This window comes from Micromonospora sp. NPDC050784 (assembly GCF_044456765.1).
GTDB lineage: Bacteria > Actinomycetota > Actinomycetes > Mycobacteriales > Micromonosporaceae > Micromonospora > Micromonospora foliorum.
The window spans coordinates 166475-281817 of sequence record NZ_JBITGG010000005.1; the positions used below are offsets into that span (position 1 = coordinate 166475).

At 71.8% G+C, this 115343-nt stretch carries 99 protein-coding genes and 3 pseudogenes (1 of these 102 cut by a window edge); 33 read left to right on the plus strand and 69 right to left on the minus strand.

Annotation, left to right across the window (positions count from 1 at the left end):
- Window positions 1–86: 86 nt before the first annotated feature.
- A pseudogene (locus ACIBD9_RS09000) lies at window positions 87–1097 on the plus strand (hypothetical protein); the annotation flags it as partial.
- Between the two features lie 364 nt (window positions 1098–1461).
- Here ACIBD9_RS09000 and ACIBD9_RS09005 read toward each other — a convergent pair.
- The gene (locus ACIBD9_RS09005) at window positions 1462–1971 is read right to left on the minus strand and encodes a DUF6912 family protein (RefSeq protein ID WP_396715934.1); all 510 of its coding nucleotides are present in this window, start codon (window positions 1969–1971) and stop codon (window positions 1462–1464) included.
- 216 nt (window positions 1972–2187) lie between these two features.
- On the opposite strand from ACIBD9_RS09005, the gene ACIBD9_RS09010 reads away from it, so the two are divergent.
- Together ACIBD9_RS09010 and ACIBD9_RS09015 are read left to right on the plus strand one after the other, a co-directional pair.
- Window positions 2188–2415 carry a helix-turn-helix domain-containing protein gene (locus ACIBD9_RS09010; protein ID WP_030490852.1) on the plus strand — a complete coding sequence of 76 codons (228 nt, stop codon included), beginning with the start codon at window positions 2188–2190 and terminating at the stop codon, window positions 2413–2415.
- Window positions 2416–2795: 380 nt separating this feature from the next.
- Window positions 2796–3386, plus strand: coding sequence for an Rv3235 family protein (locus ACIBD9_RS09015; RefSeq protein ID WP_396715937.1), 591 nt, complete (start codon window positions 2796–2798; stop codon window positions 3384–3386).
- A 249-nt stretch (window positions 3387–3635) separates the two neighbouring features.
- Here the strand turns inward: ACIBD9_RS09015 and secA are convergent, their stop codons facing one another.
- Window positions 3636–6563 carry a preprotein translocase subunit SecA gene (secA, locus tag ACIBD9_RS09020; protein ID WP_396715939.1) on the minus strand — a complete coding sequence of 976 codons (2928 nt, stop codon included), beginning with the start codon at window positions 6561–6563 and terminating at the stop codon, window positions 3636–3638.
- A 168-nt stretch (window positions 6564–6731) separates the two neighbouring features.
- Between secA and ACIBD9_RS09025 the strand changes: the two genes are divergently transcribed.
- Window positions 6732–7880 (plus strand): GNAT family N-acetyltransferase, encoded by a 1149-nt coding sequence (locus ACIBD9_RS09025; RefSeq protein ID WP_396715941.1) that lies wholly within the window; start codon window positions 6732–6734, stop codon window positions 7878–7880.
- Complete coding sequence (locus ACIBD9_RS09030) at window positions 7877–8989, plus strand: GNAT family N-acetyltransferase (RefSeq protein ID WP_396715943.1); 1113 nt, start codon at window positions 7877–7879, stop codon at window positions 8987–8989. The genes ACIBD9_RS09025 and ACIBD9_RS09030 overlap by 4 nt, the downstream gene beginning before the upstream one ends.
- Before the next feature lie 66 nt (window positions 8990–9055).
- Here ACIBD9_RS09030 and hpf read toward each other — a convergent pair whose 3' ends face one another.
- The 8 genes from hpf to efeU form a co-directional block, all read right to left on the minus strand.
- On the minus strand, window positions 9056–9691 hold the full coding sequence (gene hpf, locus ACIBD9_RS09035; RefSeq protein ID WP_238660544.1) for a ribosome hibernation-promoting factor, HPF/YfiA family: 636 nt from the start codon (window positions 9689–9691) through the stop codon (window positions 9056–9058).
- A gap of 244 nt (window positions 9692–9935) precedes the next feature.
- Window positions 9936–10643 (minus strand): ComF family protein, encoded by a 708-nt coding sequence (locus ACIBD9_RS09040; protein WP_396715945.1) that lies wholly within the window; start codon window positions 10641–10643, stop codon window positions 9936–9938.
- Between the two features lie 4 nt (window positions 10644–10647).
- Window positions 10648–12426 (minus strand): LpqB family beta-propeller domain-containing protein, encoded by a 1779-nt coding sequence (locus ACIBD9_RS09045; RefSeq protein ID WP_396716187.1) that lies wholly within the window; start codon window positions 12424–12426, stop codon window positions 10648–10650.
- A gap of 32 nt (window positions 12427–12458) precedes the next feature.
- Window positions 12459–14216: an MtrAB system histidine kinase MtrB gene (gene mtrB, locus ACIBD9_RS09050; protein WP_396715947.1), complete on the minus strand. Its 1758-nt coding sequence runs from the start codon at window positions 14214–14216 to the stop codon at window positions 12459–12461.
- Between the two features lie 12 nt (window positions 14217–14228).
- Complete coding sequence (gene mtrA / locus ACIBD9_RS09055) at window positions 14229–14918, minus strand: MtrAB system response regulator MtrA (protein WP_030331519.1); 690 nt, start codon at window positions 14916–14918, stop codon at window positions 14229–14231.
- A gap of 227 nt (window positions 14919–15145) precedes the next feature.
- Entirely contained in the window at window positions 15146–16423 is a 1278-nt protein-coding gene (efeB, locus tag ACIBD9_RS09060; RefSeq protein ID WP_396715949.1) for an iron uptake transporter deferrochelatase/peroxidase subunit, read from the minus strand.
- A 25-nt stretch (window positions 16424–16448) separates the two neighbouring features.
- A complete protein-coding gene (gene efeO / locus ACIBD9_RS09065; RefSeq protein ID WP_396715951.1) occupies window positions 16449–17582 on the minus strand; it encodes an iron uptake system protein EfeO in 1134 nt (377 codons plus the stop codon).
- 21 nt (window positions 17583–17603) lie between these two features.
- The gene (efeU, locus tag ACIBD9_RS09070) at window positions 17604–18503 is read right to left on the minus strand and encodes an iron uptake transporter permease EfeU (RefSeq protein ID WP_396715953.1); all 900 of its coding nucleotides are present in this window, start codon (window positions 18501–18503) and stop codon (window positions 17604–17606) included.
- 183 nt (window positions 18504–18686) lie between these two features.
- On the opposite strand from efeU, the gene ACIBD9_RS09075 reads away from it, so the two are divergent.
- A complete protein-coding gene (locus ACIBD9_RS09075) occupies window positions 18687–18845 on the plus strand; it encodes a hypothetical protein (RefSeq protein ID WP_387167192.1) in 159 nt (52 codons plus the stop codon).
- Window positions 18846–18937: 92 nt separating this feature from the next.
- Here ACIBD9_RS09075 and ahcY read toward each other — a convergent pair whose 3' ends face one another.
- The 14 genes from ahcY to ACIBD9_RS09145 form a co-directional block, all read right to left on the minus strand.
- Window positions 18938–20437: an adenosylhomocysteinase gene (ahcY, locus tag ACIBD9_RS09080; RefSeq protein ID WP_091394012.1), complete on the minus strand. Its 1500-nt coding sequence runs from the start codon at window positions 20435–20437 to the stop codon at window positions 18938–18940.
- A gap of 276 nt (window positions 20438–20713) precedes the next feature.
- Window positions 20714–21877 (minus strand): mannose-6-phosphate isomerase, class I, encoded by a 1164-nt coding sequence (manA, locus tag ACIBD9_RS09085; RefSeq protein WP_396715956.1) that lies wholly within the window; start codon window positions 21875–21877, stop codon window positions 20714–20716.
- A 3-nt stretch (window positions 21878–21880) separates the two neighbouring features.
- A complete protein-coding gene (locus ACIBD9_RS09090) occupies window positions 21881–22888 on the minus strand; it encodes a cation diffusion facilitator family transporter (protein ID WP_396715958.1) in 1008 nt (335 codons plus the stop codon).
- A 67-nt stretch (window positions 22889–22955) separates the two neighbouring features.
- The gene (locus tag ACIBD9_RS09095; RefSeq protein WP_091394020.1) at window positions 22956–24152 is read right to left on the minus strand and encodes an SIS domain-containing protein; all 1197 of its coding nucleotides are present in this window, start codon (window positions 24150–24152) and stop codon (window positions 22956–22958) included.
- Window positions 24149–24334, minus strand: coding sequence for a Trm112 family protein (locus ACIBD9_RS09100; protein WP_091394023.1), 186 nt, complete (start codon window positions 24332–24334; stop codon window positions 24149–24151). Before ACIBD9_RS09100 ends, ACIBD9_RS09095 begins: the two co-directional genes overlap by 4 nt.
- A gap of 61 nt (window positions 24335–24395) precedes the next feature.
- Entirely contained in the window at window positions 24396–25781 is a 1386-nt protein-coding gene (locus tag ACIBD9_RS09105; protein ID WP_396715960.1) for a phosphomannomutase/phosphoglucomutase, read from the minus strand.
- A 70-nt stretch (window positions 25782–25851) separates the two neighbouring features.
- A complete protein-coding gene (locus ACIBD9_RS09110) occupies window positions 25852–26913 on the minus strand; it encodes a hypothetical protein (protein WP_396715962.1) in 1062 nt (353 codons plus the stop codon).
- Between the two features lie 253 nt (window positions 26914–27166).
- On the minus strand, window positions 27167–27808 hold the full coding sequence (locus ACIBD9_RS09115) for an endonuclease V (protein ID WP_396715964.1): 642 nt from the start codon (window positions 27806–27808) through the stop codon (window positions 27167–27169).
- A gap of 214 nt (window positions 27809–28022) precedes the next feature.
- A complete protein-coding gene (locus tag ACIBD9_RS09120) occupies window positions 28023–28271 on the minus strand; it encodes a hypothetical protein (protein ID WP_396715965.1) in 249 nt (82 codons plus the stop codon).
- 67 nt (window positions 28272–28338) lie between these two features.
- Window positions 28339–29022, minus strand: coding sequence for a tetratricopeptide repeat protein (locus ACIBD9_RS09125; protein WP_396715967.1), 684 nt, complete (start codon window positions 29020–29022; stop codon window positions 28339–28341).
- 13 nt (window positions 29023–29035) lie between these two features.
- The gene (locus tag ACIBD9_RS09130; RefSeq protein ID WP_396715969.1) at window positions 29036–29476 is read right to left on the minus strand and encodes a hypothetical protein; all 441 of its coding nucleotides are present in this window, start codon (window positions 29474–29476) and stop codon (window positions 29036–29038) included.
- Window positions 29473–33858, minus strand: a complete 4386-nt coding sequence (locus ACIBD9_RS09135) for a toxin glutamine deamidase domain-containing protein (RefSeq protein WP_396715971.1) — start codon at window positions 33856–33858, stop codon at window positions 29473–29475. The genes ACIBD9_RS09130 and ACIBD9_RS09135 overlap by 4 nt, the downstream gene beginning before the upstream one ends.
- A gap of 15 nt (window positions 33859–33873) precedes the next feature.
- A complete protein-coding gene (locus tag ACIBD9_RS09140; RefSeq protein WP_396715973.1) occupies window positions 33874–34206 on the minus strand; it encodes a hypothetical protein in 333 nt (110 codons plus the stop codon).
- Window positions 34203–34625, minus strand: coding sequence for a YbaB/EbfC family nucleoid-associated protein (locus tag ACIBD9_RS09145; protein ID WP_396715975.1), 423 nt, complete (start codon window positions 34623–34625; stop codon window positions 34203–34205). The genes ACIBD9_RS09140 and ACIBD9_RS09145 overlap by 4 nt, the downstream gene beginning before the upstream one ends.
- Before the next feature lie 79 nt (window positions 34626–34704).
- On the opposite strand from ACIBD9_RS09145, the gene ACIBD9_RS09150 reads away from it, so the two are divergent.
- A complete protein-coding gene (locus ACIBD9_RS09150) occupies window positions 34705–35946 on the plus strand; it encodes an SUKH-3 domain-containing protein (protein ID WP_396715977.1) in 1242 nt (413 codons plus the stop codon).
- 40 nt (window positions 35947–35986) lie between these two features.
- On the opposite strand, the gene ACIBD9_RS09155 is transcribed toward ACIBD9_RS09150, so the two are convergent.
- Complete coding sequence (locus ACIBD9_RS09155; protein WP_396715979.1) at window positions 35987–37426, minus strand: aldehyde dehydrogenase family protein; 1440 nt, start codon at window positions 37424–37426, stop codon at window positions 35987–35989.
- Between the two features lie 143 nt (window positions 37427–37569).
- On the opposite strand from ACIBD9_RS09155, the gene ACIBD9_RS09160 reads away from it, so the two are divergent.
- The gene (locus tag ACIBD9_RS09160; RefSeq protein ID WP_396715981.1) at window positions 37570–39006 is read left to right on the plus strand and encodes a gamma-aminobutyraldehyde dehydrogenase; all 1437 of its coding nucleotides are present in this window, start codon (window positions 37570–37572) and stop codon (window positions 39004–39006) included.
- 27 nt (window positions 39007–39033) lie between these two features.
- The gene (gene gabT / locus ACIBD9_RS09165) at window positions 39034–40341 is read left to right on the plus strand and encodes a 4-aminobutyrate--2-oxoglutarate transaminase (RefSeq protein ID WP_396716189.1); all 1308 of its coding nucleotides are present in this window, start codon (window positions 39034–39036) and stop codon (window positions 40339–40341) included.
- Between the two features lie 39 nt (window positions 40342–40380).
- Here the strand turns inward: gabT and ACIBD9_RS09170 are convergent, their stop codons facing one another.
- The 14 genes from ACIBD9_RS09170 to ACIBD9_RS09235 form a co-directional block, all read right to left on the minus strand.
- Window positions 40381–41055 (minus strand): hypothetical protein, encoded by a 675-nt coding sequence (locus ACIBD9_RS09170; RefSeq protein WP_387167144.1) that lies wholly within the window; start codon window positions 41053–41055, stop codon window positions 40381–40383.
- A 57-nt stretch (window positions 41056–41112) separates the two neighbouring features.
- The gene (locus ACIBD9_RS09175; RefSeq protein ID WP_396715983.1) at window positions 41113–41790 is read right to left on the minus strand and encodes a M15 family metallopeptidase; all 678 of its coding nucleotides are present in this window, start codon (window positions 41788–41790) and stop codon (window positions 41113–41115) included.
- Window positions 41787–42917 (minus strand): D-alanine--D-alanine ligase family protein, encoded by a 1131-nt coding sequence (locus ACIBD9_RS09180; RefSeq protein ID WP_396715985.1) that lies wholly within the window; start codon window positions 42915–42917, stop codon window positions 41787–41789. Before ACIBD9_RS09180 ends, ACIBD9_RS09175 begins: the two co-directional genes overlap by 4 nt.
- Window positions 42914–43924: a threonine/serine dehydratase gene (locus ACIBD9_RS09185; protein ID WP_396715987.1), complete on the minus strand. Its 1011-nt coding sequence runs from the start codon at window positions 43922–43924 to the stop codon at window positions 42914–42916. The genes ACIBD9_RS09180 and ACIBD9_RS09185 overlap by 4 nt, the downstream gene beginning before the upstream one ends.
- A 73-nt stretch (window positions 43925–43997) precedes the next feature.
- Window positions 43998–45062, minus strand: coding sequence for a sensor histidine kinase (locus ACIBD9_RS09190; RefSeq protein WP_387167130.1), 1065 nt, complete (start codon window positions 45060–45062; stop codon window positions 43998–44000).
- Window positions 45059–45724: a response regulator transcription factor gene (locus ACIBD9_RS09195; protein WP_396715989.1), complete on the minus strand. Its 666-nt coding sequence runs from the start codon at window positions 45722–45724 to the stop codon at window positions 45059–45061. The genes ACIBD9_RS09190 and ACIBD9_RS09195 overlap by 4 nt, the downstream gene beginning before the upstream one ends.
- A 415-nt stretch (window positions 45725–46139) precedes the next feature.
- Entirely contained in the window at window positions 46140–46922 is a 783-nt protein-coding gene (locus tag ACIBD9_RS09200; protein ID WP_396715991.1) for a DUF559 domain-containing protein, read from the minus strand.
- Window positions 46923–47238: 316 nt separating this feature from the next.
- Window positions 47239–47982: a G5 domain-containing protein gene (locus ACIBD9_RS09205; protein ID WP_396716191.1), complete on the minus strand. Its 744-nt coding sequence runs from the start codon at window positions 47980–47982 to the stop codon at window positions 47239–47241.
- A gap of 271 nt (window positions 47983–48253) precedes the next feature.
- Window positions 48254–49435, minus strand: coding sequence for a saccharopine dehydrogenase family protein (locus ACIBD9_RS09210; protein ID WP_396715993.1), 1182 nt, complete (start codon window positions 49433–49435; stop codon window positions 48254–48256).
- Entirely contained in the window at window positions 49435–50901 is a 1467-nt protein-coding gene (locus ACIBD9_RS09215; protein ID WP_396715995.1) for an NAD(P)/FAD-dependent oxidoreductase, read from the minus strand. The genes ACIBD9_RS09210 and ACIBD9_RS09215 overlap by 1 nt, the downstream gene beginning before the upstream one ends.
- A gap of 78 nt (window positions 50902–50979) precedes the next feature.
- On the minus strand, window positions 50980–51816 hold the full coding sequence (locus ACIBD9_RS09220; RefSeq protein ID WP_396715997.1) for an ABC transporter permease: 837 nt from the start codon (window positions 51814–51816) through the stop codon (window positions 50980–50982).
- A 55-nt stretch (window positions 51817–51871) separates the two neighbouring features.
- Entirely contained in the window at window positions 51872–52780 is a 909-nt protein-coding gene (locus ACIBD9_RS09225; protein WP_396715999.1) for an ABC transporter permease, read from the minus strand.
- Entirely contained in the window at window positions 52777–53928 is a 1152-nt protein-coding gene (locus tag ACIBD9_RS09230) for an ABC transporter ATP-binding protein (protein WP_396716001.1), read from the minus strand. Before ACIBD9_RS09230 ends, ACIBD9_RS09225 begins: the two co-directional genes overlap by 4 nt.
- Before the next feature lie 5 nt (window positions 53929–53933).
- On the minus strand, window positions 53934–55118 hold the full coding sequence (locus tag ACIBD9_RS09235; protein WP_396716003.1) for an extracellular solute-binding protein: 1185 nt from the start codon (window positions 55116–55118) through the stop codon (window positions 53934–53936).
- Window positions 55119–55333: 215 nt separating this feature from the next.
- On the opposite strand from ACIBD9_RS09235, the gene ACIBD9_RS09240 reads away from it, so the two are divergent.
- Window positions 55334–55846: an Lrp/AsnC family transcriptional regulator gene (locus ACIBD9_RS09240; RefSeq protein WP_238659941.1), complete on the plus strand. Its 513-nt coding sequence runs from the start codon at window positions 55334–55336 to the stop codon at window positions 55844–55846.
- Window positions 55847–55928: 82 nt separating this feature from the next.
- Here ACIBD9_RS09240 and ACIBD9_RS09245 read toward each other — a convergent pair whose 3' ends face one another.
- From ACIBD9_RS09245 to ACIBD9_RS09255, 3 genes are all read right to left on the minus strand, one after another.
- Window positions 55929–56141, minus strand: coding sequence for a DUF397 domain-containing protein (locus ACIBD9_RS09245; RefSeq protein ID WP_396716005.1), 213 nt, complete (start codon window positions 56139–56141; stop codon window positions 55929–55931).
- Entirely contained in the window at window positions 56132–56875 is a 744-nt protein-coding gene (locus ACIBD9_RS09250) for a Scr1 family TA system antitoxin-like transcriptional regulator (RefSeq protein ID WP_396716193.1), read from the minus strand. Before ACIBD9_RS09250 ends, ACIBD9_RS09245 begins: the two co-directional genes overlap by 10 nt.
- Before the next feature lie 320 nt (window positions 56876–57195).
- Entirely contained in the window at window positions 57196–57345 is a 150-nt protein-coding gene (locus ACIBD9_RS09255; protein WP_396716007.1) for a hypothetical protein, read from the minus strand.
- Window positions 57346–57486: 141 nt separating this feature from the next.
- Between ACIBD9_RS09255 and ACIBD9_RS09260 the strand changes: the two genes are divergently transcribed.
- Window positions 57487–58833: an aspartate aminotransferase family protein gene (locus tag ACIBD9_RS09260; RefSeq protein WP_396716009.1), complete on the plus strand. Its 1347-nt coding sequence runs from the start codon at window positions 57487–57489 to the stop codon at window positions 58831–58833.
- Window positions 58834–58978: 145 nt separating this feature from the next.
- Here ACIBD9_RS09260 and ACIBD9_RS09265 read toward each other — a convergent pair whose 3' ends face one another.
- Entirely contained in the window at window positions 58979–59347 is a 369-nt protein-coding gene (locus tag ACIBD9_RS09265) for a DUF3499 domain-containing protein (RefSeq protein WP_091394110.1), read from the minus strand.
- Between the two features lie 153 nt (window positions 59348–59500).
- Between ACIBD9_RS09265 and ACIBD9_RS09270 the strand changes: the two genes are divergently transcribed.
- Window positions 59501–59950, plus strand: coding sequence for a metallopeptidase family protein (locus ACIBD9_RS09270; RefSeq protein WP_074316962.1), 450 nt, complete (start codon window positions 59501–59503; stop codon window positions 59948–59950).
- A gap of 169 nt (window positions 59951–60119) precedes the next feature.
- On the opposite strand, the gene ACIBD9_RS09275 is transcribed toward ACIBD9_RS09270, so the two are convergent.
- From ACIBD9_RS09275 to ACIBD9_RS09300, 6 genes are all read right to left on the minus strand, one after another.
- Entirely contained in the window at window positions 60120–60377 is a 258-nt protein-coding gene (locus ACIBD9_RS09275) for a WhiB family transcriptional regulator (RefSeq protein ID WP_007455784.1), read from the minus strand.
- A 458-nt stretch (window positions 60378–60835) separates the two neighbouring features.
- Window positions 60836–61165 (minus strand): phospholipase, encoded by a 330-nt coding sequence (locus ACIBD9_RS09280; RefSeq protein ID WP_396716011.1) that lies wholly within the window; start codon window positions 61163–61165, stop codon window positions 60836–60838.
- Between the two features lie 19 nt (window positions 61166–61184).
- A complete protein-coding gene (locus ACIBD9_RS09285) occupies window positions 61185–62579 on the minus strand; it encodes a DUF4331 domain-containing protein (RefSeq protein WP_396716013.1) in 1395 nt (464 codons plus the stop codon).
- Between the two features lie 51 nt (window positions 62580–62630).
- Window positions 62631–62909: a hypothetical protein gene (locus ACIBD9_RS09290; RefSeq protein ID WP_196921188.1), complete on the minus strand. Its 279-nt coding sequence runs from the start codon at window positions 62907–62909 to the stop codon at window positions 62631–62633.
- 162 nt (window positions 62910–63071) lie between these two features.
- Entirely contained in the window at window positions 63072–65615 is a 2544-nt protein-coding gene (locus tag ACIBD9_RS09295) for a bifunctional FO biosynthesis protein CofGH (RefSeq protein ID WP_396716015.1), read from the minus strand.
- Window positions 65616–65826: 211 nt separating this feature from the next.
- On the minus strand, window positions 65827–66822 hold the full coding sequence (locus tag ACIBD9_RS09300; RefSeq protein WP_396716017.1) for a hypothetical protein: 996 nt from the start codon (window positions 66820–66822) through the stop codon (window positions 65827–65829).
- A 98-nt stretch (window positions 66823–66920) separates the two neighbouring features.
- Between ACIBD9_RS09300 and cofD the strand changes: the two genes are divergently transcribed.
- Together cofD and ACIBD9_RS09310 are read left to right on the plus strand one after the other, a co-directional pair.
- Window positions 66921–67868 carry a 2-phospho-L-lactate transferase gene (gene cofD / locus ACIBD9_RS09305; RefSeq protein WP_396716019.1) on the plus strand — a complete coding sequence of 316 codons (948 nt, stop codon included), beginning with the start codon at window positions 66921–66923 and terminating at the stop codon, window positions 67866–67868.
- Window positions 67865–68950, plus strand: coding sequence for a coenzyme F420-0:L-glutamate ligase (locus ACIBD9_RS09310; RefSeq protein ID WP_396716021.1), 1086 nt, complete (start codon window positions 67865–67867; stop codon window positions 68948–68950). The genes cofD and ACIBD9_RS09310 overlap by 4 nt, the downstream gene beginning before the upstream one ends.
- Before the next feature lie 79 nt (window positions 68951–69029).
- Here the strand turns inward: ACIBD9_RS09310 and ACIBD9_RS09315 are convergent, their stop codons facing one another.
- Both ACIBD9_RS09315 and ACIBD9_RS09320 read right to left on the minus strand, forming a co-directional pair.
- The gene (locus tag ACIBD9_RS09315; protein WP_396716023.1) at window positions 69030–70028 is read right to left on the minus strand and encodes an ArsR/SmtB family transcription factor; all 999 of its coding nucleotides are present in this window, start codon (window positions 70026–70028) and stop codon (window positions 69030–69032) included.
- Window positions 70029–70301: 273 nt separating this feature from the next.
- The gene (locus ACIBD9_RS09320) at window positions 70302–71348 is read right to left on the minus strand and encodes a hypothetical protein (RefSeq protein ID WP_396716025.1); all 1047 of its coding nucleotides are present in this window, start codon (window positions 71346–71348) and stop codon (window positions 70302–70304) included.
- Between the two features lie 39 nt (window positions 71349–71387).
- Here ACIBD9_RS09320 and ACIBD9_RS09325 point away from each other — a divergent pair, with 39 nt between their 5' ends.
- The gene (locus ACIBD9_RS09325) at window positions 71388–71996 is read left to right on the plus strand and encodes an NUDIX hydrolase (protein WP_396716027.1); all 609 of its coding nucleotides are present in this window, start codon (window positions 71388–71390) and stop codon (window positions 71994–71996) included.
- On the opposite strand, the gene ACIBD9_RS09330 is transcribed toward ACIBD9_RS09325, so the two are convergent.
- Window positions 71965–73056: a mannose-1-phosphate guanylyltransferase gene (locus tag ACIBD9_RS09330; protein WP_396716029.1), complete on the minus strand. Its 1092-nt coding sequence runs from the start codon at window positions 73054–73056 to the stop codon at window positions 71965–71967. The two genes, ACIBD9_RS09325 and ACIBD9_RS09330, sit on opposite strands and share 32 nt — an antisense overlap.
- Window positions 73057–73119: 63 nt before the next feature.
- Window positions 73120–74265, minus strand: coding sequence for a glycosyltransferase family 1 protein (locus ACIBD9_RS09335; RefSeq protein WP_238657286.1), 1146 nt, complete (start codon window positions 74263–74265; stop codon window positions 73120–73122).
- Between the two features lie 154 nt (window positions 74266–74419).
- On the opposite strand from ACIBD9_RS09335, the gene ACIBD9_RS09340 reads away from it, so the two are divergent.
- A complete protein-coding gene (locus tag ACIBD9_RS09340) occupies window positions 74420–75109 on the plus strand; it encodes a TIGR03089 family protein (RefSeq protein WP_396716031.1) in 690 nt (229 codons plus the stop codon).
- Between the two features lie 154 nt (window positions 75110–75263).
- Here the strand turns inward: ACIBD9_RS09340 and ACIBD9_RS09345 are convergent, their stop codons facing one another.
- Window positions 75264–77246, minus strand: a complete 1983-nt coding sequence (locus ACIBD9_RS09345) for an acetoacetate--CoA ligase (RefSeq protein ID WP_396716033.1) — start codon at window positions 77244–77246, stop codon at window positions 75264–75266.
- Between the two features lie 143 nt (window positions 77247–77389).
- Window positions 77390–77908, minus strand: coding sequence for an acyl-CoA thioesterase (locus ACIBD9_RS09350; protein WP_238657289.1), 519 nt, complete (start codon window positions 77906–77908; stop codon window positions 77390–77392).
- A 23-nt stretch (window positions 77909–77931) separates the two neighbouring features.
- Between ACIBD9_RS09350 and ACIBD9_RS09355 the strand changes: the two genes are divergently transcribed.
- Window positions 77932–78603 (plus strand): hypothetical protein, encoded by a 672-nt coding sequence (locus ACIBD9_RS09355; RefSeq protein WP_396716035.1) that lies wholly within the window; start codon window positions 77932–77934, stop codon window positions 78601–78603.
- Window positions 78604–78652: 49 nt separating this feature from the next.
- Here ACIBD9_RS09355 and ACIBD9_RS09360 read toward each other — a convergent pair whose 3' ends face one another.
- Window positions 78653–79945: a multidrug effflux MFS transporter gene (locus ACIBD9_RS09360; RefSeq protein ID WP_396716037.1), complete on the minus strand. Its 1293-nt coding sequence runs from the start codon at window positions 79943–79945 to the stop codon at window positions 78653–78655.
- A 311-nt stretch (window positions 79946–80256) separates the two neighbouring features.
- Here ACIBD9_RS09360 and ACIBD9_RS09365 point away from each other — a divergent pair, with 311 nt between their 5' ends.
- Genes ACIBD9_RS09365 through ACIBD9_RS09385 form a run of 5 tightly spaced genes read left to right on the plus strand, consistent with a single transcriptional unit; the run spans window position 80257 to window position 84439 of the window.
- A complete protein-coding gene (locus ACIBD9_RS09365) occupies window positions 80257–80808 on the plus strand; it encodes an RNA polymerase sigma factor (protein WP_396716039.1) in 552 nt (183 codons plus the stop codon).
- On the plus strand, window positions 80805–81608 hold the full coding sequence (locus ACIBD9_RS09370) for a zf-HC2 domain-containing protein (protein WP_396716041.1): 804 nt from the start codon (window positions 80805–80807) through the stop codon (window positions 81606–81608). Before ACIBD9_RS09365 ends, ACIBD9_RS09370 begins: the two co-directional genes overlap by 4 nt.
- A gap of 34 nt (window positions 81609–81642) precedes the next feature.
- Window positions 81643–82443: an ABC transporter ATP-binding protein gene (locus ACIBD9_RS09375; protein ID WP_396716195.1), complete on the plus strand. Its 801-nt coding sequence runs from the start codon at window positions 81643–81645 to the stop codon at window positions 82441–82443.
- Window positions 82440–83828 carry a hypothetical protein gene (locus ACIBD9_RS09380; protein WP_396716043.1) on the plus strand — a complete coding sequence of 463 codons (1389 nt, stop codon included), beginning with the start codon at window positions 82440–82442 and terminating at the stop codon, window positions 83826–83828. Before ACIBD9_RS09375 ends, ACIBD9_RS09380 begins: the two co-directional genes overlap by 4 nt.
- Window positions 83825–84439: a hypothetical protein gene (locus tag ACIBD9_RS09385; protein WP_396716045.1), complete on the plus strand. Its 615-nt coding sequence runs from the start codon at window positions 83825–83827 to the stop codon at window positions 84437–84439. Before ACIBD9_RS09380 ends, ACIBD9_RS09385 begins: the two co-directional genes overlap by 4 nt.
- Before the next feature lie 78 nt (window positions 84440–84517).
- Here ACIBD9_RS09385 and ACIBD9_RS09390 read toward each other — a convergent pair whose 3' ends face one another.
- Window positions 84518–85723: a DUF418 domain-containing protein gene (locus tag ACIBD9_RS09390; RefSeq protein ID WP_396716047.1), complete on the minus strand. Its 1206-nt coding sequence runs from the start codon at window positions 85721–85723 to the stop codon at window positions 84518–84520.
- Window positions 85724–85871: 148 nt separating this feature from the next.
- Window positions 85872–87035: an acyl-CoA dehydrogenase family protein gene (locus ACIBD9_RS09395; RefSeq protein ID WP_396716049.1), complete on the minus strand. Its 1164-nt coding sequence runs from the start codon at window positions 87033–87035 to the stop codon at window positions 85872–85874.
- Between the two features lie 250 nt (window positions 87036–87285).
- Here ACIBD9_RS09395 and ACIBD9_RS09400 point away from each other — a divergent pair, with 250 nt between their 5' ends.
- Window positions 87286–88713, plus strand: a complete 1428-nt coding sequence (locus ACIBD9_RS09400; RefSeq protein WP_396716051.1) for a UDP-glucose dehydrogenase family protein — start codon at window positions 87286–87288, stop codon at window positions 88711–88713.
- A gap of 150 nt (window positions 88714–88863) precedes the next feature.
- Entirely contained in the window at window positions 88864–93759 is a 4896-nt protein-coding gene (locus ACIBD9_RS09405) for an SCO7613 C-terminal domain-containing membrane protein (RefSeq protein WP_396716053.1), read from the plus strand.
- Window positions 93760–93945: 186 nt separating this feature from the next.
- Here the strand turns inward: ACIBD9_RS09405 and purE are convergent, their stop codons facing one another.
- From purE to mca, 6 genes and pseudogenes are all read right to left on the minus strand, one after another.
- Window positions 93946–94437: a 5-(carboxyamino)imidazole ribonucleotide mutase gene (gene purE, locus ACIBD9_RS09410; protein WP_396716055.1), complete on the minus strand. Its 492-nt coding sequence runs from the start codon at window positions 94435–94437 to the stop codon at window positions 93946–93948.
- Between the two features lie 32 nt (window positions 94438–94469).
- Window positions 94470–95645: a 5-(carboxyamino)imidazole ribonucleotide synthase gene (locus ACIBD9_RS09415; RefSeq protein WP_396716057.1), complete on the minus strand. Its 1176-nt coding sequence runs from the start codon at window positions 95643–95645 to the stop codon at window positions 94470–94472.
- Between the two features lie 121 nt (window positions 95646–95766).
- On the minus strand, window positions 95767–97803 hold the full coding sequence (locus tag ACIBD9_RS09420; RefSeq protein ID WP_396716059.1) for a thioredoxin domain-containing protein: 2037 nt from the start codon (window positions 97801–97803) through the stop codon (window positions 95767–95769).
- A 52-nt stretch (window positions 97804–97855) separates the two neighbouring features.
- Window positions 97856–100387, minus strand: coding sequence for a putative bifunctional diguanylate cyclase/phosphodiesterase (locus ACIBD9_RS09425; protein ID WP_396716061.1), 2532 nt, complete (start codon window positions 100385–100387; stop codon window positions 97856–97858).
- Between the two features lie 179 nt (window positions 100388–100566).
- A pseudogene (locus ACIBD9_RS09430) lies at window positions 100567–100859 on the minus strand (hypothetical protein).
- A 48-nt stretch (window positions 100860–100907) separates the two neighbouring features.
- The gene (gene mca / locus ACIBD9_RS09435; protein ID WP_387167030.1) at window positions 100908–101789 is read right to left on the minus strand and encodes a mycothiol conjugate amidase Mca; all 882 of its coding nucleotides are present in this window, start codon (window positions 101787–101789) and stop codon (window positions 100908–100910) included.
- Between the two features lie 203 nt (window positions 101790–101992).
- Between mca and ACIBD9_RS09440 the strand changes: the two genes are divergently transcribed.
- Complete coding sequence (locus ACIBD9_RS09440; RefSeq protein ID WP_396716063.1) at window positions 101993–102433, plus strand: DUF4307 domain-containing protein; 441 nt, start codon at window positions 101993–101995, stop codon at window positions 102431–102433.
- 156 nt (window positions 102434–102589) lie between these two features.
- Window positions 102590–103087 (plus strand): transcription elongation factor GreA, encoded by a 498-nt coding sequence (gene greA / locus ACIBD9_RS09445; RefSeq protein WP_238660037.1) that lies wholly within the window; start codon window positions 102590–102592, stop codon window positions 103085–103087.
- 95 nt (window positions 103088–103182) lie between these two features.
- Here greA and ilvA read toward each other — a convergent pair whose 3' ends face one another.
- From ilvA to ACIBD9_RS09460, 3 genes are all read right to left on the minus strand, one after another.
- Window positions 103183–104403 carry a threonine ammonia-lyase gene (gene ilvA, locus ACIBD9_RS09450; RefSeq protein ID WP_396716065.1) on the minus strand — a complete coding sequence of 407 codons (1221 nt, stop codon included), beginning with the start codon at window positions 104401–104403 and terminating at the stop codon, window positions 103183–103185.
- Window positions 104404–104479: 76 nt separating this feature from the next.
- Window positions 104480–105889 (minus strand): amidase, encoded by a 1410-nt coding sequence (locus ACIBD9_RS09455; RefSeq protein ID WP_396716067.1) that lies wholly within the window; start codon window positions 105887–105889, stop codon window positions 104480–104482.
- A 12-nt stretch (window positions 105890–105901) separates the two neighbouring features.
- On the minus strand, window positions 105902–107044 hold the full coding sequence (locus ACIBD9_RS09460; RefSeq protein WP_396716069.1) for a cystathionine gamma-synthase: 1143 nt from the start codon (window positions 107042–107044) through the stop codon (window positions 105902–105904).
- Between the two features lie 97 nt (window positions 107045–107141).
- On the opposite strand from ACIBD9_RS09460, the gene ACIBD9_RS09465 reads away from it, so the two are divergent.
- The 4 genes from ACIBD9_RS09465 to ACIBD9_RS09480 all read left to right on the plus strand — a co-directional run bounded on the left by ACIBD9_RS09465 (window position 107142) and on the right by ACIBD9_RS09480 (window position 110109).
- A complete protein-coding gene (locus tag ACIBD9_RS09465) occupies window positions 107142–107564 on the plus strand; it encodes an HIT family protein (RefSeq protein ID WP_387167017.1) in 423 nt (140 codons plus the stop codon).
- Between the two features lie 76 nt (window positions 107565–107640).
- On the plus strand, window positions 107641–108303 hold the full coding sequence (msrA, locus tag ACIBD9_RS09470) for a peptide-methionine (S)-S-oxide reductase MsrA (protein ID WP_396716071.1): 663 nt from the start codon (window positions 107641–107643) through the stop codon (window positions 108301–108303).
- Window positions 108304–108673: 370 nt separating this feature from the next.
- Complete coding sequence (locus ACIBD9_RS09475; RefSeq protein WP_396716073.1) at window positions 108674–109603, plus strand: ribonuclease Z; 930 nt, start codon at window positions 108674–108676, stop codon at window positions 109601–109603.
- Window positions 109600–110109, plus strand: a complete 510-nt coding sequence (locus tag ACIBD9_RS09480; protein ID WP_396716075.1) for a GNAT family N-acetyltransferase — start codon at window positions 109600–109602, stop codon at window positions 110107–110109. Before ACIBD9_RS09475 ends, ACIBD9_RS09480 begins: the two co-directional genes overlap by 4 nt.
- A 117-nt stretch (window positions 110110–110226) precedes the next feature.
- Here the strand turns inward: ACIBD9_RS09480 and ACIBD9_RS09485 are convergent, their stop codons facing one another.
- Both ACIBD9_RS09485 and ACIBD9_RS09490 read right to left on the minus strand, forming a co-directional pair.
- Window positions 110227–111597, minus strand: a complete 1371-nt coding sequence (locus ACIBD9_RS09485) for a cystathionine beta-synthase (RefSeq protein WP_238660045.1) — start codon at window positions 111595–111597, stop codon at window positions 110227–110229.
- 72 nt (window positions 111598–111669) lie between these two features.
- Window positions 111670–112026: a YkvA family protein gene (locus ACIBD9_RS09490; protein WP_396716077.1), complete on the minus strand. Its 357-nt coding sequence runs from the start codon at window positions 112024–112026 to the stop codon at window positions 111670–111672.
- Between the two features lie 154 nt (window positions 112027–112180).
- Here ACIBD9_RS09490 and ACIBD9_RS09495 point away from each other — a divergent pair.
- From ACIBD9_RS09495 to ACIBD9_RS09505, 3 genes and pseudogenes are all read left to right on the plus strand, one after another.
- A pseudogene (locus ACIBD9_RS09495) lies at window positions 112181–113244 on the plus strand (SGNH/GDSL hydrolase family protein); the annotation flags it as partial.
- Window positions 113230–114042, plus strand: a complete 813-nt coding sequence (locus ACIBD9_RS09500) for an SGNH/GDSL hydrolase family protein (protein WP_396716197.1) — start codon at window positions 113230–113232, stop codon at window positions 114040–114042. The pseudogene ACIBD9_RS09495 and the gene ACIBD9_RS09500, both read left to right, overlap by 15 nt.
- 79 nt (window positions 114043–114121) lie before the next feature.
- Window positions 114122–115343: the 5' portion of an acetyl-CoA C-acetyltransferase gene (locus ACIBD9_RS09505; protein WP_396716079.1), read on the plus strand. 41 nt of this gene lie beyond the right edge of the window; 1222 of the gene's 1263 nt are visible here — the first part of the coding sequence; it begins with the start codon at window positions 114122–114124; its stop codon lies beyond the right edge, outside the window.

Genomic DNA, 115343 nt, shown 5'->3' on the forward strand with positions numbered 1-115343 from the left:
CCGTCCCGCCGTCCCGGGGCGACAGGCAGCCCAGCGGGCCCGCGTACCCTGAATGGTCGGTGACCTGCCGCCTCGAAGGGGAGACGATGACCAAGCAGCCCGGCCGCGTCCCCGCGGTCAAGCAGCCCGGCCGCGTCCCGGCCGCTGAGTCGGACGAGCCGGCGGTAGACGCGTCCAGCACCGGCAGTCGGCCGCTGCCCGCCCCCGGCGCCGCAGTGCTCGCGCTGCTGGCGCTCGGTTGGCTGGCCGCCATGCTCTGGTCCACTCGGGAGGCCATCACCTCGGCGGCCGCCGGGGTCACCGCGATCAGCCTCTCCGCGTTCGCCCTGCCCGGTGTGATCTCGGCCGCGCTGGTGGCCGGGGCGGCCGTCGCGTTGGCCGGTGGCAACCTGCTGGCCCGCCGGTACGGCGACTGGGCCACGCTGCGCTTCGCGGGGGCGATCGGCGGCGGAATGCTGGTCGGGCTCGCTGCCGCGGTGGCCATCAACCTCACCTACTTCGACACGTCCACCACCAACGTGATCGCCGGCACCACGGCGGCCGCGGCGATCATCGGGGGCGCGCTGGCCGGCGCGCGGACCGCCCCGGCGATCGGTGCGGTGGTCACCGCCGCGCTGGGCACACTGATCTTCGTGGTGGCGTTCAGCCGCGCCCGGGACCCGCTGTTCGACCTCTTCGGCGGCGGCGACAGCCAGGAATCGTTGATCAACGCGGCCAAGTGGGTGTCCCGCACCGAATCGCTCGTCGCCGGGATTCTGGCCGGGCTACTGGCCTTCGGCTACCTGACCTGGGCACGGCGTCGAGCCGTCCGCCGCGACCCCGAGGCCCCCGCACTGCGCTGGCCGGCGTACCTGCTCGCCGGCGCCGGGCCGGGGCTCCTCCTGCTGCTCGCCGAGGTGATCATCCGAATCGGTGGCCGGTCGCTGCTCGACCTCGCGAGCGCGCTCAGTGAGGCGGACGCGGTGGCGCAGACCTCGCTGGGCACCTCGCGGGTCGACAACGGCATCTGGGTGCTCTTCGTGGGGGCGCTGACCGCGCTCATCGCGTTCGGCCGCACACTCAGCCCGGCCCACAGCGACGACGACGACCCGGCCGACGGCCCGAGCCCGGTCGCGGCCCAGCTCGTCGATCCGAAGGACGACAAGCCGGGCTACGCCAAGGCGTTCGACCCGGACCCGGCCGAGACGGTCGACACGGCCGAGACGGTCGACGCGGCCGAGACGTTCGACGCGGACTCGGCGAACGCGGAGCCGGCGAAGGTTGACCCTGCGAAGGCGGACCCTGCCCGCTGACGCCGGACCTGGGCCGGTGTCCAGCTGCCTGGCCCGGTGTCCAGCTGCCTGGGCCGGTGTCCAGCTGCCTGGGCCGGTGTACGGCTGCCTGGCCGACGTCCGGCTGCCTGGGCCGGTGTCCGGGTCAGGCGGGTCCGCCCGCTGTCCCGCTGCCGGGCTGGTATCCGGCTCAGTCGGCCGCGCGGAGCAGCTGGTCCAGCTCCGTCACGTCGTACCACTCCAGCTCGTGGTCTTCGGCGCCGTCGACGGTGAATTGGGCGTCGGGGTCACCAGCGGCCGCCTCGGCCACCACGTCGGCCGCCGCACCGACCTCCTCGACCGCGTCCGCACCGTCCACGTGGATGGCCGCGACGGCACCCATCGGCACCGTGCCGGTCAACGTCACCGTGCTCGAGCCCAGCTCACCGTCACCGCGCCCGAGCGCTCCCGACGGCAGGTCGACCGAGACGACGACGCGTCGGCGGGGAGCAGTCGGATCGGCCCGGAGCAGGTGCAGGGCGTCCTGGGCAGCCCGGATGAACGCGACGTACTCCAACTCCTCCTCGTCGCCTTCGGCGTACCACTCGCGAAGCGCCGGGGTCACGGCGTGCGCCTGGTCGGCGGCCAGGCCCTCCTCACGCAGCCGGGCCAGCATCGGTACGGTCGCCGGCACGTACACCCGGACAAGCTCGTCGGTCACCGGTCGTCTCCCCGCGTCGTCCTCCACCGGCGGCCGCCGGCACGGGCGCAGATCATGCCGCACCGCCGTGACCGTCATACACCCCGCCTCCGACCGGAGGAAGTTCCCCGCCGGTGTGTCCTCCATGGTTGCCCTGCCACCGACCCGGTCCGGTGCTGGGCGGTCGGGGCTGTCGGTGGCAAACTGAGCCAAACGACATCAACCCCGGGAGTTCCTGTGGAGCCGAGGTTCCTGCTGCTCTCCGACGTGGCCGCTGAGCTCAACGTGTCGGACTCGCAGGTCTACCACATGGTGCGCAGCGGCGAACTGCCGGCGATCAAGATCGGTGGGCGGGGCCAGTGGCGCGTCGAGCGCGCCCGCCTGGAGGAGTACATCGCGCGCAAATACGACGAGACGGCTGATTGGGTGCAGAGCAACCCGCTTGTCGACCGCGACCCCGAGTAGCAAGGCCGGCCCCCCACCCGGCTACCCAGCCCAGACTCGCCCGCCCTGCCCCACCTACCTGCTTGACGCCGTCTGACCTACCCGCTCGGCCTGTTCGGCCTCGGCCCGCTCGTCCCGCTGGTCCCGCCCGGCCCGCTCGTTCCGCTCGTCCCGCCCGCGGGCGCCTCGCCCGCCTGGCCCGCCCGGGGGCGTGATCCACTCGGTTTTGTGGAAGTCGCGGTATCGGGGCTGGTGGGATGCCGCGACATCAAGGAACGCGAGTGGATCATGTGCTTTATCGGACGGAGGCCGCCACAAGCCATTGACCGAGACCGTTCTGTCGCTCAGAATCGAGCCTGTCGGAGGCAAACGTAGGTAAACGCAAGATCAAAGGGGCCATCATGAGCGGAGCGCGACCCGGTCCTTCCCGCCCGCCCATACGGCTGCGCCCCGTCCCGCCCTTCGACCCGCCGTATGTTGACGAGACCGACGGGTCGTACTGGCCGGCACCGACCGACGGTCAGCTCGCCCTTGACCTGTTCGCCTCCACCCGACCCAACCCGGTCCGGCCGCCAGAGCGGCGAGCCGCCCTGCGCCCGGTGCCCAACCGGTCCACCACCCACCCGGCCACGTCGTTGCCGCCGGCGACCACCCCGGAAACCACGCGAGCCGCGCATCGCTTCGTCGGCACCTGCCTGGAGGTGGTCAACGGCTACCGTTCGCCGGCCCAGGTGCGAGCGCTGCTCGACCCGGCCCGAGCGGGCGACCTGCTGACCGAACTCGCCCGCGCAATCGGCCGGGCCGGGACAGCCCGCCGTCGCACCGGCCGGCCACTGGTCCGGCTGCTACGCCTACGAGTCTGCGAGCCCCGGGAGGGCGCGGTGGAGGCGGCAGCGGTCCTCACCGGCGCGGGCGGCCGAAGTTGGGCGATGGCCCTGCGACTTGAGCATCGCCGGGGCCGCTGGCTCTGCACCGCCCTACATGTGCTCTGACCACACCCGCCGGGCCGGGTGATCCACTCGCGTTTCAGGAAATCGGACGATCCGGCCGTCGGTGATGCCGCGCTTTTCTTGAAGGCGAGTTGATCATGGACGCGGCCGCCACGTGACCCAGGAGACGCCCGGGATGGGCGTTCTGTCGGGCAGGCGGGGCTGGAAGACGCCGACGGGCCCCGGCCTGGTCGGCCGGGGCCCGTCGGTCAGACGCTGTCGGTGCAGACGCTGTTGGTCAGACGCTGTTGGTCAGTTGCCCCCGTTGGGGGCGCCGTGGCAGCGCTTGTACTTGCGGCCCGAGCCACACGGGCACGGCGCGTTGCGCGACGGGCCGTTGCTCGCCTCCGCCTGGTTCGGGGCCGGCCGACGGGCGGCGGCCGACGGAACAGCCGGACCACGCAGGCCCGATGCCGGCCGCTGCGGAGCTGACGGCGCGGTCTGCCCCGGTGCCGCCGGGGCACCCGGAGCCGGTCGACCCACACCGAGCGCCGGAGCCTGCTGCTCGGCCTGCTCCACGGCGACCGCACCCGGGCTGGACTCACCGTCGATGGTGGGCGCGGAGTATTGCAGGCCCTGCCGCCGCGGCGCCTGGTTGAGACCCTTGGCCCGAATCTCCACCGGCTTGTCGAGCAGCGCGACCTCGTCGGCCCCCGCCTCCGGCTCCGGTTCGGTCACCTGGACGTCGATGTTGTAGAGGAAACCAACGGTCTCCTCCTTGATGCCGTCCATCATGGTGGCGAACATGTCGAAGCCCTCGCGCTGGTATTCCACCACCGGGTCGCGCTGGGCGTACGCCCGGAGGTTGATGCCCTCCTGGAGGTAGTCCATCTCGTAGAGGTGCTCGCGCCACTTGCGGTCGATGACCTGGAGCAGCACCATCCGCTCGAGTTGGCGCACCCCCTCGGTGCCGAGCTGCTCCTCACGCCGGTCGTACGCGGCGTTGGCGTCCTCCTTGAGGCGGGCCACCAGGAAGTCGGCGTCCATGCCGGCCCGGGAGCCGCCGGCCTCCTCCTCCAACTCCTCGATCGTCACACCGACCGGGTAGAGCTGCTTGAGGCTGGACCAGAGCTGCTCAAGGTCCCAGTCTTCGCCGTAGCCGTCGGAGGTGGCGCCGCGCACGTACGCCTCGACGGTGTCGTCGATCATGTTGCGGACCTGGTCGGAAAGGTCTTCACCGTTGAGCACCCGGAGCCGCTCGGCGTAGACGACCTGGCGCTGCTTGTTCAGCACCTCGTCGTACTTGAGCACGTTCTTGCGGATCTCGGCGTTCTGGCCCTCGATCTGGGCCTGGGCGCTCTTGATCTGCCGGGTGACCATCTTCGACTCGATGGGCACGTCCTCCGGGATGTTGAAGCGCTCCATCACCGCCTCGACCGCTCCGGCCCGGAAGCGCCGCATCAGCTCGTCCTGGAGGGACAGGTAGAAACGGGACTCGCCCGGGTCGCCCTGCCGGCCGGCGCGACCGCGCAGCTGGTTGTCGATCCGCCGGGACTCGTGCCGCTCGGTGCCCAGCACGTAGAGGCCGCCGGCGGCGGAGACCTCGTCCGCCTCGGCGTCGCAGGCCTGCTTCCAGTTGGGAAGGACCTCCTCCATCGCCTTGGCGTACTCTTCCTCGTTTTCCAGCGGGTCGAGGCCGCGCTGGCGCAGCTCGTTCGCGGCGAGGAACTCGGCGTTGCCGCCGAGCAGGATGTCGGTGCCACGGCCGGCCATGTTGGTCGCCACGGTGACCGCGCCCTTACGCCCCGCCTGGGCGACGATCTCGGCCTCCCGCGCGTGGAACTTGGCGTTCAACACGTTGTGTGGGATGCCGCGGCGGCGCAGCAGCTGGGAGAGGATCTCGGAGTTTTCCACCGAGACGGTGCCCACCAGCACCGGCTGGCCCAGCTGGTGCCGCTCGGCGATGTCCTCGATGACGGCGTTGAACTTGGCCTTCTCCGTCTTGTAGATGACGTCCGGCCGGTCCTCGCGAACCATCGGGCGGTGGGTCGGAATGGTCACGACGCCGACCTTGTAGACCTTGTTGAACTCGCTCGCCTCGGTCTGCGCCGTACCGGTCATCCCGGACAGCTTCTCGTAGAGGCGGAAGTAGTTCTGGAGGGTGATGGTGGCCAGGGTCTGGTTCTCCTGCTTGATCTCCACCCCCTCCTTGGCCTCGATCGCCTGGTGCATGCCCTCGTTGTAGCGACGACCGTGCAGGATGCGACCGGTGAACTCGTCGACGATCAGGACCTCACCGTCGCTGACGATGTAGTCCTTGTCGCGCTTGTAGAGCTCCTTGGCCTTGATGGCGTTGTTGAGGTAGCCGACCAGTGGGGTGTTCACCGACTCGTACAGGTTGTCGATGCCGAGCCGGTCCTCGACCTTGGCGACGCCCCGCTCGGTCACCGCGATGGTGCGCTTGGAGTGGTCGACCTCGTAGTCGCCCTCACCGTCGGTGCCGGCCTGGAGTCGGGCCACCACGCCGGCGAACTCGCCGTACCAGCGGGCGGAGTGCTCGGCCGGACCGGAGATGATCAGCGGGGTACGGGCCTCGTCGATCAGGATGGAGTCGACCTCGTCGACCACCGCGAAGTTGTGCCCGCGCTGCACGAGCTCGTCCTTCGACCAGGCCATGTTGTCGCGCAGGTAGTCGAAGCCGAACTCGTTGTTGGTGCCGTAGGTGATGTCGCACTCGTAGGCGGCCTTGTGCTCTGCGGCCGGCCGGTTGGGCAGCACCACGCCGACGGTCAGCCCGAGGAACTCGTGCACCCGGCCCATCCACGCCGCGTCACGCTGGGCGAGGTAGTCGTTGACCGTGATCACGTGGACGCCCTTGCCGGAGAGCGCGTTGAGGTAGACGGCCATGACCGAGGTCAGCGTCTTACCCTCACCGGTCTTCATCTCGGCGATGTTGCCGAAGTGCAGCGCCGCGCCGCCCATAACCTGGACGTCGTACGGGCGCTGGCCGAGCACCCTGGCGGCCGCCTCGCGGGCCACCGCGAACGCCTCCGGCAGCAGGTCATCGAGGGTCTCACCCTCGTCGAGCCGCTCCCGGAACTGTTCGGTCATGCCGGCCAGTTCCTCGTCGGTGAGGTTGACGTAGTCGTCCTCGATCGAGCTGACGGCGGCGGCGATGGCCTTGAGCCGGCGCACCATGCGGCCCTCGCCCGCGTTAAGGACCTTTTCCAGAATCGACACGGATCAACGCTCCCCTAGACAGTCTCGAACCATCGTAGGCGCTCCATCGGCGCGATGGTCACTGGTGGCGGTGCTCGACCCCGCAGAACCCGACATAACTCGCGTCCTGCGCGCGCCCCAAACGTTATCCGGTTACGCCGTCGGCGAACGCTACGGCAGGATGCACGAGTGGAGCCCGTAGAGATCATCGAGGATGGCGTGCTGCTGCGGCCCTGGCGAGAAGCGGATGCCGAGGCCGTACACCGAGCCTGCCAGGACCCGGACATCCAGCGCTGGACCACCGTACCGCGCCCATACCGGCCGGAACACGCGCTCGGATTTGTCACCGAGATGAGCCGGAAGGCCTGGGCCGAGGGCACCGGGGCACCGTTCGCGGTGTGTGACCCGGGCACCGGGGACCTGTTGGGCGCGAACGGCTTGGTCTCCATCGACAACGGCACCGGCGAGATCGGCTACTGGACGGCGCCGTGGGCGCGTGGTCGGGGCGTGACGGTCCGGGCCACCCGGGCGGTGGCCCGCTGGTCCTTCGACACCCTCAAGCTTCGTCGGCTCCTCTGGCAGGCCGAGGTGGGCAACCACGCCTCCCGGTTGGTGGCCCTCCGGGCCGGTTTCCGGGTCGACGGCCGGTTGCGGCTGGCCGACCCGGCCCTGTACGGCAGCGCGGACGGCTGGATCGGCTCGCTGCTGCCCGGCGAGGTGCCCGCCGCCGGGTCGACCGGTCCGGCCGCGCCGGGCACCGTCGCCGCCCGCCGGGCCGCCGTCTTCGGCCGTCCGCAGCCCGTTCTGTTCGCCACCACCGGGGCCGGCGAGCTGCGCCTGCGGCCCATGGAGGAGCAGGACCTGGACGGCGTGGTGCAGACCTGCCGGGACCCGGAGACCATCCGGTGGACGACCGTGCCGGACCCGTACGAGCGGGCGGACGCGCAGGGCTACCAGGCCCACAGCCGGGACGCCTGGGCTCGGGGGGATGCCGCCTGCTTCGTGATCGCCGACCCGGACGACCGGTACGTGGGCTCGCTCGACCTGCGGCTCTCCCCCGCCGACGCGCTGGTGGCCGACGTCGGCTTCATGACCGCACCGGCGGCCCGGGGGCGGGGCTATCTGCCCGCCGCGTTGGTCGCGCTCAGCGCCTGGGGCTTCAGCACGTTGGGCCTGGCTCGGATCGAGTGGAAGGCGAACGTGGGCAACACCGCCTCCCGCCGAGCGGCGGAGAAGGCGGGTTTCCTGGTCGAGGGGACCGCCCGGGGCGGTGTGCAGCACCGGGGCGAGCGGGTGGACGTGTGGGTCGGTGCGCTTCTCGCCGGGGATCTGCGGTGAGCCGGCCGGAGGTCGTCGAGGCGTACGGGGTGCGGCTGCGGCCGTTCCGCGTCGAGGACACCGCCGACGTGGTCGACGGCCTGGCCGACCCGGTCAGCCAACGGTTCATGGCGGGCCTGCCAGCGCCGTACACCGAGATCGACGCCCGCTGGTGGATCGACGTCGGCGCCCCGGCGGTCTGGACCGGCGGCGGCGCGGCGTACGCCATCGCGGACCCCGCCACGGACCGGTTGCTCGGCGCGGTGGGACTGAACAACTCGGCGCCCGCCCGGGGCGAGGCCATGATCGGCTACTGGTTGCGGCCGGCGGCGCGGGGTCGAGGCGTGGCCTCGGCGGCCACCAGAGCGTTGAGCGAGCACGCGTTCGCCACCGGGACGGCCCGCCTGGAGTTGCTGACCTACCCGGAGAACGGCCCGAGCCAGCGGGTCGCGTTGGCCGCCGGGTTCCGCTACGAGGGAACACGTCGGTCGGCCGGTGTGACCCGCGACGCGGGCCGGCACGACCTGCTGGCCTGGGTACGCGTGGCCGGCGATCCGCCCGGCCCGACCGCCCGGCTCCTGCCCGACCTGCCCGGCGGGGTGCTCACCGACCAGGTGGTGGCGCTGCGCCCGCTCGGGCCGGACGACGCGGCGCTGATGTACCGGCTGCACAGCCGACCCGAGGTGGTGGCGAACCAGGCGCCGCCGGTGCCGCCGACGCGTGAGGCGATGGAACGGCGTTGTCGTCTCGCGCAGAGCGGGTGGCTGACCGGCGAGATCGCCCGGCTGCTGATCACGGAGGTGGCCAGCGGAGAGCCCGTGGGCAGTTGCGGCGTGTCGTACACCGATGTGGCCGCCGGCGAGGCGTCGGTGGGCTACGCGTTGCTGCCCGACTGGCGCGGCCGGGGGTACGCGACGCGGGCGGTCCGGTTGCTCGCGGACTGGGCGTTCGGCCCGGCCGGTATCGCCCGGCTGTCGGCGGGCACGGTGCCGGACAACACCGCGTCGCACCGGGTGCTGGAGCGGGTCGGTTTTCGACGCGAGGCCGTTCAGCGAGGCCGACTGCCCGGACTGGCCGGCGCCCGTCTGGACGACCTGACCTTCGCGTTGCTCCCCGCCGACCTCCGCTGACAGATCATGGAGTTGTGGTGGGCGTCCCCCACCACAACTCCATGATCGACGCGGATCGGCTGGCGGTCAGGTGGCGAGGGAGATGATGCCGTAGTCGTACGCGTGGCGCCGGTAGACGACGCTGGGGCGGCCGGACTCCTTGTCCTGGAACAGGTAGAAGTCGTGGCCGACGAGTTCCATCTCGAACAGCGCGTCGTCGATGGTCATCGGCTCCGCCGGGTGCACCTTCTCCCGGGCGATGTGCCACGGCTGGTCGTCGTGCTCCTCTTCGACCCGCTCCGCGACCGCGGTGCCGGCGCGGGCGCCGTCACTAGGCGCGCTCAGCGCGGGGGACACCAGGTCCGCGACCGGCAGGCCCGCGGTGGCCTCGGCGACGGAGATCGGCGCGTGCCGACCCCGGTGTACGCGGCGGCGGTCGGCCGCGCGGCGCAGCCGGGTGTCGAGCTTCGCGATGGCCGCGTCGAGCGCGCTGTAGAAGTCGTTCGTGCAGGCCTCGGCCCGGATTACCGGGCCCCGGGAAACGCAGGTGATCTCCACCCGCTGGCAGTGGTCGGCCTGGCGCGGATTGCGCTCGTGAAACAGCTCGACATCGACGCGAATAAGTTTGTGGTCGTAGCGTTCGATCTTCGCGAGTTTCTCGGCTACGTGTACCCGGTAATGGTCCGGCACTTCGACGTTTCGACCCTTGACCACGATGTCCACGTGACCTCCCTTGTTCGGACGGTCTTCGATCCGGTTACCCGGCCGCGCGCCGTGGGGAGACCCGCTGGCGTCGACCGGTTGGTACGGCTACGCCTCCTCTCACCGCCAGGGGCGGTTGGAACGACCTCCTACCCCCGACAGCGAAACGCTAACTCCTGTTCCCTCAACAGTCACCCCGTGTTGCCGAGACGGCCCAGATTTTTCGTAGCTCATACACCATCGGGTGAAACGGAAACACGATCGGTTACGACTGTTGTCTTTTCTCGGTCGCCGCGAGTACCGCGGCGACACTCGGTGCCCATCCCGTCGCGGTCAGCACCCTGCTCGCGGCGGCGAGGGTCACACCGGTGGTGACGATGTCGTCGAGCAGCACCACGACGGGCGCCGCTCCCGCGCCACCACCCCGGACCGGTCCGGTCGAGCGGGGCTGGAAGGCCGCCTCGGCCGCCGCCGCCCGGCCGGCGCTGTCCAGGGTGACCGAGTCGGGCCGGGGCAACGCCCGCAGCGGACGGCGCACCCGCACCGCCCAACCGCCCCGGTTGAGCCTCGCCGCGCAGTGCCGGGCCAGCCGGTCGAGGTGGTCCCCGTAACGGGACCGGGCCGCCGCGGCGGTGTCCGGGACCGGAACCAACGCCAGCGGACGAGCCCCGCCGACGGCCGCCGCGACGACCTCGGCGAGCAGGGCGCCGAGCGGGCGGGCCAGCCCGTGCCGGCCGTGTTCCTTGTACGCCAGCAGCGCCTCACGCAGCGGACCCTCGTACGGGCCGAGTGCGACGCAGGACGGCAGGCCCGGCGGGGCGGGGGTCGGACGGACCACCCGTGGCCGCAGGTCGCCCAGCGCGGTGACACAGGCTGGGCAGACCCCGTGCCGCAGGCCGGGTCGGCGCTCCCGACAACCGGCGCAATCGGCGGGCAGCACCAGATCGGCGAGGTCCGCCCAGAGCCCGCTCACCTGATCAGTAGAGGAAGAACGGCGCCGACGGGTTGCTCGGCCGCACGCCGGCCGGCACCGGGGCGATGTCGCGTACCCGGCTGGGCTCGATCCGTTCGAACGGGCTGCTGCGGTAGGCCACCCCGTTCGCCTCGTACATGTAGGCCCCGCTGGGCACCCGCACGCTGGGGTTGGTCGGGTACGCGGTCAGGTGGTTGACCTTGGCACCGAGGTCGGTCCGCAGCGGCGTCTCCAGGGCGCCGTCGACACTGATCTCGTAGATCGCCGGCTGGCCGACCGACCCCGCCACCACCAGCTGATCCTCCCTGCCCCAGTCGACCGCCGTGGGGTTGGTCAGCGAGGTGACCAACTCTCGGGGCGGGCCGATGGAGACCCCGCCGTTGTCGAGGTTGACCGCGGCGACGTAGAGACGGCCGCCGGCGATCAGCGCGACCCGCTGGCCGTCCAACGCGGCGGCCACCGCAGTGGCCTCGGTGGAGGGCAGGTTGAGTGGCACCGGATACATCCGGGCCAGCTCGTCGAACCGGTAGAGCTGCCCGTCGGCTACCACCAGGCCGCTGCCCGGGCGGGAGTCGACCGTACGCAGCCAGACCGGCCGGCTCATCGAGGAGTACTCGGTGCCGCTGCGGCCCAGAACGGAGACCGGGTTGGCGCCCGTGCCCACGGCGAGTCGGTACCGGTTCTTGCTGCTGCCGGTGACCACCATCGCGGCGAGGACCCGCTGGTCCTTGGCCAGCCCGAGGCTGGCCGAGACGACGTTGCGGTTGATCTCGGGCGTCAACGGCACCGTGCCGCTGGGTTCGCCTTCGAAGTCGAGTGGGTGGATCGCGCCGTCGTACAGGCCGAACCGCTGCGGGCTGGCGGCCTGGGGATAGAGCTCCTGGGAGTTTCGTCGCTCGCTCAGGTCCACCACGGGCTGCGCGTTGTTGCGGATCTTCAACTCCAGCTGACCGGTGAGGTCGCCCAACGACCAGGCGATCTGCGTGATCAACTGTTGGATGCCGTTCTGGTCGTCACCGGACATGTCCAGGTTGACCTCCCACCGACCGTTCCCGCCGGTGGCGTTGTTGATCAGCTCGGTGCGGTCCGGCAGCCCGACGACTCCGGGGCGCAGCCAGTCGGAGGGGCCACCGACCAGCCATTTCACCACCTCGTTGACCCGCCGCTCGACCGGCACCGTCTGCGGTCGGTAGCGCTGGTCGGGCACCAGACGCGTGCGGTCCGAACTCCAGAAGTAGATCGTCTCGTCCTGGTAATACTGTCGAAGGGCGGTGTCGCTGAGCAGCAGCACGTTGGGCGGGTTGATGACGTACAGGCCGGCCCGGTCGTCGTTGGCGCCGCCGTTGAACGACGCGCTGCGCAGGCCGAACTCGTACTCCGTCTCGGTCGCCACCGGCGGGGCCAGGGTGCCGTTGGCCCGCAGCACACCGATCTGCTGCACGGCGATCTTCACGGTGGTGGTCGAGTCGCTGTTGAGGGTGTAGACCGCCTCGCGCAGCCGGACCACGTTCAGCGCGACCTCGCTGCCCTTCTTGTCCTGTAGGCGGATCTTGTCCTCCGGGGCGATGAACGCCTTGACCCGCTCGTACGCCCGATCCGGCTCGCCGGCGGCGGCGGACAGGAAGTTGCGGACGAACGCCTCGTTGACGCTGCCGCTGGCCGTCCGCGTCGGCGGCTCGCTGCCCCGGCTGATCACACCGGCCTCGGTCGCGGCACCGCCCTTGCCGTCCACCCGCACGTCGGATGTCGCCGGGATGCCGCAGCCGGCACCCAGCAGCACCATCACGCCGAGAGCCCCGAGCAGAGTCGGCCGTCTCACGAGCGCACCTCCGTCCGCTGCCCGTCCCCGGCCGGAGCCGGGCCGATCGCCAGTGCCCCGCCGGTGCCGGGGCCGATGGCCAGTGGGCCACCATCGCGGGGGCCGCCGAACGGCAGCGCGGCGTCGGCCGGCACCAGCCGCAGCGGCGAGGTGGTCAGCCGGTCGCCCGCGCGGGCCGGCAGGGTGAGCCGGAACTGCGCGCCCTGCCCCGGAGCACCCCACGCCTCCAGCCAGCCGCCGTGCAGCCGGGCGTCCTCCAGGCTGATGGACAGGCCCAGCCCGGTGCCCCCGGTCTGCCGGGCCCGGGACGGGTCCGCCCGCCAGAACCGGTTGAACACCAACTTTTCCTCGCCCACCTTCAGCCCCACCCCGCGGTCGCGGACGGTGATCGCCACGGCGGTCTCGTCGATGCCGAGGGTGATCAGCACCGGGCGGGCCTCACCGTGCTCCACGGCGTTGCCGACCAGGTTGCGCAACACCCGCTCGACCCGGCGCGGGTCGACCTCGGCGATCACCGGCGTGCCCGGCAGGTCGAGTTCGATCGGTACGCCCACCCGCTCGGCCAGGCCAGCCAGCCGGTCGACCACCCGGTGCACCACCGGCACCAGGTCGGTCGGCTCGGAGTCCAGCATGGCGAAGCCGGCGTCGAACCGACTGATCTCCAACAGGTCGGTGAGCAGTTCCTCGAATCGGTCCAGCTCGGCCTGGAGCAGTTCGGCGCTGCGCGCGACCGCCGGGTCGAACTCCTCGCGCTCGGCGAAGATCAGGTCAGCGGCCATCCGGACCGTGGTCAGTGGGGTACGCAGCTCGTGGGAGACGTCGGAGGTGAAGCGTCGCTGCAACCGGGACATCTCTTCCAGGCGCAGGATCTGCCGTTGCAGGTTGGTGGCCATCTGGTTGAACGAGGCGGCGAGCAGGGCCAGGTCGTCCTCGCCGTTGACCACCATCCGCTGGTCGAGCAGGCCCGCGGAGAGCCGCTGGGCGGTCCGTGCGGCGACCCGGACCGGGTTGACCACCAGCCGGGTGACCAGCGCCGCGAGCAACCCGAGCAGGATCACCAGCGCGACCCCGGTGGCCACCACGGTGGCTCGGGCGTCGGCGGCGGTGACGTCCTGCCGACCCAGCGGCACCAGGTAGTAGAGCTCGATCTGGCCGAAGCGGGTGGGCACCGGCGATCCGTAGACCAGGTATTTCGTGGTCTCGCCGGTGAGTCGCCCGGTGCGGATCTGGCTGGCCACCTTGCCGTCGGCGATCGCGGCCCGCAGCTCGGGGGTGATCAGCGACTGGACGTTCGCGGACGGCGAGGTGCGCGTCTGGATGTCGTTGGGATAGTCGTCGGCGGTGATCGCCACCACCACCCCGCTGGTCTGCTGGGGGTCGCCGCCGGCCAGGTAGTTGACCGTGCCGTCGATGGTCTCCTGGAGCTGCGCCTCCTGCGGCTGCCCGTAGAAGGAGACCTGCTTGGCCGCGTAACTGGCACCGCTTGTCACCCGCTGCCGGACGTCGCTGCGAGCGCTGTCGAGCAGGATGGTGGTGATCTTGTCAGCGATCAGGAACGCGAACCCGCCCACCAGCAGGCTGGACGCGACAAGCGTGATGGTCACGACCCGGACCTGGAGCGAGCGGCGCCAGGTCTGGTGCGCGCGACCCACCACCCGGGCGACCCGACCGCTCACCGCACGCCAGAACTCCCCGCCGGCGCTGGGCCGGCGGGCAGCCGTGCTCGGGGAGGGTGGGGGCGGCGAGGTCGACACAGTGCGACCAGGCTATCCGGTCCCTGCCTTGTAGCCCACGCCCCGCACGGTGAGGATGATTTCCGGTCGCTCCGGGTCCGGCTCGATCTTGGCCCGCAACCGCTGGACGTGAACGTTGACCAGACGGGTGTCGGCCGCGTGCCGGTAGCCCCAGACCTGTTCGAGCAGCACCTCACGGGTGAAGACCTGACGTGGCTTGCGGGCGAGTGCGACCAGCAGGTCGAACTCCAGCGGAGTCAGCTTCACCTCCTCGTCGTTGCGGCTCACGGTGTGCGCGGGCACGTCGATGGTGATCTGGTTGTCGGGCGGCCCGATGGTGAGCATCTCGGGGGCCACGTCCTCGCCCCGGCGCAGTCGGGCCCGCATCCGGGCCACCAGCTCCTTGGGCTTGAACGGCTTGACCACGTAGTCGTCGGCGCCGGACTCCAGGCCGAGCACGACGTCCACGGTGTCGCTCTTGGCGGTCAGCATGACGATGGGCACGCCGGACTCCGCCCGGATCGACCGGGCGACGTCAATACCGCTCATACCGGGAAGCATCAGGTCAAGCAGCACGATATCGGGACGGCTGTCGCGAAAAGCGGCCAACGCCCGCTCGCCGTCCGCCACAAACGAGGGCAGGAAACCCTCACTGCGCAGCACGATGCCGAGCATCTCGGCGAGCGCGGGGTCATCGTCGACCACCAGTACGCGGGCTCTCATGGGATTAATATTGCATCCTCATTCGGTTCGGTGGGACCGGCGTCGGCCGGTAACGCTTCGCGCCGCCGTCAAACCGGTGCCCGCGGTCCGCGGCGGCGGCGCCACGTGCTGCGGCGCCCGGCGCACGGACGGACCGTGGGCCAGGCTGCCACCATGATCCCCCTTCAGCGCCGCCCGGCGCCACCGCAGGCTGGGCCGATCCGGCTGTCGCCCCATCCGGACGACGGTCAGCCGAACAGCCCACGCCCCCAGTGGTCGCCGCCGTCGCGTACCCCGGGCGGGCAGGCGAACACCCCGCTGGAGACGTGGCGCAGGTACTCGTTCATCACGTCGTGCCGTGCCAACTGGGTCTGGATCGGCACGAACTGGCGGCGTGGGTCGCGCTGGTAGGCGATGAAGAAGAGGCCCGCGTCGAGCCGACCGAGGCCGTCCGAGCCGTCGACGAAGTTGTAACCCCGGCGCAGCAGCTGGGCGCCGCTGTTCCGGCTCGGGTGGGCCAGCGCGACATGGGCGTGCTCGGCGATCACCGGCTTCCCGTCCGCGCCACGCGCGGCGAAGTCGGGCTCGTCGAACTCGTCGCCGCGACCGAGTGGCGCACCGCTGCCCTTGGCCCGGCCCACGATCTCCTCCTGCTCGGCGAGGGAGGTGCGGTCCCAGGTCTCCACGAGCATCCGGATCTTGCGGGTGACCAGGTACGAGCCACCGGCCATCCAGTCCGGCCCGTCGCCCGGCTGCACCCACAACTGGTCGCGCAGCAGGTCGGTGTCCTCGGCCTTGAGGTTGGCCGTGCCGTCCTTGAACCCGAAGAGGTTGCGCGCGGTGGCCTGGTCCCGCGAGGTCGACGAGGTGCGGCCGAAGCCGAGCTGCGACCAGCGGACGCTCACCACGCCCATGCCGAGCCGGGCCAGGTTGCGGATGGCGTGCACCGCCACCTGCGGGTCGTTGGAGCAGGCCTGGACGCAGAGGTCGCCACCGGAGAGCTGCGGCTGCAACGCGTCGCCGGGGAACTTCGGCAGCTCGGCCAGGGCGGCCGGTCGCCGGTCGGCGAGGCCGAAGCGGTCCCGCCCGTCGGCGTCGCGGAACAGCGTCGGCCCGAAGCCGATGGTGAGGGTGAGCTGCGAGGGAGGCAGGCCGAGCGCTTCGCCGGTGTCGTCCGGTGGGGCCTCCGGCATCCCGCCGACCGCCCCCAGCACCCCGGCGTCGCGCCCCGCGGTCATCCGGGCGGCGGCAGCCGTCCACTCCTCCAGCAGTTCGACAAGCCGGGCCCGGTCCTTGGTGATCACGTCGAAGGCCACGAAGTGCAGCCGGTCCTGCGCCGGGGTGACGATGCCGGCCTGGTGCTCACCGTGGAACGGCACCGCCCCGGCCGGATGGTCGCTCGCCGCGGCCGGGCCATGGGAGCCGTTCAACAGCGCCCCCGCGCCGGCCGCCACTCCGGCGACCCCGGCCACTCCGGCGCCGGCCAGGGTGATCGCCCGGCGCCGGGTCAACCTGCTCCCGCTCATCGACTCGACTCTTTCTGTCAGGTGGTCACTTCGCGACGGCCGCGGCGACCTTGCTGATCGGCTCGGCGAGCGCGTTGATCCCGTCGGAGAGCTCCTTGAGCTCGGCCTTGCTCAGCGCGGTGTGCGGCTTCCACCCGTCGCCGTCGCGGTGCTTGCCGAGCAGTCCCTCGACGTTGGCGAACTCGGTGTCCAGCTGCGTGACCAGCTCCGGCGAGCGCTGCTGCAGCGCGGGACGCAGGGCGGACACGGCGGCCTTGGAACCTTCGAGGTTGGCGGCGAAGTCCCACAGGTCGGTGTGCGAGTAGCGGTCCTCCTCGCCGGTGATCTTGCCGCTGGCGACCTCGTCGAGCAGTTCCTTGGCGCCGTTGGCGAGTTGGAGCGGAGAGAGCTTCTCGGCGTTCGCCTTGGCCACGATCTCCTTGACGTCGACCAGCAGCCGGTCGGCGATCGGGCCGTCCTTGCTGATGTCGCCCGACTGCCAGAGGTCCTTCTCGATCCGGTGGAAGCCGGTGAACTCCATCCCCTCCTCGATGACCTCCTCGCGGCCGTCGATCTTGGGGTCGAGGTCGCCGAAGATCTCGGCGACCGGCTCGATCCGCTCCCAGTAGGTGCGGGCGACCGGGTAGAGCGCCTTGGACTTCGCGACATCGCCGGCCTTGACCGCGCCGACGAACTCCTCGGTCTTGTCCAACAGCGCGGTGGTCTGGCTCTTGACGTAGCGCTGGTAGTTGTCGGTGGCGTCGCCCAGCGCGGCGTCGGCGGTGAGCGGCTGCGCCGACCCGCTGACCTTGAGCGCGCCCCGGATGCCCTTGCCGCTCATCCCCGGCTTGCAGGCCGTCTGGTAGGTGCCGGCCGGCAACTCGACGTGCAGCTCGCGGCTCAGCCCGGGGGCGATGTTCTCCACCTCGCCCATCACCCGGTCGCCGTCGGCGTACACGTAGAACTCGGTCACCTTCGCGCCCGAGTTGGTGATCTTGAAGGTGGCGGTGCCGGCACCCAGGTCGGTCGAGCCGACCTCACAGGCGGTGTCGCTCGCCTTGACCACGATCGGTCCGCCGGACGCCGCCGGGTCACCCTTGTCGGAGTCCGAGCAGGCGGCCAGACCGGCCGTCGCCAGCACGCCGGCGGCGGCCAGCGCGAAGAACTGGGTGGTACGCATCTGGGCTGTCTCTCCTCGTGGTCAGGCACGCTGCGGCGTGGACGCCGCCTCGGCCTCGGCGCCGGTGTCGGCCCCGCGCTCGGTGACGGTGGTGGTGGTCGCGGTGGGTACCGGCTTACGCCGGGCCGGTCGCAGGAAGAGCAGGAGCACCGGTACGGCGTACGCGACCCAGGCGATCGTCTCCAGCACGGTGGGCGCGGGAGTCACGTTGAACATGCCGGCGAGCAGGGCCGCGTACCAGGTGGTCGGGTCGAGCACGCTGGTGATGTCGAAGGCCAGGTCGTTCAGGCCGGGCAGGACGCCAGCCTCCTGGAAGTCGTGCACGCCGTACTTGAGGATGCCGGCGGCGACCAGGATCAGCAGCGCGCCGGTCCAGGTGAAGAACTTGCTGAGGTTGATTCGCAGGGCGCTGGCGTAGAGCAGCACGCCGAGGACCACGGCGGTGACGATGCCACCGATCAACGCGAGCAGCGGGCCGCTGTCGCCAGCCGCGCCCTGGGCGGCCGAGTAGAAGATCAGCGCGGTCTCCAGGCCCTCGCGGATCACCGCGAGGAAGGCCATTCCGGCGACGGCGAGGGACCCGACCGCCAGCGCCTCGGTGAGCTTGCCCCGCAGTTCGCCGGCGATGGTCCGGGCGGCCCGGCGCATCCAGAAGATCATCCAGGTCACGAAGACCACGGCGGCGACCGAGGTGATCGCCTCGAACAACTCCCGGTCCTCGGAACGGGACAACAGCGAGGTCGACGTGTACTCGATCAGCCAGCCGAAGAGCACCGAGAGCGCCACGGCCAGGCCGACGCCCGCCCAGACCTGCGGCAACCGGTCCCGGCGCTGCGACTTCACCAGGAAGGCGACCAGGATGCTGACCACCAGGGTGGCTTCCAGGCCTTCCCGCAGGCCGATCAGATAGGTGGCGAACATCCGGGCTCCGAGTAGGTTAGGCACGCCTTGGCTGACTTAGGGCAGGCATACCTTCCTCCCTGCTCAGGGCCTTCGTCAAGTCGTCCACGACAAGCTCACTAAGCCCGTGTCGAGGCCCGGCGTCCGACCGGCGTCCGACCGGCGACCGGCCGGCTGCCGGTCGGCTGTGGAAGGATCCCCGCCGTGAGGGGATTCCTGCCGTGGTTGACGGTGCTGGCCGTGGTGCTGCTGCTCAGCGCGCTACGCCTGCGGGCGCTGGCCACCGTCGTGTCGGTCGGATGGCTGGTCTGGTGCCTCTGGACGTGGTTCCGGCCCACCCGGCGCGGCCCCCGCTCGGGCTGACCCGCCGGAGGAGACGCTGAGCCCGCCGAGCCTTCGGAGGAGACGACGAACCGGGCCGGCTGCGAACAGCCGACCCGGTCCGGAGATGTCGATCAGTAGCGGTAGTGATCCGGCTTGAACGGACCCTCCGTGGAGACGCCGAGGTAGGCGGCCTGCTCCTTGGTCAGCGTGCTCAGCTTGGCGCCGAGGGCGCCGAGGTGCAGCCGGGCCACCTTCTCGTCCAGGTGCTTGGGCAGCACGTAGACGCCGATCGGGTACTCCTCGGTCTTGGTGAAGAGCTCGATCTGGGCGATCGTCTGGTTGGCGAACGAGTTCGACATCACGAAGCTCGGGTGCCCGGTCGCGTTGCCGAGGTTCAGCAGGCGGCCCTCGGAGAGCACGATGATCGCGTGCCCGTCGGCGAAGCGCCACAGGTCGACCTGCGGCTTGATGTTGATCCGCTCGACGTCGGAACGCTTGGCCAGCCCGGCCATGTCGATCTCGTTGTCGAAGTGGCCGATGTTGCCGACGATGGCCTGGTGCTTCATCCGGGCCATGTGCTCGTTGGTGATGACGTCGAAGCAGCCGGTGGCGGTGATGAAGATGTCGGCCTGCTCGACCACGTCGTCCAGGGTGGCGACCTGGTAGCCGTCCATCGCGGCCTGCAACGCGCAGATCGGGTCCACCTCGGTCACCACGACGCGGGCGCCCTGGCCGCGCAGCGACTCGGCGCAACCCTTGCCCACGTCGCCGTAGCCCATGACGACCGCCATCTTGCCGCCGATCAGCACGTCGGTGGCGCGGTTGATGCCGTCGATGAGCGAATGCCGGCAGCCGTACTTGTTGTCGAACTTGCTCTTGGTCACCGAGTCGTTGACGTTGATCGCCGGGAAGAGCAGGGTGCCCGCCCGGTGCATCTCGTAGAGCCGGTGCACGCCGGTGGTGGTCTCCTCGGTCACGCCCTTGATGCCGGCGGAGATCCGGGTCCAGCGCTGGCCGTCCTCACCGAGCGAGCGGTGCAGCAGCTCGAGGATGACCGCGTACTCCTCGGAGTCGGCGGACTCGACCGGCGGGACCGCCCCGGCCCGCTCGAACTCGGCACCCTTGTGTACGAGCAGGGTGGCGTCGCCGCCGTCGTCGAGGATCATGTTGGGGCCCTGCCCGTCCGGCCAGGCGAGCACCTGCTCGGTGCACCACCAGTACTCCGGCAGGGTCTCGCCCTTCCAGGCGTACACCGGGACGCCGGCGGGAGCTTCGGGGGTGCCGTCCGGGCCGACGACGATCGCCGCGGCGGCGTGGTCCTGAGTGGAGAAGATGTTGCAGGACGCCCAGCGCACCTGTGCGCCGAGCGCGACCAGCGTCTCGATCAGGACGGCGGTCTGAATGGTCATGTGCAGCGAGCCGGTGATCCGCGCGCCGGCGAGCGGCTGCGCCTCGGCGAACTCGCGACGGATCGCCATCAGGCCGGGCATCTCGTGCTCGGCGAGCTGGATCTCTTTACGCCCGAACTCGGCGAGCGACAGATCCGCCACCTTGAAGTCGCCGTCGGCGAGCGTGCTCGGCCGGGCCTCGGACGGCGTGCCGCTAGCGGACGCCGGGAGGGTGCTGGTCATGAAAGCTCCTGTCGAACGATGTCTGCGCCGACCCTCCACCTTACGCGCGTCGGCGACGGGCATCAGGCACGGTCTGCGGACAGCGCACGGGGCGGTCGGTGATGGACGGACCTTCCCGCCCACGTCCCGCCCGCCCCGCGCATCCCCCCGGTTTGGTTCCCCCGCACGTTCTCGGACCGTCGTCGCGATAACGCTGCGTACCCATAGAGTCACACTCAGGCAGGGTGGCGTCAAGCTATTCCGGGAAAGTCGGACTTGTGTCGTTCGCGCCGAGGCTCAGCGCAGCCCGGACGTCGCCACGAACGCCACCCCGGCGCCGTCGATGCGCAGAGCCGCGTCGGACGACGTACCGATCGCCGCCTCGCCAGAGGCCAGCGTCAACGCTCCGGCTCCGTCGTCCACGGTGATCGAGCCGCCAGCGCAGAGCACCACTCGGGGGCCGGGCAGCGGCAGCGTCACCGAGGGCACCACCGCGTCGACCCGCACCCGGTGCAGCGCGAAATCGTCCACCGGCACGGGCCACCAGTCCACGCCCGGACCGACCGGCTCCGGGGCCCGCACCGGATCGGCGAGCACCTCGAAGCGCAGCACCTTCAACAACTCGTCGACGTCCACCCGCTTCGGGGTCAGGCCGCCGCGTAGCACGTTGTCGCTGGCCGCCATGATCTCCACCCCGCAGCCGCTCAGGTAGGCGTGCAGGTTGCCGGCGGGCATCCAGATCGCCTCCCCCGCCACCAGCCGCACGTGGTGCAACAGCAGCGCGACAAGCGCACCGGGATCCCCCGGGTACGCCTCGGCCAGCCGGCGGGTCAACTCCGCGTCCGGGCCGTCGGCCGGCGATGCCAGCACGGCAGCCAGCAGGTCGTGACGCTTGGCGACCGGCCAGCCGAGCAGCGTCCGCACCGCCGTCCGCAACCCCGCCGGCCCGGCCCGCAACGCGGCGACCACCGGCGCCAACGCCGGTACGCCGAACGCGGCGAGCGCCTCGGCCGACTCCGCCGGATCCCGGAACCCGCACAGCGCCTCGAACGGGGTGAGCGCGACCAGCAACTCCGGCTTGTGGTGCGGGTCGGAGTAGTTGCGCTGCCCCTCCGGGCGCCCCGCCTCCGCCGCGTAGCCGGCCTGCGCCTGCTCGGCGTCCGGGTGGGCCTGCAGGCTCAGCGGAGAGTCGGCCGCGAGCACCTTGAGCAGGAACGGCAGCCGGCTACCGAACCGCTCGGACACCCGCTGGCCGAGCCACTGCCCGGGTTCGTCCCGCACCAGGTCACAGAGACTCACCCGCAGACCGGCGCGGTCCACGTGGGCCGGTGCGCCCGGGTGGGCCCCCAACCACAGCTCCGCCTCCGGACCCGCACTCGGCACCGACCGCCCCTGGAGGAGGGCGATGGCCGAGCGCGAGCCCCAGGCGTAGTCCCGGATCGGCCCGTACAGTGGCTCCACCCGTCAGCCCCCGGGCCGCCCGGCCGCCTCGCCCGACGCGTCCTGCGGCTGCGGCACGGCGGTGTCGGCGGCGGCACCGGTGCCGGCCTCGGCGGCGGCGGCGCTGTAGACGTCCGGCTCCAGGTAGATCACCCGGGCGATCGGCACCGCCGCGCGGATCCGCGCCTCCACGGCGTTGATGCCGCGCGCCAGGTCGTGGGCGGTCTCCCACTCCGGGACGGCGATCTTGGCGGCCACCATCAGCTCTTCGGGGCCGAGGTAGAGCGTCTTCATGTGGATGATCCGCTCCACCTCGGGGCCGTCGGTGACGGCCCGCTCGATGGCGGCCAGCTCGGACGCTTCGGCGCCCTCACCGAGCAGCAGGCTCTTCGTCTCGATGGCCAGCACGACGGCGATGACGACCAGCAGGATGCCGATCATCGCGGTGCCGGCGGCGTCCCACTCACCGTTGCCGGTGATCAGCGTCATGGTGACGCCGAACAGCGCGAACACCAGACCGACAAGCGCGCCGAAGTCCTCCAGCAGCACCACCGGCAGCTCCGGCGCCTTGGCGCGGCGGATGAAGCGCACCCAGGACTGGTTGCCCCGGATGTGGTTGGACTCCTTGATGGCGGTCCGGAAGGAGAACGACTCCATGATGATCGCCGCCACCAGCACGGACACCGGCAACCACTGCCAGGACTCGATGCCGCCCTTGTGATGCCACTTGTGGTACGCCTCGTAGAGCGCGAACAGGCCACCGATGCTGAACAGCACGATGGACACGATGAACGCGTAGATGTAGCGCTCCCGGCCGTACCCGAACGGGTGTTCCGGGGTGGCCGCGCGCTTCGCCCGTTTGCCACCGAGCAGCAGGAGGCCCTGGTTGCCGGAGTCGGCGACCGAGTGGACCGCCTCGGCCAGCATCGACGACGAGCCGGAGAGCAGGAACGCGATGAACTTGGTGACGGCGATGCCGATGTTGGCCAGTAGGGCGGCGACAATCGCCTTCGTCCCACCGTTGGCGCTCATGCCACCGCTCCGCTTCGCCGCACGAAGCCGCCCGGTCCGCGCATGGCGCGCCGCCCCCTACGTTCGTTCACTGGTTCGACAGCTCCTTCATCTCGGTGATGGCCGGAACGGCCATCGGGTCCAACCCGTGTGCCAGAGCAAGGTAGATCGAGGCGAAATCCGGGACGGCGATCAGCGACGCCAGCCGTTCCAGGGCGGAGCCGCCCTCGGCGGTCACCACGTCGCACCGCACGCCACGACGCTCCGCGAGGGTTTGCACCGCGTCCGCGCGGCGCTCCTCGACGGCGAGCGGCTCGTCGGTGTCGTCCTCGGCGTTGAGCCCGCCGTCGCGCAGCAGCACCAGCCGCAGCCGGGTGCCCTCGCCGTCGTCCTCGGCCGGGTCGGCGAAGATGTCCCGCTCCCCCTCGGCCAGGCCGCCGAAGACGCCGTCGAGCAGCCCGACGCGACCCCGCCCGGCCTCACCCAGCGCTCCGGTGACCACCGGATAGCGGGCGTTGGCCGACAGGGTGTCGCCGAACCGGCGGGCCGCCACCGTGGCCAGCGGGGACGAGCCCCAGACGATCGGGATCGAGCCGGCCAGACCCAGTGCCAGCGACTTGGCCGGGTTGACGAAGGACTCCGCGGCGGAGCGGCAGCGGTCGGCGTCCGCGTCGAGCCGGGCCGCGGTCTCGGCCAGGTCCGCCTCGTTGACCTTCACGAGCCCGAGGGAACGGGCGGCGAGCAGGACCGGCACGGTGAGCGCCCAGAGGCTGGCCCGGGCCGGGGCACGCCGGGGCACCGGGATGAACGGCGCCCGAGCCTGCTCGGCGATCGACTGCAACTGCGAGTCCGGGGCACCCACGGCGACGAGTCGGGCACCACGCCGGTGGGCCGCCTCGGCGGCGCCGAGCGCCTCCGGGCTACGTCCGGACGCGCTCACCGCGATCACCACGTCGGCCGCGCCCACCCAACCGGGTACACCAGCGCTGCGGTGCCCGATGATCGGGACCGGGCAGCGCGGCCCGGCGACCGTGGCCAGCACGTCACCGGTACGCCCCGCGGTGCCGATGCCGGCGATCACGACGGCTCGGGGCCGCCCGTCGTCGGCGAGCACGGCCAGGTTCGCCTCGGCCGCCAGTGCGGCGCTCTCCCGAACCTGCGCACCGGCCGACGCCGTGTGCCGGAGCATCCCGCCCGGGTCGGCCTCGGCCAACGCCTGCGGGTTGTCGAGCAGGGCCTCGTCGGCGTCCCGACGTCCGCTGACCCCAGCCGTACCGTCGATCATGAGGACTGCCCGGGGCCGCCGCGCGCCTCGTCGAGCAGCAGCACCGGCACGTCGTCGCGGACCTCGAAGATCCGGCCGCACTCCGTGCAGGTCAACGTCTGCGCCTCGGCGTCGTAGGTGAGCGGGGCGTGGTGCGTGTCCGGACAGGCAAGGATCTCGAGCAACTGCGGATCCAGGGCCATGGCGCGGCTCCTTCCACGTGTGCGGCTTGACCGACGGCGGTGCCGACCGGCGCAGGCGATCTTATCGGCGAACGCGGTCGAGCACGTCGTCCCGGAGCGAGACCATCCGATCCCGGGTGGGCGCCTCGACGTTGAGCCGCAGCAGCGGCTCCGTGTTGGAGGCGCGCAGGTTGAACCAGGCGCCGTCGGGGAAACGCAGGGTGAGCCCGTCCATCTCGTCGGCCACCGCGTCGGGATACGCGGCGCGCACCTCGGCCACCGCGGCCGCCTGGTCGGCCACCGTCGAGTTGATCTCACCGGAGGCGATGTAGCGCTCGTACTCACCGGCCAACACGGACAGCGGCAGCGACTGCTCGCCCAGCGCGGCCAAGGTGTGCATCGCCGCGAGCATCCCGGTGTCGGCGAACCAGAAGTCCCGGAAGTAGTAGTGCGCGGAGTGCTCGCCGCCGAAGACGGCGTTGGTGCGGGCCATCTCCGCCTTGATGAAGGAGTGCCCGACCCGGGCGACGACCGGCTGCCCACCGTGCTCCCGGATGATCTCCGCGACCGCGCTGGAGGTGATCAGGCCGTGGATCACCGTGGAACCCGGGTGCTTGGCCAGCTCGCGGGCGGCGACGAGGGCGGTGATGGCCGATGGTGAGACCGGCTCGCCGCGCTCGTCCACCACGAAGCACCGGTCGGCGTCACCGTCGAAGGCCAACCCGATGTCGGCCCCGTGCTCGACCACCGCGCGCTGGAGGTCGACCAGGTTCGCCGGGTCCAGTGGATTGGCCTCATGGTTGGGGAAGGAGCCGTCCAACTCGAAGTAGAGCGGCACGATCTCCAGCGGCAGCGGCGACAGGGCCGCGTCGCCCAGCACGGTCGGGACGGTGAAGCCGCCCATGCCGTTGCCGGCGTCGACGACCACCTTCAACGGTCGGATGCCCGAGAGGTCGACCAGCTTGCGCAGGTAGCCGGCGTAGTCGGGGAGCAGGTCGCGCCGCTCGGCGGGCCGGGTCGGCGCACCGGCGGGACGAGCGTCGCCCGAGTCCAGGAGGGCCTGGGCCCGCTCCCGGATCTCGGCCAGACCGCTCTCCTGGCCGATCGGGCGGGCACCGGAGCGGCACATCTTGATGCCGTTGTACTGCGCGGGGTTGTGGCTGGCGGTGAACATCGCGCCGGGCAGGTCGAGCGAGCCGGACGCGTAGTAGAGCAGGTCGGTGGAGGCGAGGCCGATCTCGATCACCGAGCGCCCCTCGGCGCGTACGCCGGTGGCGAAGGCGGCGGCCAGGCCGGGCGAGGTGGCCCGCATGTCGTACCCGACGACGACCGCGTCGCCCGGCTCGTCGGTGGAGTTGAGCAGTTGGGTGAAGGCGGCTCCCAGTGCCTCGGCGACCCGTTCGTCCCACTGGTCCGGCACCGTCCCGCGGACGTCGTACGCCTTCACGATCTGGGACAGATCAGACACGTGTTCCACTCCTTGGCCGCAGGTTAGACACCGATCCTGAGCCTAACGGAGGGGCCCGGCCGTACTCCGCTCAGCCGGGGAGCCGGGGAATGAACACGGTGTGCCCGCCCCCGTCGGCCGGCGGGTCACCCGGCCGACCGTCGGGCCGACCCGGCATCGGCTGCGTCGCCTCCGGCACCGGAGCGGGGGCGTCCGGCCGGACGCCGTAGACCCCGCCGGTGGCGGGACGCGGGGACGGCACCGGACCACCCCAACCGGCGGCCGGCGGCTGCTGGCCGTACACCTGGCCAGGGCGACCGGGCGCGGCCGGCAACCCAACCCCGGCCCGGTAGGTGGTGCCGCCGGGGTTGCCCGGCAGGGTTTCGGGCCCGTCGTCGGACGACTTCCGGTCCTGCCGCGAGCGACGAACGAGCAGCACGATGAGCAGCAGTCCAACCGCCACCAGCACAACGCCGAAGTACATCACCGGCGATCCTCCTCCGGACGATTCGGCGGCGGTCGCCGTGGTGTTCGGTGCGCCGGACACGCCGCCCAGCGCCGCCGGGTTCACCGCGTCGTCGACGGTCGCGACCTCGGTCGGGCTCGGGGTGGGCGTCGGCTTCTTCGACCGCGACGGAGTCGGCGACGGAGTGACCCGCGCTCCGGTCAGCCGCGCCGCATCGGTGGCGTGACCCAGCGTCTGGCCGGAGGCGCTGACGCCGGCACCGGTGACCACGAGACGGCCACCGGGCGCACCTGCCGCGAACCCCACCCGGTAGCGCACCGTGATGCCCTTGCCCTTGCACAGCGTCGGCTTCAGGGGCGACGTCTGCGCGGTCGATACGGTGCCGCTGCCGCCGGTGACGGCCACCGGGAACCAGCGCCCGCCCGCGTTGACCTCGACCGCCACCTGATTCGGCTGGAGACCCGCCAGGCTGAAGCTCAGCGCGGTACGGAGCAGGACGCACCCGTCGGTGCGCTTGCGCACCGCCACGTTCACCCCCTGCGCGGAACCACCGGCGGCGAAGCTGCTGGCGGCGCCCACCCGGACCGAGTCCTCGTCGGCCAGCGCCGGCGACGCACCGAGCATCACCAGGCCGCCCGCCAGACCGCAGACCGCCGCGAGCCGTGCCACGCGTCGACGCACTGTCATGATCACCTCGCCGTTCTCCCCGGGTGGGGTCCGCGGGTCAGGCTACTACCGGCCCACCTAAGCCATCGGTCATAGAGCGGCCCGGATGTGCGCGGCGTTACGGTTTACCGGCCGACGCGCCGACCTGCTGTTTGCCGGACTGACCGGCCGATCAGCCGTCCCGCTGCGGTAGTCAGTCAGCCTGCCTCGGCCAGTCAGTCGGCCTTGCTCCGTCGGTCAGCCCTTGCTCCGTCGGTCAGCCTTGCTCCGTCGGTCAGCCTGGCTGCTCGGCCTCGGCGAGGGCGTCGCGGCAGAGACGGTCCGCGGTGCGGGTCGTCTCCGGCAGGCGGTAGCGCGGCGTCAACGCGAGCACCTGCGCGGCCGCGTTCTCCAGGCTCATCCGATGGCCGACGCTGACGAAGACCGGCTTCACCCCGTCCCGGGTCCGCAGCACCCGACCGACGACATCACCACCGTCGCGCAACGGCGACCAGGAACCCCGCTCGGCGGACGGCGGATCCCACGTCCCGACCAGTGGCGTCTTCCCCACCCCGATCGCGGGCAACCCGGTGACCACCCCGAGGTGGCACGCGAGCCCGAACCGGCGCGGATGGGCCAGCCCGTGCCCGTCGCAAACCAGCAGGTCCGGAATGGTGGTCAGCCGGTCGAGCGCACCGAGCAACGCGGGCAACTCACGGAAGGCGAACAACCCCGGCACATAGTCGAACGCGGGTCGCCCCACACCGACCGCCGAGTCGACCACCGCCAGGGTCCGGGCATCCAGGACCGTCACGGCCGCCGCCAGCATGTCACCACCCACGGCGTACGCGACGTCCAGGCCGGCCACCGTCGCGGGCGCGCTCGGCCCCGGCCCGAGCAGGTCCACCAGCGGCCGCAACTCCTCCTGTACGGCCACCGCCTCGGCAACACTGCCCGGCCCCGAGGTCCCCGCGCCCGGCGTACCCGGCGTGTCCCTCGTGCCCGGGGTGGCCGGCGTGCCCGGCCGGGCGGGCGTGCCCCCCGTGCCCGGCCTGGCGGGCGTGGCCGGCGCTCGCGATGATCCACTCGGGTTCATGGAAGTCGGGCTGTCCCACGCGTCCGGATGCCCGACATCAAGGAACCGGAGTCGATCATCCTCGGCCGGAGGCCTCGGTGCCATCCCCGGCGGCACTGCCGCCCGGGCCACCCCGGGCAGGCTCACCGTCGGCCCGGTTCCTGATCGCGCCCAGGCCGAGCGCGAAGGCAGTGCCGAGGGCGACACCGAAGGCGACGCCACCCTTCGGCCCGAACACGGGAATGCCGACCGCCAGGCCGATCAGGATGCCAACCGGCCAGGCCCAGACGGTGGACCTGATGCTCTGCGTACCGGATCTCGCCATGCGTCGATCTTATTCGGGCTCCGCCAGGGCCCTCACCGATCGCCGTTCACGACACGGTGACCCGCGGTCAGGCAACCCCCAACTCGTCGCGGGCCTCCTCGACCCACCGGCCAACCCCGTGCGCGCCGCTGTCGGCCGCGAGCCCGGCCGCCTCGTCCAGCAACTCACGGGCAGCGTCCCGATCACCGTCGCTGGCGGCGAGATCCGCCAGACCGATCAGATTCGCCGCGACTCCCGCGGTGAAGGACAACTTCCGACGCAACCGGGTCGACTCCGTCAGCAACTCCCGCGCCCCGTCGACACGACCGGCGGCCTGCTCGCCGAAACAGAGGTGCCGCAGCACGTACGACAGCGTCAGCTCATCCCCCGCCGCGGTCGCCAGCTCGCGCGCCCGGGCGAAGGCCGGGTCAGCGGACGCCTGGTCCTGCCGAATCACCTGGTGGACCGTGCCCACCCAGAAAAGCGACTCGCCCTCACCACGGGCGTCCCCCAACTCCTGGTACAGCCTGGCCGCCCGCTCGAAGAGCGGCAGCTCCTCCGCGTCCTCCAACCCGGTATCCAGGAAACGGGCGTGCAGAAGCCGCCCCCGGGCCAACGCCACATCCGCGTCCAGCGCGGTGAGATCCCGCTCCGCCTCGTCCAACGACTTCGCGTCGCCACCGAAGACCGCCTGCTCGTACCGCACCTGCGCCCGTACCAGCCGAGCGTCGACTCCTTCGGCCATCAGCGGCCACCCCTTCCGTCTGTCCATCGGCGAAGCATGCCTACGCCGCTCTCGCTATATCAGGGTCCGCGCCAGGATCACCGGCCGCGCGAAGCTGCTCCTCGAACATGACGAACGTCCGCTGCCGGATCCCGCGAATGAGCGCCTGCTCCTTCGGCGTCTCGTGACGCGCCTCGGCGTCCGCTTGAAGCTCAATCGAACGCACCGCCTCGTAGAGAGCGAAGATTGGCCCTTCGCCCTTGAGATAGTGAGCCCGGAACGCCTCCACCTCCTGAACGAAGTCCTCTGCGGTACGACGGAATATGTCACCTCCGACGCCTAGCGTTATCTCAACAAAGATGTCGTTCTTCTCCTGCCAACCCCCAGAGTCGATAGACACCCGCCAGACCCTGGCGCCGCCGTCGGGAGTCTCGACGATCTTCACGGGCGATTGGTAGTAGAGGTAGTAGGAGGGAAGCACCAGACCCGGCATCTCGGTCATTCAGACTTCTCCTCGAAAGTTGACTGTAATGCCGTCCAGAATAGTTGCTGCTCACGAAGACGAATGCCGTCCGTGATCGCTCGCTCTCGAGGCGTCAAGGCTCGGCCCTCCTCCTCGGCAAGGGCCTCCACGTCACGTCGGACCTCGTAAAGCACATGCTCCCAGACCGCAACAGCATCGAGCGCAGCCAGGTGGAGACGGAATTCGGCTAGGTGTCCGTTCCGCATCCGAAGCACGATTTGCACGTCCCGATAACCACTACTCATTGGTGCCACAAACCGATCTTCACAGCTCACAACAACGATGCCGGGGTGCTCCTTGACCCGTCCGAGCGCCGCGTAGAGGTCGTCGAGGTTGCGGAACTCGACCTTCGCGGCGGCCAGGTCGAGCAGCTTGGAAGCATCACCCTGGTGTTTGGCCACCTTGTCCTCGGCTCGACGACGATCCTTAGGCTGAGGACGCCAGCCGGGCTCTCCAACGCGAAGATCACCGACATGAGCTAAAGACACTGCTAGCTGGTTCAGATCTGTCTGCGCCTCTATCGCCGCCGAGTAGAGATCGTCGAGGTAGCGCTTCCGGTAGACAGCGTCGTCGCGTCGGACCTCGTCGAACCCTGCCTGTGCGACCGGCCCCCGACGCACCTGAATACTTGCGCTGATCCTCAACTGCTCACTGGTGAGGGGTGTCGGCTCTGGCTCGGGCACTTGCCGGCGGTCCGAATCCTGTCGCGTCGCCTCCTGTTGGGCGACGTCGTCGAGCACCTCGGCGAGGACGTCGATGGCCTGTTGATGGCTGGCCAGGTGATACAGGGTGAGCGGACGGGCCGTCAGCGACTTCGCGAGTTCCGGCGTGGACTGGATCATGCGCGCCAGGTCCGGATGCTGCACCAACTGCCGAACCAGGCGCTCGGCCAGGTCCGGCTCGTTGGGGGGTGGCTCTCGCCGGGCGCTGTCGAGCATGTCCCGGACCCGGTCGTCGTCGAACAGCCGCACGAGATCTCGTGCCGATGCCTCGTCAAGGTCCGGCACCAGTCGGCGAATGCTCGGCGGGTCGACCGCCGTCGCGAACTCGACGGGAGTCACCCCGGCCGCGAAGACCTCGTCCAGACTGCTGGCCGAGAAAACGGCGCGGGCAGGACCGCTACCCGGCGAGGGCCGGTCGAGATCAGCGTTGGCGTCGGGCGACCACGGGGCCGAGCCCGGGCCGTCGAGGAGCAGGTACATCCGGTTGATGTACGGGTCGCCGTGGCCGCCGTCGTCGTGCGTCGGCGGGTGATCCGGCAGGTCGGGCCGCTCGCTGAACCGGCCTCGGGGCAGGCCGCCGAGCGGCATCGGTCGGCCGTCGCCGCTCAGCACCAGCGCGTCGATGCCGACCACGTCGGGGTAGAGCGGCCGGTCCCGGACCACGCCGTTCTGCGGGTCCACGTAGAGCACCGTGCCGTTCTGGTTGAGCGCCACCCAGGCGTGCGAACCACCGTGCGCCCACTCGGTGACCAGGAACGAGTAGCTGCCGTGGCCGCCCAGCAGCAGTTGGTCGTGCAGGTTGCGGTAGCCCCGGTCGGCGGCCTGCCGCGCCTGGGCGGCGTCCGGACGTTGGTCGGACGCCGGCGCGAGGAGTTGCTGGAAGCGCCCGCCGGTCACGTCCTCGACCCGGCCCGGGCCGCCCGCCTCGCCACGGATGGGGCGCCGGATGTCACCGTCGAGGTAGCCGTCGAAGGTACGCGGCGCCGACACCCGGGGGCGGCCGTGCACCCACGTCTCGAACAGCGACAGCGTGCAGTCCAGGCAGTTGATGCCCCGGGTGGCGTCGGCTGCGGGACCGCCGTCGTTGAGCAGCCGGAACCAGCCGCCCTGTCGGGGGTCGGCGGTGCGAGTGACGGTGCCGTCCCTCTCGCGGGGCATCTGCCGTTCGACGTCGACCTGGTGCAGGGCGAGCGGCGGCCGGAGTCCTCCGGGCCGCCCGTACGGCCGGGAGTCGTCGATCGGCGGCGGATCGTCGTCGCCGGTGAGCCTGGACGGGCCAGTGGTCTCCACCGCGCCGAGCGCGAGCGCGCCCACGTCCCTGTTGGCGTGCTCGAAGGTGGCGCTGATGTCCACGACCGGCGGGGCCGTGCTGCCGGCCAGCACCGCGTCTGCCAGGTCACGCCATTCGGAGTACGCGCGAGTCTCCTCGTTCGCGGCGCGCTGCCAGCCGTCGGCCCACTGCCGGTTGCCGGCCTGGTGTAGCTGTCGGGCGTAGCTGGCGTACTCGACGGCTCGACGATCGTGCTCCGCGGCACGGGTGCGCAGTCGGGCGGCCTCGGCCTGCCGGCGGTTGTTCTCGAACCCGATCCGCAGCGATTCGTAATGGTCCTGGTAGCGCCGACGCTCGGCGGCTTCCGCCGCGGCTGCCCACTGCGCCGCGTAGGAGTCGTCGGTCTCGGGCTCACGCACCGACGGGGCACCGAACGCGGCGACGTCGACGGGGATCGACGCCCTTCCCCGCGCCGGATGGTCGGGCGCTCGCACCGGTGCCGGCGTCTCCCGCGTCGGAACACGCGACGGCACGGCGAACCGACCGACCACCGGTGGGGTGGAGGCGACCGGCAGTGGGCCGTTGGTGGTGGTCGGGACGCCGAAGGTGACCGGCGCCGCCGGGCCTGGTGTGACCGTGGGGGCGGAGGGGCCGACCGCCGGTGACCAGGCGGTCGGTCCGGAGGTCGTGGCGTGCGGCGAGCTGCCGGGGTGGGCCGGTGGCGCACCGGTGGCAGCCGGCCCGCTGCCCGATTCGAGGGGACCGGCCACGGGCGCGGCCGCCGACGAGAGCCTCGGGTCGACGCTCACCGACGAAAGCCTCGGATCAGCACCCACCACCGACCGGTCCGGATCGGCTGGATCAGCGCCCACCACCGAGGTAGCCGGATCGGCACCCACCACCGACGTGGCCGGGTTCACCGCGGAGAGCGTGGCGTCGACCGTGACGGCGTGCGCTATGCCCGCTCTCTCCCCGAACGGCCCGTCCGTCGACGACGTCGCCTCGGACACGCGTACCGAATGGTCCACCTCGTCCACGTCGGACACCGCACCGACCGGCATCGGTGCCGACGTGTGCGCGTCGGGCGCTGGCGGAGGCGACAGCCCCGCTTCCCGTGACTGCTCGAAGCCCGGGGGCGTCGGCGCAGCCGGCTGGTTCGGCGCCGACGCGGCGAAGGCCTCCGTCGCCTGCACCGGAACGCCGGTAGCCGTAACCAGACCACCCGAGGCCACACCACTGGCGGACCCTATGGACGAGACCGCCGAGAAGGAGGACGCTCCCGCGGAGGCCGCATCTCCCGTGACAGGCAGCACGGACGGAAGGGAGGGACCCGCGAACGACGCTCCGGCGAGGGCATTGGCCTGCGCGTCGAGCCGGGCGCGGAGCGCGTGGTCGGTCTGGCCGGTCGCCGAACCGGTGGCCCCGGACGCGGCGGCACGCGCCACGTCCTCCATGGAGGTCAGGCCCTGACCGGTGGCCAGGCTCGCCGCGCTGTCGGCGAGCACCTCGCCGGTCATCTCCCGACCCAGGTGCTCCCCGACCTTCGCCGCTCGCCCGGTCGCGTGCCGGCCCAGGCCGGCCAGCGGCGCCACCGCCCCGCCGGCGAGGCCGCCGACCGCCGACGCGCCGAGATCGGTGAGGTCCAGGCCGTGTGCCCGCCCGGTGGAGTTCTGGTACGCCTGGGTGGCCAGGGTGACCCCGGCCTCCTCGGTGGCCTCCTCCAGCCCTTCACGGGCGGCCCGCTTGGCGAGCCCGCGTGCACCCCCTCGGGCGACCTCCTTGGCGGCCCGCTCGCCGGCCTCCTTGAGCCCGTGTTTGAGGGACTTGCTGGCCAGTTGGCCCATCAGCCGCTTGAAGATCTGTTGGACCAGCAGCCGCGTCGCGGTGATCGCCGCGCCGGCGGCCGGGGTTGCGGCACCGGCGGTCAACACGGCCGCCACTGCCACGGTGAGCAGTTCGATGACCAGGATGCCCAGCTCGATCCAGACTTCCAGCTTGGCGCCCTCGATGTCGCAACCGCACTCCTCGACCAGTCGACCCAGGTCGGCCGTGACCGCGAGCAGCACGGGCAGGGGGGCGTCGGCACCCTCGGCGATTCCCCGCCAGGCCGCCTCGAACGCCGCGTCGACCGCCCCGACACCGCCGTACCCGTTGTGCACCTCGATGGCGGCCGCGGCGGCGTCGGCGTGCGGCCCGGCGAGCACGGAGGCGACCGCGTACCACTGGTCGGCGACGTCCCAGACGGCCCGCTCGTTGCCCTCCGGCCACTGCACGCCGACCACCCAGTCGAGGGCCTCGTAGATCCAGCCGGGCACGTCCCACGGCGCGTAGTCCAGTGGGTGCGGGATGGGACTCGGCAGCACGCTCATCGAAATCGCCGGCCGTCAGCGCCGGTCGGCGGCCCGACCGACCCGGGCGGCGCTGGCCCCGTCGGTCTGCACGCTCGCGTCGACCGCCTCGACCACGTCGCTGCCCAGCTCGGTGAGCCGGTGCCCGACGCCGGCCCAGGCCCGCAGCACTGTCTGCTCGAACCCGCGGTAGTTGCGCTCGAAGGCCGCGCCGATGTCGTCGCGGCCCCAGGGCCGGGCACCGCTGGCGGCCTCGATCACACCGCCCTCCGCCGCACGACGGGCCGTCACCGCCTCGCCAGCGAGCGCCAGGTCGGCACCACCCCGGCGGGCCCGGGACGGATCAAGCCAAAGCTGCCCGTCGGTCATGCCTTCGCCTCACCTTTGCCGAGTACGGCGTCGGCCCGACCGAGCAAGGCGGCGTAGTCGCCGGTCTTGAGGAAGTCCGTCGCCCCGGAGCCGGCCGGCATGCTCTCGGCGACGAGGTCGCGGGTGGCGTCGGCGGCGGCGGTCGCGGCGGCCCGGATCGTTTCGGTGACTTTTCGGCCGAGCGCCCCGGCGTCGCGGTCCCGGTAGATGGCCGACGTCAGCTCGACCTCGATCAGCTGGCCCTGCGCGCCCACCGTCGCCGTCACCTGCCCGTCGGCCGATCGGCGGGTGACCCGCAGTGCGGCGAGCCGCGTCTGGAGGGTGTCCAAACCGGACCTGAGCTGCTGATATTGCCCATAAACGTCGTCGAATCGGGCCCGTAGCTCGCGATTGACGCCCCGGTCCGCCTGTTCGTCCACCGCCGCCCCTCCCGTCACCGTCGGTAGAGCGAAACAATACCGGCCGCCATCGATCCGTGTAGTCCGGTAGTTTCAATGCGTGATCGACCGTCAACAGGCCGAGCAGCTCGCGGCCACCTGGGCCCGCCGTGACTCGCAGCGCCTCGGCCACGAGTGCACCGCGATGGTCGACGAGTTCGACCTGGGTTACGTCATCACGTCCGTCGTGCCCACCGAGGTGCGCACGGTGCCGGGTGACCTGCCGACGACAGTCATCGACAAGCAGACCGGCAAGGTCACCACCTGGCCCCGGGTGCCGAGCACGGTGGTGGCCGAGCTGTACCGGCGCAGCCAGCCGGCCGGGCCGACCGCTCCCCGCACTGTCGATCCGTCCAGCCTGCTGGTCCGGGAGATCCACCGGGGCGCCACCCCGAACACCGCCGCGCACCTGACCATCGACGGGCGGATCTGGACGGCCCAGGGCACGAAGGCCGACGTGCCGCTCAACCATCACCCGCTCGTCCGCGACTACCTCCACCAACTGCCCCCGGGCGAGTTGGTTCGCGGCGGTGAGGCCCACGCCGAGCTGATCGTGGTCTCCGACGTCCTGCACGAGTACGACCACCGCCGCGCCGCCGAGGGCATCGCGCCGATGGGGCGGGCCGAGGCAGCCGCGCTGTTGGAGAACGCCCGATTCGAGATCTTCCGGATCCGTGAGCCGGGTGATCCCGCTGGTGGGCCCGCCGAGCGGCCCTGCGACTCGTGCACCAGCTTCCTGATTCGAGCCAACGTCCTACCGGAGTCGGCTCGCGCCTACACCGAGACGTGGCGGGCGCCGGAGGCACCCGACCCCGATCCCGGGCGCTTCCCGGCGGAGGTCGCGAACGCGCTGGTCGCGGCCGGGTGGCGGCCACACATCGGGGATCAGATCATGGCCGCCGCCGCGGTACGGGACGTCACGTCGGTGCACGGGCGCAACCATCGGCACGAGGTCTTTCCCGCAGCCGTGGAGGCGCTGACCGCGTTCCCCAGCCTGGTCGGCGCGCGGCGCGGCCGGGGCGAGCAGGTGTGGATCTCCCGTTTCGACATCCGCCCGCACACCATCGCGCACACCGCCGACACCCTCGCGGACTTCGGCGCGGTGCTCGGCGTACGCCTCTTTCCGATCGGCACCGAGCAGCAGGACAGCATCCTGGCGGTGGACGAGCGCGGTCGCGTCTTCGCGCTCGACCAGGCCGGCGAGTGGTTCCTCGGCGACACCATCGACGCCGCGCTGACCACCCTGCTGCTGGGCCGCGCCCCCGCCCGGGTTCACGACGACGGCACCTGGCAGGCCGACTAGCGCGGCGGCGCCACCGGCCTGGAGGGCAACCGCCTCCGGCCTAGAGGGCGAGGCCAGTCAGCACCATGACCCGGGGCTCGGTGTAGTCGTCCATCGCGCTGCGCAGCCCCTCCCGGCCGACGCCACTGCCCTTCACCCCGCCGTACGGCATCTGGTCGGCGCGGTACGACGGCACGTCGCCGACGATCACGCCGCCCACCTCCAGCGCGCGGGCGGCGGCGAAGGCCACGTCCAAGCGCCGCGTGAAGACGCCGGCCTGAAGGCCGTACGCCGAGTCGTTGACCGCGGCGAACGCGGCCTGGTCGTCGGCGACCGGGGCGACCACCAGCACGGGCCCGAACACCTCCTCGGCCACCACCTTGGCGTTCGCCGGCACGCCGGTGAGGACGGTCGGGGGGTAGGTCGCGCCGTCGCGGAGGCCGCCCACCTCGACGGTGCCGCCGGCGGCGACGGCCTCGGCCACCCACGTCTCCACCCGCCGGGCCGCGTCCTCGGACACCATCGGCCCGACGTCGGTCAGTTCGGACGCCGGGTCTCCGGTCCGCAGCCCCCGCACCGCCGCCACCAGCCGGGGCAGGAAGTCGGCGTAGCGAGCGTGGTGCACGTACACCCGCTGGACGGCGATGCACGACTGGCCGGCCTGGTAGTTGGCGAACGTCGCGATGCGCTGCGCGGCGAAGTCCAGGTCCTCGTCGGCGGTCCAGTCCGCGCAGAGCACCGCGGCCGCGTTGCCGCCCAATTCCAGCGTCACGTGTTTCTCGGGTGCGGCCCGGCGGAGAGCCGCGCCGACCGGCCCGGAGCCGGTGAACGACACCACGGGTAGCCGGGGGTCGGTGACCAGTTCGGCGGCGCGGTCGTTGGGCAGCGGCAGCACCGAGAACATCCCGGCCGGGAGGTCGGTCTCGGCCAGCAGCTCGCCGAGCAGCAGCGCGGTCAGAGGTGTCGCGGGCGCGGGCTTGACGATGATCGGTGCGCCGACGGCGATGGCCGGCGCCACCTTGTGGGCGACGAGGTTGAGCGGGAAGTTGAACGGCGTGATGCCCAGCACCGGCCCGCGCGGCACCCTCCGGACCAGCGCGATCCGCCCGCCGGCGGCCGGGTCGGTGTCGAGTCGTTGCAGCTCCCCGGAAAAGCGACGGGCCTCCTCGGCGGCCCAGCGGAAGGTCGACACCGCACGCCCGACCTCGGCGCGGGCCCACTTGAGCGGCTTGCCGTTCTCCGCGGTGATCAGGGCGGCGATCTCGTCCGCGCGCTCGGCGAGCCGCCGGGACACGTGGTCGAGGGCCGCCGCGCGGGCGTGCGCGGGCAGGGCCGCGGCCTGCGCGGCCACCCCGGCCGCCGCGGCGACTGCGGCGTCGACCTGGTCGGGCGTGGCAACCGTGGTACGCCCCACCGGGCGGCCGTCGTACGGGTGGTGGACGGTCAGCTCACCCTCGCCGGCGGCGGGACGGGAGGCGACGAAGAAGGGTGTGGGCTCCACGCCGAGCAGCGTAACCGAGGGACCCGCCGACGGAAACAGTCGCGATAACCCTTGTCTGCCGCGAATTCGGTGGCCAAGATGGCAGAGAGATTGCGATAACCGCCGCAGAACCGCGCCACCGGCCCCCTCGGAGTGATCCCGTCATGAGTGACCAGCAGCAGCTGCGCAACTTCGTCAACGGCTCCTACGTCGACCCGGTCGATGGCGGCTACGCCGACCTGATCGACCCCTGCACCGGTGAGGTGTTCGCCCAGGCCCCGGTCTCCGGCGCCGCCGACGTGGACGCGGCGATGAGCGCCGCCGCCACCGCGTTCGAGAGCTGGCGGGAGGTCACTCCCGCCGAGCGGCAGCGGGCGCTGCTGAAGCTCGCCGACGCCGTGGAGGCGCGGGCCGCCGAACTGGTCGACGCCGAGGTGCGCAACACCGGCAAACCCCGCCAGCTCACCGCCGAGGAGGAGCTTCCCCCGGCGGTGGACCAGTTCCGGTTCTTCGCCGGCGCCGCCCGGATGTTGGAGGGGCGGTCCGCCGGGGAGTACCTGGCAGGGCACACCTCCTACGTGCGGCGTGAGCCAATCGGCGTCTGCGCGCAGGTCACCCCCTGGAACTACCCGTTGATGATGGCGGTCTGGAAGATCGCCCCCGCGCTCGCCGCCGGCAACACGGTGGTGCTCAAACCGTCGGACACCACGCCGGTGTCGACGCTGCTGCTCGCCGAGATCGCCGCCGAGTTCTTCCCGCCGGGGGTGTTCAACGTGGTCTGTGGCGACCGGGACACCGGTCGTACCCTGGTGTCGCACCCGACCCCGCAGCTGGTGTCGATCACCGGCTCGACCCGCGCGGGCATGGAGGTCGCCGCCGCGGCGGCCCCCGACCTGAAGCGGACCCACCTGGAGTTGGGCGGCAAGGCCCCGGTGGTGATCTTCGACGACGCGGACGTGGCGGCGGCGGCCGAGGCCATCGCCCTGGGCGGCTACTTCAACGCCGGGCAGGACTGCACGGCGGCCACCCGGGTGCTCGCCGGCCCCGGCGTCCACGACGACTTCGTGGCGGCGCTCGCCGAGCAGGCCCGCAGCACGAAGACCGGCGCCCCGGACGACGCCGACGTCCTCTACGGTCCGCTGAACAACGCCAACCAGCTCACCCGGGTCAGCGGCTTCGTGGACCGCCTGCCGGACCACGCGGCCATCCAGACCGGCGGGTCCCGGCAGGGCGAACGCGGCTACTTCTACGCGCCGACGGTGGTCTCCGGGCTGCGGCAGGCCGACGAGATCATCCAGGACGAGGTGTTCGGGCCGGTCATCACCGTGCAACGCTTCTCCGACGAGGACGAGGCGGTGCGCTGGGCCAACGGCGTCGACTACGGCCTGTCCGCGTCGGTCTGGACGCGGGACCACGGCCGGGCCATGCGGATGACCCGCCGAATGGACTTCGGCTGCGTCTGGGTCAACACGCACATCCCGTTCGTCTCCGAGATGCCGCACGGTGGCTTCAAGCACTCCGGGCACGGCAAGGACCTCTCGGTCTACAGCCTGGAGGACTACACCCGGATCAAGCACGTCATGCACAACATCGAGGGCTGAACCGTGAGCGCGAGGAGTGAGCCGGGTTTGCGAGCCCCGCAGCCGCGAACGAAGAGCGGCGCCGCGCCGACGTCCGAGGAGCTGCACAAGCGGCGCGGCGGTGCCGTGGCCCGGGGTGTCGGCAGCGTGATCGCGTCCTACGTGGACCACGCGTCCGGCGGGACGATCACCGACGTCGACGGCCGGGAGTGGATCGACTTCGCCGCCGGCATCGCCGTGACCAGCGTGGGCAACTCGGCTCCGAGGGTGGTCGAGGCGGTCCGGGCGCAGGTCGAGCGGTTCACCCACACCTGCTTCATGGTCGCGCCGTACGAGTCGTACGTGGCGGTGTGCGAGCAGCTCAACGCGTTGACGCCCGGCGGGTTCGAGAAGCGCTCGGCGTTGTTCAACTCCGGCGCGGAGGCGGTGGAGAACGCGGTGAAGGTCGCCCGCCATGCCACCGGTCGGCCGGCGGTCGTGGTGTTCGACCACGCGTACCACGGCCGGACCAACCTGACCATGGCGTTGACCGCGAAGAACATGCCGTACAAGCACCGGTTCGGGCCGTTCGCCGGGGAGATCTACCGGGTGCCGATGTCGTACCCGCTGCGCGATGGCGGGCTCTCCGGCGCGGAGGCGGCGACCCGGGCCATCGAGATGATCGAGAAGCAGGTCGGCGCGGAGAACGTCGCCGCGCTGCTCATCGAGCCGATCCAGGGCGAGGGCGGCTTCGTCGTACCCGCGCCGGGTTTTCTGCCCGCGCTGCGTGCCTGGGCGACGGCGGCCGGGGTGGTCTTCGTCGCCGACGAGATCCAGACAGGTTTCTGCCGTACCGGTGACTGGTTCGCCTGTCAGCACGAGGGCGTCGAACCGGACCTGGTGACACTGGCCAAGGGCATCGCCGGTGGTTTGCCGCTGGCTGCGGTGACCGGTCGGGCGGAGCTGATGGACGCGGTGCACGTGGGCGGGCTCGGTGGCACGTACGGCGGCAACCCGATCGCCTGTGCCGCCGCGCTGGCCACCATCGAGACCCTGCACGAGCTGGACCTGGCCGGTGCGGCCCGACGGATCGAGTCGGTGCTGGTCCCCCGGCTACGGGCCATCGCCGAGCGGGACCCCCGGGTCGCCGAGGTACGCGGCCGCGGCGCGATGCTCGCCGTGGAGCTGGTGCTGCCGGGCACGCTCACCCCCGACCCGGTCGCCACCTCGGCGGTCTCGGCGGCCTGTCACGCCGCCGGCCTGCTCACCCTGACCTGCGGCACGTACGGCAACGTGCTGCGCTTCCTGCCCCCGCTGGTGATCTCCGACGAGCAGCTCAGCCGGGGTGCCGATCTCCTCGACGCCGCCTTCGGCTGAGCGGGGGAGGGGCCCGGTGCACGGGCCCCTCCCCCGACGTCAGCGCAGCACCTCGACCGTGTTGCGGCGCACCAGGTTCTTGCCCGGCTCGCGGATCTGCTCCATGGCGGCGGAGTTGAGCAGCACGCAGCTGCCCGACGGGCCGGTCACCGTCACCGTGGTCGCCCGGTTGTTGTCCAGGTTGGTCACCCGCAGTCGGGTGCCCACCGGGAACTGCCCGCTGGTCGCCGCCGGCCCGGCCGCCTCCTCGAAGAAGGTGATCGCTCCCGAGCACGCCGACCGGGGCGCCGGCCCGGGCGCGCCGGGCGACGCCGCGCCGGGGCGGACCGTGCCGGGTGCCGGTGCGGCGGCGGGCGGTGCCGCGCCGTCCACGCGTTCCACCACGTTGCGGCGGATCACGTTCTTCCCCGGCTCCCGGACCAGCTCCATGGCCGCCGCGTTGAGCAGCACGCAACTGCCCGACGGGCCGGTCACCGTCACCGTGGCCGCCCGGTTGTTGTCCAGGTTCGTCACCCGCAGCCGGGTACCCACCGGGAACCGGTCGCTGGTCGCCGCCGGCGCACCGCCCTCCGCCGAGAAGGTGACCGAGCCGGAGCAGACCGACGAACGTGCCGGGGCCGTGTCGGCGAACCCGAAGCTGGTCCCCACCGACACGCCCACCGCGGCGAGCACCGCCACGCTCGCCGCCAGCACGTGCCTGCGCTGCACCCTCATCGCCGTCACTCCCGTCCTCGGTGGTGTCCTTCACCCACCGGTACGGACCGGAGCGTCCTACCGTTCAGCCGGCACGGGTATCGATCGTGCGGCGGCCAGGTCCACCGGCCCGTACCGGGTGCACGGCGCCCCGGTGATCAGCGCCCAGTAACGGTCGCCGTACGACCAGTGCCACCACTCGGTCGGGTAGTTCACCATCCCGGCGCCGCCGAGGGCGTCCACCATGACCTGCCGGTGCCGACGGGCGGCGCCACCGATCGTCGGCGCGTCGGTGAAGCAGGCGTCGGCGCTGTCCTCCGGGGTGGCGTCGATGGCCGTGCCCAGGTCCAGCTCCACGCCGTCGTCGGTGCAGAGCGTCAGGTCCACCGCGCCGCCCGTGCTGTGCGGGGCCACCTCGACCGGTGAGACGAACTTCGTGGTCTCCCGGTGCAGCCGCTGCGGTGACCAGTCCGGGTGCCGTCGGCGCAGTTCGTCCCGGTAGCCGGTGAAGATGGCCAGTTGCGCCTGGTACGGCCGGTAGCCCTCGACCACCAGCAGCCGCAGCCCACCGGGCAGGGCGCGCTGCGCGGCCAGCAGGCGGTCCACGACACCGGCCCGCAACCGGGCGTACGCCCCGGCCGGGTCGGCCGCCCGGGCGTCGAGCCGCAACTCCGGCAGCTCACGCAGGTCCACGAACTCCTCGCCGTCGTCGGCGCTGGGCATCGCCGCCACCCGGGGATCGGAGAGCAGGATCATCGGGCGCTCCCCGCCGTGCTCGCGGACCGTTCCGCGTGCCGGACCCGGGCCAACTCGACGAGTCGGTCCACCACCTCCCGATAGCTGACCCCGACGGCGGCCCACACCTTCGGGTACATCGAGTGCGCCGTGAAGCCCGGCATCGTGTTCAGCTCGTTCACGTACAGCTCACCGGCCGTCTCGTCGTAGAAGAAGTCGACCCGGGCCAGACCCCAACCGCCGATCGCGGCGAACGCCCGCAGTGACAGCTCGCGGACCCGCGCGGTCACCTCGTCCGGCAGCTCGGCGGGGACGATCATCGGGTCGGCGTCGCCGAAGTACTTCTGCTGGTAGTCGAACCAGCCGCCGGTGACCCGCACCTCGCCCACCGCCGACGCCTCAGGACGCCAGCCGCCGAGCACCGCGCACTCCAACTCCCGGCCGGCGACCCCCTGCTCGACCATGACGAGCTGGTCGTGGCGAAGCGCCTCCTCCACGGCGGCGGCCAGGTCGTCACCCTCACCGACACGGGAGATGCCGATCGACGAACCCATGCTGGCCGGCTTGACGAAGAGTGGCCGGCTCAGCCCGGTCACCAGCTTCTCCGCGTCGTCGACCGCCCGGTAGGTGTGCGCGTCGAACGCCACGTACGGGGTGACGGGGATGCCCTCGGCGCGCAGCGCCCGCTTCATCGCCACCTTGTTCATGCCCACCGCCGAGGCGAGGATGCCGCACCCGACGTACGGCACGTTCAGCGACTCCAGCAGCCCCTGCACCACACCGTCCTCCCCGTACGGACCGTGCAGCACCGGGAAGACCACGTCCAGCTCGGCGTGCACCGCGCCGGGGGCGTTACCGGCGGACACCTGCACGACGCCCGGACGCGGACCGGCCCGCAGCTCCACGGCCGGCCCGGTCACCACCAACTGGTCGTCGATGGCCCGCTCACCGGCTGGTCGGTCGCGCAACTCGGCCAGCAGCGCGTCGGGCATCAGCCGAAGACCGCCGGTGCGGGTGACGCCGATGGCGACCGTGCGGTAGCCGCCGCCGGCGAGCGCCCGGGCCACCCCGAGCGCCGAGGCGCACGACACCTCGTGCTCCGCCGACGGTCCACCGAACAGGATTCCGATCCGAATCGGCGCGCTCACGCCGCCGCCCCTTCCCCAGCCAGGTCGGCGGAACGCGGGGCCATCAACCGGGCCACCAACGCCGCCTCCACGTTTCCGCCGGTCAGCACCACGCCGATCGTCCGCCGCCGGTCTTTCCCCGGCGGAAGCCGAAGGGCGCCGGCCAGGCCGGCCGCCCCGGACGGCTCGGCGAGCACCTTCAGCTCCGTCAGGATCAGCCGGAACGCCGCCGCGATCTCGTCGTCGTCGACTCGGACGACCCCGCGCAGGGTGTCCCGCACGATGGCGAACGGCAGCTCACCCACGCAGGACGGCCGCAACCCGTCCGCGATGGTGGGCGCCGACACGACCGGCACGCGAACGCCTGCCGCCAGGCTGCGGGCGAGCGAGTCGCAGCCCATCGGCTCCACGCCGTACACCTCGATGCCGGAGCCGGCGGCGGCCAGGCACGCGCCGGCCACCCCACCACCACCACCCACCGGTACGACGAGCGCGTCCAACGGCGTCCCCGCGCGCTCGGCCTCCTCGATCAGCTCCAGGCTCGCGGTGCCCTGCCCGGCGATCACGTCCGGGTGGTCGTACGCGTCGATGACCGGGTGACCACTCTCGTCGCTGAGCCCGTTGGCCACCGCCACCCGCTCCTCGACGCCGGTGCCGGCGAAGACCACCCGGGCCCCGGCCGCGCGTGCCCGGTCGACCTTCGTCGGCGCCGCGTCGACCGGCAGCACCACTGTCGCCGCGAGCCCGTGCTGCCGGGCCGCCAAGGCCACCGCCACCGCGTGGTTTCCGGTGCTCTGCGCGATCACCCCGCTGTGGCCGGCCGCGGCGAGGCGGCCGACCGCGCGCAGCGCGCCCCGCATCTTGTAGGAGCCGCCGTTCTGGAGGTTCTCGGCCTTGAGCAGGACCCGCGCCCCGGCGAGCTCGTCGATCACCGGGGACCGCAGCACGGGCGTGCGGACCACGCGGCCGGCAAGCCAGCGGCTGGCCTCCTCGACATCGGGCCGGACCTGGCCAACGGTGCGTGACATCATCTCTCCTTTTCGGGCACACCACTCCCGGGATCCAGCGGTACGTGGACCCCGGGAAAGGTGGGTGGAAGTGTCAGGTCAGAGTGGGTAGCTGGACGTCGACCCGCAGACCGCCGTACTCGGCGGGCCGGGCCGCGATGATGCCGTCGTGCGCCTGTGTGATCGAGCGGGCGATGGCCAGGCCCAGACCGGCCCCGCCGCCCTGGGAGGTCCGGTCCCGGGCGAGCCGGCGGAACGGCTCGAACAGACCGGCCACCGCCTCGGCCGGCACGGGCTGACCGGTGTTGACCACGGACAGCGCGGGCACGCCGCTCACCACGACGGTCAGCGAGCCGCCCGGCCGGTTGTACTTGATGCCGTTCTCCACCAGATTGGTGACCAGTCGCTCCAGCAACACCCGCTCGCCGACGACGACTCGGGGCGCGAGGTTGGTCTCGATGGTGATCTCAGCCTCCCGGGCCCGGTCCAGGTACCCGGCCAGCACCGCCTCGACGATCGTGTCCAACCGCTGGGGTATCCGCGAACGGAGGCCCTGGTCACTCTCGCTGAGCGCGAGCAGGCCCTCGATCAGGCGTTCGTTGCGCTCATTGGTCTCCAGCAGCTGACCGGTCAACAACTCCAGCTGCTCGCCGCTGAGCGCCCTGGCCATGCCGACCTCGATGAGCGTCCGCTGCACGGCGAGCGGCGTACGCAGCTCGTGCGAGGCGTTCGCGGCGAACCGCCGCTGCCCCTCGTACCCGGCGGAGACGCGTTCCATCATCTCGTCGATCGCCCGGGCCAGCCGGGCCAACTCGTCGCGGCCCCGGGGCCGGATCCGGTGGCCGAGGTTCTGCGGGCCGAGGTGCCCGATCGGCCCGGCCAGGTCGGCGACCGGGCGCAGGCACCAGACCGCGCCGAACCAGAGCCCCACCAGGGCGGCCACTGTCACGAGCAGTACGGCCGCCAGGGGCAGCACGAACGCCCCCGGCCGCACGTCGCGGCACACCGTCGACAACCCGGGCATGGGCAGGTCACAGAACTGCTGCCCCCAGGTCCAGGTCACGCCCGTCAGCCACTTGCCGATCGCCGGCAGCAGCGGCCCGGCCAGCAGCGCCAGCAGCCCCACCAGCAGCACCCGACGTCGGGGCGTCCAGCTCACGCCGTACCACCGATGCGGTAGCCGGCCTTCGGAACGGTGTGGATGATCGCGGGGTCGCCGAGCTTCTTGCGCAGGGTCATCACGGTGACCCGTACGGCGTTGGTGAACGGGTCGGCGAACTCGTCCCAGGCCTGCTCCAGCAACTCCTCGGCGCTGACCACCTGACCGTCGGCGCGCAGCAGCACGTGCAGCACCGCGAACTCCTTGGGGCTCAGCGCGAGCGGGCGGCCGTCCCGGGCGGCCACGTGCCGGCCCACGTCCAGCACCAGGCCGTCCTGAGCGAGCACCGGCGGCAGCGCCGGCGTGGACCGTCGCCCGAGGGCCTGCACCCGGGCCACCAACTCGGCGAAGGCGAACGGCTTGGTCAGGTAGTCGTCCGCGCCGAGGCCGAGGCCCTCCACGCGGTCCCGAATGCCGGCCGCCGCGGTGAGCAACAGCACCCGGGTACCAACCTGTGAGTCGGCGATGCTGCGGCACACCTCGTCGCCGGTGTGCCCGGGCATGTCCCGATCCAGCACCGCGACGTCGTACCGGTTCACCCCGACCCGCTCCAGCGCACCGTCACCGTCGTAGCAGACGTCGACGGCCATCGAAAGGCGCCGCAGCCCTTCGGCCACCGTGTCCGCCAACAACCGCTCGTCGTCCGCCACCAGCACCCGCACGTTTTCCGCTCCCCGAGTTCGGCTTGCCCGGCATACCGTCGCAGGCCCGGGTTAAGGGTTCTGTAAGCACCCGCCGCAGCCATCCTCCACGCGAGTGTCCAGCGGGCAAACCACCGCAAGCCCGGCCCCGCCGACTTCGTGCCCGTCTCACGCCATCTGCGCGGTCCGTCCCAACAACCACGGCGCCGACATGAGGAGTGACCTGCGTCACGGCGCCCCCTTGAAGACCCCGAACGCGCCCGCCCAGCCCCAGCCCTGCCCCAGCCCCCGGCCTTCGGCCCTCAGCCCTCGGCCCTCGGCCCTCGGACAGTCGATCATGGAGTTGTGGTGGGGATTAAATCCCGTTTCGAGCTTTTCGTGAGGCACCACAACTCCATGATCGACGGGAGCGATGGGGTGAAAGGGAGGGAGTGGGCTAGGGGCGCAGGAGGGGAATCATGGTTCGCACGATGTGGGCGGGACGACGGTAGAGGTCCCGGTCCGTGAAGTGGCGCATTTGCCAGCCGTTGGCGGCGAGCCAGTTCATTCGAGAGCGATCGTGCTGGAGGCGAGCACGGTCCAGATGAGATGACCCGTCGTACTCGACGCCGACGTGGTGTTGCCGGTACCCCAGATCCAGGCGGTAGAGCGGTATCCCGTAGCTGTCTGGGACCCAGATCTGCGGCTCCGGCGGTGGCAAACCGCCGTCTATCAGCACCAGGCGCAGCTGGCTCTCCTGCCGACACTCTGCCCGAGGATCGGCGCGCGGTACGAGATCGCGCGCCTGACAGACTCCCCGCAAACGATCGTGCCGAGCGACCTCGACCCGAAGCTCCTCGGGCTGGCAGGCACCTACGCGAAGACAAAGATCCAGCAGCGGCATCGCTTCCATCCGACGCAACGACCGGGCCAGGTCCACCGCGCACCTGACGGCGGGCGCGCAAGGCACTCCGGCGAGCAGCACCGGATCACGCACCGGCAGCACCGCCTCGTGGGTAACGACGCCTCGAATGTTCGGGACCTTCTCCCCCGCCGGCACGATCACGTGGACGTCAGGGCTTCGGACGTCACCGAAGCCATGCAGTTGCGCGCCGGTGTGAAAGCCGACGACGGCTGTGGCGGGCAGCCGCCGGAAGATTGCCGGTAGGCGTCCAGCCTGGTCGGCTGACGGCGCGTAGATGCTCCGCGACATCCGGTGCAGGCTGGACAGATCGAGCAACCTGCGAACTTGTTCCCGACTAAGGCCGGCCGCGAGTAACTCCGAGTATCGATACAGAGGCTCTGCCATGCCGCAGGAATCTGCAGCACCAGGCCAGCAACTCTCGACCCCAGCCCAGCACCCTGTGGACAACTAGCAGGCCTGTGCACAACCGCCGAAGTTCAGCCCATCCGTGCTATGCGCCGAGTTCCACTGCCTGCGTCGATCATGGAGTTGTGGTGCCGGACAGAAGCCTCGGAACAGCTCTTTCCGCCCACCACAACTCCATGATCGACGCGGTCCAGCGGTTCAGCGGGGCTGGGGGCCAGGGCGGGGGTTAGTCGCAGGCTATGCCGTCGCCGTCTCGGTCCAGGTCGTAGATGTCGTCGCCGATCACCCTGATCGGCCCGCTGACGTAGGCGGGGCCGTTGCCACTGCCACCCGCGCAGTCGACGTCGCTGGCGATCGGGACGCAGCCGCTGTAGTTCGGGTCGCACTTCGACGACTGTGGCTTTTGGGTGCCGACGGCGACGACCTGGGTCACCGGCTGCTTCGCCACGACGGACTTGACCAGCTTCTTGGCCGTCCGCACGCCGTCGGTGGTGGTCACCTCGTAGGTCAGGGTCCGCACGCCGTTCACGCCCTTGGTGCGGACGACCCGTTTGCCCTCGGCCAGCGACGAGTCCTTGACGGTCCGCTCGCCGTACCGGATCGCGGCCCGCTCCGTCACGGTCGTCACCTGCACCACCGGCGCGGCTGCCGCCGACGAGGGCACGGTGGAGGGCACCGCGACCGGCGACTCCGCCAGGGCGAGGGCCTCCTCCGTCGGCTCGCCGGACGCCGCCAGGATCGGCTGCTGCGGCTCCTCGGCGGCGGTACCGGTCTTGCTGGGCTCCGGCTCGCCGGTCAACGCGCCGACGATGGCGGTGCCGGCGCAGCAGAGCAGGAGGATCGACAGGGCCACCGAGCCGAGGATCACGGCGACGCGGCTGGCGGGAGTGGCTCGGCGGAACCAGTTCGGTCGCGGCGTCTCGCCGAACGACTGCGGGTACGGCGGCCCCGGGTTCTGTGGTGGTTGCATCGTCACGGCGATGAGTGTCGTCGCAAACACAGTGTGCAATATCCACCGTCGCGTTTGTCACCTGCGCCTTTCGCTTCGCATGAAGGATCGGTGGGCGCACTTGCGGGCACCGTGTCGACAGGCGCGGCAACCCGGCGGGTCAGCAGAGCAGGGCCGATCGTGCGCGTGTCGGCACCAACAAAAGCCGCAGACCCCCACGCACCGGAGCGACAAGCGATCGGGTGTCCAACGGCGACGACGTAACTGTCGCGATGCCGTCAGCCGGGCAGACTCACCGTTCCTCCAAGCCCCAGGGCGAGCCGTAGCCGATGAGCAGGTCGAGGAAGGGCATCGGGGGGAGCGCCTCCGGGCCGAGCACCCCGACACCTGCCCACGCGCCGGTGGCGAGCAACTCCAACGCGACGACCGGGTTGACGGCGGTCTGCCAGACCACCGCCTGGTGCCCGTACTCCCGCATCGACCACTCGTTGTCGACCACGTGGTAGAGGTAGACCTCGCGGGGTTGCCCGTCCGGGCCGAGGCCGCGTACCCAGGTGCCGGCGCAGGTCTTGCCGCGCATTCGGGCGCCGAGCGTGGCCGGGTCGGGCAGGCTCGCGGCTACCACATCACGCGGGGAGACGTCGACGCCGCGGACCCGCACCGGGGAGACCGCGTCCAGACCGAGCTTGTGCAGCGTCTTGAGCACGTCGATGAACTCGTCGCCGAGGCCGTACTTGAAGGTGACCCGCCGCGCCTTGACCCAGCGCGGGATGAGCAGCACCTCCTCGTGCTCGACGTTGACGCACTCGACCGGCCCGATCCCCTCCGGAAAGTGGAAGACCTCCGGCTCGGAGAACGGTTCGGTGGTGAACCAGCCCCGGTCCCGCTCCCAGACGACCGGCGGGTTGAGGCACTCCTCGATGGTGGTCCAGATGGAGAACGAGGGCGCGAAGTCGTACCCGTCGACGGTGAGGTTCGCGCCGTCTCGGACGCCGATCTCGTCGATCTCGCTGAACAGTTCGTCGGCGGCGTAGCGGGCGAACACGTCGGAGAGGCCGGGCTCGACGCCGATGCCGCACAGCGCCAGCCGACCGGCCGCGGACCAGGTGTCGGCCAGCGCGAACTGTTCGTCGCCGAGCTTCACCCCGGTCTCGGCGTGTGACAGCGACATCGCCATGTCCAGGTAGTCCGCGCCGGCCGCGAACGCACCGTTGAAGATCGGCATGACGAACCGCGGGTCGACGGCATTGAGCACGTGCGTGATCCGGTGCTCCCGGCACAGCGCGGTGACCGCGTCGGCCGAGGAGGCGTCCACCTGGGCGGCGACGAACCGGGCACCGTGCCCGGCGACGGCCCGCTCGGCGCGAACGGGGTCGTGGTCGGCGACCACCATGATCTCGAAGAAGGCCCGTCGGGCGGCGATGGCTACGGCGGCGGAGCCGACGCCACCGGCGCCGACGAGGAGGACACGCATCAGGAATCAAACCCCAAACCGAAACGATCGAGAGTACGGAGCCAGAGGTCGCGCCGGCCCTCACGCGCGTCGGCGCGGGCCAGTGACCAGCGGGTGAGATTGATGCCGACCGCGCGGACGGGTTCCGGTGGGAACGGCAGTGGCTTGCGGCGAACCAGATCGAGCCCGGTCAGCGGGGTGTTCCCGCCGTCGAGCAGGTCGAGCAGCACCCGGGCGCCGAAGCGGGTGGCCCCGACGCCGAGGCCGGTGTAGCCGGCCGCGTACGCCAGCCGACCGCCGTAGGCGGTGCCGAAGAACGGGCAGAACCGGGTGCAGGTGTCGATGACACCGCCCCAGCGGTGGCTGAACCGCACGTCGGCGAGCTGCGGGAACGTGGTGAAGAAGTGGCGGGCGAGGGTGGTGAAGGTGGCCGGTCGTTGCTCCAGCTCGGGCGCGACCCGATTGCCGTAGTGGTAGACGGCGTCGTAGCCGCCGAAGAGGATCCGCCCGTCCGTGGTGATCCGGTAGTAGTGGAACTGGTTGGCGGTGTCGGCGAGCCCCTGCCGGTTGCGCCACCCGATGGCGTCGCGCTGGGCCGGGGTGAGCGGTTCGGTCATCAGCACGTGGTCGTAGACCGGCACCAGGTACGCCCGCAGTCGGCGCAGCAGCGGCGGGAACGCGTTGGTGGCCAGCACGATCCGGCGCGCCCGTACCGAGCCGGGTCTGCCGGTGGCCCCGGTGCCGGCCCGGCCAGGGTCGGCCGGGTGGGCGGCGGGATCGGTGCCCAGGGTGCTGGCGTGCAGTGCGGCACTGTCGGTGCGCAGGCCGGTGACCCGGGTGTGCTCGTGCACGCGTACGCCGAGGTCGAGGCAGGCGCGGCGCAGACCCCAGGCCAGCTTCGCCGGGTCCACCATGGCCACCCGGTCGGCGTCGAACATCCCGCCCAGGTACGTCGGTGAGTGCACCTCGGCGCGCACCTCGTCGCGGTCCAGGAGCCGCACCCGGTGGCCGTACCGGCGGGCCAGGTCCGCGTCGGCGGCCAACCCGTCGAGTTGGTACGGCTCGACGGCGACGGCCAGCTCACCGGTGCGCTCGAAGTCGCAGTCGATGTCGAACTTCGCGACGGTGGCGGCGATGGCGTCCAGGTTCTCCCGGCCGAGGCGTTCCAACTCGCCGACCTCGTCGGGAAACCGGTCGACGCCGTTGGCGAGACCGTGCGTCAACGAGGCGGCGCAGAACCCGCCGTTGCGGCCGGACGCGGCCCAACCGCAGGTCCCGGCGTCGACGAGCAGCACGTCCCGGTCCGGGTCCGCCTGTTTCGCCAACAATGCGGCCCACAGTCCGCCGTAACCGCCACCGATCACCAGCAGGTCGGCGGAGTGCCGACCAGCCAGTGGCGGCAGCGGGTCGGGGCGGTCCGGGCGATCGAGCCAGTACGGCACCGGTGCCGCGTCGGCCAGTGCCCACCCGGTATGCGGGAGCGTCATGACGGCCCACCGGTCGGCCGAACCGCATCCGGGAGCGTCATGACGGCCCACCGGTCGGCCGAACCGCAGGCGGGGGCGTCATGACGGCCGACGCGCGGGACGTGCCGGCCCGGCCAGCAGGTTGGCGCGGCGGGCCCGTCGACCGCGCAGCGAACTGAGCCCGACGAGCAGCAGCGCGACCGCGAACATCGCGGTGCCGATCACGTTGACCTGCGGGGGGATGCCACGCTGGGCAGCGCCCCAGACGTACATCGGGAAGGTGACGGTGGTGCCGGCGTTGAAGTTCGTGATGATGAAGTCGTCGAAGCTCAACGAGAAGGCCAGCAGCGCGGCGGCCACAATGCCGGGCAGCACCAGGGGCAGGGTGATCCGCCGGAAGGTCTGCCACTCGTTGGCGTAGAGGTCCATGGCGGCCTCCTCCAGCCGCCGGTCCATCCCGGCGAGCCGCGCCTTCACCGTGACGACCACGAACGACACGCAGAACATCACGTGCGCGATCACGATGGTCCAGAACCCCTGCGGTACGCCCGCCGACACGAACAGGGCCAGCAACGACGTGCCCATCACCAACTCCGGGGTGGCCATCGGCAGGAAGATCAGCACGTTGATCCCGGACCGGCCCCGGAACCGGTGCCGGACCAGCGCGAACGCCATCAGGGTGCCGAGCACGGTGGCGACCACGGTGGCGATGAAGCCGATCTGCACGCTGCGGACCACCGCGTCACACATGTCCGAGGTGGCGCACGGCTGCCGCCAGTTGTCGAGGGTGAACTCGTTGAAGTCGTACGACAGTCGACTCGACGGCCGGTTGAACGACAGAGCGGCCACCACCAGGATGGGCAGCGCCAGGTAGCCGAGCACCAGCAACCCCACGATCATCACCCAGCGGTCCGCCAGCCAACGGGAAACCCTCATCAGAGCCGCCTTTCGTCCCCGACTGCGGGGCTCCGCTGCGCTGCACTCCTCGCGCTCACAGGACCTCCTCCGTGCCAGCCCTGCGCAGGTAGCCGAAGACCACCGCGAGGATCGCCGCCATCAGCAGGAACGACAGCGCGGCGCCCTGCGGGTAGTCCAGTCGGACCAGGAACGCCGAGTCGATGACATTGCCGATCATGTATTCGTTCGGGGTGCCGAGCAGTTCCGCGTTGATGTAGTCGCCGCTGGCCGGGATGAAGAACAGCAGCGTGCCGGCGACCAGACCGGGCATGGACAGCGGCAGGGTCACCCGACGGAACGCCTGCACCGGGCTCGCGTACAGGTCGGTGGCCGCCTCCAGCAGCCGGTGGTCCAGCCGCTCCAGGCTCGCGTACAGCGGCAGCACCAGGAACGGCAGGAAGTTGTACGTCAGGCCGAGCACCACAGCGAACGGGGTGGCCAACAGCCGGCCGTCCGGGGCGAGCAGGTGCACGTCCCGGAGCAGACCGACGAGCGCGCCGTTGTCCGACAGGATCGTCTTCCAGGCCAGCGTCCGGACCAGGAAGCTGGTGAACATCGGCGCGACGACGCACACCAGCAGCAGGTTCTTCCAGCGGCCGGCCTTCTGCGCGATGGCGTACGCCAGTGGGTAGCCCAGCAGCAACGCCAGCACCAGGGCCAGCCCGGCGTAGCCGAACGAGCGCAGGAACTGCGGCCAGTACGCCTGCACCACGTCCGGATAGTTGCCGACCGCCCAGGTCATCGCGTACCCGGTGGACAGCGAGCCGCTGGGGTCGTACAGGCTGGCCGCCGCCAACTGCACCAGCGGCACACCGAAGAAGATGAGCAGCCAGGCCGCGCCGGGCAACAACAGGAGGTACGGCAGGAGTCGGCGCCGCCCGGAACGGGCTGCCGGTGGCGCGGGTGGCGGGTGCCCCGATCCGGTGGGGGCCAGCAGGGTCACGACGACGCACCCACCGGCTCGTCGAGCACCGGTGACGTCCGGTCGCTGTCGGCGGCGTCGCGGGGCAGCAGGAACGCGTGCCGCGGATCCCAGTACGCCACGGCCTCACTGCCGACTGCCACCCGCGCCGATGTCCCGCTGTTGGCGGCGAAGACCGACAACTCGGTGCCCCAGCCGGTGCGCAGCAGGTACTGCGTGCTGACTCCCACGTAGGAGGCGTCGGTGACCACCCCGGTGACGTGCTGATGCCCAGCGGGCACCTGGTCGGCGGAGCCGACCAGAATCAGCTTCTCCGGGCGTACCCCCAGGTGGACGGGGCCGTGGTCGGCCCGCGACCGGCCCGCGGGCACCGAGAAGCGCGTGCCGTGCGCCGTCACCGCGACGTCGCCGCCGCTGGCGCCGGTGGCCTCGCCGGCGAGCAGGTTGGACTGGCCGAGGAAGTTCGCCACGAAGGCGGTGGCGGGAAACTCGTAGATGTCGGCCGGGGCACCCAACTGCTCGATCCGGCCGGCGTTCATCACCGCGACGGTGTCGGCCATGGTCATGGCCTCCTCCTGGTCGTGGGTGACGTGGACGAAGGTGATGCCGACCTCGGTCTGGATCCGCTTCAGCTCGATCTGCATCTGTCGGCGCAGCTTGAGGTCGAGAGCGCCCAGTGGTTCGTCGAGCAGCAGCACCTGCGGCCGGTTGATCAGTGCGCGGGCCAGCGCGACCCGCTGCTGCTGACCACCGGAGAGCTGGGCGGGGCGGCGGTTGCCGTAGCCGTCGAGTTGCACGAGCGACAGCATCCGGGTGACCTCGTCGTCGACCGAGCGGATGCCGCGTCGGCGCAGCCCGAAGGCGACGTTCTCGAAGATGTTCAGGTGCGGGAAGAGCGCGTAGCTCTGGAAGACGGTGTTGACCGGTCGTTTGTACGGCCGCAGTCGGGCGATGTCCCGGTCACCGAGCAGCACCTGGCCGCTGGTCGGCTCTTCCAGGCCGGCGATCATCCGCAACGTGGTGGTCTTGCCGCAGCCGGACGCGCCGAGCAGCGCGAAGAACGAGCCCTGCTCGATGGTCAGGCTCAGGTCGTCGACAGCGGTGAAGACGCCGAACCGTTTGGTGAGGTTGGCCAGGCGCAGGTCGCCGGCGGGTGTCTCGCGCGCCATCCTCCTCACGCCCCGATGACCTGTTGGAACTTGCCCTCGTACTCCTTCTCCTGCTTCTCGTCCAGGGCCATGAACACCTTGGACTTCGACAGCAGCGCCTCGTCCGGGAAGATCAGCGGGTTGGCGGCCAGCTCGGGGTCGATCTTTTCCATCTCGGCCTGAGCGCCCTTGACCGGGCAGATGTAGTTGACGTACGCGGCCAGCTTCGCCGCGACCGCCGGCTCGTAGTAGTAGTTGATCAGCGCTTCGGCGTTGCCCTTGTGGGTGGCCTTGTTGGGGACCATCATGTTGTCGCTGTAGAGCATCACGCCGGAGTCCGGCGCGACGAACCGGACCTTCTCGTCCTCAGTGGAGAGCTGGATGACGTCGCCGGACCAGCCGATGCACGCGGCGATGTCGCCCTTGGCCAGGTCGGGCGCGTAGTCGTTGCCGGTGAACTTGCGGATCTGCCCGGAGTCGACGGCCTTCTTGAGCTTGTTGAGGGCGTCGTCGAACTGGGCGGCGGTGAAGTTGGCCGGGTCGTGCCCGTTGGACCCGAGCAGCAGGCCCATGGTGTCGCGCATCTCGCTGAGCGCGGTCACCTTGCCCTTGAGGTCGGGGCGGGTGAGCAGTTCGTCGACCGTCCGCAGTTCCTTCGTGACGTTGCCGTTGTACGCCAGGCCGGCGAGGCCGGACTGCCACGGAATGGAGATCCGGTTCTCGGCATCGAAGGGGCGGTTGAGCAGCGACGGAAGCAGGTTGGCCTGCACGTTCGGGATCTTCGCCGGGTCCAGCTTCTGGATCCAGCCGAGCCGGATCATCCGGGCCGCCATCCAGTCGGTCAGCACGATGATGTCGCGGTCGGTGCTCTGACAGGCGGCGAGCTGGTTCTGCACCTTGCCGAAGAACTCGTTGTTGTCGTTGATGTCCTCGGTGTAGGTCACCTGAATGCCGGTCTTCGTGATGAACTCGTCGAGGCTCGGTCGCTTGGACTCGTCCTTGTCGTCCACGTCCATGTACTGCGGCCAGTTGGCGAAGGCCAGTTTCTTCTCGGTGCTAGAGAGGTCCTCGCTGACGCAGCCAGCTTCGGTCTGCTGCGCGCCCTTGGTGCCGCAGCCCGCGAGGCTGCCGCCCATGGTGAGCAGGGCGGCCGAACCGAGAGTGCCGGTGAGCAGTCCACGCCGGGAGAGGGGCCGGAGGGGAGTACGCATGACGACTCCTAGGGGGTCATCGTCGGCGGGCGGGACGGGGGAGGCACGCCGGCGGGAATGTCGGGAGGGTCAAGTGCCATGGACGACTGATCCTGACATGAGGTGACCTCCCTTACAAGGGATTCCGTTGCGGGAATAGCGATGCACGACGAAATACGCCAGACTGCGCGGGGATACACGCGCGACATCACGATTCGGGACATGGGGAGCGGGCAATGACAAACCGGCAGCACGAGAACAGCAACGGCGGTCGACGCGTCGCTGTCCGTGAAGGCGCCAATCACGCTCTGCTGGATGACGTGGCCAAACAGATCATCGAGCAGCTCCAGGAGGACGGCCGCCGCCCGTACGCGACGATCGGCAAGGCGGTGGGGCTGTCCGAGGCGGCCGTCCGTCAGCGGGTGCAGCGACTACTGGACTCCGGCGTGATGCAGATCGTGGCGGTGACCGATCCGCTCCAGCTCGGCTTCAACCGGCAGGCGATGATCGGCCTACGTACCGACGGCGACCTGGAGGCGGTCGCGGATCGGCTGGCCGAGCTGGACGAGGTCGACTACGTGGTGATCACCGCCGGGTCGTTCGACCTGCTCACCGAGGTGGTCTGCCGCAACGACGACCACCTGCTGGAGATCCTGCAACGGCTGCGCGCGGTGCCCGGGGTGCTCTCCACCGAGGCGTTCGTCTACCTCAAGCTGCGCAAGCAGACCTACACCTGGGGTACGGCCTGAACTTCCCTTGATCCACTCGGCTTTCCGGAAGTCGGGGTGTCCCGGCCGCCGTGATGCCCCGGTTTCCGTGAACCCGAGTGGATCAGCGGCCCGTCGCGCCTACCGTTGCGACCGCGCCCACCGCGCCGATGAACGACGACCAGGCGGCCGGGGGGAAGGTCAGGGTGCCGCCGTCGCGGTCCTTGCTGTCGCGGACCAGCACCCGGCCGGGCAGGTTGTCGGCCACCTCGACGCAAGCGCCGCCGTTGTTGCTGCTGCGGGTTGCGGTGCGCCAGCGGGCGTCGGTCATGTCCATGTCGTGACCACTTCCCTGATCAGCTCGATCGACCGTCGTTGGGGGAACGCCTCCCCGGTGACGCTCTCCCACCTGCGTCCCAGGCTAGCGACGTCGAGGGGATCGGTCACGACCTGGCCGCGGAGCTGATTGTCGAGATACGCCAATTCCGCCCCGTCGGGCAGCCGCCCCAGAATGAACGGTCCGGCCAGCCCGGTGTGCCACGGGCTCTCGGCCGGGATGACCCGGACCTGCACGTGCTCCCACTCGGCCACATTGGCGAGGTGGGCCAGTTGGCCGGCCATCACGGCGCGGTCGCCGACCGGCCGGCGCAGCACCACCTCGTCGACCACCGCCACGAGCTGCGGTGGAGCATCACGGCACAGGACCGCCTGCCGTTCGAGCCGGCCCGCCACGATCTGGTCCACCTCGGACGGTGCCACCAGCCCGCCGGTGCCCAGGATCGCCCGGGCGTACCCCTCGGTTTGCAGCAGACCCGGCACGAGCAGCGGCTCGTACCACCGGAGCGAGGTGGCGTCCTGTTCCAACTCGGCCCACGGCCGGAACCACGGCAGGTCACGACGACGGAACGGCTCCGGCCAGAGGTCAGCCGCGTCCCGGCATAGAACCTCCGCCACCGCCACCCGGGTACGCGGATGCGGGATGCGCCCCGCAGCGAGCCACCGCGCCGCCGTCTTGGGGTCGACGCCGACCTTCTCGGCCAACGACTCGACCGTCTCCCCCACCTCGGCCATCGCCACCCGCAAAGCCTCGTTCGCCACCGGACCCTCCCGCCGCTCCTCCGTGCCGTAACGGACGATCCGGAATGCTCCGCCGCCCAGCAGGCGCGCTGTGACGCCGCTCGATGCACGTTGCGGCGGACGATAGCCACGCTGCGTCTCCGTGTCTGCGACCTACCGGCGTGTTGCGGTGGGACGTGTTGGCGCGCTTCCAGAGTGCCCCCGGACCGCCCCCGAGGTGCCCCGCCGGCGTCCTTAAGACCCGCTCCCGGGCCCCGGCCCGCGCCGCCTGACCTCCCGCGCTTGATCCACTCGACTTCATTGATATCGCGGTATCAGCCGCGCCCGGACACCGCGATTTCAGCGAACCCGAGTAGATCGAGCCGGCGGCAGATCAGCTCCAAAGGCAGCCACCAGCACACCTTCGACTCCTGCCGGCCGCCGATCAGAGCGACCGACGGGAGTGCGGATTCCGTTGCGTCCATGACGGCTGCGCGCTAAATCCGTCGCCAACTGACCGTGATACCGCCGATAACACTTGCTTCGGAGGATGAGACTGTGCGATAACCGTTGACAGAGCGGCCGGCCTCACCCCTTTGACCGGCCCGACGACCGATGGGGCTGACATGGCCAACGCCACCGACCACCTCTGGATGCACTTCACCCGGATGGCGAGCTACTCCGCCAGTGAGGTGCCGACGATCGTGCGCGGCGAGGGAGCGTACGTGTGGGACGCGCAGGGTCGCCGCTACCTGGACGGGCTCGCCGGGCTCTTCGTGGTCAACGCCGGCCACGGCCGCACCGAGCTGGCCGAGGCTGCCGCCAAGCAGGCCGGCGAGCTGGCCTACTTCCCGCTCTGGTCGTACGCGCATCCGAAGGCCATCGAACTGGCCGAGAGGATCGCCTCGCTCACCCCCGGCGACCTCAACCGGGTCTTCTTCACCACCGGAGGTTCCGAGGCCGTCGAGGCGGCGTGGAAGCTGGCCCGCGCCTACTTCAAGCGCACGGGGAAGCCCAACAAGTACAAGGTGATCAGCAGGTACATCGCCTACCACGGCACCTCCATGGGCGCCCTGTCGATCACCGGCCTGCCGGGCATCAAGAGCGACTTCGAGCCACTGGTGCCGGGCGCGATCAAGGTGCCGAACACGAACTTCTACCGGGCGCCCGAGCACGGCGACGACCCCGAGGCGTTCGGCCGCTGGGCCGCCGACGAGATCGGTCGGGCCATCGAGCGGGAGGGGCCGGACACTGTCGCCGCGGTCTTCCTGGAGCCCGTGCAAAACTCCGGCGGCTGCTTCCCGCCGCCGCCCGGCTACTTCGATCGGGTACGGGAGATCTGCGACGCGTACGACGTGCTACTCGTCTCGGACGAGGTGATCTGCTCGTGGGGGCGGTTGGGCGAGTACTTCGGCGCGGTGCGCTACGGCTACCAGCCGGACATCATCACCACCGCCAAGGGCATCACCTCCGGCTACGCCCCGCTCGGCGCGATGATCGCCAGCGACCGGCTGATGGAACCGTTCCTCACCGAGACCGGCATGTTCGCCCACGGGGTGACCTTCGGTGGCCACCCGGTCTCCTGCGCGGTGGCCCTGGCCAACCTGGAGGTCTTCGCCCGTGAGGACCTGGTCGGGCACGTACGCGCCAACGAGGACGCCTTCCGGGCCACCCTGGAGAAGCTGTACGACCTGCCGATCGTCGGCGACGTCCGCGGCGACGGCTACTTCTACGGCATCGAACTGGTCAAGGACAAGACCACCCGGGAGACGTTCAACGAGGCCGAGTCGGAGCGCCTACTGCGCGGCTTCCTCTCCACCGCCCTGTTCCAGGCGGGCCTCTACTGCCGGGCCGACGACCGGGGCGACCCCGTCATCCAGCTGGCCCCACCCCTGATCGCCGAGCAGCAGCACTTCGACGAGATCGAGCAGATCCTCCGCACAGTCCTAACCCAAGCCTGGGCCAAGCTCTAACCCACCACAAACCCCACCCACTGGTGTTGATCAAGAGGTTTGCGTCAAAAACGCGCCGGCTGATGACCGAAACCTCTTGATCAACGTCGGGAAGGCGGGGGCCAGGCTGGGCCCCCGAAGGGCGGGGGCCGGCCTGCGTACGGGGTTAGTGGTTGGGGGGGATTACTCGGAGGTGGCCTCGGCGGCCGGTCTGGTGGGGGTTCTCGGGACGGTTCTGGTCCGGCTCCGGCGGGCGGGGGGCCGGGCGGGCGGCTTCGCGGACCGCTTCGGCCAACGCGACCAGGTCGTCCGTGGTGGGCGGAGGCGGCTCGAACTCGCCCTCGTGCCGGACGACGTCCCAGCCCCGCGGCGCGGTGAGGCTGCGGGCGTGCGGCTCGCACAGGTCGTACGTGTGCGGCTCGGCGAACGCCGCCAACGGCCCCACCACCGCTGTCGACTCGTTGTAGACATAGGTCAATGTGGCGACCGCTTGCCGGGGGCAGCCGTTACGGGAGCAGCGCCGTGGTGACCTCACGTGCGGCAGGGTATCTCCATTACCGGGTCCAGCGCATCGCTTCGCGTTGCGACACGCCCGTCATGGTGATCACAGTCGAGCGTCCTGGGCGCGCCGCGCCACGGGAGCGGCGCTGCCGCTGGCGAGCCCGACGCGGGCGCTACCCTTTGCCTCATGACGAGCCCGGAACACCGCCGCCCCGGCTCCGGCCGGCGTGCGCATCGTGACCGGCACGGGCGCGGCCTGCGCGGACGGCTGGTGCCGGCCACCGTGCCGCTGGCGCGGACCAAGGCCGAGGTGTTCGACGACCTGGTCCTGGACACCGTGGAGACGCTGGAGCGTCGGTTCGCCAAGGAGCTGGCAGGGGTCGAGTTCGCGGTGGAGGACGTCCCGCCGGACCTGAACGTCTACGACTCGGATGTGCTGGAGGACGGCGAGGTCCCGTTGGCCCGGCTGCTGCCCGGCCGACCGGGTCGGCAGGAGGTGCCGCCGCGGATCGTGCTGTACCGGCGGCCCCTGGAGTTCCGGGCGATGGACCGTGAGGACCTCGCCGATCTCGTCCATGACGTGATCATCGAACAGGTGGCGAACCTTCTCGGGGTAGACCCGGACGAGCTCGCCTGAGCCAACGACCAAGCGGAACCAACCCCCGAGCCTGAGCCAACCCCGAGCGGACCCAACCCCCGAGCGGAGAGTCGGGCGGCCCCCACCGCCTCGACCTCACACCACCCGGGCAGCCCCCCGCCCAGACCTGGCACCGCTCAGGCGGCCCCCCGCCTCGACCTCACACCGCTCAGGCGGCCCGTCGCTTCAACTTGCGCCGCTCCCGCTCGGAGAGCCCTCCCCAGATGCCGAACCGCTCGTCGTGCCCCAGAGCGTATTCAAGGCACTCGGTCTTGACCTCGCAACGCGAGCAGATCCGCTTCGCCTCGCGGGTCGAGCCGCCCTTCTCGGGAAAGAACGCCTCGGGGTCGGTCTGCGAGCACAACGCCCGCTCCTGCCACTCCGGCGCGTTTCCGAGCAGGTCGGCCACCTCAAGCTGGCCGTCCATCAAATGCCTCCTTGTCGCGCACCGGCGTCATCGCCGCTGCAACCCCCCACGCGAAAGGCGTGCTTGTCCGTCCGGTCCCGTTTTGTTGCGTTCCGTGCGAACAACCCCATTCAAATTACACGCGTGTAATGCGTGCGCCGTCAAGCCAAACTTGATAATGGAGTCGCCCTCCCGACACCCCCGGCCGGCCACTCGGGCCGTCCAGCCTCGCAACCTGCCCTATCGATTCAGACCCCGGCCGAGTAACGCCCTTCCCGGCGAGTTGCCCGACTTTTCTGCCGTGGCGCTTCCCCGACGAGTCGCCGACCGGACGGCACCAGAGACCTCCACCCCTAAGCTGATCTTGGTGGGGGACAGGTTAACGCGGCGGGGCGCAGACTGCCCGTCGAGCTGCGGACAGCACTCGCGCCCCGTCCACATCGTGGACGGGGCGCGGCGGTGCAACCAATGCGTCGAGGTCAGCCGGCGACCCCAAAACCGCTGCTGGGCCAGGCGAACTCGGCTATCGCTCCACCATGGACAGAAATCGTGCCGGCGGGCGTACGGTCGTCCCACCAGACGGTATAGATCCCGCTTGGCAGATCGGGATAGACCGCACTGTGGAACGAGCCGTCCCGCACTCGACGTTCGCGGACCGCCGAATGGACCCGCCGGTCATCGTCGCGACTGATCTCGATCTCCCGGCCGTGCAGATCCCGACCCGTGTAGACGATCAGGGCGCCGGTGTCGCCGCCGAGATCGAGGACGACGCTCCCGGTCTCCGACGGCCCGTACGCGTGCTCGTGCATCGCTCGCTCCCCGCGCCGATCAGGACGCCGCCGGCGGGTTGTTGAAGCCGTCGTACGGCGTACCCAGGTAGGGGAAGTTTCCGAGGAACGGCGCGGTCACGTCGGCGGCGCTCAGCCCCGGGGTGACAGCGGCGGCGGCCGCGTCCGGTCGGAACGTCTTGTCCACCAGCGGAACGGTGACCCCGGCGATGGCCCGCAACGCGATGCTGACCACGTCGTCACCGACCCGCCGCCCGTTCGGGAACCCGGCCAGGTCGCCACCGAGCACCCCGAACCGGTCCGGACGCTTCGACGGCGGAATCGCGGTGTTCAGTCGCAGCATGTCGGCCTGCACCTCGCCGGTGGCGTTGGTGAAGCCGTCGATCAGCCCGGACGGCACGCCGGTGAGCAGGATCGCCACCAGGTCGACTCGGGCCTTCTTCGCCTTGGTGAGTTTGTCCAGGTTGGGGAAGACGTCCGGGTAGAGCGCCGGGAGCAACGCCGCCAACTCCGGCTGCTCGACGAACTGGGCGAACCGCTTGTCCTCCGACGGCGGCAGCGAGTTCCACAGGTCCTTCTTGGACATCGGCACGATGACCTCGTTGAACAGCGGGTTGCCCAACCGAGAGACCTGGGTGAACGGGCCGGTCGAGGTGTCCGCCCCGCCCCGGTCGCCGAGCACCCGCACCTGCCGGCGCGACGCCGACGTCCACACCCCGATCACCGATGCCCGGTCGGCGGCGCCGTACCGGTTGGCGCGCCGACGCACCCGATCCAGCGGCACCTGCACCGCGATGCTGTGCACGTTCATCCGGTCGGTGGCGTTGACCGGCTCCCCCTCGGCCTTGAAGATCTTCTTTCCGGCGACGTGCAGTTGCTGGAACGGCCGCAGCGTGCCGAGGTCGAAGATCGCCCCGAGGTCGACGAAGAAGCCGTCGGCGCGCTGCCCCGCGAAGACCCGCTCCCCCGTGGAGAGCGAGTAGGTGGCCTGCCGCACCAGGTCCGCGTACTTCGGGGTGGACAGCGGGCCGACGTTGCACGGCGGGCACTGCAGCTTGTGCGCCAGCCGGTGCTCGCGGCCGTCGGCCACCCGGGTCAGGCTGTAGAACTGCCGCCGGTTCCAGTTCTCGCTGTCCAACGAATCGATCGGGCCGGTGTTGTAGAGAAAACTGTTCGGATTGGTGATCTCGGTGGTGAATTCGAACCGGTAGGTGACATCCGGACGACCGTCGCCGTCGTTGTCGATATGGATCTCGTACCGCACGTCGTCACCGAACTCGAAGAAGTTCGGGCCCCCGGAAGGGAGCTGCAACGGCACGAAGTTGGCGATCAACGTGACCGTGTCGCGTTTGTCGGGGCTGACGAACGCGTACAGGTCGGAGCTGTCGGCGACCGGATCCTTGGCTATCTCCGGGGCCTCGCGGTGGGAAGACATGACGGACCAACCTCACTGGGCGGGGACAGGATGGCGGGGCGAACGGTCGGGTCAGCGCCGGGCGGCGCGCCGCAGCCGGTCCGCCAGGCCGCGGTCGCGTACCTCGATGCGCGTCTCACCGACGAAGACGTCCATCGTTCCGGAGTCGGCGTCACGCAGGTGCACGACGATCGGTTCGTCGGCTCGACCGGCCGCGCCGGGGGCGTTCTGCGCGGCCGACAGGCCCGGCACGGTGAGCGCGGCGGCGCCGAGGGTGGCGCTGGCCGCGGCGGTCAACGTCTGCCGGCGGGTCAGTCGCGGCCACTGCCGCTTCCGCTGATCACTGGTCATGGGCAACCTTTCCGGCGGTGGCGCGAGCGCGCCCGCGGAGACGGACGGGTCCGGTGCCGTCTCGCGACGCCGCCGGGCCCCTGAGGGGACACCGGCGGCGGTCCTCGCCACGACCGCCGCCGGCACCGCGTGGTACGGCCGGTGGCGGGGAAAGGTTCGACGTCAGGGCCGGGCGTGACCGTACGCAGTCGACCGCTTGCGCGCCGGACGACCGGCGGCCTTCGCGATGGCCCGCAACTGCTCCTCGGTACGCGCCGACCCGTTGTCGGAGCCGGCCATCCGGGAGATCGTCTCCTCCATCAGCGTGCCGCCGAGGTCGTTGCAGCCACCCTGGAGCATCGCGACCGTGCCCTCGTCCCCGAGCTTCACCCAGGAGCACTGGATGTTGTCGATCCGGCCGTGCAGCAGCAACCGGGACATCGCGTGCACCACCCGGTTCTCCCGCCAGGTCGGCCCGGGTCGGGCGATACCCGCCAGATAGATCGGCGCATTGGTGTGCACGAACGGCAGTGCCACGAACTCGGTGAACCCGCCGGTGCGGTCCTGCACCCCGGCCAGCACCCGGAAGTGCGCCAGCCACTGCCCGGGGTGGTCGACGTGGCCGTACATCATGGTGGAGCTGGACCGGATGCCCAGCTCGTGGGCGGTGCTGACCACCTCGACCCAGGCGGAGGCCGGGAGTTTGCCCTTGGTCAGCACCCAGCGCACGTCGTCGTCGAGGATCTCGGCGGCGGTGCCCGGGATGGTGTCCAGCCCGGCCTCGCGCAGTTGGAGCAGCCACTCACGGATCGGCACCCCGGCCTTCGCGGCGGCGGTGACGATCTCCATGGGCGAGAACGCGTGCACGTGCATCTCGGGCACCCGGGCCTTGATGGCGCGCACGATGTCGGCGTACCCGGTGACCGGCATCTTCGGGTCGATGCCGCCCTGGAGGCACACCTCGCTGGCACCGACCGCCCACGCCTGCTCGGCCCGGTCCGCGACCTGCTCGACCGAGAGCCGGTACGCGTCGGCGTCCCGCTCACGCTGGGCGAACGCGCAGAAGCGGCAGCCCACGTAGCAGACATTGCTGAAGTTGATGTTGCGGTTGACCACGTAGGTGACGTCGTCGCCGACCGCCGCGCGGCGCACGTCGTCGGCCAGCCGGCACAGCTCGTCGAGCGCCGGCCCGTCCGCGCCGAACAGCGCCAGCGCGGCATCGGTGTGCCGGGGGTCGAGCAGCGCCGCCGGGTCGTCGGCGGCGAGCTTGAGCCCGGCCGCCAGGTCACGGTCCGCACCGCTCCCGGCCGACACCGGGGGTACGCCCGCCCGGCGCGCTGTCGCCTCCGGGGTGACCTTGCCGGCGACCTCCGCCCAGTCGCCGTAGACGCTGTCGAAGTCGCCGCGCCGGTCGTCGGTGCGGCCGGTGGTGTCGATGGTGGCGTGCAGGTCGACCCGCCCGCCGAACACCTCCTCCGGCTCCTGCCAGGGCCGCCCCTGCGGCATCGCCGACTCGACCGCCATGCCCGTCGACGGGTCGGCCAGGGCACCGACGTGCGGCAACAGCCGTGGGTCGAGCCACGGGTCGCCCGCGCGCACGTACTCCGGGTAGATCGTCAACCGCTCCCGCAGCGTGAACCCGGCCAGCTCGGTGTGCCGGGCCAACTCCTCGATCTGCGGCCAGGGGCGCTCCGGGTTGACGTGGTCGGGGGTGAGCGGGGAGACGCCACCCCAGTCGTCGATGCCGGCGCGCAGCAGCAGGTCGTACTCGCCGGCGATGAGGTTCGGCGGGGCCTGGATCCGGGCCTTCGGGCCGAGCAACAGCCGGGCCACCGCCACCGTGGCGGCCAGGTCGTGCAACTCCGCGTCGGGCATGCCGCGCATCGCCGTGTCCGGCTTGGCGCGGAAGTTCTGCACGATCACCTCCTGGAGGTGCCCGTACTCCCGGTGGGCGCGGCGGATCGCGAAGAGCGCGTCCACCCGCTCCGCAGGGGTCTCCCCGATGCCGATCAGGATGCCGGTGGTGAACGGCACCCCGACCCGGCCCGCGTCCTCCAGCACCCGCAACCGGACCGCCGGCTCCTTGTCCGGTGAGCCGAAGTGCGGGCCACCCGGCTCGGACCAGAGCCGGGTCGCGGTCGTCTCCAGCATCATGCCCATGCTCGGCGCGACCGGCTTGAGCCGTTGCAGCTCCGACCAGGACAGCACCCCGGGGTTGAGGTGCGGCAGCAGACCGGTCTCCTCCAGCACCGCGACCGCACAGGCACGCAGGTAGTCCAGGGTCGAGTCGTAACCGCGTTCGTCCAACCAGGTCCGGGCCGCCGGCCAGCGTTCCTCCGGCCGGTCACCCAGGGTGAACAACGCTTCCTTGCACCCCAGCGCGGCGCCGGCCCGGGCGATCGCGAGGACCTCGTCGCGGTCCAGGAACGGCGCCGGCAACCGGTGCGGCACGGTCGCGAAGGTGCAGTAGTGGCAGCGGTCCCGGCAGAGCCGGGTCAGCGGAATGAAGACCTTCTTCGAGTACGTGACCACACCCGGCCGCCCGGCGTCCCGCAGCCCGGCGTCGCGTATCGCACCGGCCAGCCGGAGCAGTTCGTCGAGCGCGTCTCCGCGAGCGGACAACAGCGCGGTCGCCTCGTCGACATCCAGCGCCCGCCCGTTCGCGGCCCGGCCCAGGGCCCGCCGGACGCTCGCATCGCTCGGGCCGGATTGGGTGCGATCAACCATCCACTCACCCTATGCGCAGCGCGACGCCACCCAACCAGTCCCAGCCCGCACCGTGGGAAACGGCACCCCCTGGCCCCACCCCCACCCCTCCCGGCAGCGCCGCCCGGCCGCCCTCCCGGTTGATCATGAAGTTATTGCCGCGACACGCCGCGTGATCGAGCAATAACTTCATGATCGACGAGGGTCGGTGGGGGTTGCGGGGTTGGCGGACTCAGCGGGGCTGGTCCGGGTGGTCGTTCGGCTTGATGTGTTGGGTGCGGTCGGTGTCCGGGTCAGCCGGGTGGGAGATGACCTCGGTCGGGTCGGCGGACTGGCGCGGGATGGCCTGCGTGGGGTCGGCCGACGGCGGCTGCCCGAACGGGGGCGCGGCCGGGGACGGCGGCACCGCCTGGGGGGCAGGGTTCGCCGGGGGCGCGGACTGCGGGAAGGGCGGGGCGGACTGCGGTGCCTGGAACGGCGGCGCGGACTGCGGGTGCGGCGGCCCGGACTGCGGGAACGGCGGGGCCGACTGCGGGGCCTGGAACGGCGGCGACGGCTGGCCGTACTGGCCAGCCTGCGGGAAGCCACCCGGCTGGCCGGCCTGCGGGTAGCCACCTGGCTGGCCGGGGGCGGGCCATCCACCCTGCGGCTGTCCGCCGGGCTGGCCCGGGGCCGGCCAACCGCCCTGCTGCTGCGGCCAGCCCGCTTGCGGCTGGCCGTAGACACCGGGCTGGGGCTTGGGTCGCGGCACGTAGTAGTGGGCGCGCCAGATGGTGTAGACCAACCAGGCGGCGATGGCGAAGATCACCATCCAGGCGAACCGGGTGAGCACGCCGAGCAGCGCATCGAGCACCTCGGCCTCGGCCAGCCGGCCCACCGTCCAGATCAGCATGGTCAGCGTGCCGAACACGGCGCTGACCGCGTACTCGATGAGAGCTGCCTGCGTGATCAGCTTCGCCTTCGCCACCACCGGCGAGATGTGCGTGGCCAGCAGCACCGCCAGCAGCGGGAGACCCACCGCCTCCACCCCGACGAACGCGTAGAAGGCGCTGCCCGCGCGGTCGGTGAAGGAGCTGTAGTCGTTCGGGACGATGAACCGGAGCAGGCCCACGAAGAGGAACACGGCGTTGGCACCAAGCAGCGCGAGCGCGGCGAGCTCCCGTAGTGGCTTGGTCAGCTGGCGGGCCTGCGTCGCGTCGGAGGACGCGGGCTCGGCGGGGCTGGTCACGAGTTCCCCCTCGGGGCATGAACGGACAGGGTGCACGTGAGCCTAGTCTCGCGGGCCACCCACGGATCGGAGGCGTCACGTGCGCGAGGATGGTCGACATGCGCATCGTGGTTCTGGCCGGCGGCATCGGCGGCGCCCGGTTCCTGCTCGGGGTCCGGGCGTACGCCCGTGACGTCGGCGCGGAGGTGACCGCCGTGGTCAACGTCGGCGACGACCTGTGGCTACACGGGTTGAAGATCTGCCCCGACCTGGACAGCGTCATGTACACGCTCGGTGGGGGCGCCGACCCGGAACGGGGCTGGGGTCGGGTCGGCGAGAGCTGGACGGTCAAGCAGGAGCTGGCCGCGTACGGGGCACAGCCGACCTGGTTCGGCCTCGGCGACAAGGACATCGCCACCCACCTGGTCCGCAGCACCATGCTCAACGGCGGTTACCCGTTGAGCGCGGTCACCGAGGCGCTGGCCAGCCGCTGGGAGCCGGGCGTACGCCTGTTGCCGGCGACGGACGACCGCCTGGAGACCCATGCCGTGGTGGAGGACGACCAGGGTCAGCGGGCGATCCACTTCCAGGAGTGGTGGGTACGGTACCGGGCCGATATCCCCACGCACCGTTTCGTGTTCGTCGGCGCGGAGACGGCGAAGCCGGCACCCGGGGTGCTGGACGCGATCGCCTCGGCCGATCTGGTGCTGGTCGCGCCGAGCAACCCGGTGGTGAGTGTCGCGCCGGTGCTGGCCGTACCCGGGCTGCGCGAGGCCGTGGCGGACGGCCCGGCGCCGGTGGTGGGTGTCTCACCGATCATCGGCGGCGCGCCGGTGCGGGGGATGGCCGACCGTTGTCTCGCCGTGCTCGGTGTCGAGTGCAGCGCGGCGGGGGTGGGTCGGCTCTACGGCGGCCGGGCGAGCGGTGGCCTGCTCGACGGCTGGCTGGTGGACGAGGAGGACGCGGGCACGGTGGTGCCCGAGGTGACGGTCCGCGCGGTGCCGCTGCGGATGACCGACGAGGCGGCGACGGCGGCCATGGTCCGCGCCGCGGTGGAGTTGACGTGAGGCTGGAGATTCTGCCGGTGCTCGGCATCGGCCACGTGACCGAGGGCGACGACCTGGCCGCGGTGATCGCGACCGCCGCGCCGTGGCTGCGCAACGGCGACGTGCTGGTGGTGACCAGCAAGATCGTTTCCAAGGCGGAGGGGCGGCTGGTCGACGTGCCGGCGGACGGGCCGGAACGGCTGGCCGCACGGGACGAGGTCCTGGCCGGTGAGACCGCCCGGGTGGTCGCCAGCCGGGGGCCGACCCGGATCGTGCAGACCCACCACGGCTTCGTGATGGCCTCGGCGGGGATCGACGCGTCGAACGTGGACAAGACCCAACTGGTGCTGCTGCCGGTCGACCCGGACGCCTCGGCGCGGGCTCTGCGGGACGCGCTGCGGGAGCGCTACGACCTGGACGTTGCCGTGATCATCAGCGACACGATGGGCCGGCCCTGGCGCAACGGGCTCACCGACGTGGCGCTCGGCGTGGCCGGGATGCCGGCCATCCGCGACCACCGGGGCGAGGTCGACCCGTACGGCAACGAGTTGCAGTTGACTCAGATGGCCGTGGTGGACGAGCTGGCGGGCGCCGGCGAGCTGATCAAGGGCAAGTGCGACCAGGTCCCCGTCGCGGTGGTGCGCGGCTACCTGCCCGCCACCGACCCGGACGACGCCGGTGGCGCGCGGGCGCTGATCCGCGACGCGGCACAGGACCTGTTCTCGCTGGGTACCGCCGAGGCCCGCGCCGCCGGGCTGTCCGACGCCGCCACCCTGGCCGACGGTCCCGGTCCAACGCCGGCCGACCTGGCCGCGGTGCAGCGGGCGATCGACGCGGTCGCCGGCGTGGTCGCCCCCGGCACGGTCTTCACAGTGGTCGACGAGGCCGAGGTACGCGCCGGTCTGGTCGCCGAGATGCCCGGGTGGCCGGACGGCGCCACCCTGCTGCTCGGCTCGGCCCCGACGCCCGTCGAGCCGATCGGTCTGGTTCGCTTCGGCGCCGACCTGCACCGGCTGCGCGTCGCCCTGGCCGCCGAGGGCGTCGGGTCGACCCTGTTGCCGCCACCGCCCGGCAGCCCGGCGAGCGCCGCCCTCGCGCTCTGAAGCCGGGCGCGCGCCGCGCCCGCGCCCGCGCTCCGAAGCCCGGCACACACCGCGGCTCCGCCCGGTGTGAACGGCCGGGTCACGCGTCCAGCATGGCCCGGCCCAGCGGGGTCAGCGTGTGCAGCACGCTGTTGCGTTCGCGGTGGCTGACCAGCAGGCCAGCGTTGCGCAGCACGGTGGCGTGTTGGCTCGCCGCCGCCGGTGAGATGTTGAGCTGGCGGGCGACCTCGCCGGTGGTGCAGCCCTCGTCACTGGCCTGCAACACCGCCGCCCTGGTGCGGCCGAGCAGCGCGGCGAGTGAGTCGCGGGCAGCACCGGACGCGGACGCACCGCCGGCGTCGGCCGCCACCAGCCCGCCCAGCCGGTCCACCGGGTAGACCAGCACCGGTGGCAGCGCCGGGTCGAGCAGTGCGACCGGGGTGGCCGCGCAGAAGAACGACGGCACGAGCAGCAGCCCACGGCCGTCCAGGTGCAGCTCCCGGCTGTGCGGGTAGCTGCGGACCTCCAGCACCCCGCTCTCCCAGCGCATCGCCGGCCGGAGGCTGGTGAGCAGGCCCTCGACACCGCCGTCGAGCAGGGCTCGCGCCCGCCGCGCGCGGTCCGCCGCCACCGCGGCCTGGATCCGGCTCCAGTACGGGCTGATCGCCAGCGACCGGTACTGCTCCATCGACTCGGCCAGGTGGTGCAGCGCCGACATCTCGCCCCGGGCCAGCGCGGAGGCCGAGGAGGGCAGCTGGTTCTCGGCGGCCAGCACGCTCAGGTCGCGGTGCAGCAGCTCGGCGGGCGTACGGCGGAGCGCGTCCAACCCGGCCTCGAAGCCCTCGACGCTGGCGTACGGGGTGAGGAAGTCGGGGAAGTAACCGCGCGGCGGGTTCAACGCGAAGAGCAGACGGAGCTGCTCGGAGGCGGCGTCCTGGCGCAGATCCCGGGCCACGCTGCGCCGCCAGTTGGCCGTCAGCGGATCGCGGGTGCGGCCGCGCAGCACGTGCAGGCTGAGGACCAGCTCCCAGACCGGGTCCGCCGCCGGCGCCACCCGGGTCCGGAGGATGTCCTCCCCAGAAAAGTGGATCTTCAGCATGGAGCGCTCCCGTGTCGCCGGCAGGGGGATGCCGGATGACCGTTCGACTCTACCTGCCCGGCAGTAATCTCCATCTTTAAGCCTGGACTGAAAAACCTCGACGCCTCCGGGGCCGGTTCGGCATGCTTCCAATGCCCGAACACGGCGCCGCGCGTCCTCGACGCCCGCGCTGCCGGGGGCACCGGGACCGGGGAGGCCCCGGTGATCGGACGGCACCACGAGGGTCTGCGGCCCTTGCTCCGCAGAGGTGCCGTCCGGTCATCCCGCTCCCGCTCAACCAACCCAGAGCGCGACCCGGTGGTCCTCGTCCGTGACGTAGAACGGTCGCCCGTCCAGCTCGGCCACCCCCTCGACGTGGTGAAACGGCGCCAGGTCCGCCACCTCCTCCCCGACGAGCCGGCGCGAGTCGCCCGCCTCCGCACCGGGAAACCGGAAGCGGACGTGCCGGGAGGTGACCTCACCCCCGCCCGGATGGTCGTCGAGCAGGACCGACCCCTTGCCCAGCGCGTCGATCGAGCCGACCACGGCCGCGTACCCGCCGTCCACCGTCGGGGTGATCGCACGGAAGCCGGTCAGCTGCCCCGGCAGGGTCACCCCGGTCAACACGTACGCCCCCAAGGCCCGCGGCCACGCCGGGTCGGCCGTAAACATGCCCGGCACACCGGCCACCTCGACCAGGATCGGCTCACCGGCGTCGGTGACCGGGAAACGCAGCCCGAGCAGCACCGTGCCGGCCGGGGTGAAGGCCGCCGCCTCCACGTTCAACGGCAGGTCGTCCGGGGCCAGCCGGCTCACCCAGCTCTTCTCCCGGACGGTCCCCCGCGCCAGCGTCTCCACGATGAACCGTTCCCGCACCCGTTCCCCCGCCGGCAGGAGGGTCAACGGCGACGCGGCGAGGGCGTCGTTCACCGCCCGGTGCAGTCGGAACGAGTTGCGCACCACGTGCACCGGCACCGGCCCGGCCGCCGCGTCGTCCTCGCGGAACCGGGCCACGAAGGCGCGCCGAGGTCGCAGCGGGCCAGCCTTCGAGCCGAAGTGGGAGCCGAAGACGTACACCCAGCCGTCGTGGTGGGCGAGCGCCTCACCATCCTCGGTCCGCCCGTTCTCCGCACCGGCATCCGCCCGCACGTGCCGGGCCGTCCACTCGCCGTCCTCGCGCTCCAGCAGCAGCGCGAGGCAGTGCTCCACCGGCCCCTCGTCCAGCACCGTCCAGAAGCCCCGCCGGGCGCCGTACGCGCGCAGCAGCGCCACCGACCGCACCGGCAACAGATCACTGGCCTCGTTACCGGCCACCACGAATTCGACGAGTCGCAGGGTCACCGCGCCAGCGTACGGAGCCCACGCTCGTACAGTGGCGGGGTGCCCGACACCGTGATCACCGCCCCGCCCACCGACCCCGAGACGTACGCGGCGCTGCACGCCGACACCATCGCGTTGCTGGAGGGCTGGCAGCCGACCAGCCCGGACGCGGCCAGCGCGCGGGACCGGACCTTGGCGCTGCTCGCCGCCGGCCCGGTCGCGATGAGCCGGCAGCACCGGCCCGGGCACGTCACCGCCAGCGCGTTGGTGCTGGACTCCACCGGCTCCCGGGTGCTGCTCTGCCTGCACGGCAAGTTCGGGCGTTGGGTGCAGCTCGGCGGGCACTGCGAGCCGACCGACCAGACCCTGGTCGCCGCCGCGCTCCGCGAGGCCACCGAGGAGTCCGGGATCGCCGGCCTGCGCATCGACCCGGTGCCGATCGACGTGGACGTGCACCAGGTGCAGTGTCAGGGCGGCTCGGCGCACTACGACGTCCGGTTCGCCGTGCTCGCTCCGCCCGCGGCGGTGGAGCAGGTCAGCGACGAGGCCGAGGAGCTGGGCTGGTTCCCACCGGACCAGCTGCCCGAGCCGCTGGCCGGCGGGACCGTCCAACTGGTCGCACCGGCCCTCGCCGCCCTCAGACGTAGCCCTCTTCGCCTCGCTCCTTGAGCTCGTCGACCAGGGCCTTGACGTCCTGCGCCCGGTCGCGCGGGCAGACCAGCACCGCGTCCGGGGTGTCCACCACGATCAGGTCGCGCAGACCGAGGACGGCCACCAACCGACCCGACTGCGGAACGACCACGAGGTTGCTGCTGTCCCGCAGCAGCACGCCCGGCTTGGCTTCCGTGCCGAGCACCACGTTGCCCGCCTCGTCGGCCGGCAGCACGTCGCCCAGGGTGTGGAAGTCACCGACGTCGTTCCAGCCGAAGTCGCCGGGCACCGTCGCGACTCGGCCCGCGGTGGCCGCGCCCTCCATCACCGCGTAGTCGACGGAGATCTTCGGCAGGGTCGGCCAGATCGCGCCCAGGACCTCGTCCTGCTCCGGGGTGCCCCAGGCGGCGGCGATCGCGGCGACGCCGGCGTGCAGCGCCGGCTGCTGGCGGGCCAACTCGGCGAGGAAGACGTCCACCCGCCACACGAACATGCTCGCGTTCCACAGGTGCCGGCCCGATTGGACGTACGCCTCGGCGACCTCGGCGGCCGGCTTCTCCTTGAACTCGGCCACCGGTCGCCACGGCACACCCTCGGTGGGATCGCCGGTCTCCAGGTAGCCGTAGCCGGTCTCCGGGCGGGTCGGGGTGATGCCGACGGTCATCAGCATGCCCTGCTCGGCTCCGCGGACCGCCTCCTGCACGGTGCAGACCCAGCTGTCCGGGTCGCGGATCAGGTGGTCGGCCGCGAAGCTGCCCATCACCGCGTCCGGGTCGCGCGTCGCGATCACCGCGGCGGCCAACGCGATCGCCGCGCAGGAGTCCCGGGGAGAGGGCTCGACCAGGATGTTCTCCTCCGGCAGCACGGTCAGCTGCCGCGCCACCGCCGTGACGTGCGCGGCACCGGTGACCACAAGGGTCCGATCCGGTGTGGTCAGCGGCGCGAGCCGTTCCACGGTCGCCTGGAGCAGCGAGGCGCTGGTGCCGGTCAGCGGGTGGAGGAACTTGGGATGGCCAGCGCGGGACAACGGCCACAACCTCGTGCCGCTGCCACCTGCCGGAATGACCGCATAGAGCATCCGCACATCATGCCCGACGGACCTGCCCGAAGTGGCACGGGTCACCCGCAGCGGCCCGGAGGATCAGGAGCGGGCGCGACTCCACGCGGCGATGTGCACCTCGGCGCTGGACTCCCAGGTGAACTCCTTGGCCCGGTCGAACCCCGCCTTCGCCAACGACAACCGCCGCTGCTCGTCGTCGAGCAGGGCGGCCAGGTCGGTGGCGATCTGCTCCGGGTCCTCCGAGGTGTACGCGACGGCGTCGCCGCCCACCTCGGGCAGCGAGAGCCGGGGGGTGGTCAGCACCGGGGCGGCGCACGCCATCGCCTCCAGGATCGGCAGCCCGAACCCCTCGCCGTAGGACGGGTACGCGGCGACCAGGGCGCCGCCGAGGAAGCCCGGCAGGTCGGCGTAGCGCAGGTAGCCAGGGCGCAGCAGACGCAGGTGCGACGGAACCTCGGCCACGGCCCGGTCGATGTCCTCGTCGTGCCCCTGCCCACCGGCGATCACCAGGGCCGGCGGGTCGACCCGGTCAGCCACCGCCCGCGCCCACCCACGGATCAGGTTGGGCACGTTCTTGCGTGGCTCCTTGGCACCGAGGAAGGCGACGTAGCTGCTGTTGCCCAGCCCCAGCCGCGCGCGTACGCGGGCCTTCTCCTCCTCGCTCGGGGCGTGGAAGGCAGCCTGGTCGACACCGTGGTAGGCCACGTCGATGCGCGTCGGGTCGGCGTCGAGCAGCCGGATCAGCTCGTCGCGGGTGGCCTTGCTGGGCACGATCACGCGGTTGGCGCGGCGCATCGAGGTCTTGATGGCGCTGCGGAAGAACGTGCGGCGGGACTTGTCGTAATGCTCCGGCTCGGTGAAGAACGTTGCGTCGTGCACGGTGACCGTGACCGGACACCCGGCCCGCAGCGGGCAGGTGTAGAAGGGCGAGTGCAGCACCTGCGCGCCCACCTGCTGGGCGAGCAGCGGCAGGCCGGTCTGCTCCCAGGCTAGCCGGGCCGGGCGGTGCGCCACGGCGGCCGGGGCGGGAATGATCTCCGCGCCGGGCAGCATGCGGGTGTAGCGCTCCAGATCGGTGCGGAGACTGACCACCGCCAGCTCCACCCCCGACCCGCACACCTTGCCGAGGGCACCGAGTAGACCGTCGACGTATCGACCGACACCACCACGGTCGGCGGGGACACTCGTGGCGTCGATGAGCACGCGGGGCGGGCGACCGGCGGTCACGGGGCGACTCCTTGTAATGGCGGGTCTGTGGGAAACAACACTCCGGGGGTCAAGCCTACGCCGGGGCGCGGGGCCGACGCTGACTGCGACCCGACGGTACGCCGACTTGTCATCGTCATCGAGTACGGCCCGCAGAGGCGTATCGTTCGCGCCGATGGCCGACAACATTGCCCGGGTGTTCGCCGACGCGATCGCGACCGACCCGACCCGACCGCTGCTCACCTGGTACGACGACGCCACCGGTGACCGCACCGAACTCTCCGGCGTCACTCTGGCGAACTGGGTGGCGAAGACCGCCAACCTTCTGGTCGACGAGGTCGGCCTCGCCCCGGGTACCCCGGCCGGGGTGCTGCTGCCGCCACACTGGCAGACCGCGGCGGTGCTGCTGGGCTGCTGGTCGGCCAAGCTGAGCGTGGTCGACACACCGGGCGACGTGGGGGTGCTCTTCGCCGCCGCCGACCGGTTCGACGAGGCGCAGTCCTGGCCCGCCGACGAGCGGTACGCCCTCGGGCTGGCCCCGCTCGCCGCCCCGCTACGGCAGGTGCCGCCCGGGTTCGCCGACTACGTCGTCGAGGTACGCGGCCACGGCGACCACTTCACGCCGCAATCAGGTTCGGGCCCCACCGACGCGCACCTGCTGGGCCGCGCCGAGGCCCGCGCCGTCGAAATGGGCATCGAGCCCGGCGCACGGGTCCTCATCGACGCCGCGCGGCACCCCGACCCGGTCGACTGGCTGCTGGCCCCGCTGACCCGGGCCGCAACCGTGGTCCTCTGCGCCAACCTCGACCCGGCCCGAATGTCCAGCCGCCAGGCCACCGAAAAGGTCACCCACACCCTCCCGTGACCGGCCCGCCGCACCCGGGTCGACTTGGGGTCGATCATGGAGTCGTGGTGGGCAGTTGATGCGCCGATGCCCGTTCTGTGGGGCACCACACCTCCATGATCGACGCGAGCGGAGGGCGGCCCGGGCGGGGCCGGGCGGGCTGGGCGGGGAACTGTCAGGCGGGGGTGTTGTCGGTGGCTCGGCGTTGGGCCAGGGCGGCGAAGGCCGTTAGGGACTCGGGGTTGGCCAGGGCGCCCTTGGCCGCGGCCTGGTCGACCGGGGTACCGGTGAGGATCTTCTTGACCGGCACCTCCAGTTTCTTCGCCGAGAGGGTGCGGGGCACCGAACGCACCTGGTGGATCTCGTCGGGCACGTGCCGGGGTGAGAGCGCCGTGCGCAGTTCGCGGCAGATCTTCGCGCGCATCGGGTCGTCCAACTCCAGACCCTCGGCCAGCACCACGAAGAGCAGCAGCTCACCGGCGCCGCCCTCGTCGTCCTCCAGGTGGACGACGACCGAGTCGAGCACCTCGTCGAGCCCTTCCACCACCGAGTAGAACTCGGCGGTGCCGAGTCGTACCCCGCCGCGGTTGAGGGTGGCGTCGGAGCGCCCGGTGATCACGCAGCCACCCCGCTCGTTGATGGTGATCCAGTCACCGTGCCGCCAGACGCCCGGGTAGACGTCGAAGTACGCCTCGGCGTAGCGGGTGCCGTCCGGGTCGTTCCAGAAGCCCACCGGCATGCTCGGCATCGGCTCGGTGATCACCAGCTCGCCCAGTTCACCGATGGCCGGCGTGCCGTCGGCGGAACGGGCCTCGACCTTCGCGCCCAACGCCCGGCAGGCGATCTCACCGGCGTACACCGGCAGCAGCGGCACCCCACCGACGAAGCCGGTGCACACGTCGGTGCCACCGGAGAGCGACTGGAGTTGGAGGTGGTCGCCGACGGTCTCGTACACCCAGCGGAAGCCCTCGGCGGGCAGCGGCGCACCTGTGGAACCCACGCCGCGCAGGGCCGACAGGTCGGCGACGTCCCGGGGGACCAACCCGGCCTTGCGGCAGGCCAACAGGTACGGCGCGGAGGTGCCGAAGTACGTGGTGCCGGTCTCCGCCGCCAGCCGCCACAGCCCGCCGAGGTCAGGGTGGCCTGGGTTGCCGTCGAAGAGCACGATGGTCGCGCCCACCGCCGGGCCGGAGACCAGGAAGTTCCACATCATCCAGCCGGTGGTGGTGAACCAGAAGAACCGGTCGGCCGGGCCCAGGTCGTGGTGCAGGGCGAGCATCTTCAGGTGCTCCAGCAGGATGCCGCCGTGGCCGTGCACGATCGGCTTCGGCAGCCCGGTGGTGCCCGAGGAGTAGAGCACGTAGAGCGGGTGGTCGAACGGCACCGGCGTGAACGTCAACGGCTCGTCGGTGGGCGCGGCCAGCTCGGCCCAGCCCAGCGCGCCCTCGGGCACGGAGCCGGTCGGGTCGAGGTAGCCGATGCTGACGGTGTGGCGCAGCGACGGCAGGGCGGCCCGGATCGCGGCCACCTCGGCACGCCGGTCCACCGGCTTGTCGCCGTACCGGTAGCCGTCCACGGCGACCAGCACGGTCGGTTCGATCTGCAGCCAGCGGTCGGTGACACTGCGGGTGCCGAACTCTGGCGCGCAGGACGAGAAGATCGCGCCCAGGCTGGCGCTGGCCAGCAGCAGGACGTACGTCTCGGCGATGTTCGGGGCGTACGCCGCCACCCGGTCACCGGCGGTGACGCCGAGCTGGCGCAGCCCGGCCGACACCCGGCGGACCTGCTCGCGCAACTCCCCGGCGGTCAGCGTGACCGGCGGCCGGGTCTGCCCGTGGGAGATCACCACATGGTCATCGTCGGCCCGCCCCGGCATCCGCAGCACGTTCTCGGCGTAGTTGAGCGTGGCGTCCGGGAACCAACGGGCGCCGGGCATCCGCCGCTCGGCCAGGGTGGCGGTCGGCGGAGTGTGCGCGATCACCTCGAAGTGGTCCCAGACAGAGCGCCAGAACCCGTCCAGGTCGGTGGTGGACCAGCGCCACAGCGCGTCGTAGTCGGCGAAGTCCAACCCGCGGTGCTCCCGCAGCCAGCGCAGGTAGGCGCCGATCCGGGACCGCTCGCGTACGTCCGCCGGCGGCGCCCACAGCATGTCACCCACTGCTCCACCCTCCCCCTGGCCCGACACGACACTGTGACTGGGCCGTGGCGCCATCTTGCCCTACCTCGAAGCGCCATTCTGCGCACCGGGTCGGCCGACCGACGCGTGCCCGTCCCACACTCCACCCCGCCATCTCATGTGGGTCAGCCAGCGCGGTGGGCCTGGATGGCGCGGCGACGGGCGAGCCGGTGCGCTCGGCGGATCTCCGCCTCCTTGTAGCGGCGCTCGTCCTCCGCGGTCTCCGGCAGCACCGGGCGAACGGCCCGCGGCGCCCCACCCACGTCCACACCGACGAACACCAGGTACGCGGTGGCGACCCGGACCGGCGCGTCCTCGGCCGAGTCCCACCGTTCGGCCACCACCCGCACGCCCACCTCCATCGAGGTCTGGCCGGTCCAGTTGACCTGGGCGTGCGCGTGCACGAGGTCGCCGACCCGGACCGCCTCGGAGAAGACGATCTCGTCGATCGCCGCGGTCACCGCGGTCCCGCCGCTGTGTCGGGCGGCAGCGGCCCCGGCCACGTCGTCGACGAACTTCATCAGAACCCCGCCGTGCACGGTGCCGTAGAGGTTCACGTCCACCGCGGTCATGATCTTGCTGAGAGTGACGCGCGAGTACGACGTCGGCTTGCCGATCGGAGCGGCGGAGAGGTGCTCAGTCATGTCGAAAACGGTACGGTGCGCGGATGCGACATCTCTGGAGCTTCCTCGCCGGGCTGGTGGTGGCGCCCATCACCTGGGTGCTGGTCACACTGGGGCAGGACGGGTCGAGCCGGACGGTCGACCGCTGGGTGGAGACCGGCACCTTCAACACCGCCAACCTGATCGAGCCGGCCGTGTACCTCGGTGTCGGCGGTGTCCTGCTGGGCCTGCTCGGCACGCTGCGCTTCTCGCCGCTGGGCCCGTTGGTGGCCGGGGCGCTGCTGGTCACCCCGTACATCGGGATGTTCGTGGCGCCCTTCTCGGTGCGCGACGCGATCCCGCACGAGTGGAAGGTGTTCGGCGACCCGTTGCCGCTGCGGCTGCCCGTGGAGAACGGAACGCTCTTCCTGATCGGCCTGCTGCTGTTGATGGCGACCTTCAGCCAACAGCGTTGGCGGCAGTGGCCGAGTCCGGCGACCGAGCCGACCACGGCACCCACCCCCGCGGCGGACGGAGGCCCCCACAGCGACGACTTCACGTTGACCGACTGGCCGGCCCCCGCGCCCGCCGAGCGCGACACCGCGCCCCTCACTCTGGGTTACCCGGCCGACTCGACACCGACCGAGCCGCTGCCCCGCCGGGTGGGTGGCGAATCACCCTGGTCCGCCCCGCCGCGCGGTCAGCCGCGCCCCGAGGACACCACCGAGAGCCGCTGATCGTCGGGGCGGGCCGGGAGACCGGCCCGCCCCTTTCGTCTCTTCCGGGCTAGTGCAGCGCGACCGCCAGGTCCGGGTCGACCGTGCCGAGGCTGGCGCGGGGCACGACGAGGAGCATGACGATCAGCGCGGCGGCCATGCCGCCCGCGATGACGATCGCCATCGGTACGCTCCCGGTGCCGAACAGGCCGGCCAGTGGGGCGGACACCGCGCCGATGCCGAACTGCACCGCGCCGAGCAACGCCGCGGCGGTGCCAGCGGCCTCACTGTGCCGGCTCATGGCCAGTGCCGGCGCGTTCGGCAGGGCGAGGCCGGCGGCGGCCAGGACCAGCCACAGTGCCGCGAGCAGGGTGCCCAGGCCGCCGAAGCCGGTCGCCGCGAACATGACCAGCAGCAGGCCGGCCGCCGTTCCGGCGATCAGGGCGCTGACCAGGATCTGCTGCGGGGTGCAGCGGCGCAGCAGCCGCACGTTGAACTGGGTGGCCCCGATCAGACCGACCGCGCCGGCCCCGAAGGCGATGCCGAACTGCTGCTCGTCGAGGCCGTACTCCTGCTGGAGCACGAACGACGAACCCGAGACGTACGCGAACAGGGCCGCCATCGCGAGCCCGGCGACCAGCACCAGGCCGACGAATGCCCGGTCGTTGACCAACCCCCGGTAGTCGCGCAGGGTGGCGCTCACCCCGCCGTGCCGCCGGCGCGCCACCGGAAGGGTCTCCGGGAGCCGGAACGCGGCCACGACGATCAGCAGCGCGCCCAGCACCGCCAGCGCCGCGAAGACGCCCCGCCAGTCGGTCCAGCTCAGCAGGCCGCTGCCCAGCGTCGGCGCGAGGATGGGCGCCAGGCCCATGACGAGCATCAGCCGGGAGAAGATCCGGGCGAAGGAGGCACCGCTGAACAGGTCGCGGACCACGGCCGTCGCGACGACGGTGGCGGCCGCGACACCGAGCCCCTGGAGTACGCGCAGCCCGCCGAGCACCGCGATGTTGGGTGCGAAGACACACAGCACGGAGGCCACGATGTGCGCGGCCAACCCGGCCAGCAGCGGCACCCGCCGCCCGACCACGTCGGAGAGCGGCCCGATCAGCAACTGGCCCAGCGCGAGGCCGACCAGCGTGCCGGTCAGCGTCAACTGCACCGCCGTCTCGGTGGTCTGCAGGCCCGCCGTGATGGCGGGCAGCGCGGGCAGGTACATGTCGATGGTCAACGGCCCGATCGCGATCAACGCCCCCAGCACGAGGACGAGCTGCGCCCGCTGACGGTTGGTCATCAGGTCGCCGGGCAGTACCTCTTGCGCGACGGCGGAATCGGGGCCGGTCTTCTCCACCAACTGCTTCATCATCTCGATCTCTCTGCGGAAGCTGGTGCGTCGTCACGAGCGGCGGCGCGGGGCGGCACCGGAACCGCGGGGACGCGGCGGCACGGTGTGCGTGCCCGGCGGTGGGCAGCGTGGATGTGACGAGGCAGGGGTCGTGGCGGGGGTGGCCGGGTGGGGCGATCATCCGAGGGTGATTCTCTCGCTCGGCAACACCTCGGCGCCGGTTGACGTTCCCGGTGTGTGGGGAGTCACCCGTCCCGTCCGTCAGGGACGACTGTGACCGGAGTCACAGCAGGAGCAGAACCGGGGCCGGGGTACGCGTCGTCTTGCCTGGTGTGAAACGAAGTCTGGACGGGCTCGACGAGGGCGAACTCCTTCGCCGCGTCGGGCGGGGCGACCGGCGGGCGTTCGACGCGTTGTACCGGCGTACCTCCCCCTGGTTGACCGCGCGACTGCGCCGGCGCTGCGCGGACGAGGACGTGGTGGCCGAGGTGCTGCAGGAGACGTACCTGGCGGTCTGGCGGTCGGCCGGCAGCCAGGCGCAGTCCTCCGCCTCAGGCAGCGCCGTGGGTTGGTTGTGGACCATCGCCGCCCACCGGCTGATCGACGCGTTCCGCCACCGGGCCCGACGGGAGCGGATCCCGTCGGTGCGGACCTTCGAGACGGTGGCCCCGGCCGCCGAGGACGAGGCGCTGGCCGGCGGGATGGACGCCAACCTGGAGCGGGCCCTGCACGAGCTACCGGCGGAACTCCGTCAGGTGCTGCGCTCGATGGTCCTCGACGGGTTGACCGCGCGGGAGACCGCACTTCTGCTCGGCATGCCGGAGGGGACCGTGAAAACGCGTGCCCGACGGGCCCGAATCGCCCTCCGGGAGGCGCTGTCATGACCACTCACCCGACGCCCGCCCTCATCTCCCAGTACGCCTCCGGTGGAGCCGACGTCGACGACACGACCATCTGGGCGGTCGAGGCGCACCTGGAGACCTGCGCCGCCTGCCGAGCGGTGCTGACTGACGCCGTCGACCCGGGCACGCAGGACCTGCTGGAGCGGGTGGCGGACGGGATCGCCGCCGGAATCGCCGCCGGCCCAGGTCCGGTACGCCGACACCGGCTGCGGCGTACCGGGGTCGCCGCCCGGGTCCTGCCCTGGTTGGTCACCGCCACCGGGCTGATGCTGGCCGCGGCCCTGTTCGAGTGGACGTTCGACAGTCTGCCGTCGCTGGTGCTGCTGATCGCGCCCGTGGCGCCGCTGCTGCCGGTGGCCGCGGTCTGGAGTCGACGCCTCGACCCCGCCTGGGAGCTGACGGCCACCATGCCCCGTACCGGCCTGCCGCTGCTGATGCGCCGCACGTTGGGGGTGCTGTCGGCGGTCCTACCGGTGCTGGCGGTGGCGGGTTGGGTCACCGGGCACTCCCCGGGGCTCTGGTTGCTGCCCGTCCTGGGGTTCACCGCCGGCGCGTTGGCATTGGGCACGGTGGTGGGGGTCGACCGGGCAGCACTCGCGTTGGCCGTCGCCTGGTCCGCCGGTGTGGTCGTACCGAGCCTCGCCGACGGGCGACTCCCGGCGATCCTCGCGGGCGGCAGCCTGCCGGGCTGGGCGCTCACCACCGTGGCGTTGACGGCCGTCGCGCTCGTCCAGGCCCGGAGAAGGCCGCACGACCCGCACCAGAACCTTCTGCACCGATGACGACACCGAGCCAGGGCCGAATGGAGAGATCATGATGCGTACGGTCAGCGTGGCGGAGACCGCGCCGTCCACCTGTGCGTGGGCGGTGCACGCCGAGATGTTGCAGGTCCGGGCCGGCCGACACCTCGCGGTCAACGAACTCGACCTGAGGTTGGGCACCGGTGTGCACGGGCTGCTCGGCCCCAACGGCGCCGGAAAGACGACGTTGATGCGAGCCCTGGCCACAGTGCTGAAGCCGGCCGGTGGGCGGCTGACCCTGCTCGGCGGCGAGGTCACCGGCAACGCCGACCTCCGCCAGGTACGCCGCGGCCTTGGCTACCTGCCGCAGCACTTCGGCTTCTACCCGCGCTTCACCGTCCGGGAGTTCGTCGAGTACGTCGCCTGGCTCAAGGAGATGCCGAAGGCGGTCATCCCGGGCGCGGTGCAGCGGGCCGTCGAACGGGTGGGTCTGGCGGACCGCGCCGACTCGCGGATGAAGACGCTGTCCGGCGGGATGCTGCGCCGCGCCGGCATCGCCCAGGCGATCGTCAACGACCCGGCGGTGCTGCTGCTCGACGAGCCGACCGTCGGCCTGGACCCGGAGCAGCGCCTCGACTTCCGCGAGCTGCTGCGGGAGATCGGCCTGGACAGCTGCGTACTCGTCTCCACCCATCTGGTCGAGGACGTCGCGGTGGCCTGCTCCGACGTGGTGCTGCTCAGCGAGGGCCGGTTGGTGTGGCAGGGCACCACCGGGCAGCTCATCGAGCAGGGTGGCACCGGCGACGTCGGGGACAGCGCCATCGAACGCGGATACTCGTCGCTGCTGCGCGCTCACCGGGGGCGGGTGTCGGCATGACGGCACGCATTTTCCGCATCGAGCTGCGCCGCTCGGCGGCGCTGGGCATCGGCGTGTTGTTGCTGGTGACCGGCGCGGCGTTGCTGCTGTCGTCCACCGAGTTCTTCGCGGGGCGGTGGATGCAGTTGGCGGTGCTCGCCCGGTCGATTCTGATGGTGCTGCTGCCACTCGCGCTGGCCGGCGGGGCGTGGATGGGCCGGCGCGACGCGCGCCACCGGGTCGGCGAGTTGTTCGCCAGCACCGTCCGGCCGCGGTGGCAGCGTGTCGTCCCGACCGCCGGCGCTCTCGCGGTCACGGTGGTGACCGCGTACGTCCTGGTCTTTGTGATCGCGGCCGGATGGGTGGTGCCGACGTCGGGATACTTCCCGAGCGCGTCGATCGTCGTCACCGCGGTCGGCGTTCCGGCGCTGATCGCCGCGGGTTGGCTGGGCATGGCCGCCGGCCGGGCCGTACCCCGCGTGATCACCGCACCGGTCCTCGCCGTGGTCGGATTCGTCCTGGTGGGGTTGGCTCCGGAGTTGGCCATGGCACCCGACACCGGCGCGGAGATCGCGCGGTTCCGGCCGGAACCGGCAGCGATGTTGCTCCTACCGACGATCAACGGCCTGGACGACTTCCAGACGATCATGACGCGGGTCAGCCTGCTCCAGGCGCTGTGGCTGGTGTCCCTCGCCGCGACCGGCCTGCTGCTGCTCAGCGCGGTCCGTCGCCGCGCCATCGCGTTCGCCGTGCTCCCCGCGGTGCTCGGCGTCGCGGTCGCCCTACCGCTCCTGCCCGTCGGCGGAGCCCGCGGTGCGGCGGTCGTCGACCCGGTCGCCATCGAGCTGGTCTGCGACAACGACGGCCCGCAGGTCTGCGTGCGGCGAGTGCACGCCGGGCTGCTGCCCGACGTCGTCGGCCCCGCCCGCCAGGCGCTCGGAATGATGGCGGCGAAGCTGCCCGACGCACCGGTCCGGGCGGTGCAGACCCAACAGGTCACCTTCTGGGCGCGGCCGGACCGGGAAACGGCACCGGCCCGGCACGCCGCCGACACGATCGTCTTCGACACTCCCACGATCAACCGCCTCGGGCGGGCCGACCTGTCCGGCGACTACTTCCTGCCGTCCCTGCTGGAGGCCGCCTGGCAGCAGGAGTGCGGCGACCAGCCGGTTCTGGGCGACGTGTACCGAGCCCGGATGGTCGCCGCCGCCTGGCTGACCGGTCGGCCACCGGCCCCGCAGCCGAGATGGGCACCCGAGGAGATGGCGCTGCTGGAGAGTGCGTACCAGGCGCTGGTGAGCCTGCCGGAGGCCGAGCAACGACGTCGGATGGCAACGGCACGCGAGGGCGTACTGGCCTGCCGGGACGACGAGCTGGTGGCGATCATGTCGAAGGATCGGCCGTGAGGTGGCTCCAGCTGCACCTGCGCTCCCGCCGGGTCCCCCTCGCCATGGTCACCGTGACCGCCCTGATCGTGCTGGCGTGGGCGCTGTCGCTGGCCTACACCGACTCGCCGACCATCAGCGCCCGGACCGCCAGCCTCGCCATCATGCTGGCGGTGGTCGCGGTCGGCACCACCCTCAACGGCGCCGACGACGCCCTCGACCACACCATGGCGGTCAACTGGCCGCTCCGCCGCGGCGGGCACCTGCTACTCGCCGCCGCCACGATCACCGCGCTGCTGTCCCTCAGCATGATCACGGACACGCGCTACGAGCCGTTCGCCCTCATGCTGCGCAACACCGCGGGGCTGCTCGGGCTCACCGCGCTCGGCGCCACGGTGCTGGGTGCCGCCCTGGCCTGGATCGCCCCGCTGACCTGGACCCTCATCGCGGTGCTGCCGATGATGGGGCCCAGTCAGGATCTGAAGATGCAGGTCGCCGGATGGTTGATCCAACCCGCCGGGACCACCGCCGCAACCGCCTGCGCCGCGATCCTGGCGGTGACCGGTCTGCTCGCGTACGCCCTGCGGGGTTGCCCCGTGCGGCCGGTGAGCGAGACCGCCCCCGACCGGTGACGGCCGCTCCGGTGCTCCGGGATCCCGGAGCACCGGAACCCGCCCCGGACGTGCCGTCCAGGGACGTTCACTGCCGAACTATGCCGGGTCCGCGGCCCGCAGCCGTGGCCACCGCTGCTCGGTCCAGGCCCGCAACAGCCACTCCAACGGCCCGTACTGGAAGCGGGCCATCCACGCCGCGCTCGCGGCGAGCTGCACACAATAGATCGCGACCGCGATGAGGACGACGACCGCAGGCGCGACGGCACCGGCGAGGCCCAACCCGACGCCTGTGAAGACCAGCACGCAGAGCAACGACTGGCCCAGGTAGTTCGTCAGGGACATCCGGCCGGCCGGCGCGAGTACGGCGACGACCCGCCGCCCCCGGTCGGTCTGGAAGAACTGCAGCAGGGTGGCGGCGTACGCGGCCGCGAGCAGCGGCGCGGTGAGCACGCCCGCCGTCAGCCCGGTGAGGTTGGCGGTGCCCCCGCCCGATGCGAAGATCACCGCACCGGCCAGGCCGATCGGATAGCCCAGCCGCTGCACCCGGCGCAGGAGCTGCCGGTTCCCGGCGATGTCGGTGAGCAGCCGGCGTCGCCCGGCCGCGTAACCGAAGAGGAAGGCCGAGAGGGCGAGCGGCCCCTGCACGAGGAGCGTGCCGAACATCGCCGGCAACTGGCGTACGTGCTCGGTGACCAGTGAGCCGATCCCACCCTGTAGTGCCTCGGTGGACCGCTGCCCCGCCGCCAGTGCCGCCGCCGGATCGGTGACCAGTTGGGCCCCGCTCGTGGCGGCGAGCGCGAGGACGAAGCCGATCCCGGCGGTCAGCAGTACGGCGACGCGCAGCGCGGTGCCGACGCGGACACCCCGCATGGCGAGCAGGACCAGACCGAGCAACGCGTACGTGGTCAGGATGTCGCCCTGGAACAGCAGCACCGCGTGCAGGATGCCGAGCACGAAGAGCCCGGCCAGCCGTCGCCGGAACCGTGGGGCGACGTCGACGCCGCGCCGCGCGGCGGAATCGAGCTGCAGCGTGAAGCTGTAGCCGAACAGGAAGGAGAAGAGCAGGTACGCCTTCATCGTGAAGAGCAGCTCGACCAGCCACAGGACCGATTGGTCGCCCCACGAGTCGTGCGCGGGATCCGGAACCAGCTGGAAGGGATAGCCGGAGGCGAAGAAGGCGATGTTGACGAACAGGATGAGGAGCAGCGCCACGGCGCGCAACGCGTCGACGTCGACGATCCGGGACTGCGTCCCGGACGACGCTCGGCTCTCGACGGGCGGGTCCTTGATGGAGTGGCTCACGGGACAACCTCCGGTACGGACAGGAAAGTGGTCGGTGACTTCCTGTGACCGTATGAAGTCGCCTGTCCGGGTGACAGCCGGTGAGCGGGACGATGACCGGTGGGGTAGGCCCTACCCCACCGGCCCTGAGCTGCCACGAAGCCCCGAATCAGCCCTTCAGGAGCTCCCGCGCCATCACGATCCGCTGCACCTGGTTGGTGCCCTCGTAGATCTGAGTGATCTTGGCGTCCCGCATCATCCGCTCGACCGGGTAGTCCCGCGTGTAGCCGTAGCCACCGAGCAGCTGCACCGCGTCGGTGGTGATCTCCATGGCGGCGTCGGAGGCGAAGCACTTCGCCGCCGCACCGAAGTAGGTGAGATCCGCGTCGCCACGCTCCGACTTGCCGGCAGCCGCGTACGTGAGCTGCCGGGCCGCCTCCAGCTTCATGCCCATGTCGGCGAGCATGAACTGGATGCCCTGGAACTCGGCGACCGCCTTGCCGAACTGTCGACGTTCGGTCACGTACCCCTTCGCGTAGTCGAGCGCGCCCTGCGCGATCCCGACGGCCTGCGCGGCGATGGTGACCCGGGTGTGATCCAGGGTCTTCATGGCGGTCGCGAAGCCGGTGCCCTCCGCGCCGATCATCCGGTCGGCCGGGATCCGCACGTTGTCGAGGTAGACCTCGCGGGTGGGCGAGCCCTTGATGCCGAGCTTCTTCTCCGGCGCGCCGAAGCTCACCCCGGCGTCGGACTTCTCGACCACGAAGGCCGAGATGCCCCGGGACCGGGCGGCCGGGTCGGTGACGGCGAAGACGGTGTAGAACTCGGACACGCCGGCGTTCGTGATCCAGCGCTTCACGCCGTTGAGCACCCAGTGATCCCCGTCACGTACGGCCCTGGTGGTCATCGACGCGGCGTCGCTGCCCGCCTCCGGCTCGGAGAGGCAGTACGAGAACATCGCGTCACCGGCCGCGACCGGCGTCAGGTAGCGACTCTTCAGGTCAGCGGAACCGGACAAAAGCAGTGGCATCGTGCCGAGTTTGTTCACCGCCGGGATCAGCGAGGAGGACGCGCAGGCGCGGGCCACCTCCTCGATCACGATGGCGGTGGCCAGCGCGTCCGCGCCCGCGCCGCCGTACTCCTCGGGGATGTGCGGGGCGTGGAAGTCAGCCGCCCGCAGCGCGTCGTAGGACGCCTTGGGGAACTCCCCGGATTCGTCGGCCTCCGCGGCGTGCGGAGCCACCTTCGCGGCGCACACCTCACGCACCGCTTCCCGGATCGCCTGGTGCTCCTCGGGCAACCGGTAGACGTCGAACGACTCCCCTGCGGCCATCTCGGCCCTCCCCTTCACCACTATCATGCGCAGTCTGTGACGACTCCTGACCGCCGACCGCGCAGACTGAAGACTAGCGACTGCAGTTCAGGTGATGTTACCGGCGCGTAGGTATGGGCAAGATGGTGCACCTAACGCGCTGGGCGATGATGGAGACCGAGACAGTGAGCCACCCTCCGGTGCCCCGCCCAGGCGCCGCAGCAGAATGCGACGCGACGACGCGACGCCAGTGCGAGCGGAGAAGACAGGCGTGACGATCCCCTACCCCACCATCCAGCCGACCCCCGCCATCGCCGCGGTGACACCGCCCTCAGGCGCACCCCGGCCGCGGGTGACGTTCCTGGGGACTGGTTACCTCGGTGCGACGTACGCCATCTGCTACGCCGAACTGGGCTACGAGGTACTCGGGTTCGACGTCGACGCCGACAAGATCGCGATGCTGAACGCCGGTCAGGTGCCGATCCACGAGCCCGGCCTGGACGAGCTGCTCCGGCGCAACCTCGCCGCCGGCCGCCTCCGGTTCAGCACCGACATCGCCGAGACCGCCGAGTTCGGTGACGTGCACTTCATCTGCGTCGGCACCCCCCAGCGCGCCGACGGCATGGGCGCCGACCTGTCGTACGTCGAGGCGTCTGTCACCAGCCTCGCGCAGCACCTGACCCGCAAGGCGTTGATCGTCGGCAAGTCCACCGTGCCGGTCGGCACCGCCGAGTGGGTCGAGCAGCTCGTCGGCAAGCACACCCCCCACGACCTGGACGTCGAGGTGGCGTGGAGCCCCGAGTTCCTCCAGGAGGGCTTCGCCGTCGACGATGTCCTGCGCCCCAACCGGATCGTGGTCGGCGTCAAGAGCGAGTGGGCCAACGGCATGCTCTACGCGGCGCACAAGGGTGTGTTCGACCTGGCCGCCACGGAGGACCGCGAGGTGCCCCTGGTGGTCACCGACTTCTCCACCGCCGAGCTGGTCAAGGTCGCCGCGAACGCCTTCCTGGCCACCAAGATCTCCTTCATCAACGCGATGGCCGAGGTCTGCGAGGCCTCCGGTGGCGACGTCACCCAGCTGGCCCGCGCGATCGGCTACGACCCGCGGATCGGCAACCGGTTCCTCCAGGCCGGCCTCGGCTTCGGAGGCGCCTGCCTGCCCAAGGACATCCGGGCCTTCCAGGCCCGCGCCCAGGAGCTGGGGGCCGGCGAGGCGCTGCGCTTCCTGCACGAGGTCGACCTGATCAACCTGCGCCGTCGTACCCGGGTGCTCCAGCTCGCCGCGGACCTGCTGGGCCGCCGCTCCGGCCCGGCCGGCCCGGACTTCTCCGGCACCCGGATCGCCGTGCTCGGCGCCACCTTCAAGCCCAACACCGACGACGTCCGCGACGCCCCGGCGCTCGCCGTCGCCGCGCTGTTGCAGAAGGCCGGCGCCGACGTGCACGTGTACGACCCGCAGGGCACCGAGAACGCCCGCCGCGCGGTTCCCGAGTTGACCTACGAGAGCGGCATGAACGAGGCGGTCAGCGACGCCGACCTGGTCTGCGTCCTCACCGAGTGGGCCGACTTCCGCAACGCCGACCCGGTCGCCCTCGGCGAGTTGGTCAAGGGCCGCAAGGTCGTCGACGGCCGCAACTGCCTCGACCCGGCACTGTGGACCCAGGCGGGCTGGGAGTACCGGGGCATGGGTCGCCCCTGACGAAACCGACGCCCACCGGCCGGTCATCGAGCATCTCGATGGCCGGCCGGTGTCGTTGTTTGCCCGGGACCCGCCGACAAGAGTCGAAATCCGCGCCAGCTTTGGGCATGCTGCGACAGTGGGAGTCCACAGTGCGGGTGGAGGGGTGTCGTGGCGACCTTTCAATGCTCCTCGTGCGGCCGGGAGATCAAGCCGGCCGTTCGATGCCCGCACTGTGGGGCAGATCAACCACAGTGGGTCGAGCACCTGGCCGACATTGAGCGTTCGATCGCGGAGATGAAGGCGCGCGACGCCGCCATCGCTCGTGAACAGCGGCAGATCGCCGCCAAGATGCAGGCCGCGCTCTTTCAGCGGGACATCCTCGCCCACGCCGGCGAGGAGCGGATCAAGCAGGCCACCCGGCCACGCCGGGTGCTCCGCCGCCGCCCCGGCCGGCGGCCACCGAACGCCACCATGGGAACGCCGCCCCGGGTGCCCCGCCAGGGCACCCCGCCCGCCCCGGAGGATCCGCCGCCGCCCCCGCCCCGCCCCAGCTGGCTGGACGCGGACGACCCGGAGCACCCGCCGGAGGCGTCCTCGCGCGAGGTGCAGAACATCCCTCTCGGGTTGGGCGCGCTGCTGCTCGCGGTGGCCGCGGTGGTCTTCGCCGCGGTGGCCACCAGCTCGATGGACGCGCTGGCCCGGCTCGGCATCCTGCTCCTGGCCACCGTGCTGATGCTGCTCGCTCCGCCGGCACTGGCCCGGCGTGGGCTCACCTCGACCGCCGAGACCATCGCCGCGGTCGGCCTGCTGCTGGTGCCGCTCGCCGGCAACGCGCTCTGGGCGGTGGACCGGATCGGCACCGGCGGTGGCTCCGGCACGGTCTTCGCCGGGGTGATCTTCGCGGTCACCGCCGCCGTCGCCTTCGGGTACGCCGGTTGGACGGGCCTGCGCGCGCCCCGCTTCGCCACCGTGCTCGCCGCGCAGCCGGTGCTGCCTCTGCTGGCGTACGACCAGATCACCGGTCCGGGCGGTTGGGCGCTGGTGCTGGCCCTGGTCGCCCTCGTCAACCTCGGCCTGGCCCGCTCCGGAGTGACAGTCGAACGGCCCGTCCGGCAGGACCTGCCAACGCCGGGCGCGCCGTCGGCACCCCGCCAACGCGACGCCGAGAGCCGGCCGGAGGGCGACCCGGAGGAGGCCGCCGAGCTGATCGACGCCAGCGCCGGCACCGCCGAACCCCGGCCGACCCGCCCGGTGCCCGGCCTGCGTGAGCTGACCTGGCTGCTGCACGCCCTGGCGGTCGCCGTCTCGCTGGCGTACGCGGTCACCGCCCTGCTCCGGGCACAGACCGTGCCGACCGCGACCGGCGCCGGGGTGGTGCTGCTGCTGGCCGCCGTGATCGGGCTGGCCGGCGCGCTGGTGCTGCGTCGCCCGCCGCTGCCCGACGTCGCGGCCGGCATCGTCACCCTGGCCGTGATCGGCGCGCTCAGCCGCATCGCCTCGGTGGCACTTCCCGGCCGGGCGCTGCTGCTGATCGCGGCGGTCATCACGGTGACCGGGCTGGCGGTGCGCGCGGTCCCGGAAGCGGCCCGACGTGGCCCACAGATCGCCTCGGCGGTGGCGCTGACCGTCAGCGGTCTGGTGGTCGCCGGCGGTGCGCTACGCGCCGGGGTGGCACCGGTCCGGGCCGCACTGCCCGCCTGGGACCCCGACCTCAGCCGGTACCCGGGCGAGTTGGCCGCCGCGGTCGGGCCGACCACCTGGCAGCTCGCGGGTGCCGCGTTCCTGCTCACCATCGCGGCGGTGCTGGCGCTGCCCAGCGAGATCCGCCGGGAGTTCGCGGTCGCCGGCGCGGCGTTGACCGCGCTCGCCGTCCCGGCCTCGTTCGGTCTCGGCTGGGCGACGGCGCCCTGGCCGATGGTGGTCACCGCGATCGCCATCGGGGTCATCGGGCTCTCCGCCCGCACCGACCGGGCCGCCGTGGCGCACGCCATCGGGGCGGCCGTGGTCGGTCTGTTCGGGGCGGGTGCCAGCCTGTCCAGCCCCACCCTCACGGCCGCGGTCCTGATCACTCTGTTCGTGGCCGGCACGCTTGTCGCGCTGGCGCCCCGGATCCGGATCGCCTCGGCCGCCTCCGACACGGTCACCGCCTGGGCCGCCGGTGGCGCCGCGTTCGCGCTGCCCGGGGCGGTGGCCGCGTTCGTGGCCGCCACCATGCCGAGCGACCCGACCCCCACCCCGGCGAGCCTGCGTGAGGTGACCGTCCCGGTCCTGGCGGCCAGCTTCCTGGCGGTCTGCGTGACCCTCGGCTACGCCGCCGTCGTGCAGGTCTCCCAGCGCCACATCCCCGCGCCGCTGTCGGTCGGCACGGGGCTGGGCGCGCTTGTGGTCACCGCCGCCGCGTTCGGGGCGCCCGGCGCGACCGTCGCCGACGCCTGGGTGGGCGCGCTGCTACTGGTCGCGGCGGTGCTGCTCTTCCTGGCTCCCTCCATCGACGCCGGCCGGCGAGCCGACCTCACCCTCGACGGCTCGGACCTGGCCGCCGCGGCGGTCACCACCGCCCTGATCGCCACCCTGGTACGGATCGGGGCGGTCCTCGCCCCGGGCGGGCAACTGGCGGTGGCCGCCGCCCTGCTTCTGGTGGTCGCCGTGGCCGCCCGCAGCATGCCAGAGGAGTGGCGACGCGGGCCGATCCTCGGCCTCACCGTCGGCGGTGCCCTGATCGGCGTCCTCGCCGGCTGGTCGGCGGTGCGTGGTGGGGTCGGCGTGCTGGCCACCCCGGGCCCGATCTGGCGGGGCGACCTGAGCGGCTGGCCGGCCGCCCCCGTCGGCGGCGCCACCTGGCAGGCCCCGGTCGCGCTGGCGCTGCTGGCCCTCGCCGCCGGCATCCTGCTCCCGCCGCCCTGGCGCTGGGACGTGTCCGGCGTGGCGGTGGTGCTCGCCACGATCGGCGCGCCGGCCGCATTCGACCTGGCCTGGTGGTCGCCGGTGCTGGTCGGCGGAATGGTCGCCACCGTGTTCGGCATGGCCGCGGTGGCCACTGAGGAGGCGCGCGCCGGGCTGTCCCGGGCCACCGTGGCCGGGGTCGTCGCGCTGCACGCCGCCGGAGCCGGACTGGTCCGCCCGTGGACCACCGCCCTGGCGTTGGGCAGCATCGCTCTGATCGGCGTGGTGGTGGCCACGCTGGGCCGTGTCCTCGCCGGCCCGCAGGTCACCGACATCGACACCGAGGGGATGCCTCCGCACCTGGCGCAGATCGGTGGCGCGGCGATCGGTGCCGCCCTGCTGGCCCTCCCCGGTTCGGTGGCGGCACTGGCCGCCGAGTTCGAACACTCGGCGCAGGTGGTGCTGACCGCCGCGTTGGCCGCGACCAGCCTCGGCCTGGCCGCCGTGGCCGCGGTCCGTCGGCAGGTGCCGCAATATCTGCCCTGGGTCAGCGTGGCGGTGGTCGGCGGGGCCACCATCAGCGCCCTCGCCGCCATCCCCACCGGCCTCGCCGCCGGCGTCTACGCGGCCGCCGCCGCCCTGCTCGGCGTACTGGCCGAGTTGATCCGCGCGGCCACCGTGCCGCCCACCGGCGCAGCCCAGCCGGTCCGGCGCTGGGCGGTACGACTCGACGGCGCCCTGCGGCGGCTGCCGGACGATCCGGAGCGACGACGGTGGCGGGTCAACCCGGCCGCGGGTGCGTTGGCCGCGGCGGCGCTTCCGACCGCCCTGGCCCTCGCCTCGATCGCACCCGCGCTGGTCACCGCCCTGGTCGAGCCGCACCGCACCCTGACCCGGATCTGGCAGGGCCCGCCGCCGGAACTGCTCACCCCACCGGCGGACGTGGTCAACCCGACCCACGTGCTGACGGCGTTGCTGCTCACCGCGACCGCCGCCCTGGCCGCCACCGGTTTCAGCGGCGGACGGCGGTCCCGGGCCGTGCCGGTGGTGCTGCCCGGGGCAGCCGTCACGCTGCTGATCGCACCGATCGCGCTGGGCCAGGGCTGGCCCGCCAGCACCGTCGCCGCGCTCTCCGTCTTCACCATCGCGATGCTCGGTCTCGCACTGACCCCACCGCCGCCGCTGGTCGAGCGGGCCCGCTCGCTACGGCTGGCCCGGGTGCTGGTGTTCGCCATCGGTCTGGCCGGTGGCAGCGCCGGGCTCGCCGGGAGCCTGGCCGACCGGCAGATGACCCTGTTCACCCTCGGCAGCGCGGTCGGGGTGGGCGCGGTGGCGGCGCTGTTCGGCACCACCCAGCGGGCGCGCATCCTCGGCTGGCTCTTCGCCTCACTCATGGCGCAACTCTTCGTGCTCACCGCCGGCCTGGTCGCCGGGCTGGCGGCGGTCTGGTCCGCGTTCGGGGTGCTGGCCGTCGGCGCGGTCCTACAGGTGCTCGCCGCGACCCTGCCCCGGCTGCGCCGCCCCGAGGCGCAGCGGGAAGCCTCCACCGTGGAATGGACCGGGTACGCTGCCGCGCTGATCGCCCTGGCCCTCGCCTTCGACTCGCCCCGACACATCGCCGCCCTGCTGGCCGCCTGGGGCGCGGTCCTCGGGGTGGCGGCGACCCGACCCGGCCGCCGACCGGTGGAACGCCGGATCCTGTTCTGGTCGGTGGTGGTCTGTGAGATCACCGCGTGGTGGATCCTGATGCGAGTCGCCGACGTGGCGCTGCCCGAGGCGTACACGCTGCCGTTCGCCGCGTTGGCCCTCCTCGTCGGCGTCCTGGAGCTGCGCCACCGACCCGACATGAGCAGTTGGGTGGCGTACGGGCCGGCGCTGGTCGCGGCCTTCGTGCCGACGCTGGCCATCGTGCTGGCCACCGAGTCCAGCACGATGCGGCAGATGCTGCTGCTGCTCGGCGCGGTCGGGGTGCTGGTCTTCGGCTCGTCCAGTCGGCAGCAGGCGCCGGTGATCGTCGGCGCGTCGGTCACCGCGATCGCGGCGATCCACGCCCTGTTCAGCCTGGGCCCGTGGCTGGCGCTGATCCCGGTGGGCATCCTGCTACTGGTGCTCGGCGCGAGCAACGAACGCCGCCGCCGCGCCCAGGAGCGCCTACAGACCGCCCTGCGCGGCATGAGATAAACCGGAGGGTCCCTGCGGCGTGGGTGAGTGGGGACGGTGACTGGGCCGGGTTCGCGGGCCGGTGCCGGCTGTGGGGGGGGCCGGGCGCGTCGATCATGGAGTTGTGGTGGGGCACAAAAGGCAAGAAGCGCCCTCTTCCGGGCACCACAACTGCATGATCGACCCCGTTGAGGGGGCCCGGGTGGGCTAGCGCAGGGTTGCCTGGAGGGCGGCTTCCTTGGTGGCTACCAGCTTCTCCAGGTCCTGCTGGTAGGTCGCCATCTTGGCGCGCAGGCCCTCGTCGCCGGCACCGAGGATCCGTACGGCGAGCAGGCCGGCGTTGCGGGCGTTGCCGATCGACACGGTGGCGACCGGGATCCCGGCCGGCATCTGCACGATGGACAGCAGCGAGTCCATGCCGTCGAGGTGCTTCAACGGCACCGGCACACCGATCACCGGCAGCGGCGTCACCGAGGCGACCATGCCGGGCAGCGCGGCGGCACCCCCGGCCCCCGCGATGATCACCTTGAGGCCCCGGTCGGCGGCGTCGCGCCCGTACTCGATCATCGCGACCGGAGTCCGGTGCGCCGAGATCACCCGCACCTCGTACGCCACGCCGAAGTCGTCCAACACCTCGGCGGCGGCCCGCATGGTCGGCCAGTCCGAGTCGCTGCCCATGATCAAGCCAACCGTGCTCACTGCGGCCCTTTCGTCGTTTCCGGAACCGTGGCTCACTCGTGGCCCTCGCGCAGCCAGCGCGCGGCCCGTGCGGCCCGGGCCCGCAGGTCGTCCAGGTCGTCGCCGAGCACCGTGACGTGCCCGATCTTGCGGCCAGGTCGTACCTGCTTGCCGTACAGGTGCACCTTGGCACCCGGCTCGGCAGCGAAGAGGTGGTGCAACCGCTCGTCGATCGACATTCCGCCCGGCTCACCGCCGAGCACGTTCGCCGACACCACCACCGGGGCGGTCAGCGCGGTGTCACCCATCGGGTAGTCCAGCACGGCCCGTAGGTGCTGCTCGAACTGCGAGGTCCGGGCACCCTCGATGGTCCAGTGCCCGGAGTTGTGCGGACGCATCGCCAGCTCGTTGACCACGATCGCGGGCCGGCCGGCGTCGTCGCGTACCTCGAACAGCTCCACGGCCAGCAGGCCGATCACACCGAGCGCGGTGGCCAGGTCGATGGCGAGCTGCTGAGCGGAGACCGCCAACTCCTCGTCCAGGCCGGGCGCCGGGGCCAGCACCTCCACGTTGATGCCGTCGCGCTGCACCGTCTCGACCACCGGGTACGCGGCCACCTGACCGAACGGCGAACGGGCCACCTGCACGGCCAACTCCCGTCGCAGCGGCACCCGCTCCTCGACGATCAGCCGGGTGCCGCCGGCGAGCAGCGTGGTCGCCAGCTCGGTGGCCTGAGCGGCGTCGTCGACCATCCAGACGCCCCGGCCGTCGTAGCCGCCCCGGGCCGCCTTGAGCACCACCGGCCAGCCGACCTGCTCGCCGAAGCCGACGAGGTCCGCGGGCTCGCCGACCGGGCGCCAGGCCGGGTTGGGCGCACCCAGCTCGGTCAGGCGTTCCCGCATGACCTGCTTGTCCTGGGCGTGCAGCAGCGCGTCCGCCGGCGGGTACAGGGGCACCCCTTCCGCCGCCAGCGTGCGGATGTGCCCGGAGGGCACGTGCTCGTGGTCGAAGGTGACGACGTCGCAGCCCTTGGCGAAGGTGCGCAGGGCGGCCAGGTCGGTGTGGTCGCCGTACTGGACGTCGGCGGCGACCAGCGCCGCGCCGTCGTCGGGGGCGGTCGCGAGCACACGCAGTGACTGGCCGAGGGCGATCGCGGCCTGGTGGGTCATGCGGGCCAACTGGCCGCCACCCACCATGCCGACAACTGGCAGACCGGTACGGGAATCCATAGCGCGGCCAGCCTATCCGGGCCGCCGACGGGCCCACCGGGAGGGCCGGCGACCCGCCTCGAAGGCGCTGGAGGGAGCACCCGCCGTGCCGCGTGGGCGACTACCGGGCGTGGCCGTGCGTTCAGCCCAACTCGGCGACCAGCTCCTCGACCGAGGTGACCGGCCGCTGGCAGACGAAACCCCGGCAGACGTACGCGGCGGACCGCCCCTCGACCAGCGGACGGTCAGCGAGCAGCGGCACACCCGGCTGGTCCGGACGCCCGGCGACGACCACCGCTCCGGGCGGGGCGTGCCGGCGGGCGGCGGCCACCAGGGGATCACCGGCCGGGTCGTCGGTGACCACGGCGATCTCGTACGGCCCGGAGAGCAACGCCTCGCCGACCATGGCCGCGTACCCGGTGAACCGGGGGTGCTTACCGACGATCGGCGCGACCGTGCCGAGGGCCGCTTCGGCGGCTTCCCGGTAGCGCGTCTCCCCGGTCAGCGCCGTGTACGCCACCAGCCCGGCGATCAACGCCGACCGGCCGGACGGGGTGGCGTTGTCGGTCGGGTCGGCGGGGCGGGCGACGAGCCGCTCCGCGTCGTCGGCGGTGTCGTAGAAGGCGCCACCGGGCGCGGCGAAGTGCGCCAGCGCGGTGTCCAGCAGCTCGCCGGCCAGGGTGAGCCAGCGACCCTCTCCGGTGAGCTGGTGCAGCGCGCAGAAGGCCTCGGCCACACAGCCGTAGTCCTCCAGGACGCCGGCCGGCTCGCCGACCTTGCCATTCCGGGAGACCCGGCGCAGCCGGCCGTCCACCAGGTGCACGGTGGCCAGGTGCTCGGCGGCCTGGCGCATCGCCCCCTCGGCGACGATGGTGACGCCGTCCATCAGGTTGGCATCCTCGTCCTGCGGGGACGCGTACACGGCGGCGACCTGCTGGAACTCGGCGATGGCGGTGATCGCCAGGCCGTTCCAGGCGGCCACCACCTTGTCGTCGAGGGCCGGCTGCGGGCGGGTGTCCCGGGCCGCGAGCAGCCGCCCGACCACCTGCTGCCAGCGGGCGCGTACCTCGGGCGCGGCATCGTCCACGTCCCGGGCGAGCTTGAGCACGCTCATGCCGTGCTCAAAGGTGCCCTGGTCGGTGACGGTGAACAGGTCGGCGGCGAACCGGCCGTCCTCCTCGCCGAGCGCCTCGACGAGTTGGGGCGGCGTCCAGGCGTAGGTGAGCCCCTCGACACCCTCGGTGTCGGCGTCCAGCGCCGACGCGAACCCCTGCCCCGGCCGGTGCAGCTCGTCGGCGAGGAACCGGGCGGTGTCCCGGGCCACCCGGCGGGCCAGCGGGTCGCCGGTGAGTCGCCACAGCTGGGTGTAGACCCGCAGCAGCAGCGCGTTGTCGTAGAGCATCTTCTCGAAGTGCGGCACCGTCCAGTGCGCGTCCACCGAATACCGGGCGAAGCCGCCCGCGAGCTGGTCGTAGATGCCGCCCCGGGCCATCGCCTCGGCGGTGTGTCGGGTGATCTCCAGGCTGGCCGGGTCGCCGGTGCGCTGGTGGTGGCGCAGCAGGAAGAGCAGGTTCATGTGTGGCGGAAACTTCGGGGCGCCACCGAACCCGCCGTTCGTCGAGTCGTGCTCGCTGGCGAGCTTGGCGGCCGCCTCGTCGAGCAACGTCGCGTCCAACGGGGCGGTGGGGCCGCCCACGGCCTGCGCGCCGCCGATCGCCTCGACCACGGCGGCGCCCTGGCTCAGCACCGCCTCGCGCTGCTCCCGCCAGGCGGTGGCGACCGACTGGAGCAACTGGACGAAGTTGGGTCGCGGGAAGTAGGTGCCGCAGAAGAACGGGGTGCCGTCCGGGGTGGCGAAGACGGTCATCGGCCAGCCGCCCTGGCCGGTCATCGCCTGGGTCGCGGTCATGTAGACCGCGTCCACGTCCGGGCGCTCCTCACGATCCACCTTGATCGACACGAAGTTGTCGTTCATCAGGGCGCCGACCTGCGCGTTCTCGAACGACTCGTGCGCCATGACGTGGCACCAGTGGCAGGCCGCGTAGCCCACCGAGATGAGCACCGGAACGTCCCGCCGCTTCGCCTCGGCGAACGCCTCGTCCGACCAGGGCCACCAGTCGACCGGGTTATCGGCGTGCTGAAGCAGGTACGGGCTGGTGGCGTCGACGAGTCGGTTCACCTGACGACCATAGCCAGCCCCGGCACGGACCGCGCGGGCTCCACCCGGACGGTCAGGACGCGCCGTCGGCGCGGAGCCGGAACACGTTCGACTCCGCCGAGTCGCGCAGCGACCCCAGCACGGCGCCGATCTTGTCCGCCGGCATCGGCTTGAAGAAGTGGTAGCCCTGCGCGGAGGTGCAACCCAGCTCGGCCAGGGCCATCCGCTGTTCGGCGGTCTCCACGCCTTCGGCGACCACCCGCAGCCCCAACTCGTGGGCGAGGCCCACGGTCGTCCGGACGATCGCGGCGGCCTCGGGCGAGTCGGCCATCCGGATGACGAACGAGCGGTCCACCTTCAACTCGTCCACCGCGATCCGGGTGAGGAAGGTCAGCGACGAGAAGCCGGTGCCGAAGTCGTCGACCGCGAGTTGCACGCCCATCGAGCGGAGCGTCGCCAACACCTCGTCGATGACCTCCAGCTCGCTCATCACCACCGTCTCGGTGATCTCCAGGACGAGCCGGTGCGGGGGCACCTGGTGGCGGCGCAACGCTTCGGCGATCTCCGCCGGGAGCCGGGGGTCGAGCAGGCTGCGCGCCGAGAGGTTGACCGAGATCGGGACGTCCAACCCGTCCCGGGCCCAACTGGCGGCCACGCTGAGCGCCTTGTTCAGCACGTAGCGGGTGAAGGTGCCGAGCTGCTCGCTGTTCTCCACCGGCCGGATGAAGTCGGCCGGGTTCAGCCACCCCCGCCGGGGGTGCTGCCAACGGATCAGCGCCTCCACCCCGGTAGGCGCACCCGTGGCCAGGTCGACCGCCGGTTGCAGTGCCAACACCAGCTGGTCGTCGACCTTCAACGCCTCACGCAGCTCAGCCAGGAGGGCGAGCTGGTCGGTGCTGGCCGCATCGCGCGCGCCGTCGTACGCGGCGACGTTGCCACCACCCTCCTTGGCCTGGTACATCGCGATGTCGGCCCGACGCAGCAGCTCGGTCAGGTCCGCGGTGCCAGCGGTGGCCACCACCACCCCGACCGAGACCTCGATGGACATCCGGACGCCGGCCACCTCGGTCGGCGCGGCCAGCCGCTCGGCGATCTCGCGGGCCTGGCGCAACGCGTGGGCCATCGGGGCGGCCCGGTCACCGAGGACCGGCACCGCCGTGAGTAGCAGCGCGAACTCGTCGCCGCCGAGTCGGCCGAGCAGGTCGCCGCTGCGGACCAGCGCGTTGAGTCGGTTCGCGGTCAGCCGCAGCAGCTGGTCACCCGCCGCGTGGCCGAGGGTGTCGTTGACTTCCTTGAACTGGTTGATGTCCAGCAGCAGCAGCGCCACCGGGTGATCGTGGCTGAGTTGTCGCAGCGACTGGTCGCCCTTGCTCAGCATCGCCGCCCGGTTGGCCAGCCCGGTGAGCGGGTCGTGCACCGCTTCGTACGACGAACGGGCGGTCACCAGCCGCAGCTCGTGGTGGGTCGCGGCGTCGTGCAGCGCGGCGGCGAGCGCGTCGCCGAACGCGGCCACCGCGTCGTGTTCCCGGGCCGAGGGCGGGGCCGAGCGGGGGAACCGCACCCGCAGCCGACCGACCGGCGCGGCGCCGACCGACAGCGCCCGGCTCAGCTCGTGCTCGTCCGGCTCCGCCTGGTCCGGTGGGCCGGTCTCCCGGTCGACCAGTTGACCGCTGGCGTCGCCCCGGTAGCGGTGCCACCGCCCGTCGGCCCGGGCCACGTCGACGTCCACCAGTTCGGCGTTGAACAGCGTCAGCGCCCCGGTGACCGCCGCGCTGGCCACGCCCCGCTCGTCGAGCTGGTTGAGGGCCGCGGTGGCCTCGGCGAAGGCGCGCCAGGTGCGGCGCTCCTGATCGGAGCGCAGCCGGTAACGGTAGGTCTGCTGCAGCAGCCACAGCAGCGGCGGCAGCAACAGCAACCAGCGCGGGTCCAGCTCCAGCAGTGCGACCACCACGAGGCCGACCGCCACGTTGCCGACGAACATCAGCAGCTTGCCGCGGAGCGCGGCGAGCAGCGGTGGCCCGATCGGCAGCCCGTGTCGCAGACCCAGCGTCACGCCGCCCAACCAGGCGGTCACCAGGAGGTACGTCACCGAACCGGCGATCACGGCCAGCGCCAGCATCGGGGTGGGCGGAGAGAGCAGCGGCCGACCGAGCGCGGTGGTCACGGAGACGGCCAGCGCCGACGCGGCGGCCAACGAGGCGGCGATCCGGACGATCTCCAGGGCCGGACGGCGGTCGTTGTGCAGTGACAGCATCGTCCAGGCCAGCCCGGTGCCGAGCAGCGTGGCGGCCGGGAGCCAGCCGGCCGGAGTCAGGTAGAGGCAGACGATCAGGGCCGCCTCGCCCCAGGTGATGCTGACCATGCCCGCAGCCGAGCGGAACCGCAGCCGGGCGAGTTGGGCGAGGGCCAGGACGGCGACGGCGATGCCGAAGCGGGCCGGACCGCCGAGGGGGTCGTCGGCCGGCAGCCGGACCGGAAGGGTCAACCCGACCGCGGCGGCGGCCAGGGCGGTCAGCGTGACGGCGGCGGTGAGCACCAGCAGCCGGCCCGGTGTGCCACGCACCCCGAGCCGATCGAACGGGTCGTCGGCCGGACCGGAGGTCATCGACCTCCCCCGTCAGCCGACCGACCGACGTCGCGGCGGGCGGCCGGTGCTGTGCTGGTCATCGGCGCCCCCTCCCGCACACGGCTCGGAGACTTTTGGTCCCCCCGGCGGAAGGCTAAGCCAAACCGGGTGGCCGCAACAGGGGGCGACCAACCGGTTCGGCGTGATTCATGCGCGGACTACCCGTTCAGGTGCTGCTGGTGCCCGTTGGGAGCGGGCGTGGATGAATCACGCCCCCGGTCCCGTCTGTCGGATCGACGACTGCCGCATCGGCCCTGGTCGGGTCGGTCGAGCCGGACTGCTGGGGAAAACGGTCCGGCAGGCGGCGCAGCCGAGCGTTCATGTTGCGGATCAGCAGGATGGTCGCGGTGGCCAGCAGCAGGATGAGGAAGAGGCCCATCGGCCCGGCCAGACCACCCGTGCGGGTGTCCCCGAAGTTGTTCTCCGCGAGCACCTGGGCAGCGGTCAGCATGGCGTTCCTCCGATGTGCGGTTGGTAACCAGGGTAGCCCCGCCGGGAATCAGCGCGCGTGCGCCGTCTCCCGCACTCCCGCGAAGAGATCGGACTCGGGCAGCGGGCTGTCGACCATCGAGCGGGCCAACTCGTAGTCCTCGGTCGGCCAGGCGCTCTTCTGGAGCTCCATCGGCACATGGAACCAGAAGCCGTCCGGGTCGACCTGGGTGGCGTGGGCGCGCAGCGCGTCATCGCGGACCGGGAAGTATTCGGCGCACTCCACCCGGGTGGTGATCCGGGGGCCCTTGTCGGGCCGATCCTCCCACCGCTTGAGCCACTCCTCGTAGGGCGACTCCAGACCGGCGGCCAGCATGCCCTCGTGCAAGGCCATGATCTTGCCCTTGGAGAAGCCGATGTCGTAGTAGAGCTTCAGCGGCTGCCAGGGCGCGCCCAGCTCCGGGTAGCGCTCCGGGTCACCGGCGGCCTCGAACGCGGCCACGCTCACCTTGTGGCACATGATGTGGTCCGGGTGCGGGTAGCCGCCCTCTTCGTCGTACGTGGTAACCACGTGCGGACGGAACTCGCGCATCAGCCGCACCAGCGGGCCCGCGGCGACCTCGACGTCCTGGAGGGCGAAACAGCCCTCGGGCAGCGGCGGCAGCGGATCACCCTCGGGCAGGCCCGAGTCGACGAAGCCCAGCCAGGCCTGGTCGACGCCGAGGATCGCCCGCGCGGCGTCCATCTCGGCCCGCCGGATCTCGCCGATGTTGGCCCACACGTCGGGCCGGTCAAGCTTGGGGTTGAGCACGCTCCCGCGCTCGCCGCCGGTGCACGTCACGACCAGGACGTCCACCCCCTGGGCGACATACTTCGCCGTCGTCGCCGCGCCCTTGCTCGACTCGTCGTCCGGGTGCGCGTGCACGGCCATGAGACGCAGTTGCTCTGCCAACTTCGGCGCTCCTCGTCTGTGCCGGACGGTGGACCCGACCGGGCTCGACCGGCTGACCTGCCGGGATCTTTCCTCACCGCACCCTGCCGCCGGCCACCAGCGCCGCGCATGACCTGCTATTCCTGCCGCTGGACCGGGTGGGAGGATGGGGCTCTGCCATTCTTGCCGATGCCGCCGACAACAACGCCAGGAGATACCCGCCGGTGACCGAGACGCACGCCACAATTTCAGCAGGCGCGCCGGTATTCCCGGCCGGGCGCTACGGCCGCCGTCGGGCACCGGGCGGAAAGCGCCGCCGTACGCTGCTGGCCGCGCTGGCGCTGTTGGCGCTCGTGGCGACGCTGACCGTGATCTCGGTCCGGCTCTACCGCCAGTACGGCGACCCGGTCTACGACGCCCAGGTGATCACGTACACCGACATCACGGACAAGCAGGTGCTTGTCGACTTTCGGGTGACCGTCCCGCCGGGTGGATCAGCGGTCTGCGTGCTGCGAGCCCGGGACCGTTCCGGCGCCGAGGTGGCCCGCGAACAGGTCACCGTGACCGCCGGTCCCGGAGACCGGCACGTCACCACCCGGCACCGCCTGGCCACCACCGCGCGCCCGTTCATCGGCGAGGTTCTGCGCTGCCGACCACCGTCCTGAGCTGCCCAAACAGCACCGGAAACCGGGTCGACCGAGCGCCTACCGCGGGTGTCGGATCCGGACACCGGCGGTGATGGCCGACACGCTGTGTCGTACCACACTGGTAACTTGGTAGTTCACCTGTCAGCCAGCCACGCACAACTGAGGAGAACGCCTGTGTCCACTGGCAACGAGGCGCCCGCCACCTGGCTGTCGCAGGACGCGTACGACCGCCTCCAGGCCGAGCTCGACGAGCACATCGCCAACCGTCCGGCGATCGCAGCCGAGATCAACGCTCGGCGCGAGGAGGGCGACCTGCGGGAGAACGGCGGCTACCACGCCGCCCGCGAGGAGCAGGGCAAGGCCGAGGGTCGCATCCGCTACCTGCAGGAGCTGCTGCGCACCGCGAAGGTCGGCGAGGCACCGACCGCCGACGCGGTGTCGCCGGGCATGGTCGTGACGATCTACTTCGACGACGACACCAACGACACCGAGACCTTCCTGCTCGGTTCTCGGGAGATCGCGGCCACGACCGACCTGACCGTCTACAGCCCCGAGTCCGCGCTGGGCAAGGCGATCCTGGGTGGTCGACCCGGGCAGACCTGCACCTACACGGCGCCGAGCGGCGCCGACATCAAGGTGACAGTGGTCAGCTTCGAGCCGTTCTCCGGCTGACCGTCGCCGACCGCGTCACCCGCTGCCGGCCGGGCTGACCGACGCCGGCACCCACTGCCGAAACACACGCATCCGAGGCGTGGCACCCACCGGTGTCACGCCTCGGCCGCGAAGACCACCTGATAGCCGCTGGCCCGCAGGGCGCTGATCAGGGTGTCCGAGTGCTCGACGCCCCGGGTCTCCACCGACAGCGCCACCTCCACCTCGCCGAGGCTGAGGTGCGGGTTGGCCCGCTGGTGCTCCACGTCCACCACGTTGGCCCGGTGCTCGGCAATCTGGCTGAGCAACGACGCGAGCTGCCCCGGCCGGTCCGAACAGCGGACGGTCACCCGCAGGTAGCGACCCGCCGCGGCCAGCCCGTGCTCGATCACCCGCAACATCAGCAACGGGTCGATGTTGCCGCCGGAGAGCACCGCGACGACCGGCGTCTCCACCTCGACCACGCCGGCCAGCAGCGCGGCGACACCGACCGCCCCGGCCGGCTCGACCACCTGCTTGCCGCGCTCCAGCAGCATCAGCAGGGCCCGGGAGATGTCCTCCTCGGAGACCGTGACGATCTCGTCGACCAATTTGCGCACGTGGTTGAAGGTGATCTCGCCCGGTCGGCCGACCGCGATGCCGTCGGCGATGGTGGAGAAGACGGGCAGCCGCACCGGTTCTCCGGCGACCAGTGAGGGCGGGAACGCCGCCGCGCCGGCCGCCTGCACGCCGATGATCCGGACGTCCGGTCGCAACGCCTTCACGGCCACCGCCATGCCCGAGATCAGACCGCCGCCACCCACCCCGGTGATGATCGTCTTCACGTCCGAACACTGTTCGAGGATCTCCAGCGCCACCGTGCCCTGCCCGGCGATCACATCGGGGTGGTCGAACGGGTGGATCAGCACCGCGCCGGTGCGCTCGGCGTACGTGTGCGCGGCCACCAGCGACTCGTCGACCGTGTTTCCGGCCAACTCGACCTGTGCGCCGTACCCCTTGGTGGCGGCCACCTTCGGCAGCGGCGCGTTGACCGGCATGAAGACGGTGGCGTGCGTGCCGACCAGGCCGGCGGCGAGGGCCACGCCCTGCGCGTGGTTGCCCGCGCTCGCCGCGACCACACCGCGCTCCCGCTCCGCCGCCGACAACCGGGAGATCCGCACGTACGCGCCCCGCACCTTGTACGAGCCGGCGCGCTGCACGTTCTCGCACTTGAGCCACGTCGGCCCGCCCAGCGCCGCGCTGAGGGGCCGGGAGGGCTCCAGCGGGGTGGTGCGGATGACGCCAGCGAGCAACTCCCGTGCGGCCCGCACGTCGTCGAGACCGACCAGTTCCGTCATGCCCCGATCGTGCCACCCGACTCCGGAGCCCTCGGCGGCGACACCGGGGGCACGACGCCGCGCACGCGGTCGACGGTCAGGCGGTGGCCGGCGACCCCGTGCCGACCCGGGGGTAGCCGGGAGCGTGGCGCGTCCAGGGGGCGGCCATCTCGAACTGGCCGGCCACACCGAGCAGCAGCAGCTCCGAGCCGGGCGGGCCGACCAGCTGCACGGCGACCGGCAGGCCATCCGGGCGGCGGCCGACCGGCACGACGACCGCCGGCAGGCCGGCGATGTTCCAGGGTGCGGCGTACGGGGCGTACCGGATGTTGGCTGTCATGTTCGCCCGCCAGGACCGCTCCGACCAACGGGCCGCCTCCGGTGGCGCGCTGGCCAGCGCCGGGGTGAGCAGCAGGTCGACCGAGTGGTCGGTGAAGAAGTCGACCGACCGTTGCCGCCAGGCGGCCCGGTCCGCCTCCCGCACGTAGCCGCGACGCTGCGCCCACTCGCCCAGCGCGACGTGCCGCCGGGTACGCCGTTGCAGCCCGCGCCGGTCCAGACCGGCGGCCCGGACGTCGGTGGCGGCCGCGGCGAACCAGGTGGCGATGCCCTGGAGGCCGAGCGCGGTGGGGTAGACCGGATCGGCCGGCACCGTGTCGTGCCCAGCGGTGGCGAGGAGCCGGCCGGCGGCGGCGACCGCGTCCCGGTTGGGCGCGTCCGGTGCGACACCGCGCACCGGGGAGCGCAGTGAGACGCCCACCCGCAGGCGCTGCGGGGGGACCAGTTTCTCGGGACGCCGGCCGGCGAGCACCGAGAAGCCGACCGCCGCGTCGGCGACCGTGCTGGTCAACATGCCGTGCTCGGTGAGGCCGAACCAGTCGTCCGCCCCGAGCTGGCAGGGGACCACACCCCGACCGGGCTTGAGCCCGACCAGCCCGCAGCAGGCCGCCGGAATCCGGATCGAGCCGAGACCGTCGTTGGCGTGCGCGATCGGCACCAGCCCGGCGGCGACCGCCGCGGCGGCACCACCCGAGGACCCACCCGGGGTACGCGTGCTGTCCCACGGGTTACGGGTCACCGCGCTGTCGTCGTCGGTCAGTGCCCACAGCCCCAGCTCCGGCATCCGGGTCACGCCGAGGATCACCGCGCCGGCGCCGCGCAGCCGACGCACCACCTCGTGGTCGGCCTCCGCGACGTCGGTGCGGGCGGCGGCCGACCCGTTCCAGGTGGGCAGGCCGGCGACCGGGGTGTTCTCCTTGACCGCCACCGGAACCCCGGCCAACGGCAGGTTGGCCAGGTCTTCCTGCTCGTCGACCTTCTCCGCCTCGGTGATCGCCTCCCCGCCGCGCACGGCGCGGAACGCGGCCAGCTCACGGTCGGCCCGGGAGATGTACTCGAGGTGGTCGGCGACGACCTGGGTCGCCGAGACGTCACCTCGGCGTACGCCCCGGGCGATCTGTTTGGCGGTCGCTCCGACCCAGGTCGCCATGATGTCCTGCACGGCCATCCTCCCCAGCGGTCAGCCCAGCGCCTGCTCCAGATCGGCGAGTAGGTCGTCGACCGTCTCGATGCCGACAGACAGTCGCACGAGATCGCCGGGAACTTCAAGCGGCGAGCCGGCAGCACTTGCGTGTGTCATCCGACCCGGGTGCTCGATCAGGGATTCCACGCCGCCCAGCGACTCGGCGAGGACGAAGAGCTTGGCCCGGTTGCAGATGTCCACGGCGTGGTCCTCACCACCGGCGGCGCGGAACGAGATCATGCCGCCGAACCGGCGCATCTGCTTGGCGGCCGTCTCGTGACCGGGGTGCGAGGGCAGCCCCGGGTAGAGCACCTGGGCGACCTTGGCGTGCCCGTCGAGGTACGCGGCGAGCCGCTCGGCGTTGTCGCAGTGCCGGTCCATGCGTACCCCGAGGGTCTTGATGCCCCGCAGGGTGAGCCAGGCGTCGAACGGGCCGTTGATCGCGCCCATCGCGTTCTGGTGGTAGCGCAACTCCTCGCCGAGCCCGGCGTCGGCGACCACGAGCGCGCCACCGACAACGTCGGAGTGCCCGCCGATGTACTTGGTGGTGGAGTGCACCACCACGTCCGCGCCGAAGGCGATCGGCTGCTGCAGGTACGGCGAGGCGAAGGTGTTGTCCACCACCAGCAGGGCGCCCGCGTCGTGTGCCACGGCGGCCAGGGCGGCGATGTCGGCGATGCCGAGCAGCGGGTTCGTCGGCGTCTCCACCCAGACGATCTTCGTGCGGCCGGGCTGCACGGCCGCCCGGACCGCGGCCGGGTCGGAGACCTTGGCCGGGCTGAACTCCAGGCCCCAACGCTGGGCGACCCGGGCGAAGAGCCGGTACGTGCCGCCGTACGCGTCGTCCGGGATCACCACGTGGTCGCCGGGCTGGCACACGGCCCGCAGCAGCGTGTCCTCCGCCGCCAGGCCGCTGGCGAAGGCGAGCCCCACCGGCCCGCCCTCCAGCGCCGCCAGGCACTCCTGGAGCGCGTCACGGGTCGGGTTGCCGGAGCGGCTGTACTCGTAGCCGAGGCGGGGTGCGCCGACCGCGTCCTGGGCGTACGTGCTGGTCTGGTAGATCGGTGGGATCACCGCGCCGGTGCGGGCCTCAGGGTCCTGACCGGCGTGGATGGCGAGCGTCTCGAAGCCGTGACTCATTCTGGTGAGGCTAGTGCCCCGTCCCGAGGGCTGGAACGGAACCCGCGCTCTCGGGCGGGGCCGGACCGCCGGGGAGCCGCCGACATAGCCTGGCCCGATGAGCGGTTGCGTGTTCTGCGGGATCGTGACGGGCGAGGTGCCGGCGTTCCGGGTGGCCGACACCCCGGACGGGGTGGCGTTCCTGGACACTCGCCCGGTGTTCAAGGGGCATGTGTTGGTGGTGCCCCGGGTGCACCTGGTGAGCCTGGCCGAGTTGCCGGCCGACCTGCTGCCCGGCTACTTCGCCATGGTCCAGCGGCTGGCGGTGGCGGTGGAGACCGCTCTGGGCGCCGGTGGGACGTTCGTGGCCATGAACAACAAGGTGTCCCAATCGGTGCCCCACCTGCACACCCACGTGGTCCCACGGACCAAGGGCGACGGGTTGCGTGGCTTCTTCTGGCCGCGCACCCGGTACGACGACGACACCGAGGCCCAGACGTACGCGGACCGGGTCGCGACCGCGCTGCCCGGTGGGGCCTGACTCGCGGTCACGCGGGTAAGAAAGCTGGACCCTCCGGTGTTACACGCTGGGAGCGGTACGAGAGGAGATCCCCACCGTGTTTTTGCGCCGTATGAACGCCGATATGGTCTCGCCCGACCAGGCCCTGCCGGGCCGTCAGATCGCCATGCCGGTCGCCGACCGCCACGAGGTGCTGGGTACCCCGTTGAAGGGTCCGTTCCCGGAGGGCCTCCAGGTCGCGGTCTTCGGCATGGGCTGTTTCTGGGGTGCCGAGCGGCTGTTCTGGACGCTTCCCGGCGTCTACACCACCTCCGCCGGTTACGCGGGTGGCATCACCAAGAACCCGACGTACGAGGAGACGTGCTCCGGCCGGACCGGGCACGCCGAGGTCGTCCAGGTGGTGTACGACCCCACCAAGATCAACTATGAGGACCTGCTCAAGGTCTTCTGGGAGAACCACGACCCGACCCAGGGCATGCGCCAGGGCAACGACGTGGGCACCCAGTACCGCTCGGCGATCTACACGACCACCGACGAGCAGCGGACCATCGCGGAGTCGTCCCGGGACGCGTTCCAGCCGATCGTGACGCGGGCCGGCAAGGGTGAGATCACCACGGAGATCGCCCCGCTCGGCAGCTACTACTTCGCCGAGGACTACCACCAGCAGTACCTGGCGCCGACCAAGAACCCGAACGGGTACTGCAACCACGGCCCGAACGGCCTGAGCTGCCCGGTCGGCGTGGCCCGAGTCGGCGGCTGACCACCGCCACCCGCACGCACGTGATGCCCGGCCACCTCCGAGGAGGTGGCCGGGCATTCCCGTTCGGCCCTGTGATCGAAATCCGTTGCCGAGCCCGACGAGAACTCGATAACGTGGCCGTACACGTGAAAGGAGGTGGTCCAGACTTGTATAGCAATCGGACTCGTGAGGTGGCTGTCAGCTAGCCGCTGTCCTCGACAGTGATCGGCCCGCCGCGAGGTGGGCAAGAAGCACCATCGTCGAGACCGTGTGGCAGCGGTGCGGCGAATCCACGACAGCCACCCGACCCCCGGGGTGCCGGCCAAGTCCAGCCGGCCCGCGCAGATGCGCGGAGCGCCCCGGGGGTCGCTCCATCTCCGCGGGAGTGGCGATGTCCATGCGCGAGCTGGTGGTGCTCGGGACGGCCAGCCAGGCGCCGACCCGTCAGCGCAACCACAACGGTTACGTGCTGCGCTGGGACGACGAGGTGATCCTCTTCGACCCGGGTGAGGGCAGCCAGCGTCAGCTCCTGCACACCACGGTCACCGCCACCGACCTGACCCGGATCTGCGTCACCCACTTCCACGGCGACCACTGCCTCGGCCTTCCCGGCACCATCCAGCGGCTCTCCCTGGACCGGGTGGCGCACCCGGTGGCCGTGCACTTCCCCGCCGGCGGCGCCGAATACTTCGCCCGGCTGCGGCACGCCACCTCGTTCTACGAGACCGCCGAGCTGCGGGTCGAGCCCATCGAGGCCGACGGGCAGCGAATCGCGCTGCGCTGCGGCACGCTGGAGGCACGCCGGCTGCGACACCCCATCGAGACGTACGGCTACCGGCTTGTCGAGCCGGACGGGCACCGGATGCTGCCGGAGAAGCTGGCCGCGTACGGCATCGCCGGGCCGGCCGTCGGCGAGCTGATCCGCGTCGGCCACCTGGACCTCGACGGACGCCGCGTCACCCGGGCCGAGGTGAGCGTGCCCCGGCCGGGGCAGCGGTTCGCCTTCGTGATGGACACCGGCCTCTGCGACGGGGTGTACGCCCTCGCCGAGCACGCCGACCTGCTGGTCATCGAGTCGACGTTCCTGGAGTCGGAGGCCGCGCTCGCCGCCGAGGTCGGGCACCTGACCGCGGCGCAGGCCGCCCGGGTGGCGACCGAGTCCGGGGTACGCCGACTCGTGCTCACCCACTTCTCCCAGCGCTACCCCGACCCGCGCCGGTTCCACGACGAGGCGCGCGCCCACTTCGACGGCGATCTGATCATCGCCGAGGACCTGACCACGGTGCAGCTTCCGCCGCGCCGGGTAGCCTCGGCCGGGTGACCGTCACGCTCCGCCCCGCAACCGAAGGCGACCTGATGGCGGTGGGCGCCCTGCACCAGCGCTCCCGGGTCGCCGCGTACTCCGCCTTCCTGCCGGCCGCGGCGCTGGCCGACCCGACACCGGAGGCGATGGGGCGGTACTGGGTCGAGCGGTGGGTCTGGGAGCGGGACACCCACCGGATGACGGTGGCCGAACGGGCCGGAACGCTGGTCGGGTTCAGTCACCTGGGCCCCGACGACGAGGACGACCCGGCCACCGGCCTGCTGAACGCGATCCACCTCGACCCGGCCGAGCAGGGCCGCGGCACCGGCCGAGCCCTGATGGTGGACGCGCTGGACGCCATGCGGGCGCAGGGCTGGCGGCGTGCCGCGCTCTGGGTGCTGCGGGACAACGCCCACGCCCGCTCCTTCTACGAGCGCGGCGGCTGGATCCCGACCGGCGACGAACGAGACGAGATGATCGGCTCAGAACCGACCCGACAACTCCGCTACACCCGCCCCCTCTGACCCCAGGCCCTGGTCGATCATGGAGTTGTGGTGGGCGCTTTGGGCGCGGGTGCCTGCTTTGCGCACCACCACAACTCCATGATCGACGCGAGCGTGCGTGGGGTGGGGTGGGGTGGGTTAGTGGGCGCCTAGGTGGGACAGGAGGTCTTGGCGGGTGAGCACGCCCTTGGGCTTGCCGTCTACCAGGACCAGGGCGGCGTCGGACTTCTCCAGCAGGCCCACCGCCTCGCTCACCGGCTGACCACCACCGATCATCGGCAGCGGGTCGCCCATGTGCCGCTCGATCGTGTCGTGCAGGTGGGCCTGACCGGTGAACAGCGCGTCGAGCAGGTCCCGCTCGGCGATCGAGCCGGCGACCTCACCGGTCACCACGGGCGGCTCGGCCTTGAGCACCGGCAGCTGCGAGACGCCGTACTCGCGCATGTAGTCGATCGCGTCGCGGACGGTCTCGGTCGGATGCACGTGCACCAGCTCGGGCAGCCCACCGGGCTTGCTGGCCAGGGCGTCGGCCACCGTCGGCTCGGCGCCGGAGTTGTCGAGGAAGCCGTACCGGGCCATCCACGAGTCGTTGAAGATCTTGGAGAGGTAGCCGCGGCCGCCGTCGGGCAGCAGCACCACCACCACGTCGTCCGGGCCGGCCCGGCGGGCGACCTCCAGGGCGGCGACCACCGCCATGCCGCAGGAACCGCCGACCAGCAGCCCCTCCTCGCGAGCCAGTCGACGGGTCATCTCGAAGGACGCCTTGTCGGAGACCTCGACGATCTCGTCGGCGACACCCCGGTCGTACGTCTCCGGCCAGAAGTCCTCGCCGACGCCCTCCACCAGATACGGCCGGCCGGTGCCGCCGGAGTAGACCGAGCCCTCCGGGTCGGCCCCGACGATGCGCACCCGACCCTCGGAGGCCTCCTTGAGGTATCGGCCGATGCCGGAGATGGTGCCGCCGGTGCCGACGCCGGTCACGAAGTGGGTGAGCTCGCCGTCGGTCTGCTTCCACAGCTCCGGGCCGGTCGTCTCGTAGTGCGAGCGCGGGTTGGCCGGGTTGCTGTACTGGTCGGGCTTCCAGGCGCCGGGGATCTCCCGGGTCAGCCGGTCGGAGACGTTGTAGTACGAGCGCGGGTCCTCCGGAGCGACGGCGGTCGGGCAGACCACCACCTCGGCGCCGTACGCCCGGAGCACGTCCTGCTTGTCCTGGCTGACCTTGTCCGGGCAGACGAAGACGCACTTGTAGCCCTTGAGCTGGGCCACCAGGGCCAGCCCGACGCCGGTGTTGCCGCTGGTCGGCTCGACGATGGTGCCGCCGGGCTTGAGCAGGCCGGCGGCCTCGGCGTCCTCCACCATCCGCAGCGCGATCCGGTCCTTCACCGAGCCGCCCGGGTTGACGTACTCCACCTTGGCCAGCACGGTGGCCTGGATGCCCTCGGTGACGTTACGCAGACGCACCAGCGGGGTGTTTCCGATCATGTCGACGACGTTGTCGTAGTACTGCACGGTGTGCCCTTCGTTGCGGCGCCGGCGGTGGCGGCCGGGAAGACGTTTCCTCGTCGCCCAGCGTACGTGCCGTCAGGGCACCAGCCCCCCGGGGATGACCGAGCTGCGGGTGGCCTCCCACTCCAGGAAGCGATCGGTCTCGGCGAGCACGCTGCCGGCCAACCACGTGACCATGACCGCGTCGTCGGCCAGCCCGAAGATCGCCAGCGGAATCTCCGGGAGCAGGTCGATCGGCGAGACGATGTACGCCGTCGCCGCCGTCATCAGGGCCAGCCGGAGGCCGCCGTCGTACTCCCCCTTGGCGGTGGCCCGGATCATCCGGGGCAGCGCGGCCAACCGCGTGCCGATCGACGGCCCGTTGCGCGCCCCGGCCGCCAGGGCCCGCGCCAGCGCCGTGAACGCCGCGCTGCGCTTCAGTGTCTTACCCATCGTCGCGCTCCTCTCCGCCGGATCAGCGTGGCGGGTCGGCGCAAGTCGGCCGGCCTCTTCCACCCACCCAGATACCCCGTCGCGTCGGTTTCCAGGCACCCGGGTGCCGTCACGACGACAGCGGTGTGTCGGGGTAGCGCGATAATGTCGCGGTATGGGGGTGGCACATTCCGTCGTACCCGGTGGTGAGCGCTGGCGGCAGGCCCGGCGGTTCGTCCGGCTGGCAGCCATCGGGACAGGCGCCACCGCGGCGGCCGCGGTGGCGACCGGCGGGGTGCTGCTCGGCCAGGCCCGCCAGGCTCGACGGACCATCCCGATGGCCGAGGCGCCGCCACCCCGCTGCGACGGGATGTACGGCGCTAAGTTCCCCGGTCCGGCGCTCACCATGGTCGTGCTCGGTGACTCGTCGGCGGCCGGCTACGGGGTGTACCGCCGTCGGGAGACGCCCGGGGCGCTGCTCGCCACCGGCCTGTCCCGTCGACTGCACCGGCCGGTGCAGCTGCACCGCTTCGCGGTGGTCGGCGCCATCTCGGCGGTGCTGCGCCACCAGGTGGAGGCGGCGCTGGAGTGCCGACCCGACATCGCGGTGATCCTCATCGGCGGCAACGACATCACCAACCGCACCCCGCGCGGCCTGGCGGTGCGCTATCTGGTCGAGGCGGTGCAGACCCTGCGTGACGCGGGGTGCGAGGTGGTCGTCGGCACCTGCCCCGACCTGGGGGCGATCCGCCCGATCCAGCCGCCCCTGCGCTGGCTGGCGCACCGCTGGAGCCGCCAGCTCGCCGCGGCCCAGACGGTGGCCGTGGTCGAGGCGGGCGGCTGGACGGTCTCCCTCGGCGACCTGCTCGGCCCCCGGTTCGCGGCCGAACCGACGCGGATGTTCGCCTGGGACCGGTTCCATCCCTCCGCCGAGGGGTACGCGATGGCCGCCGCCGCGCTCCTGCCGACGATGCTCTCCGCCCTCGGCGCGACCCCGGAACGACGGGCCACACCGACCCGCGGCGACGGCGTACGGTCGCTGCCGGAGGCCGCGCAGGAGGCGGCTCGACACGCCGGCACGGAGGTCAGCGGCGTCCGGGTCCGGGGCCGCGACCGAGGGCCGGCCGGCCGGTGGGCGCAGCTGCGCCGACGGGCGTTCTTCGGTGTCGGCGCGGTGCCGCAGCACGGGTCCGCCTCGGACACCTCGACAGTGGAGGGACTGGCATGAACGAGCGCAGCGCGCGGAGCGTGACCTCCGGCCTCGCCGGCCGACTGGGTCGGGCGGCGGCGTTCTCGCTGCTCGCCGGCACCGTCGGGGGCGCCGCCGTCCTCGCCGGTGAGGCGTTCGTCGCCCGGCACCGACGCTACGCCGAGCCGGAGCTGGGCCTGGCCCTGCGCGCCACGATCGGCCGGGCGGGCGCCTCACCGCTGCGACTGGTGCTGCTGGGCGACTCGTCGGCACTGGGCGTGGGTGTCGACCGTCTGGAGGACACCATCGGCGGGCAGTTGGCCAACCTGCTCGCCGAGGGACCGACCGGCCGTCGGGTGCACCTGTCCAGCGTCGGCGTCTCCGGGTCCCGCTCGACGGACCTCGCCACCCAGGTGGCCCGGGCGCTGCTCGGTGAGCGGCCCGACGTGGCGTTGATCCTGATCGGCGCGAACGACGCCACCGGGCTGCGCCGACCGTCCGACGCGGCGGCCTATCTCGGCGCGGCGGTGCACCGGCTGCGTGAGGCACGCGTCGAGGTGGTGGTGGGCACCTGCCCCGACCTCGGGGCGGTGCGTGCCATCGCGCCTCCGCTGCGCCAGGTCGTCGGCTGGGCCGGACGTCGGGTGGCCCGCGCGCAGACCACTGCCGTGCTGGAGGCGGGCGGCTCGGTGGTCGACCTGGCCACCGAGACCGGGCCGGTGTTCCGGGCCGACGCGGGAACGCTCTGCCAGGACGGCTTCCACCCCTCCGCCGACGGCTACCGGGTGTGGGCGCACGCGCTGCTGCCCGCCATCCTCGCCGCGGCGGCGGCCACGACCCGACGCTAGATCGTCCCCGGCCAGGGGTGACATTTCCCGCCGCGTCCGCTTCTTCCGCGCCATGTTACTGGCGGGTTAACGTTGGTCCATGCCGATTGAGTCGTCCCGCGACGCCGTCATCGTCGCCACCGCCCGCTCCCCCATCGGCCGGGCGCACAAGGGATCTCTGCGCGACGTCCGCTCCGACGACCTCGCCGCGACCATCGTCCAGGCCGCGCTGGACAAGATCCCCGCGCTCGACCCGACCACGATCGACGACCTCTACCTCGGGTGCGGCCTGCCCGGCGGCGAGCAGGGCTTCAACATGGCCCGAGTGGTGTCCACCCTCCTCGGTCTGGACACTGTCCCCGGTGCCACGCTGACCCGCTACTGCGCCTCGTCGCTGCAGACCACCCGCATGGCGATGCACGCGATCCGGGCCGGCGAGGGCGACGTGTTCGTCTCCGCCGGCGTCGAAATGGTCTCCCGCTACGCCCGGGGCAGCTCCGACGGGCTGCCGCCCGAGGCGCAGGCCCTGGTCGGCGGCGGCTGGGAGAACCCGCGCTTCGGGTCGGCCGGCGAGCGCTCGAAGCGCCGCGCGCAGGGCGGCGCCGAGGTGTGGACCGACCCGCGCGAGGCCGGTGAGCTGCCCGACATCTATCTGACCATGGGGCAGACCGCGGAGAACCTGGCCCAGGTGTACGACGTCACCCGCGCCGACATGGACGAGTTCGGCGTACGCAGCCAGAACCTCGCGGAGAAGGCCATCGCCGACGGCTTCTGGGCCCGGGAGATCACCCCGGTCACCACGCCGAACGGCACCGTGGTGAGCACCGACGACGGGCCCCGGGCCGGCGTCACCCTCGACGCGGTCGCCGGCCTGAAGCCGGTGTTCCGTCCGGACGGTCGGATCACCGCCGGCAACTGCTGCCCACTCAACGACGGCGCGGCCGCCGTGGTGGTGATGAGCGCCCAGCGGGCCGAGGAACTCGGGCTCACCCCGCTGGCCCGGATCGTCTCGACCGGTGTGACCGCCCTGTCGCCGGAGATCATGGGCCTCGGGCCGGTCGAGGCGTCCCGCCAGGCCCTGCGCCGAGCCGGTATGACCATCGACGACGTCGACCTCGTCGAGATCAACGAGGCGTTCGCCGCGCAGGTCATCCCCTCCTACCGGCAGCTGGGCATCCCGGAGGAGAAGCTGAACGTGATGGGCGGGGCCATCGCGGTCGGCCACCCGTTCGGCATGACCGGCGCCCGGATCACCGGCACCCTGCTCAACGCACTGGAGTGGCACGACAAGACCATCGGTCTGGAGACCATGTGCGTGGGCG

Coding starts and splice junctions, on each gene's coding strand:
- ACIBD9_RS09465 (WP_387167017.1), top strand. CDS start 107,142: ATGAGCGGTTGCGTGTTCTGCGGGATCGTGACGGGCGAGGTGCCGGCG.
- ACIBD9_RS09130 (WP_396715969.1), bottom strand. CDS start 29,476: ATGACCGAGATGCCGGGTCTGGTGCTTCCCTCCTACTACCTCTACTAC.
- ACIBD9_RS09490 (WP_396716077.1), bottom strand. CDS start 112,026: ATGGGTAAGACACTGAAGCGCAGCGCGGCGTTCACGGCGCTGGCGCGG.
- ACIBD9_RS09095 (WP_091394020.1), bottom strand. CDS start 24,152: ATGATCGACGGTACGGCTGGGGTCAGCGGACGTCGGGACGCCGACGAG.
- ACIBD9_RS09235 (WP_396716003.1), bottom strand. CDS start 55,118: ATGCGTACTCCCCTCCGGCCCCTCTCCCGGCGTGGACTGCTCACCGGC.
- ACIBD9_RS09245 (WP_396716005.1), bottom strand. CDS start 56,141: ATGGACATGACCGACGCCCGCTGGCGCACCGCAACCCGCAGCAGCAAC.
- ACIBD9_RS09415 (WP_396716057.1), bottom strand. CDS start 95,645: ATGGATTCCCGTACCGGTCTGCCAGTTGTCGGCATGGTGGGTGGCGGC.
- ACIBD9_RS09395 (WP_396716049.1), bottom strand. CDS start 87,035: ATGGCCGCAGGGGAGTCGTTCGACGTCTACCGGTTGCCCGAGGAGCAC.
- ACIBD9_RS09230 (WP_396716001.1), bottom strand. CDS start 53,928: ATGGCGCGCGAGACACCCGCCGGCGACCTGCGCCTGGCCAACCTCACC.
- ACIBD9_RS09355 (WP_396716035.1), top strand. CDS start 77,932: ATGCGACATCTCTGGAGCTTCCTCGCCGGGCTGGTGGTGGCGCCCATC.
- mtrA (WP_030331519.1), bottom strand. CDS start 14,918: ATGAGAGCCCGCGTACTGGTGGTCGACGATGACCCCGCGCTCGCCGAG.
- ACIBD9_RS09120 (WP_396715965.1), bottom strand. CDS start 28,271: ATGGCGAGATCCGGTACGCAGAGCATCAGGTCCACCGTCTGGGCCTGG.
- ACIBD9_RS09100 (WP_091394023.1), bottom strand. CDS start 24,334: ATGGCCCTGGATCCGCAGTTGCTCGAGATCCTTGCCTGTCCGGACACG.
- ACIBD9_RS09295 (WP_396716015.1), bottom strand. CDS start 65,615: ATGGTTGATCGCACCCAATCCGGCCCGAGCGATGCGAGCGTCCGGCGG.
- ACIBD9_RS09360 (WP_396716037.1), bottom strand. CDS start 79,945: ATGATGAAGCAGTTGGTGGAGAAGACCGGCCCCGATTCCGCCGTCGCG.
- ACIBD9_RS09270 (WP_074316962.1), top strand. CDS start 59,501: ATGACGAGCCCGGAACACCGCCGCCCCGGCTCCGGCCGGCGTGCGCAT.
- ACIBD9_RS09330 (WP_396716029.1), bottom strand. CDS start 73,056: ATGCTCTATGCGGTCATTCCGGCAGGTGGCAGCGGCACGAGGTTGTGG.
- ACIBD9_RS09340 (WP_396716031.1), top strand. CDS start 74,420: ATGGCCGACAACATTGCCCGGGTGTTCGCCGACGCGATCGCGACCGAC.
- ahcY (WP_091394012.1), bottom strand. CDS start 20,437: ATGACCAGCACCCTCCCGGCGTCCGCTAGCGGCACGCCGTCCGAGGCC.
- ilvA (WP_396716065.1), bottom strand. CDS start 104,403: ATGACGGAACTGGTCGGTCTCGACGACGTGCGGGCCGCACGGGAGTTG.
- ACIBD9_RS09090 (WP_396715958.1), bottom strand. CDS start 22,888: ATGAGCGCCAACGGTGGGACGAAGGCGATTGTCGCCGCCCTACTGGCC.
- efeU (WP_396715953.1), bottom strand. CDS start 18,503: ATGTTCGCCACCTATCTGATCGGCCTGCGGGAAGGCCTGGAAGCCACC.
- ACIBD9_RS09135 (WP_396715971.1), bottom strand. CDS start 33,858: ATGAGCGTGCTGCCGAGTCCCATCCCGCACCCACTGGACTACGCGCCG.
- ACIBD9_RS09475 (WP_396716073.1), top strand. CDS start 108,674: ATGTCCATGCGCGAGCTGGTGGTGCTCGGGACGGCCAGCCAGGCGCCG.
- ACIBD9_RS09205 (WP_396716191.1), bottom strand. CDS start 47,982: ATGCAACCACCACAGAACCCGGGGCCGCCGTACCCGCAGTCGTTCGGC.
- ACIBD9_RS09240 (WP_238659941.1), top strand. CDS start 55,334: ATGACAAACCGGCAGCACGAGAACAGCAACGGCGGTCGACGCGTCGCT.
- ACIBD9_RS09280 (WP_396716011.1), bottom strand. CDS start 61,165: ATGCACGAGCACGCGTACGGGCCGTCGGAGACCGGGAGCGTCGTCCTC.
- ACIBD9_RS09425 (WP_396716061.1), bottom strand. CDS start 100,387: ATGACCTCCGGTCCGGCCGACGACCCGTTCGATCGGCTCGGGGTGCGT.
- ACIBD9_RS09250 (WP_396716193.1), bottom strand. CDS start 56,875: ATGGCCGAGGTGGGGGAGACGGTCGAGTCGTTGGCCGAGAAGGTCGGC.
- efeB (WP_396715949.1), bottom strand. CDS start 16,423: ATGAGCGGGAGCAGGTTGACCCGGCGCCGGGCGATCACCCTGGCCGGC.
- ACIBD9_RS09185 (WP_396715987.1), bottom strand. CDS start 43,924: ATGTCACGCACCGTTGGCCAGGTCCGGCCCGATGTCGAGGAGGCCAGC.
- ACIBD9_RS09370 (WP_396716041.1), top strand. CDS start 80,805: ATGACCACTCACCCGACGCCCGCCCTCATCTCCCAGTACGCCTCCGGT.
- ACIBD9_RS09290 (WP_196921188.1), bottom strand. CDS start 62,909: ATGACCAGTGATCAGCGGAAGCGGCAGTGGCCGCGACTGACCCGCCGG.
- ACIBD9_RS09455 (WP_396716067.1), bottom strand. CDS start 105,889: ATGGCCGTGCAGGACATCATGGCGACCTGGGTCGGAGCGACCGCCAAA.
- ACIBD9_RS09380 (WP_396716043.1), top strand. CDS start 82,440: ATGACGGCACGCATTTTCCGCATCGAGCTGCGCCGCTCGGCGGCGCTG.
- ACIBD9_RS09315 (WP_396716023.1), bottom strand. CDS start 70,028: ATGCTGAAGATCCACTTTTCTGGGGAGGACATCCTCCGGACCCGGGTG.
- ACIBD9_RS09210 (WP_396715993.1), bottom strand. CDS start 49,435: ATGCGTGTCCTCCTCGTCGGCGCCGGTGGCGTCGGCTCCGCCGCCGTA.
- ACIBD9_RS09460 (WP_396716069.1), bottom strand. CDS start 107,044: ATGAGTCACGGCTTCGAGACGCTCGCCATCCACGCCGGTCAGGACCCT.
- ACIBD9_RS09215 (WP_396715995.1), bottom strand. CDS start 50,901: ATGACGCTCCCGCATACCGGGTGGGCACTGGCCGACGCGGCACCGGTG.
- ACIBD9_RS09375 (WP_396716195.1), top strand. CDS start 81,643: ATGCGTACGGTCAGCGTGGCGGAGACCGCGCCGTCCACCTGTGCGTGG.
- efeO (WP_396715951.1), bottom strand. CDS start 17,582: ATGCGTACCACCCAGTTCTTCGCGCTGGCCGCCGCCGGCGTGCTGGCG.
- ACIBD9_RS09275 (WP_007455784.1), bottom strand. CDS start 60,377: ATGGACGGCCAGCTTGAGGTGGCCGACCTGCTCGGAAACGCGCCGGAG.
- ACIBD9_RS09175 (WP_396715983.1), bottom strand. CDS start 41,790: ATGATCCTGCTCTCCGATCCCCGGGTGGCGGCGATGCCCAGCGCCGAC.
- ACIBD9_RS09260 (WP_396716009.1), top strand. CDS start 57,487: ATGGCCAACGCCACCGACCACCTCTGGATGCACTTCACCCGGATGGCG.
- ACIBD9_RS09170 (WP_387167144.1), bottom strand. CDS start 41,055: ATGAGGGTGCAGCGCAGGCACGTGCTGGCGGCGAGCGTGGCGGTGCTC.
- ACIBD9_RS09350 (WP_238657289.1), bottom strand. CDS start 77,908: ATGACTGAGCACCTCTCCGCCGCTCCGATCGGCAAGCCGACGTCGTAC.
- ACIBD9_RS09125 (WP_396715967.1), bottom strand. CDS start 29,022: ATGGACAGACGGAAGGGGTGGCCGCTGATGGCCGAAGGAGTCGACGCT.
- ACIBD9_RS09015 (WP_396715937.1), top strand. CDS start 2,796: ATGAGCGGAGCGCGACCCGGTCCTTCCCGCCCGCCCATACGGCTGCGC.
- ACIBD9_RS09220 (WP_396715997.1), bottom strand. CDS start 51,816: ATGAGGGTTTCCCGTTGGCTGGCGGACCGCTGGGTGATGATCGTGGGG.
- ACIBD9_RS09045 (WP_396716187.1), bottom strand. CDS start 12,426: ATGGTGCTGCTGGGTGCCGGCTGCGGCATCCCGGCGACATCCGACGTG.
- ACIBD9_RS09500 (WP_396716197.1), top strand. CDS start 113,230: ATGAACGAGCGCAGCGCGCGGAGCGTGACCTCCGGCCTCGCCGGCCGA.
- ACIBD9_RS09285 (WP_396716013.1), bottom strand. CDS start 62,579: ATGTCTTCCCACCGCGAGGCCCCGGAGATAGCCAAGGATCCGGTCGCC.
- ACIBD9_RS09140 (WP_396715973.1), bottom strand. CDS start 34,206: ATGACCGACGGGCAGCTTTGGCTTGATCCGTCCCGGGCCCGCCGGGGT.
- cofD (WP_396716019.1), top strand. CDS start 66,921: ATGCGCATCGTGGTTCTGGCCGGCGGCATCGGCGGCGCCCGGTTCCTG.
- ACIBD9_RS09255 (WP_396716007.1), bottom strand. CDS start 57,345: ATGGACGCAACGGAATCCGCACTCCCGTCGGTCGCTCTGATCGGCGGC.
- ACIBD9_RS09160 (WP_396715981.1), top strand. CDS start 37,570: ATGAGTGACCAGCAGCAGCTGCGCAACTTCGTCAACGGCTCCTACGTC.
- ACIBD9_RS09110 (WP_396715962.1), bottom strand. CDS start 26,913: ATGACAGTGCGTCGACGCGTGGCACGGCTCGCGGCGGTCTGCGGTCTG.